Here is a 108,340-nt window from a genome sequence, read left to right as displayed (position 1 = left end):
GTTCGTCTGTAGCGCCGACCATACGCAGCATGGATGCTGCGTATGAGCCTACATGGATGTATTCACGGCGTGTCGGCGGCTGCAGACAACCGTAATAGGCGCACAGCCGGGCGATGCTTTACAACGAATACCCGTACTGGCGCTTGAATTCGGCGTTGAACTCGTCGAAGGTGAAGCGCTGGTTCTGCGTGCCGTGGTGGCTCACCTTGAGCGCGCCCATCAGGTTGCCGATGCGGCCGATCGTCGGCCAGTCGTGGCCGTTCTCGATGCCGTAGATCAGTCCGGCGCGGAACGCGTCGCCGCAACCGGTCGGATCGACCACCGCTTCCTCGCGCGCCGGCGGCACGTTGATGGTGATGCCGTCGTGGAAGATGTCGCAGCCATGCGGGCCGCGGGTGACGATGAAGGCCTTGACCTTGCCGGCGATCTCGCGCTCGCTCCAGCCGGTGCGTTCCTGCAGCAGGCTCGACTCGTAATCGTTGGTGATGACGTAATCGGCCTGGTCGATGAACTCGCGGAACTCGCCGCCGTTGAACAGCGGCATCGCCTGGCCCGGATCGAAGATGAAGGGGATGCCGCACTCGGCGAACTCGCGCGCGTTCTGCAGCATGCCTTCATAGCCATCCGGCGCGACGATGCCGATGGTGACGCCTTCGACGTCGCGCACGTGGTTGAGGTGGCTGTCGCCCATCGCGCCCGGATGGAACGCGGTGATCTGGTTGTTGTCGTGGTCGGTGGTGATGAAGCACTGCGGCGTGAACTGTTCTTCCAGCACGCGCACGTGATCGAGTCGGATATTGAAATTCTCGAGGTGCGCGCGGTACGGCGCGAAATCCTGGCCCACCGTTGCCATCGGAATCGGGTCGCCGCCGATCAGCTTGAGGTTGTAGGCGATGTTGCCGGCGCAGCCGCCGAATTCGCGGCGCATGCGCGGCACCAGGAACGACACGTTGAGGATGTGGACCTTGTCCGGAAGGATGTGGTTCTTGAATTGGTCCGGGAACACCATGATGGTGTCGTAGGCGAGGGAACCACAGATCAGTGCGGACATGTCGGGCTGGTTGGTTGGGTAAACCGGGCAAGGGTAACCCGGTACGGGCGAAGAGGCCAAGAAACGCCCGTCAAATAACGCTTGGGGAACACGTGAAGGCCGCTTTTTTGCTAGGCTTGCCGACTTCCCCCGCACCCCTCCCCAGGCCCAGATTCGATGTTCAAAAAGCTCCGCGGCATGTTCTCCAACGACCTCTCCATCGACCTGGGGACGGCCAACACCTTGATCTATGTCCGCGGGCAAGGAATCGTGCTGAACGAGCCGTCGGTGGTGGCGGTGCGCCAGGATCGGACCTCGGGCCAGGCCCGCTCGGTGGCGGCGGTCGGCAGCGATGCCAAGCAGATGCTCGGCCGCACGCCCGGCAACCTGACCACCATCCGCCCGATGAAGGACGGGGTGATCGCCGACTTCACCTACACGGAAGAGATGCTCAAGCACTTCATCCGCAAGGTCCACAAGTCGCGCTTCCTGCGCCCGAGCCCGCGCGTGCTGATCTGCGTGCCCTGCGGTTCGACCCAGGTGGAGCAGCGCGCGATCAAGGAATCGGCGCTGGAGGCCGGCGCCCGTGACGTTTCCCTGATCGAGGAGCCGATGGCGGCGGCGATCGGTGCCGGCATGCCGGTGACCGAGGCGCGCGGCTCGATGGTCATCGATATCGGCGGCGGCACCTCGGAAGTGGCGGTCATCGCCCTGAACGGCATCGTCTATGCCCAATCGATCCGCGTCGGCGGCGACCGCTTCGACGAAGCCATCATCAATTACGTGCGCCGTCACCACGGCATGCTGATCGGCGAAGCCACCGCCGAGCGCATCAAGATCGAGATCGGCTGCGCCTATCCGCAGGAACAAGCGCGAATGATGGAAATCTCCGGCCGCAACCTCGCCGAGGGCGTGCCCAAGGTCCTGACCATCAGCTCCAACGAAGTGCTGGAAGCCCTGCGCGAACCGCTGTCGCAGATCGTCGCCGGCGTGAAGCAGGCGCTGGAGCAGACGCCGCCGGAACTGTGCGCGGACGTCGCCGAGCGCGGCATCGTGCTGACCGGTGGCGGCGCGCTGCTGCGTGACCTCGACCGCCTGCTGAGCGAGGAAACCGGCCTGCACGTGCAGGTGGCGGACGATCCGCTGACCTGCGTGGCGCGTGGCGGTGGTCGCGCGCTGGAACTGCTCGACGCCCACGGCAACGAGTTCTTCGCCGGCAACTGATCGATGTGTCACCGGGCGTCGCGACCGCGGCGCCTCCATCGCCTCCCAGCGAGGCACCACCGCAGACTGACGCGACCCTCCCACCGTGTCCTCCTATTCCGGTCCCGCCGCGCCCCGTGCCGAAAGCATCGCGGACACGCTGCGCCTGCTCGCCTATCTGGCCGCCTGCATCGTGCTGATGGCGTTCGACCGCCATGGCGGGCTCATGCAACGCGTGCACGCCTCGCTTGAACTGGTGGCGCAACCGGTGTGGAAGCTGGCGGGACTGCCCGGCCGCATCGGCGTGGAAATGCGCAACAACGCGGTCACCCGGTCGCAATTGATCAAGGACAACGCCGACCTGCGCAATGCGGTGGCAGTGTCCGGCGCGCGCATGGCGCGACTGCAGGCGGAACAGGCCGAGAACGAACGCCTGCGCAGCCTGCTCGGCGCGGCGCAGCGCGGGCGCCTCGACGTGCAGCTGGCGCCGATCCTCGACATCGACCTCGATCCCACCCACCAGCGGCTGGTGCTCGATGCCGGTTCCAACCAGGGCGTGCACGTCGGCCAGGTGGTGATCGACGGCGGCGGCATCCTCGGCCAGGTCACCTCGGTGCAGCCGATCACCTCGACGGTGCTGCTGATCACCGATCCCGACCACGCCATTCCGGTGGAAGTGGTGCGCACCGGCATTCGCCTGATCGTCTACGGCCGCGGCAACCGCCTGGTGCTGGGCAACATCCCGCGTTCGGCCGACATCAAGGTCGGCGATCGCGTGCAGACCTCGGGTCTTGGCGGACGCTTCCCCGCGGGCTTCCCGGTCGGCGCCATCACCAAGCTGAAACTCGACGACAGCCGCGCCTTCCTCGAAGCCGAGCTCATGCCGGCAGCGCAACCCGACCGCGGCCATGAAGTGCTGCTGTTGCGCACGCTGCCCGCGGCCCCGGTGTTCAAGCCCGTGGAATTGCCGGAGCGCGATACCAAGCCCGCGCACGACAAGGCCAAGCCGAAGAAATCGCAGAGCGGCATGGAGCCGGTGGAGGACGCGCCATGATGCGCCGGCGCACGCGCCTGCTCCAGGCAGGGAGCATCCTCGCGGCCTTGCTGCTGGCCTTGTTGCCGCTGCCCGACGCGATCGCGCCGTTCCGACCGTTCTGGATGGCGCTGGTGCTCGCCTACTGGGTGCTTGAGCACGGCGACGACACCGGCCTCGGCATCGCGTTCTTCGTCGGCCTGCTGGTCGACGTGGTGCAGGGCAGCCTGCTCGGCGAATACGCGTTGCGGCTGGTGGTGATCGCGTTCCTGCTGGATCGTTTCCGTTCGCGCCTGCGCTTCTATCCGATCTGGCAGCAGGTGCTGGCGATCGCCGCGCTGCTGGTCAACGACTGGATCGTCACCGCGATCATCCACGCCTTCCTCGGCCAGCCGCAGCATCCGTTCGCCAGCCTCGGTTCGGCGGCGGTCGGCGCGGTGCTGTGGGGCCCGGTGCATGCATTGCTGGCGACGCTGGATCGCGGTCGGCGCTAGGGGTTGATGAGCTGATGGCGCCTCGACGAAGTGCAATCAAGAACCAGGCGCTCGAGGTCGAGCAGTTCCGCCGGCGCGCCTTCATCGCGTTCGCGATGGTCGTGGCCTGCCTGATCGGGCTTGGTGGCTGGTATTTCCGCATGCAGGTCGTGCAGCACCGCATGTATTCGGCGGCGGCGGAATCCAACCAGATCAAGCCGCGGCCGATCGTGCCCGGGCGCGGACTGATCTACGACCGCAAGGGCCGCGTCCTCGCCGACAACATCCCGGAATTCCGCCTCGACGTGACGCCCGACCAGGTCGACGACATGGCGGCGCTGGTCCAGCAGTTGTCGACGCGGATCGAGTTGAAGCCGGAGGACATCGAGGCCTTCGACCGTGCCCGCGATGCGAGTCGTCCGCATGCGCCGGTGACGTTGAAGGCACGCCTGACCGACGAGGAAATCGCGCGGTTCTCGGTGGATCGCTGGCAATTCCCCGGCGTGGAGATCGTGCCGTATTTCGGCCGCGTCTATCCGCACAAGGACCTGTTCACCCACGTGATCGGCTACGTCGGTCGCGTCGATGCGCGCGACAAGGAAAAGATGAAGTCGCTCGATGCCGCTTTCAGCCATGTCGGCAAGACCGGGATCGAGCGTTATTACGAAGATGCGCTACGCGGCAAGGTCGGATACGAACGCATCGAGACCAACGTCAACGGTCGCGCGCTGCGCACGCTCGGCGTGGTGCCGGCCAAGCCCGGCGTCGACCTGCGCCTGAGCATCGACCTCGACCTGCAGCGGGCGATGGTGGAAGCGTTCGGCAATCTGGAAGGATCGGCGGTGGCGATCGATCCGCGCACCGGCGGCATCCTCGCGATGGTCAGCCTGCCGTCGTACGACGCCAACCTGTTCGTCAACGGCATCTCGCACGAAGACTACGCGGCGTTGAACGAGAATCCCTCGCGCCCGCAGTTCAACCGCGTGGTGCTGGGCGCCGTCGCACCGGGTTCGACCGTGAAGCCGTTCATCGGCCTGGCCGGACTCGACAGCGGCCTGCGCACGCCGGAGGACAAGGTGCTGTCGACCGGCATGTTCTACATCCCCGGGGTCAAACGCGGCTTCGGCGACTCGCATCGCGGCGGCCACGGCTGGACCGACCTGCGCAAGTCGATCTATGCCTCGGTCAATACCTATTACTACAAGCTCGCGCTCGACATGGGCATGCCGCGCTTCGACCAATATCTCAGCAAGTACGGCTTCGGTTCGCCCACCGGCATCGACATGTATGGCGAGACCGGCGGCATCCTGCCGTCGCCGCAATGGAAGGGCGCGCACATCAAGGGCGCGAGCGAGTCGCGCTGGTATCCGGGCGACACCGTGAACAGCGGCATCGGCCAGGGATTCTGGAAAGTCACGCCGCTGCAGTTGGCGCAAGGCGTCGCCGCGCTCGGCAATGGCGGCCTGTTGCGCCGCCCGCACCTGGTGGAAGCGGCGCGCATCGGGTATGGCGGGACCTGGGGCGATTTGCCGCAGCCGGAACCCAAGCGCATCAGCGACAACCCGGCGCACCTGCAGGTGATCCGCGAAGGCATGATCGGCACCGTGCACGGCGCCGGCACCGCGACCAATATCCGCGCCGGACTGACCTACGTGATCGCCAGCAAGACCGGGACCGCGCAGGTGGTGAGTCGGCGTGGCGTGGCAGCGGTCGACCCGCGCCGCCTGCCGATGAACCAGCGCCACCGTGCGTTGTTCGAAGCTTATGCGCCTGCAGACAATCCGACGATTGCGGTGGCGGTCGAGATCGAAGGCGGCGGCTACGGCGCCGATACCGCGGCGCCGATCGCGCGCAAGATCATGGATGCCTGGATCACCGGAAAGATGCCGGGCGCCGGCAAGGACGGCAAGGACACGCTGGCCGATGGTCGCGATCCGATGTTCGCCGATGCCGAAAGCGGCGCGATCGGCAGCGAAGCGTTCCTGTCGCCCGGCACCATCGATGCACTGGAGGATCGCAGCAGCGAGACCCAGCAATCCGAGGATCCCGGCGCCACGGACGACAACGCCCAGCCACCTGCCGACGGCGCGGAGCAGACACCATGAACCCGTTGCTGAGGGTCATTTCGAACTGGGTCGCGCGCCTGTTGCGCACCATCGACCTGCCGCTGCTTGGTGCGCTGTTGCTGTTGATGGCCAGTGGCCTGCTCACCTTGTACAGCGCCAGCAACGGCAGCCTGCGCATGGTGATGGGGCAGGGATCGCGCTTCGTCATCGGCCTCGGCCTGATGTGGCTGCTGTCGCGCGTCGCCCCGCCGCGCCTGCGCGCGGCATCGCCCTACGTCTACCTGGCGACGATCGTGCCGCTGCTGGCGGTGCTGGTGCTCGGCCGCGGCCACCACGGCAACCTGTGGATCAATCTCGGCGTGTTCTATTTCCAGCCATCGGAACTGATCAAGCTCAGCCTACCGATGATGCTGGCGTGGTACCTGCACAACTCGGTGCTGCCGCCCAACCTGCGCACGATCGCGATTTCCGGCGCGATCGCGGCAGTCCCCATTCTGCTCATCCTCAAGCAGCCCGATTTCGGCACGTCGATGCTGATTACCTGCGGCGCGGTGTTCACCATGTTTCTCGCCGGGCTGTCATGGTGGTGGTTCATCGGCGCGTTCACGTCGGTGGCGGTGGCGGCGCCGGCCGCATGGTTCTGGTTCCTGAAGCCATACCAGAAAGACCGCATCATGATTTTCATCAACCCGGATTCCGACAAGCTCGGTGCGGGCTGGAACATCACCCAGTCGAAGATCGCGATCGGTTCCGGCGGTTGGTTCGGCCAGGGCTGGATGCACGGCACGCAATCGCATCTCAATTACTTGCCGGAACACACCACCGACTTCCTGTTCTCGGTGCTGGGCGAGGAATTCGGCTGGGTCGGCGTGACGCTGATGTTCGCCGCCTACCTGGTGGTGATCGGGCGCTGCCTGTGGATCGCGATGGAAGCGCGCGATTCCTATTCGCGCCTGCTGGCGGGCACGCTGGGCCTCGCGTTGTTCGTCTATGTGATGGTCAACGGTGGAATGATCTCGGGCATGTTGCCGGTGGTCGGCGTGCCGATGCCGTTGCTGTCGTATGGCGGTACGTCGGCGGTCGTGTTGCTGGCTGGCATGGGCCTGGTGATGTCGGTGCGCGCGCACTCGCCACGGCGGACTTGAATGGCGTAGTCAGGATCGCCCGGAAGGTGCGTGATACCCTCCCCGGCGATGACCCGACGCCTCCTTCTTCCCGCCGCGGTATCGCTCATGCTGGCCGCATGCGCCACGCAGGCACCGCCGCCGTCCAAGCCCGTGGCGATTCCGCCGCCCGCGCCTGCACCGACTCCCGCCCCCACGCCGGCATCACAGACGCCGCGCCCGACCGGCCCCGTGCCCGATCTCGTCGCTGCGCGCCACGAGTTCGCGCAGCAGGCCGCGGGCAAATACGGTGTCGATGCGCAGCGCGTCGAATCGGTGCTGTCCACCGCGCAGATCCGCGAGCCGATCATCGCCGCGATGTCGCGCCCGGCAGAAGGCAAGCCGTGGAGCGAATACCGTCCGTTGTTCCTCAACACGGCGCGCATCGATGGCGGCAAGGCCTTCATCGCCAAGCACCGTGATGCGCTGAACGCGGTCGAGGCGAAGTACGGCGTGCCCGCCGAAATCATCGTCGCCATCATCGGCGTCGAAACCGGCTACGGCGCCAACATGGGCAAGTATCCGGTGACCGATGCGCTGTACACGCTCGGGTTCCGCTATCCGCGCACCAATGCGGCGGACAAGATCGAGCGCGAGAACATGCGCGAGGCGTTCTTCCGCGACGAGCTGGCCCAGGCCTTCGCGATGGAGAAGGAAGCGCATCTCGACATCACCCAGTTGCGCGGCAGCTATGCCGGCGCGATGGGCTGGGGCCAGTTCATGCCGTCGAGCTATCGCCAGTACGCGGTCGATGGCGATGGCGATGGCAAGCGCGACCTGTTCACCGATCTCGCCGACGTGCTGCCGTCGATCGCCAATTACTTCGTCGGTCGCGGCCAGTGGCAGCGCGGCCAGCCGGTGATGGTGCGCGCGACGCGCGATGCGAACGCGCAGGTGATCAATCCCGACAATCGCAGCGAAGCGATGCTGCCGCAGGCCGACCTCGCCAGGATGGGGTATCGCCCGTTGCAGGCGGCGCCGGCGGAGCTGCCCGCCAACATCATTACCCTCGATGGCGCCAACGGCCCCGAATACTGGATGGTGTTCCCCAACTTCGTCGCGATCACGCGCTACAACAAGTCGCCGCTGTATTCGACCGCGGTGTACCAGTTGTCGCAAGTGATCGCGGGCCGTCCGGTGCCGGGCGCATGAGGCGCATGAGGCGCATCGCGCTGATCGCGGGCGTATCGTCGCTATTGGCCGCGTGCAGCACCACGCCGGCCCCGAAATCGCCATCGACTGCCGCGCATGGCGCGACGGTCGCGAAGACCGCGCCGCGCACGACATCGGCGAATGCGACGACCTCGTCGACTTCGCCTTATGCGCCTGCGCAGGAAGACGTCAGCAAGCGCGGACAGATGGTCGGCGATCTCTATCGCCCCGACATCAAGGACAGCGTGCCGGGTGAAATCCCCGACGTGAACCGCATTCCCGAGCCGACGGTGAAGTCGGAACCGCGTTCGAAGCGCGGCAACAAGGCCTATGCGGTACTCGGCAAGAACTACAACGTGCTGGACGACGCGCGCGGCTATTCCGAAACCGGCACCGCTTCGTATTACGGCAACAAGTTCCATGGCCGCCAGACGTCCAACGCCGAGGTGTACGACATGTACGCCTTCACCGCGGCGCATCGCACGCTGCCGTTGCCCAGCTATGCGCGGGTGACCAATCTCGACAACGGCAAGTCGGTGGTGGTGCGCATCAACGATCGCGGCCCGTTCCATTCCAACCGCCTGATCGATCTCAGCTATGCCGCGGCGGTGAAGCTGGGCTATCGCGAGAAGGGCACGGCGCGCGTGCGCGTGGATGCGCTGACGCCGGAGGAAAGCAAGGAAACCAACCAGGCGATCGAGCTGGCCGCGGCGGCGAAGGACGATCCGGCGGCGAAGGTGCAACTGGCGCAGCAAGTCGCCGATGGCAAGGTGCCGGCGGGCGTCGCGCTGACGAGTTCGCCGGCGGTGGCGCAGGACTATCGCTTCGACATGATGCAGAACGGCAAGGTGATGACGCCGGCCGAATTCGATGCATGGATGAAGGCGCGCGGGCTCCACGTCGCCACCGGCAAGCCGGGGACGCCGGAACCGCGCGCGACCGCCGCAGTGGTTCCGGCGGTGACGCCGCCCGCAGTCACGCAGCCGGTCGCGGCATCGGCTCCGGTGGCGCCTCCGGTCGCCAAGCCGGCGCCAGTGCAGGTGGCTTCGGCATCGACACCCACCGCGACTGCCGTGTCCGGGCCGACCTTGCAGGTGGCCGCCTTCGCCAACCAGCAGAACGCCGAGCAGGCGCTGGCCATCATCCAGCACGCCGGCGTCGCCAATGCCCGCATCGTCGAGGGCTGGTCGAATGGCCGCCGCTACTGGCGCCTGCGCGTCGCCGCGATGAACACAGCCGAAGTCCCGGCGTTGTCCGCACGCATCTCCGGCCTCGGATTCGGGACGCCGCAGCCCGTCCGCGACTAAACTTGTCGTTCTTCCCGGGCTGCCCCAGCCGCAGCCCGTTTCTCCCGCATTTGTCGATCGATTCCCGCACATGACTTCCAGACCCGTTGCCGTTCTTTCCGTCGCCGCACTGACTGCCGCCTTTGGCCTCGCCTTCGCGCAGACGCCCGCGCCTGCCCCGGCGGCCACTGCGCCTGCCGCGGTCGCCACCGGCGAGTTGCCGATCCCGACGGCCCCGGCCCCCGCCGTGTCCAAGGCCTGGGTGGTGATGGACTACGCAACCGGCCAGGTGCTGGCGGGCGACAACATCGACACCCAGCTCGAACCGGCCAGCATCACCAAGGTGATGACGAGCTACGTCATCGCCGCGGAAATCGCCAAGGGCAAGGTCAAGGCGACCGACCCGGTGATGATGACCGAGCACGCCTGGAAGACCGGCGGCGCCGGCACCGACGGCAGCTACAGCGGCTTCGAGGTCAACAAGACCGCGCCGCTGGAACAGATGGAAACCGGCATGGTGGTGCAGTCGGGCAACGATGCCGCGATCGCGCTGGCCGAGCACGTCGCCGGCAGCGAGGAAGCCTTCGCCCAGCTGATGAACAGCTACGCCGCCAAGATCGGCATGAAGAACAGCCACTTCGTCGATCCCACCGGTCTTTCCGCCCAGGGCCATCTGTCCACCGCGCACGACCTGGCGCTGCTGGGCCGCGCGCTGATCCACGATTACCCGCAGGCCTATGCGCTGAACAAGATCAAGGAGTTCACCGTCGGCCCGATCACCCAGCCCAACCGCAACCTGCTGTTGTGGCGCGACGCATCGGTCGACGGCATCAAGACCGGCCACACCTCCAACGCCGGCTACTGCCTGATGGCGTCGGCGCAGCGCGGCGACCAGCGCCTGATCGCGGTGGTGCTGGGCGATACCAGCGAGAAGCAGCGCGCCGACGACGTCCAGGCCCTGCTCAACTGGGGCTTCCGCTTCTACGAAACGCACAAGCTGTATGACGCCAACGCGCAGGTCAGCGTGCAGAAGGTGTGGAAGGGCGCGAGCCCGCAGGTGCGCCTGGGCGTGGCCGAGCCGCTGCTCATCACCGTGCCGCGCGGTCGCTTCGAATCGCTGAAGTCGTCGATGGAAGTGCCGCAGAACCTGATCGCGCCGATCGCCAAGGGCCAGAAGGTCGGCACCATCAAACTTTCTTTGGATGGCAAGCAGATCGCCGAGGCGCCGCTGGTGGCCATCGACGCGGTGGAGCAGGGCGGTTTCTTCCGTCGCCTGTGGGACAGTCTCGTCATGTGGTGGAAGTCGCGCTGAGGCGCGATGCATAAGGAGCTGTGACGATGATGGAAATCAAATCCGACAATCCCGAGCACGGCTTCCAGTTTCCCGGCGTGTTCGAAATCACCGCGATGGGACCGGCCGATGCCGGCCTCGAAGCGGTGATCCCGACCTTGCTCGAGGACGCCGGCATCGAGGTGCTGCGCGAAACCGTCGCCACCCGCGATTCCTCGGGCGGCAAGTACGTCTCGATCAAGCTCAGCTTCAAGGCGGAATCGCGCGCGCAGTACGAAGCCGCGCATACCGCATTGCGCGAACATCCCGAGGTGAAGTGGACGCTCTGATCGTCCGCGAACTCGGGCGCCAGCCCTATGCGCCGGTGTGGCATGCGATGCAGGGCTTCACCGACGCGCGCAGTGATGCCACGACCAACGAGTTGTGGGTGGTCGAACACGATCCGGTGTTCACCCTCGGCCAGGCCGGCAAGCCCGAACACGTGCTCGCGCCCGGCGACATCCCGGTGATTCCGGTCGATCGCGGCGGCCAGGTGACCTATCACGGTCCCGGCCAGATCGTTGCCTATCCGTTGCTCGACCTGAAACGCCTCGGCATCGGCGTGCGCGAATACGTGTGCCGCATCGAACAGGCGATCATCGACACGCTGGGCGAATGGAACATCGCGGCCGTGCGTCGCGAAGGCGCGCCCGGCGTCTACGTCAATGATGCCAAGATCGCCGCGCTCGGCATCCGCGTTCGTCGCGGCTGCACCTTCCACGGCCTCGCCTTCAACATCACCGGCGAAAGCACGCCGCCGTTCCAGCGCATCAATCCCTGCGGCTATATCGGCCTGCAGGTGATCGCGCTGGACGATCTCGGCGGCCCCGGCGGCATGGAAGCGGTCAAGCCGGTGCTGGTGGCCGAGCTCGCCCGCCAGTTCGGCCTGAAGCCGCAAACCGCGCCGGCGCCCGATCTCGCCGCGCTGGCCGGCCAGAGGCGCGAGGCCGCCTGATCCCCGCCGATGGGCGATAATGGCGCCATGAGCGAACCTCGAAACATCCCGCTTGCCGTCGTCGAAGGCGGCACGCTCGGCCAAGGTGTTCTGGAGCCTGGCGCCAAGCAGCTCGCCGGCGACAAGATCGGCCGTTCCCCGGTGCAGTTCCAGGACGCGCCGGTGTTGCGCAAACCCTCGTGGATCCGCGTGCGCCTGCCCGCCGGCAATGCCGTGCAGCAGCTCAAGTCGAAACTGCGCGAGAACCGCCTCGTCACCGTGTGCGAGGACGCCAGCTGCCCGAACATCCACGAGTGCTTCAGCCATGGCACCGCGACGTTCATGATCATGGGCGACGTCTGCACGCGTCGTTGCAGTTTCTGCGACGTCGCGCATGGCCGACCAAAACCATTGGACGCAGATGAGCCGCGTCGGCTCGCCTCGACCGTCGCCGACATGGGCCTGCGCTACGTGGTGATCACCAGCGTCGATCGCGACGACCTGCGCGATGGCGGCGCCCAGCACTTCGTCGACTGCATCCGCGAAACGCGTGCCGCCGCGCCCGGCATCCGCATCGAAATCCTGACGCCGGACTTCCGCGGCAAGGGCCGCATGGAGCGCGCGCTGGAAATCCTCGCCCAGGACCCGCCGGACGTGTTCAACCACAACATCGAAACGGTGCCGGACCTGTATCGCAACGTGCGTCCGGGCGCCGACTACGCGTGGTCGCTGGAATTGCTCAAGCGCTTCAAGGCGCAGCATCCGGACGTCGCCACCAAGTCGGGCATCATGCTCGGCCTCGGCGAGACGCAGGAACAGGTCGAAGCCACCCTGCGCGACCTGCGCGCGCACGACGTCGACATGATCACCATCGGCCAGTACCTGCAGCCGTCGCCGTCGCACCACCCGGTGCTGCGCTACTGGACGCCGGAAGAGTTCAAGGTGTTCGAGGACTACGGCATGTCGCTCGGCTTCGAGCACGTCGCCTCCGGCCCGATGGTGCGTTCCAGCTACCACGCCGACCGCCAGGCCGCCGAAGCGGGCCGCCACCAGGCCTGAACGCGGCCCGGGCAGGCCAGCCTGAACGCGTGCTTCCGTCCGTCGGCCCGTGACTTCCGGGTCGCGTGATTGCGACCCCGGATGTGGCAGAGTGAATGGCGGAGTGAACGTTCGCGCATCCCGCGTGTCCAAGCTCCAGATTCGATCTTCGAGGATTCCATGAAGCGACGCAGTGCAGTGTTGGGCCTGGCCCTGGCGATTCCGCTGGTGCTGGGCGCGGCGGTGGTGACCAGCCATCCTTCGGCGACCACGGTGGCGGCCAAAGGCCCGCTCGCCCAGAACACCGACCAATCGGTGACGGCGCGACTCGTTTACGGCCTGCTGTCCAACAGCCGCTACGCCTATCGCGCGCAGCCGCTCGACGAAGCGCTGTCGAAGGAAATCTTCAAGAAGTATTTCGACCTGCTCGACGGCAACAAGATGTACTTCACCGCCGACGAAGTGGCCGGTTTCGAATCGCAGCGCGCCGGCTTCGACGCCGCGTTCCGCAATGGCGACATGAAGGTGCCGTTCGCCATCTTCGAGGCCTATCGCAAGCACGCGCGCGAACGCGTGGCATTCCAGCGTTCGCTGCTGACCCAGGACATCTTCAAGTTCGACGGCAATGACCGCTTCGAATACGACCGCGAAAAAGCCGCGTGGGCCGACAAGGCCGCGCTCGACACGCTGTGGAAGCAGTCGGTGCGCAACGACTGGCTGCGCCTGAAGCTGGCCGGCAAGCAGCCGGACGACATCCGCAAGACGCTCGACAAGCGCTACACGACCACGCTCAAGAGCATCGACGAACTGGATTCGGAAGACGTGTTCCAGCTGGCGATGAACGCCTACGCCAACGCCACCGATCCGCATACCGACTACTTCAACCCGCGCGCCGCCGAACGCTTCAACCAGCAGATGTCGCTGTCGCTGCAGGGCATCGGCGCGCAACTGCAGAAGCAGGACGACGTGGTGGTGGTGCGCGAACTGGTGCCGGGCGGTCCGGCCGCGATCAGCAAGCTGCTGCGCCCGGGCGATCGCATCGTCTCGGTCGGGCAGGGCGGTTCCGGCGCGATGGAAGACGTGATCGGCTGGCGCATCGATGACGTGGTCGAGAAGATCCGCGGCACCAAGGGCACGCGCGTGCGCCTCGGCGTGGTGCCGGCGAGCGCGCCGGTCGACAGCAAGCCGCACGTGATCGCGTTGACCCGTGACGTGGTCAAGCTGACCGAAGACGCCGCCAAGGGCGAAGTGATCAACCTGCCGGCCGCGAACGGCGCGCCTGCGCGCAAGATCGGCGTGATCAAGCTGCCGAGCTTCTACGAAGACTTCAGCGCACGTCGCAGCGGCAACGACTATGCCTCGGCATCGCGCGACATCAAGCGCCTGCTTGATGGGTTCAAGGCGCAGAATGTCGACGGCGTGGTGCTGGACCTGCGCAACAACGGCGGCGGCTCGCTGGGCGAAGCGGTGCGCATCACCGGCCTGTTCGTCGATACCGGCCCGGTGGTGCAGATCCGCCAGTCGGGCGGTCGCGTCGAAGTGGATGGCGATGACGAGGCCGGCGTGGCCTGGTCCGGCCCGCTCGCGGTGCTGGTGAATCGCGGTTCGGCCTCGGCCTCGGAAATCTTCGCCGGCGCGATCCAGGATTACGGTCGCGGCCTGATCATTGGCGAGACCACCTTCGGCAAGGGCACGGTGCAGAACCTGGTCGATCTCGACCGCTTCCCGAGCGCGCGCAAGACCCAGTTCGGCCAGGTCAAGATGACCATCGCGCAGTTCTTCCGTCCGTCGGGCTCGAGCACGCAGAACAAGGGCGTGGAACCGGATATCCACTTCCCGGTGACCGTCGATGCCAGCAGCTTCGGCGAGAGCATGTACGACAACGCATTGCCGTGGTCGAGCATTCCCGCCGCGCCGCACCTGCAGTACGGCGTGTTCGCGCCGATCCTGCCGCAGCTCGACGCCAGCCACGAGTCGCGCATCAAGAGCGATCTCGAATACCAGTGGCTGCTGCAGGATCTCGCCGAGTTCAAGGCGCTCAAGGCCAAGCACTACCTCTCGCTCAACGAGGGTGAGCGCCGCGCCGAGCGCGACAAGAGCGAGGCCAAGGTGAAACAGCGCCAGGCCGAGCGCAAGCGCCTGGGCCTGCCGCTCGATCCGCTCGCCGACGATTCCACCGACGATGGCCTGGCCGGCAACGAGCGCGACATCGCCAAGGAAGCCGCGCGCGAGAAGCTGGCCGAGAACCGCCCGGATCCGCTGCTGCGCGAATCCGCCGCGATCCTCTCCGACGCGATGGGCCTGCTCGCCCACGACTCGCGCCTCGCCAGCCAGGTGTTGCCGCAGTCGGGCAACGCGGTGACCTGGGTCCGCTGATCCTTTCGATCAGCGCGACGCGCGGGTTGGCAATGCCAGCCCGCGCTTGACGGTATCGAGGACGACGCGGCTCTCGAACCGCTTGATGTTCTTCTGCGGCTTGAGCAGGCGCTCGAGCAGGGCGCGATATTCCTGCACGCTCGGCGTCGCCACCATCAGCAGGTAATCCCAGTCGCCGGCCAGCGTGTAGCACTGCTGCACTTCCGGCGCGGCGCGCATGCGTGCGTAGAACGTCTTGATGTCGTGGGCCGACTCGTGCTCCATGCGCACCCACACCATGATCAACGTCGCCGAGGCCAGCGCCTGCGGATCGATCAAGGCGATCCGGCGCATGCCGTGCTCGCGGTAGCGCTTGATCCGGCGCTGCACGGCGCTGGGCGACAGCCCGACCGCTTCGCCGAGGGCGTCGAGGGTGAGGTCGGCGTCCTGCTGCAGCAGTTCGAGCAGGCGCTGGTCGAAGCTGTCGAGGATGTGCGGCTGGTTTTTCTTCATGCAAGATTCTTGCGCCAACACGCATGATTTTTCAATCAGGATGCGACCGTCAGGAGTAGCCTCGACATGATGAATAGGCCTTCCGACACGCACGCACCCACGCGCACCGCGGTCATCCTGGCGCTGGCTGCGGTTTACGTCATCTGGGGATCGACCTACCTCGCGATCAAGTTCGCGCTGGAAGGCGGTTTCACCCCGTTCTGGCTCGGCGGCATCCGCTTCCTGATCGCCGGCAGCGTGATGTTCGCCTTCCTGCGCCTGCGCGGCGAACCGATGCCGACACGCGCGCAATGGAAGAACGCGGGGATCATGGGCATCCTGTTGCTGGTGTTCGGCAACGGTTTCGTCAATTTCGCCGAACAGAGCGTCTCGTCCGGCCTCGCCGCGGTCGCGGTGGCGTCGGCGCCGATCTGGATCGCGTTGTTCGCGCGGATGAAGGGCGACCGCCCGACGCGCCTGGAATGGATCGGCGTGATGATCGGTTTCATCGGTGTGATCTGGCTCAATGCCGGCAGCAGCCTGCGCGCGTCGCCGGCGGGCTTGATCGCGCTGCTGATCGCGCCGCTGGCGTGGTCCTTCGGTTCGATCTGGAGCCGCGGTCGCGACCTGCCGTCGCCGTTCATGACCTCGGCGGTGCAGATGCTGTGCGCCGGCGTGGTGATGAGCATCGTCGCCACCGTCCGCGGTGAACACCTGCAAACGCCGGTGACCGGCCATGCGATCGGCGCGGTGGTCTATCTGATCGTGATGGGTTCGCTGATCGGCTTCAGCGCCTATGTCTGGCTGCTGCACCACGTGCGCCCGGCGCTCGCCGGCAGCTATGCCTATGTCAATCCGGTGATCGCGGTGGTGCTGGGCGCGCTGCTGGCCCATGAACAGTTCCATCTCAACGATCTCGTGCCGATGGCGATCATCGTGTTCGCGGTGCTGGCGATGACGCTGGGCAAGGCCAAGCGCGGCACGCCGGCGCAGGCCAAGTGATGGACGCTCCAACCGAGCGAGAAATTACCCGCGGCACCTGGATGGCCGTCGCCAGCTTCGTGCTGTGGGGTGTGATGCCGCTGTATTGGCATGCGCTGAAGTCGGTGCCGTCGCTGGCGATCGTTCTCCAGCGCATCGTCTGGAGCGCGTTGTTCGTTGGCGCGTTCCTGCTCTGGCGCGATGGTCGCGGCTGGTTGCGCGCCGTGCTGGCGCAGCCGCGCCTGCGCAAGATGCTGGCCGCCAGCGGCGCGCTGATCGCCTTCAACTGGGGCCTGTACATCTGGGCGGTGAATGCCGGCCACGTGGTCGAAACCGCGCTGGGTTATTTCATCAACCCGTTGCTCAACGTGTTGATCGGCGTCGTCTTCCTGCGCGAGCGCCTGCGTCCGCTGCAATGGCTGTCGGTGGCGATCGCCGTCGTCGGCGTGCTGTGGCTGACGGTCAATTACGGGCGGTTGCCGTGGATCGCGCTGGCGCTTGCCGGCTCGTTCGCGCTCTACGGCCTGGTTCGCAAGCTTGCGGCGGTGGATTCGGTGAGCGGGCTGGGCGTGGAAGGCGCCTATCTGTTCGTGCCTGCGTTGGCCACCTTGGCGTGGCAGGCTGGCCACGGCGGCACCGGTTTCGGCCAGGGCGCGTGGATCAGCAGCCTGCTGGTGCTGTCCGGCATCGTCACCGCGCTGCCGTTGGTCGGATTCGCCTACGCGGTTCGGCGGGTGCCGCTGACCACCGTCGGCCTGATGCAATACATCGCCCCGACCATCCAGTTCCTGCTCGGCGTGTTCGTCTTCCACGAAGCCTTCGACGGCACCCGCCTCGTCGGTTTCGTGTTGATCTGGATCGCGCTGGCGCTGTTTGCAGGCGAGGGCTTGCTGCGCTCGACCGCGGCGAGCGCGAACAAGGTCGCCGAACCGGATTGATGACCGGTTCGCGTTACTGGTTCGGATCGGCCGGACCGATCGTCAGCAAGGTCATCCCGACCGGCGCGGCGGCGCCATCGCCCTGTTCGGTGGCGAGGGCGCCCTTGGCGCGCACGCGATAGCCTTCGAGCTTGAACATGTCGACGATGTCGCTTTGCGCGACCAGCTCGATGTCCTGGATGTTGTCGACGCGCTTGAAGTCGGCGTGGCTGCTCGCCAGCGGCGACACGCAGGTCGGCGCGTCGAGTTTCATCATCAGCGCCTTGCGCGTCATCTTGCCGGGCGCGGTGACTTCCTTCGAGTACGTCTTGCCGACCAGCACGGTCTGCGCCGGCGAGTAATGCAGGCAGCCGTCGTTCACGGCCTGGTCGACCGGCGCCTGCTGCTGGCAGGCGGACAGCGCAAGCGCGGACAGCGGCAATGCGATCAGGAACTTGTTCATGCGATCTCCTTCCAGATTTCGCGGGTCAGGTTGATCGGGTCGTCGTTGGTGCAGGCGACGTCGTCTTCGATGCGGATGCCGCCATAGGGCTTGAAGCGTTCGACCGCGCTCCAGTCGACGCTGTTCTCCAGTCCCTTCGCTTTCAGTTCGTCCAGCAGCATGTCGATGAAATAGATGCCGGGTTCGATCGTCACCACCATGCCGGCGGCGAGCGGGCGGGTCAGGCGCAGATAGGGATGGCCGTCCGGCTTGGGCAGGGTGCCGCCGTGGTCGCTTTCGGCGAAGCCGGCGACGTCATGCACCTGCAGGCCGATGCCGTGGCCGATGCCGTGCGGGAAGAATGCGCTGCTGACGCCGGTCGCCACCGCCGCTTCCGGCGACACCGTGATCACGCCGAATTCCTTGAGCACGCCGGACAGCGCGAGATGCGCGTCGAGATGGATCTGGCGGTAATCGACGCCCGGGCGCACCTGCGCGCACATCGCCTGTTGCGCGGCATCGACGCGTTCGATCATCGCCGCGAAATCGTCGTGCTGCGCCGAATAGGTGCGGGTGATGTCGCAGGCATAACCGGCATGGCTGGCGCCGGCATCGATCAACAGGCTGCGATAGGGCTTGGGCGGCAGGCGCTGCAAGTCGCTGTAATGGAGGATCGCGCCGTGTTCGTTGAGCGCTACGATGTTCTGGTACGGCAGCTCGAGGCTGTCCTGGCCGGCGGCCTGGCAATAGGACAGGTGGATGCCGAACTCGCTGGCGCCGGCATCGAACGCGCGCTTGGCGGCACGATGGCCGCGCACGCCGCGACGGGTGGCTTCGCACATCATCGCGATTTCATACGGCGTCTTGTAGCCGCGGTGGTATTCCAGGTACTGGATCACTTCGGCGGGATTGTTCGGCGCGAAGGCGTTGCCGAGCGCGCTTTGCGCTTCGCCGAGGATCGCCTGGCGCGCCGTTGCCGAGAGATGCTGTTTCGCTTCGTCGGCAGTGCGGATGGTGACGATGTCGAAATGGTCGACCCAGTAGCCGCTCGGCGCCTGCGGCACCACGTGCCAGTAGTCGCGCGGCTGCAGGAAGATCAGCTTGGGTTTCTGGCCCGGCGTGTACACCAGCCAGCTGCCCGGCGCGCGCGTGACCGGCAGCCAGTACTTGAACTGCGGGTTCACCGCGTAGGGATAGTCGCGGTCGTCGAAGACCTGGTAGTGCGAGGTGCCGCTGGGCACGACCAGCTGGTCGAAACCGCCGCGCTGCAATGCTGCGTCGGCGTGGCGTTTGACGGTCTCGAGATGGTCGGCGTACAGGCCGGCGAGGGAGGGCTCGGACATGGGCGGATCCTGGCGGATGACGCCCTATTGTCGCCCAACGGGGATTCGCCCGGCGTGGATGGATATCAGGCCGTGACCGGCTTCGCCGCCGCGCACCAGTGCGCGATCCGCTCCATCGTCGCCGGATCGATGAGGATGAAGCGCGCGCCGACCAGGTCGCCGCCGCGACCGGCATCGTGGCCGTTCCACATCACTTCCACGCCGCATTCGACCTGTCCGCCGCCGATCTCGGCCGGCAGCGCGAACGTCCACTGGTAGAGCGCGCCCTGTTGCAGGCTTTCCGCGGAAGCGGCGCTGCCGCGCACGACCTGGATGCCGGTGGCGCAGAGATTGCCGACGCGGCCGACCACGACGCCGGTCAGGGCATCGACCACGGGAATCATCGTGGTGACGTCGCGACGCGCGGCATAGCGATGGTCGGCGCTCATGACGCCACCGCCGCGGGTCGGGCGAACAGTTTGCCGAGGCTTTCCAGCGTGCCGAGCGTGCTGGTCCAGGCGCGATCGAGCAGACTCATCTCGTGCTTGCGGGCCACGCGCATCTGGCCGGCGGCCATCAGGCGCGCCAGCTGGTCGAGCTGCATTTCGGCGATGCGCGCGCCACGGCGATTGACCAGCAGGGCATTGCCGGTGATGCGGCTGTACCACGACAGGCGACGGCGACGCACCTCGCCTTGCTGGTTGATGGTGAAGTCGAGCCAGCAACCGAAAGGCAGGGTGCTGAGGTGGCGATAGCACTCTTCCTCGCGCGCGCTGCGCGGTTCCGGCATGTCCTCCGCGAGCTGCAAGGTCTTGGAGGATCCGCCGAAGCGCGGACGCGTGCGGATCAGTGTCACCAGTTCCGTCATCGACATGCGCGCGCCGGTGCGCGGCAACCCCACGCTGCGGCTGAGGGTTTCCGCGACTTCGTTGGCTTCTTCCGAGTGGTAGCCGGTGCGCTTGAGGATTTCGAAGATCGAATCGCGCAGGTCCACGTCTTCGATCGCATCGTTCGCGGCGACCACCTGGAGGATGCGACCGGTCAGGCGTTCGTGGCGCTGCCACAGCGCGGAGTGATCGTCGTGGCGCAGGCGGACGAAGGTGAGCGCATCCTGCCATGCGGTGCGGATCAGCATTTCGACTTGCGGGCGCAGGGTGATGCCGGCGAGTTTTTCATCGAGCAGGGCCTGCGCGGCACCGCGGGCGATGGCGATGCGTTCCTGCCCGCGCGAGGCTTCGATCTGGTGGCGCTCGACGGCTTCGCTGCGTTGCGCGTGGGCCTGGTGGGCGTCGGCCAGTTCCTGGTGGATGTGTTCGAGCACCGCGCCGTCGCCGCGATATTCCTGTTCGACGCGATCCACCGCGTGGGCCAGCGCGGCATCGAATTGCGGATCGGCATCGGCCTCGTCGGCGATGATCGCGCCGGATTCGGCGACGCGGCTCATGATCTGGCGGCCGGGATGCGTCGGCTGCTCGAAGAACTCCTCGCCCGACAGGGCCATGCGCAGCAACGGGATCTGCAGGCGCTTCAGCAGTTCCGCCGCGCCCGATTGCGCGCGCATGTCGTGGCAGACGGCGTCATAGAGCATGCCGAGCAATTCGATCGAATCGCTCTGTTGCTGCGACAACTGCACCCTGCCGCCGTGCAGGGATTTCGCGCGCGCCTTCAGTTCGTCGTGCAGGTGGCGGATGCCGAGCGGGCGACCGCTGGCGTCGTGCGCGGACAGCGAGTCGAGCATTTCGGAAACGATATGGGCCGGCAATTGCACGTGCGTGGCTGGCGCGGCCGCGGATTGCCCCTTGGCTTTCGCCAGCAGTGAACGCGCAGCCGAGAAATCGGGCGCGGAGCGGGTGTTGGCGGAACGTCCGCGATCGTCGTGTTCCGGTTGTTCGAACCATCCGGCGGCGCCCTGCGGCGACATGGTCGCGATCGTGGCCGCCATCGCGGAAACATCGGCGAACGCCGGGCGTTCGGGCGTGGCCGCGCGCTTCAGCGACGGAATGAAAGTCAGGCCGGGCAGGATGCTGGCGCCTTCGAGTTCCTTGTTGATGCGATTCACCAGCGCCGGGTAGTCGTGAAACAGTGCACGGGCGACGGCATCGGTCACCAGCATGTGCGGGAAATCGTCGCCGAAAACGCGGCGGGATGCGTCCTCGACGGCACGGATCAGGCAGCGCGGTCCGACCGGGATGCGATCGGCATCGAAAGCCGGTGCGCCTGCAAGCACGCCGAAGCGCTGGCCCAGCAGGTAGAGCGGCAACTTGCATTGGTTGGTGACCTGGCCGATGCCTTCCGCCTGCGGCGGCGCGACATTGTCGCCGGCGTCCGCGAGCGTCCAGCTCTCGGACGACGACCACAGCTCCGACTGTTGCGGCCGGTGGCTCTGGTCGCGGATCGCGATCAGTTCGTGTTCGATGCATTCCAGCAACGCCGGCAGCATCTCGCTGCAATGGATCGACAATTGCTTGCAGTGCGAAAACGCGATGATCTCGCGACGGGCAGCCATCGGATTGCCGATCATCAACGGCATTTCCTCGCGCAAGCCGGCAAGCGCCTGTCGCACCGGATGGGCCATCCCATCGGCGCAAGCAGCCATCATTTTCGAAATCGCGTTCTGTACGCGTGGTGGCAGCGCATGCGGCTGCCCGAATTGCGGGCGTTCCATATCCCTGGCTCCGGTCCCGTCCATTGGGTCCTTGCGTCCGATAGTACTGCGGACCGTGGCGGCTGGAACAGGCCGATCCCCTCATTTGTGAACCGTCGTCCCAACTCTGTTGGGATCACGTGGTCATCCCGGGGATCTGGAGTCGCTCGCCGGCTTCAGGCGTAGCCGGGATTGGCTGCGGCGCACCATTGGCCGATCCGCGCCGTGACCTTGGGGTCGATCAGGATGAAGCGCACGCGGACCAGTTTGATGTCCCGTCCCGGGACATCCTCGACCGACATCACTTCGATCCCGCACTCGGCATGCGCGCCGCCAAGATCGCCGGGAAGCGCGAAGGTCAACTGGTAGAGCGCGCCATTGCGCAGGGTCTCCGGTCCGTCGGGACTGCAGGCGATCTGCATCCCGGAAGCGGACAGGGCGACGATGCGGCCGACATGCCTGCTGGTCAGGGTATCGGTGACCGGAATCAGCTCGGAGACTTCCCGGCTTCCGCGGTAAAGCGCCCTGGTCATGACGCGACCGGTAGCGCCGGGTTGGCAAGCAGCTTGCCGAAGCTCTCGAGGGTGTTCCTGGTCGCCATCCAGGCGCGATCGAACAGGCTTGCCTGGTTCTTCTCGACCACGCGCACCTGTCCGATGGCCATCAGGCGTGCGAGCTGGTCGAGCTGCATCTCCCCGACGCGGGCGCCCTGGCGATTCACCAGCAGCGCGTTGCCGGTGATCTGGCTGTACCAGGACAGGCGGCGGCGACGCACGTCGCCCTGCTGGTTGATCACGAAGTCCAGTGCGCAACCGAAGGGGAGATTGCGCACGCGCTGGAAGCATTCTTCTTCCGCGGGCGTGCGTGGAGCGGAAACCGTTTCGATCTGTTGCGCTTCGCGGCCCGATTCGCCGAAGCGCGGGCGCGCCTTCACCGCGACCACGAGCCTCGTCATCGGCATGCGATCGGGATCGTTGGGGACCGATGCGCTGCGACTCAATGCATGCCCGACTTCAGCCGCATCTTCGACGTGGTAGCCGGTGCGCTTGAGGATGGCGGTGATCGACTCGCGCAGGTCGACGTCGTCGATCGGTTCCGGGCTTTCCGCGATTTCGAGGATGCGGTTGGTCAGCCGGTCGTGGCGTTTCCAGGTGTCCGTGTGCGGCTCATTGCGCAGGCGGATGAAGGTCAATGCGTCCTGCCACGCGGTGCGCAGCAGGACATTCGTGTGGGCCGGCAACTGGCGCGCGCCGATGCGTTCGTCGAGCAGCGACTTCGCCGCATCGCGGGCGATGGCAAGACGCTCCTGGCCGCTTGCCGTGTCGACATGACGCTGTTCGACCGCCTGGTTGCGCTTGACCTGCTGCTCGTGCGCCTCGGAGAGCTCGACGTTGATGCTCTGGAGCACCGCCTCATCGCCCCGGTATTCCTTTTCCACGCGTTCGACCGCGTGCTGCAGGGCCGCGTCGAAGCGCAGGTCGACGTTGGTGTTGTCGTCATCGATCGCCGCGCCGGATTCGGCCACGTGATTCATGATCTGGCGGCCCGGATGCGAGGCCTGGTCGAAGAAGGCCTGGCTGGACACCGCCATCCGCACCAGCGGAACCTGCAGGCGGGTCAGCAGTTCGAGCGCCCGCGACTGCTTGTGCACGTCGCGACAGATCGCGTCATAGAGCATGCCCAGCAGTTCGATGGAATCGCTGAGCTGGCTGGTCAGGCGCGCATTCGGCCCGTGCACGGCCTTTGCACGCGTGTTCAATTCGTCCTGGAGCTGGCGGATGCCGAGCGGACGCCCGGAGGTGTCGCGCGAGGGAAGCTCGTCGATCAGCGACGCCACCGCCGGGCCGGACAAGGCCGATTGCGTGTCCATCTCGGCGGACTGGCGCCACGGCATGCGGCCTTTGGCGCGGGCGAGCAAGGATTGCATCTGCGCGAAATCCGGCGTCGCCACCGCCTGCACGAAACGCTCGCGCGCGGTGGAGGCCGATGGCGCCTCGCGATATTCGACGGAATCGTCCTCCGGCATGCCGTCTTCCATCGGCGGCGCCTTGGCGGCGGTCGCGCCATCCCGCTTCAGCGAGGGCACGAACGTCAATCCCGGGAGGATGCTGGCGCGGTCCAATTCCGTGTTGACGCTGTTCACGAGGGACGGATAGATGCGGAACAGTTTCTGCGCGACCGCATCGGCGAGGAGGGTATGCGGGAAATCCTCGCCGAACACTTCGCGCGAGGCCTCGGTCAGGGCGTCGACCAGTTTTTGCGGGCCGATCGGAATGGCGTTCGGTTCGAAGGCGGCCGATTCCGCGAGGACGCCGAAACGTTGCCCAAGCAGGTACAGCGGCAGCCGGCATTCGTTGATGACCCTGCCGAAATCGGTCGTTCCCTCGACGTGTCCACCGTTATCGACATCGGACAGCGTCCATTGCGACGACTCGATCCGTGCATGGGGCTGCACGGTGCGATCGTCGTCTTCGTCGCGGATCGAGGACAGGCCGCGCTCGATGTGGGCGAGCAGGGCGGGCAGCAAGCGCAACCAGTTCGACGACAGGCGCTTGCAATGGGAAAACAGGACGATTTCGCGGGTCTTCGATGCCTCGCGCCCGATCATCAAGGGCAGATCGTCCTTGAGCGTCGAAAGCGACTGGTTGACCGGCGCCGTCATCTGTTCCGCACATGCATGCAGCACCCGCGACAACGCGTAATGAACTTTCGGCGGCAGGTTTTTTTGTTGGTTGATTCCGACCGTTATACGTTCCATGTACCCCTGAATCCCGCATTCCCGTTTACGCAATCGATGTTACGTAACGCGGTGTCATCAGGAATTCACAGGAACATGGAAATCAAGTCGTTCACGAACTTCCGTCCAAGTTCCGTTGGTACGGCACGCGCATTCGAAATGTCGATCAAGCCACGTTTTTCCGCAGCTTCCAGGGTTTTTTGAATGCTTCCATAACGAAGGCCGGTTCTGCGTTCATACAACTGAATTTCAAAACCGCTGTTGAGGCGCAATGCATTGAGCATGAAGTCGAACGGACGTCGTGCCGGCAGGATGTCTTCGTCGCCGCCGATGGCCGCGGCGGTTCCCGCATCGCGCAGCCATGCGTCGGGGTGCTTGGTCTTCCATCTGCGGAGGATGCGCTGGTCCGCGCCCAGCGTGAGCTTGCCATGCGCGCCGGCGCCGATGCCGAGATAGTCGCCGAAGGTCCAGTAATTGATGTTGTGCGCGCATTGGCGGCCCGGCTGCGCGTAGGCACTGACTTCGTACTGCGCGAACCCGGCATCGGCCATCAACGATTGGCAGCGCTCCTGCATGTCCCAGGAGAGATCGTCGTCGGGAATGCCCTGTGGTGGTTTGGCCGCGAACAGCGTGTTCGGTTCCAGCGTCAGCTGGTAGTGGCTGAGATGGGTCGGCTGCAACGCGATGGCGCGCTCGACATCGTGCTCGGCCATTGCCAATGTCTGTTGCGGCAACGCGTACATCAGGTCGAGGTTGATGTTGTCGTAGCCGGCGTCCTGCGCCGACCTCACCGCGCGCTCGGCATCGCCACTGGAATGGATGCGCCCGAGCCGCTGCAGGCAGCCGTCGTCGAAACTCTGCACGCCGAAGCTGAGGCGATTGACGCCGGCCGCGCGATAACCCGCGAACGGGCCGTGCTCGACCGTGCCTGGATTGGTCTCGAGGGTGATTTCCGCGCCGGGCGCGAAAGTGAGTCGCGCGCTGGCCTGTTGCAGGAAGCGGTCGATCCGATCCGGCGAGAACAGGCTGGGGGTGCCGCCGCCGAAGAACACCGAATGCACCACGCGCCCCCAAACCAGCGGCAGGTCGTGTTCGAGATCGCGGATCAGCGCGTCGATGTAATCGTCATAGGGCGCTTCGCCGCGCAGCCCGTGCGAATTGAAATCGCAGTACGGGCATTTGCGCACGCACCAGGGCAGATGGACGTACAGCGCGAGGGGCGGTGGCGTGAGCGTCAGCTCGTGCGCGTTCATCGTGATTGCAGCAATTCGTGCAGTCGCGCCATCGCCTGGCCGCGATGGCTGTGGCGGTGCTTGTCCGCCGCGGTGAGTTCCGCCGCGCTCGACCCGAGGCCCGGCACCAGGAACACCGGGTCGTAGCCGAAGCCGCCCCCGCCACGCGGCGCGTGGAGGATGCGGCCCTCCCACGTGCCTTGCGCGATGATCGGTTGCGGGTCCTCGGCATGGCGCAGCAGCGCCAGCACGCAGACGAAGCGCGCCGTGCGGCGTTCGTCCGGCACATCGCGCAATGCGTCCAGCAGCTTCGCGGTGTTGGCGCCATCGTTGCCGTGGCTGCCGGCGTAGCGCGCCGAATACAGCCCGGGTGCGCCATTCAATGCATCGACGCACAGCCCGGAATCGTCGGCCAGCGCCGGCAGTCCGCTGATGCGCGCGGCATGGCGTGCCTTCAGCAACGCGTTCTCGATGAAGGTCAGTCCGGTTTCCTCGACGTCATCGACGCCGAATTCGGATTGCGGATGGAAGTCGAGGTCCAGATCCGCGAACAGCTGGCGGAATTCCGCCAGCTTGCCGGCGTTGCCGCTGGCGAGGACGAGTTTCACGGCTGCGCGAGCGCCGCCTGTTGCGAGGCGAACAACTGGCGGCAGCCGGCTTCGCCCAGCGCGAGCAGGGCATCGAGTTCGTCGCGGCGGAAGGCATGGCCCTCGGCCGTGCCCTGCAGTTCGATGAAACCGCCGCCGTCGTTCATCACCAGGTTCATGTCGGTGTCGCAGGCGCTGTCTTCGGCGTAATCGAGATCGAGTACCGGCACGCCGCGCCAGATGCCGACCGATACCGCGGCAATCGCGCCGACGATCGGCGAGCGACCGTTCGAGAGCTTGATCGCGCGCGAATCGACCAGCGTCTGCACCGCATCGACCAGCGCGACATAGGCGCCAGTGATCGCCGCGGTGCGGGTGCCGCCATCGGCCTGCAGGACGTCGCAGTCGAGGGTGATGGTGTGTTCACCCAGCGCCTTGCGATCGACGCAGGCGCGCAACGCCCGACCGATCAGGCGCTGGATTTCCAGGGTGCGGCCTCCTTGCTTGCCGCGTGCGGCTTCGCGATCGCTGCGGGTATGGGTCGCGCGCGGCAGCATCCCGTACTCGGCGGTGACCCAACCTTCGCCCTTGCCGCGCAGGAACGGCGGCACCTTGGCCTCGACGCTGGCGGTACACAGCACCTGCGTGTTGCCGAACGCCACCAGCACCGAGCCTTCGGCATGGCGCGTGTAGCGGCGGGTCAGGCTGACGTCGCGCAGCTGGTCGGGGGTACGGCCGCTGGGGCGCTCGAAGGCAGTCATTTCGCGGAATTTCCTGCGGAAAGGCGCGCGAGTTTACCATTCGCACTCTCTCTTCCCGATGCGCCACAGGTTTCCAGATGCCAATTCGCAGCATGACCGCATTCGCTTCCGCCGAAGTTCCGACCGAGGTCGGTACGCTCGGTTGCGAACTGCGCGCGGTCAATCATCGTTTCCTCGAGCTCGGCGTGCGCCTGCCCGACGAATTGCGCGTGCTCGAGCCGCAGTTGCGCGAACGCGTCTCGGCAAAAGTGTCGCGCGGCAAGCTCGAACTGACATTCCGCCTGCGCGCCAACGATGGTGGCGAGGCCTTGGCGATCGACGACGGCGTGGTCGCGCGGCTGTCGGAGCTGGCGGGCGATCTCGCCTCGCGCTTCCCCAATGCCCACACCGACATCACCGAAGTGCTGGCGTGGCCGGGCGTGGTGCGTCGTCGCGGTGTCGACGCCGAACAATTGCACGCCCAGGCGCTGAAGCTGCTGTCGACGGTGCTGGACGAATTCATCGCCGCCCGCGAACGCGAAGGCGCCAACCTTGCGCAAGTCATTCGTGATCGTGCCGATGCCATCGCCACCCAGGTCACCGAAGTCCGCGCTTTCCTGCCGCTCCTGCGCACAGCCCTGCGCGACAAGCTGCACGCGCGCCTGGCCGAATTCGCGCCGCCGGCCGCGCCGCTGGAGCCGGGCCGGATCGAGCAGGAGCTAGTGCTGGCGCTGCAGAAACTCGACGTCGACGAGGAACTCGATCGCCTTGACGCCCACCTGCAGGAACTGCGCCGCGCCCTCGACCAGCGCGAACCGGTCGGCCGCCGCCTCGATTTCCTGATGCAGGAATTCAACCGCGAAGCCAACACGCTGGGCTCGAAATCGGTGGACCTGCGCAGCACCAACGCCGCGATCGAACTCAAGGTCCTGATCGACCAGGTGCGCGAGCAGGTCCAGAACATCGAGTAGCCCGCGGACAGGCCAACGACCGCAAACGCGGTACGATCAGCTGCCAGAACCACTTTGGCCCCACATGCGCGGAACCCTCTACATGGTCGCGGCGCCCTCCGGCGCAGGGAAGTCCAGCCTGGTGAATGCCGTGCTGGCACGCGACCCGGCCCTCAGCCTGTCGATCTCGTTCACTTCGCGCGGGCCGCGACCCGGCGAGCGCCACGCCGAGCACTACCACTTTGTCGATGACGCCGAATTCCAGCGCATGATCGAAGCCGGCGACTTCTTCGAATACGCCCGCGTCCACGGCGACTGGAAGGGCACCGCACGGCAATCGGTGGAACCGCAACTGGCGACGGGTCGCGACGTGCTGCTGGAGATCGATTGGCAGGGCGCTCGCCAGGTCCGCACCAAGGTGCCGGATGCCGTCAGCATCTTCATCCTGCCGCCCTCGCGCCAGGCGCTGGAAGACCGCATGCGCCGCCGCGCCCAGGACAGCGAGGAAACCATCACCCGTCGCCTGGCCGCTGCACAGGAAGAAATGAGCCATTACGGCGAGTTCGACTACGTGATCGTCAACGAGGACTTCGCCACCGCCGCGGACGAACTTGCCAGCGTGATCGTGGCCAGCCGCCTGCGTCGCGAGGCCCAGATCGCCCGCCATGGCCGCTTGTTGACCCAGTTGCTGACCGACAACGGGTAATAAGTCGCTGATTCGTATCGGAAAATGACTCGAATACTTGCTCTGGGTCTAGCATTTTGCTAGACTTGGGGGTCTACCCCGATTCCGGAGGGCGGCGCAGGCCGCCACGAAGCCCATGGCGCGTATCACCGTCGAAGACTGCATGGATGTAGTCGACAACCGTTTCGAACTGGTCATGATGGCCGCCAAGCGCGCGCGCCAGCTGGCCAAGGGCGTCGAGCCCAAGCTCGACAACCGCGAGCAGGATGACAAGCCGACCGTGCTGGCCCTGCGCGAAATCGCCGCCCGCAAGATCGACAACGCTTTCATCGACGCCGTCGAGAAGGCCGAGAAGGAACGCGCCGAGCGCGAAGCGATGGAATGGGCCGCCGCCGAAGTGGTTGGCGACGACGACATGTCCAAGGGCGACGACTGATCCTGCCGTCCTCCAGTCGTGCTTCCATGGCCCCGCTTGCGGGGCCATTTGTTTGGCGCATCACCCCGCAATGCGGGGCCATTTGCATGGGTGGATGTCGCATCGTCGCCGTCCGGGGCGTTTTCGCCCGCGCCGTGGCGGTGTAGGCTCGGGTCATGGTCTCGCAAGCGCTGCAATCGTCCGTTCCGTCGTCGTCCGATCTTCCGGAAGACATGCGTGCGCTCGATGCCGCGGCGTCCTACCTCGGCCCCGAAGATCGCAGCCAGCTGCAGAAAGCGTGGCGGATCGGCGCGGCTGCGCATGCCGGGCAGACGCGCAAGTCGGGTGAGCCCTACATCACCCATCCGGTGGCGGTGGCGCGTGTGCTGGCGGAACTCGGGCTGGATGCGGAAACGCTGATCGCGGCGATCCTGCACGACACCATCGAGGACACGCCACTGACCCGCGACGATCTCGCCGCGCAGTTCGGCGAAACCGTGGCCGAGCTGGTCGAAGGCGTCACCAAGCTGGACAAGCTGAAGTTCCGCGATCGCCAGGAAGCTGCGGCCGAGAGTTTCCGCAAGATGATGCTGGCGATGTCGCGCGACCTGCGCGTCATCCTGATCAAGCTCGCCGATCGCCTGCACAACATGCGCACGCTCGGTTCGCAGTCACCGGAAGCGCGCCGGCGCATCGCCCGCGAAACGCTCGAGGTCTACGCACCGATCGCGCAGCGCCTGGGCATGAACCTGGTCAAGGCCGAGTTGCAGGATCTTTCGTTCAAGGCCTTGCACCCGTGGCGTTATGCCGCGCTGGAAAAGCGCATTCGCCAGCAGCCGGCGGTGCGCCGCGAGGCGGTGGCGCAGGTCGAGGCGCAACTGGCGCAGCGACTGACCAAGGAAGGCCTGAAGCATCGCCTGGTCAGCCGGGTGAAATCGCCGTGGAGCATCTACACCAAGATGCGCGCGGAGCGGAAATCGCTGGAACAGGTAATGGACGTGTTCGGCTTCCGCGTCATCGTCGATACCGTGCCCGATTGCTATCACGCGCTCGGCGTCGCCCACGCCACGTTCAAGCCGCTGGATGGGCGCTTCCGCGATTTCATCGCGATCCCCAAGGCCAACGGTTACCAGTCGCTGCACACGGTGCTGTTCGGACCCTACGGCGCGCCGATCGAAGTGCAGATCCGCACCCAGGACATGGACCTGGTCGCCGAACGCGGCATCGCCGCGCACTGGACCTACAAGCAGGGCGGCGATTCCAGCAGCGCGCTCAATCGCGCCAATGCGTGGATCGCCGGCGTGGTCGAATCGCAGAGGGGCACCGGCAATTCGCTGGAGTTCCTCGAGAACGTCAAGGTCGAGCTGTATCCCGACGAAGTCTATGTATTCACGCCCAAGGGCCGCATCCTGGCCCTGCCGCGCAGCGCGACCGCGCTCGACTTCGCGTATGCGGTGCATACCGACGTCGGCAACAACGCCGTCACCGCGCGCCTCGACGGTCGCCTGGTGCCGCTGCGCACGCGCCTGACCAGCGGACAGACGGTGGAGATCGTCACCGCGAAATCGGCGGCGCCGCAGCCGCAATGGCTGGACTACGTCACCACCGGCAAGGCGCGCGCGGCGATCCGCCAGAAGTTGAAGCAGGTCGGGCACGAGGATGCGGTGCAACTCGGCCATCGCATGCTGGAGGCGGCGCTGGAAAGCCACGACAGTTCGATCGAGCGACTGCCCGAGGCGCAGCTCAAGCGCTATCTCTCCGACAACCGCTACCCGCGGCTGGAATCGCTGCTGGAAGACATCGCGCTGGGCAACCGCATTCCCAGCCTGGTGGCGCAGCAACTGGCGACCACGCCCGAGCGCAGCGCCCAGGGCGAGCTCGGCATGCGTTCGCGCGACCGCATCCTGATCTCCGGCACCGAAGGCGGGGTGATCAGCTTCGCCCAGTGCTGCATGCCGATTCCCTACGACTCGATCATGGGCTACCACACCACCGGCAAGGGCATCGCGGTGCACCGTTCCGATTGCCGCAACGTGATCGAATACCGGCGATCGCCCGAGCGCTGCGTCGAGATGGGCTGGGATCCCAACGTGGTCGGCGATTTCCTCGTCGGCATCCGCGTCGAGGCCGACAATCGCCAGGGCGTGCTGGCGCAGATGGCGTCGGCGATCGCCGAGGCGGAATCCAACATCGACCGCGTCGATTACCTCGATCGCGACAACAGCATCGCCACCGTGCGCTTCTACATCGAAGTCCACACCATGGACCACCTGGAAGAAGTCCGCCGCCGCCTGCGTCGCGTCCCGGCCGTCCATAACGTCGAACGCATCTAGGCGCTCGTTACACTAGGCGCATCGATCATTCCGGGAGCCGCCATGAGCCGTGACCAAATCCACACCGATCGCGCGCCCGCCGCCATCGGTCCGTATTCGCAGGCGATGCGCTGCGGCAATTTCGTGTTCCTGTCCGGGCAGATCCCGCTGGACCCCGCCACCGGCGACATCGTCGACGGCGATTTCGCCGCGCAGGTGCGCCGCGCCTTCGACAACCTCAAGGCCGTGTGCGAGGCCAGCGGCGGCGATCTCAACCGCATCGCGCGCCTCGGGCTCTACCTCACCGACCTTTCCAACTTCGCCGAAGTGAACGCGGTGATGACGGAATACTTCTCGGCGCCGTATCCGGCACGCTCCACCATCGAAGTGACGGGCCTGCCCAAGGGCGCGCAGTTCGAGGTCGACGCCGTCCTCGTTCTCGAATAATCGATGGCGCGAGCGGGCAAACCCGCCCCGGCATTGGCGGCGGCCGGATTGGCCGCGATCGCCACCTTGCCCGGCGTCGGTCCGCAGATGTCGGCGAAGCTGGCGGAGCGCGGGCTGGAGACGCTGCAAGACCTGTGGTTCTGGCTGCCGCGCGGCTACGAGGACCGCACCCGGCTGACGCCGATCCGCGCATTGCAATCCGGGGTCGCCGCGCAGGTCGAAGGCACGGTGCAGGCGGTCGAACGCGGCTTCCGCTATCGCCCGCAACTGAAAGTCGCATTGGCCGACGAATCGCGCGGCACCTTGCTGATGCGTTTCTTCCATTTCCGTTCGCAGCAGGTCAACCAGTTCCAGCCGGGCACGCGCGTGCGCGCGTTCGGCACGCCGCGACCCGGACAACTCGGGCTGGAGATGGTGCATCCCAGCTATCGCGTGCTTGGCGGCGAAGACGCGGAGTTGAGCGATCGCCTCGATCCGGTCTATCCGCAACTCGAGGGCATCGCGCCGGCGACATTGAAGCGCCTGATCGGTGAAGCGCTGAAGCGACTGCCCGAGGAAGCGGAACTGGAATTGCTGCCGGCGGACATCGCGCGCGCGCTGCAATTGCCGGCATTGCGCGAGGCCTTGCTGACCTTGCATCGACCGCCCGCCGACGCCGATCTCGACGCGCTGCAATCCGGCCATCATCCGGCGCAGCGGCGACTGGCGCTGGAGGAAATGCTGGCGCACCAGTTGAGCCTGCGCCGCCAGCGCATCGCCATGCAGAAGCACGGCGCGGTGAAACTCGGGACGTCCGCACGACTGGCCGAACGCCTGCGCGCATCGCTGCCGTTCGCACTCACCGGTGCGCAGGAACGCGTGTTCGCCGAGGTGCGCGCCGATCTCGCGCAACCGCATCCGATGCTGCGATTGGTGCAGGGCGATGTCGGCAGCGGCAAGACCGTGGTCGCGGCGTTGGCGGCATTGCTGGCGATCGATGGCGGATACCAGGCGGCGTTGATGGCGCCGACCGAATTGCTGGCCGAGCAGCACTTCAACACGCTGCGAAACTGGCTGGAACCGCTGGGTATCGATGTCGCGTGGCTGGCGGGCAAGGTCGGGGGCAAGGCGCGCGCCGCGGTGTTGCAGACGATCGCCAATGGCGAAGCGAAGCTGGTGGTCGGCACCCATGCACTGATGCAGGAAGGCATCGCCTTCCACGATCTCGCACTGGCGATCGTCGACGAGCAGCATCGCTTCGGCGTGCAGCAACGGCTGGCCTTGCGCGACAAGGGGCGGGCAGGGCCGGATGATGCTTCGTCGCGCGTGCCGCACCAGCTGGTGATGACGGCGACGCCGATTCCGCGCACGCTGGCGATGGCCGCCTATGCCGACCTCGACGTGTCGGTGATCGACGAACTGCCGCCGGGACGCACGCCGGTGCAGACCATCGTGCTGACCTCCGAACGCCGTCCGGAACTGGTCGAGCGCATCCGCGCCGCCTGCGCCGAAGGTCGCCAGGCCTATTGGGTGTGCACGCTGATCGACGAGTCCGACGAAGTGATCGCGCAGGCCGCGCAAGGCACCTACGAGGCGCTGGTCGCGCAATTGCCGGAGCTGCGCATCGGCCTCGTCCACGGACGAATGAACGCACGCGACAAGCAAGCGGCGATGCTCGATTTCAAGGCCGGCAAGATCGACCTGCTCGTCGCGACGACCGTGATCGAAGTCGGCGTCGACGTGCCCAATGCATCGTTGATGATCATCGAGAACGCCGAACGCCTCGGGCTCGCGCAACTGCACCAGCTGCGCGGACGAGTGGGGCGCGGTGCCACCGCATCCGCCTGCGTGCTGATGTACCAGTCGCCGCTGGGCCAGATCGCGCGCCAGCGCCTGGAAACCATGCGCGAAACCAGCGACGGCTTCCGCATCGCCGAAAAGGATCTGGAGTTGCGCGGCCCTGGCGAATTGCTCGGCACGCGCCAGACCGGGCTCGCCGCGTTCCGCATCGCCGACCTGGCCCGCGACGCCGACCTGCTGCCGCAGGTGCAGCGCATCGCCGAGCGTTTGCTGAAGGAGGATGCGGCCTGCGCCGAACGCATCGTCCAGCGCTGGGTGGGCGGCGCGGCGCGTTATGCTTCGGCCTGACAAAGAGAAGAACACATGACCGACAAGATCCCGCTCCTGATCGACACCGATCCCGGCGTCGATGACGCCCTCGCCATCCTGATGGCATTGAATTCGCCCGATCACGATGTGGTCGGATTGAGCATCGCCGCCGGCAACGTCGGTCTCGACCACACCGTGCGCAACGCGCTGAAGTTGTGCGAAGTCGCCGGGCGCGACGACGTGCCGGTGTTTGCCGGCGCGCCGAAGCCGCTGCTGCACCACTCGGACGATGCCGCCGCCGTCCATGGTCAGGACGGGTTTGGCGATATCGGTTTTGCGCCCGCAAAGCGCCAGGCCGACGCCGAGCATGCCGCGCTCGGAATCCTGCGCCTGTCGCACGAACACGCCGGCCGATTGATGATCGTCGCGCTGGCGCCGCTGACCAATGTCGCGCTGGCGCTCAAGCTCGACCCGACGCTGCCGCAGCGCGTGGCGCGACTGGTGGTGATGGGCGGCGCCGTCACCGGCCACGGCAACATCACCCCGAGCGGCGAGTTCAACACCTGGTTCGATCCCGAAGCCGCCCATATCGTCTTCGAGGCCTTCCCGCAGTTCGACCTTTGCGACTGGGAGGCGAACCTCCGCCACGGCTTCCCGCACGAGGCGATGGATCAGTGGTTGCAGGTCGATTCGCCGCGCGCCCGCTTCTACGACGCCATCTCCGCCCATACCCGGCGTTGGTCGCGGGAGAAGCGGGGTTCCTACTGGCATTCCGCCGACGGCTACGCCATGGCCTGTGCCCTGGCCCCGGAAGGCATCCAGGAGGCGGAATCGCGGCCGTTGTCGGTGCAGCTGGGGCTGGGGCCGGCGCGGGGCTTCACCATCGTCGACTGGCTGCGGATGACCGGTCGCCCGGACAACGCCCGGATCGTCCAGACCTACGACGGCGAGCGCTACCAGGCCATGATCCGGGCGGCGCTGGCAGCCAGTTGACCCGGTCGGGGGGAGCCGCTATCATGGCCGGCTCATTCCTGTAACCAGTCCTCGGTGCCGCCATGAAGGCCGATCTTCACCCCAATTACCGCGAAGTCGTCTTCCAGGACGTCACCTCCGACTTCAAGTTCCTGACCCGCTCGACGATGGCGACCAAGGAAACCATCAAGTGGGAAGACGGTAACGAGTACCCGCTGATCAAGGTCGAAATCTCCTCGGCCACGCATCCGTTCTATACCGGCCAGAACAAGGTCATGGATACCAGCGGACGCATCGACAAGTTCAAGAAGCGTTACGCCAAGTAATACTTTGGTCGAAGCAGGCGCGCGGCAGCGATCGCGCGAACTTCGATCACCTCGCAAACGGCCGCCATGTGCGGCCGTTTTGCGTATCCGGACGCGTGGTCTGGATGGCTGTCGGCTCCATGCGGGCGTGAATGTTCAAACAGTCGTTGTGCGATAATTGACGCATCGCAAAAACCGGTTTCGGGACTCCCGCGCGACCGGTCAATGAACTGGAGAATCGCGCCGTGACCGAAGCCAACACTGCGACACTGACCGTCGCCGACAAGAGCAGCACCCTGCCGGTGATCAAACCGGTCCTGGGCCAGGACTGCATCGACATCAGCAAGCTGCCGAAGGACACCGGCTGTTTCACCTACGACAACGGATTCACCGCGACGGCCTCGTGCCGCTCTGCGATCACCTACATCGATGGCGATGCCGGCGTGCTGATGTACCGCGGCTACCCGATCGAACAGCTGGCCGAGCATTCCAGCTTCATGGAAGTGGCCTACCTGCTGATGAACGGCAACCTGCCGTCGGCGCAGGAGTTCTCCGCGTTCGAGAACGAAGTCGCGCACCACACGATGCTGCACGAGGCGTTCAAGCAGTTCATCGGCGGTTTCCGCCACGACGCCCATCCGATGGCGATGCTGATGGGCATGCTCGGTTCGATGGCGAGCTTCTACCACAACGATCACGATTACGATGATCCGGAACAGCGCCATCTCGCCGCGATCCGCCTGATCGCCAAGGTGCCGACGATCGCCGCCGCCTGCTACCGCTACAGCATGGGCTGGCCGCTGCGCTTCCCGCGCAACAACCTCGAATACGTCACCCGCTTCCTGCACATGATGTTCGAGGTGCCGTCGGAGCCGTTGCAGCTCAATCCGGTTGCCGCCAAGGCGCTCGACCTGCTGTTCATCCTCCACGCCGACCACGAGCAGAACGCCTCGACCTCGACGGTGCGCATGGTCGGTTCGACCGGCGCCAATCCCTATGCCTGCATCGCCTCGGGCGTCGCGGCACTGTGGGGACCGGCGCACGGTGGCGCCAACGAAGCCGTGCTCAAGATGCTCAACGAGATCGGTTCGCCGGCCAACGTGCAGAGCGCGGTCGAGAAGGCCAAGGACAAGGAATCCGGTTTCCGCCTGATGGGCTTCGGCCACCGCGTCTACAAGAACTTCGATCCGCGCGCCAAGATCATCCGCGAGATGACCTACAAGGTGCTCAACGAGCTCGGCGTCAACGATCCGCTGCTCGATGTCGCGATGAAGCTGGAAGAGGCCGCGCTGAAGGACGACTACTTCATCCAGCGCAAGCTCTATCCGAACGTCGATTTCTACAGCGGCATCATCTACAAGGCGCTGAAGATCCCGACCGAGATGTTCACGGTGATGTTCGCGATCGCGCGCACCGCCGGCTGGGTCAGCCACTGGCTGGAACAGCAGGCCGATCCCGAGCAGAAGATCGGCCGTCCGCGCCAGATCTACGTCGGCCACGACAAGCGCGATTACGCCGGCGTCGACAAGCGCTGATCGCCACGCAGACGCAATGCAAAACGCCCCGCTTGAAGCGGGGCGTTTTCGTTTCGGCGTCAGGCGGCTTCAGCGCCGTTCAAGAACTCCACCCGCGTGGACAACGCATTCAAGGCGAAGCCATGGATGGCTGCGTCCACGGTGGTGGTGCAATCCGCAAGCACATCAATGTGGTAGCGATCGGCGGCGCGGGAAAGCGCGGTGTGGGTCACGCAGTTCTGGGTCATCATGCCGGCAAGGTGGAGGTGTTCCATGCCGTGCGCGTCAAGGATCGAAGCCAGCGTGGTCTCATGGAAACTGTCGGCGTAATGCTTGATCACCACCGGGGCTTTCGGCGCCGCGGCCAGGATGCGTGGGTGAATGTCTGCGCCCGGCGTGCCGGCCTTGAACAACGGGCTCTCGGGTGAAAGCGCCACGTGCTGCACCAGCACGACCAGTTCGCCTCGCGCCTGTGCGCGACCGATGGCAGTCACGGTGGCGTCGAGCGTGTCGGCGGTGTTCCACAACGGGTAGGCGCCGCCGGGGAAATAGTCGTTCTGGATATCGATCACGAGCAGTGCAGTGTTCATCGTTGGTCTTGGTTGCGGAAAGTCAGGGGACTATTCTGGCGATCGTCGTCACGCAAGGGCATGGCGATTTGCAAGACTTTCCTCCGTTTCGCTTGAAGCTTGAAAAAGATGACGATGGACAAGATCAGCCGCGCCATCCTGGCGCATCTCGCGCGTGATGCGCGCATCAGCTGGCAGGAACTTGGGCGGCAGGTGCATCTGACCGGGCAGGCGGTGGCCACGCGTGTGCAGCAGATGCAGGACAGCGGCACGATCCGGCGTTTCACCGTGGTGCGGGGAGACCTGCATCGCTATTTCGTCACGGTGTTCATGGACAGCAATCGCTTCGCCGAGTTCGAAGCGTTCCTGCAGGCCTGCGAGCAAGTGGAGGCTGCGAGCAAGGTGGCCGGCGAAGGCTGCTACCAGCTCGTGCTGGCCTGTGCGGATGAGGCGGCACTGGAAACCTTCACCACGGACTTGCTGCGTTACGGGCGCTACAAGGTGTCCAGCGAAATGCGGCGCGTGAAGGGCTGAAGATCGGTCGGCGCCGAATCAGCGCGCCAGCGCCTCGTAGCCGGCGATCTCGTCCTCCGCCAGCAAGGCACGCAACTGGCTGGCCGAGGCGCGCGCCATCGGTTTCTCGGTCACCGGCGACAACGGCGCTTGGCGCAGTGCATCGCGCGGCAGCACGGTGAGATCGAAGGTGGCCTCGTCGGTATTGAAGACCCAGACGTCGAAATCGCCGCTGCGTTCGCGGTCCAGGCGCAGGCGGCGCATCCGCGAGTCGGCGGGGATGTCGTGTTCCTGCAGCCAGATCGCGACCTCGCGCGGATCGTCGCAGAACAGGTGCAGCAGCACCGGCGCGTTGGCATCGGCGGTGCCTTCCAGCACCGGACCGACCAGGCGCGGTTCGAACGGTGCGAAGAAGTCGAGCGCGCGCAGCGCGGCTTCGCGGCGACTGCGCAGGCGCTCCTCCATGTCGTCGCCGTGGAACAGGCGCTGGTAGCCGCGCAGCGCTTCCTCGATCTCGCGATTGCGCGGCAGCGAGGCGTCATCGTGAAAGCCGAGGCGTTCGGCGGCCTTGAGCTTGGCCTGGTGGAAATCGCGGATGCCGCTTTCCGACATCAGGCGGGCGGCTTCATGCGCCAGTCGCTGGCGCCGCTCCTTGGTGCGAGCCTCGGCATGTTGGCGAGCGCGGTGCATGGCGGGCTCCCTGTCGAGGTTCCACCGACTCTAGCGCAGCTTGGGTGACGGAACCACCTTGACCAGAACCTGTTCAGGATCCGTCATGAGCGAAGCCATGCGGTTCGTGACGGAGCGCAGCAAGCGCAGCGCATGTACGAATACGTGAGCATTGCGAGCACCGCACGCGGGCCGCATGGCGAGCGCAATAGGATCCTGGGCAGGTTCTCAGAAGATGTCGTAGGCGTCTTCCTTCGGCGCTTCCTGCTTGGTCTCTTCGTCCTTGGGCGCCTGGCTGTAATCGACGATGTCCGGATTGTTCTGCAGGTCTTCTTCCTTCAGCCATTCGCCGTTGACCTGGACCATGCCGTTGGGGACCTCGCGCTTGACCTGCGGCTGGTCCTTGATGGCGTCGCGCATGTAGTCGATCCAGATCGGCAGGGCGGCCTTGCCGCCGTATTCGCCGTAACCCAGGGAATCGTCGTCGTCGCGGCCGACCCAGACCACGGTGACCAGGTTGCCGCCGAAGCCGGAGAACCAGGCGTCGCGATGGTCGTTGGTGGAACCGGTCTTGCCGCCGATGTCCTCGCGATCGAGCACGCGGGCGGCGGTCGCGGTGCCGCGCTTGACCACGTCCTGCATCATCGTCACCAGCTGGTAGGCGATGCGCTCGTCGATGGCGCGCGGTGCGATCGCCGAACCTTCGGGCAACGCCACGGGCTTCACGGCTTCCTTCGTGCTGCTCTTCGCGGTCACTTCGGGCTTGGGTTTCTCCGCTTCCGGGCCGCCGAGGTTGAAGCCGTCGACGACATCGGGTTGTTGCGGCTTCGCCGCCCCCTGCGCGTCGGCGGTGGTGGACGGCGGCAGGTTGGTGCCGGCGCAGCCACGGCAGGCGGTCGCCGGGTTTTCCTTGAACAGCTGCTTGCCGCTGGCGTCCTTGACGGTATCGATGTACCAGACGTTGACGCGGAAGCCGCCGTTGGCGAACGCGGCGTAACCACGGGCGACGTCGATCGGACGCAGCGAGGCCGCGCCCAGCGACATCGACAGGTTGCGCGGCAGTTCCTTCTCGTTGAAGCCGAAGTGGGTGATGAAGCGGATGGCGTAGTCGACGCCGATCGCATCGAGCAGGCGCACCGACACCAGGTTGCGCGATTGCACCAGCGCTTCGCGCAGCTTGATCGGGCCGGCGAAACCGCCGCCGTCGTTCTGCGGGCGCCAGATGTGGTTGCTGCGATCGCGGAACACCACCGGCGCATCGAGCACGATCGACGACGGGTTGTAGCCGCGTTCGAAGGCCGCCGCATACACGAACGGCTTGAAGCTGGAGCCCGGCTGGCGTCGCGCCTGGGTGGCGCGGTTGAAGGAGTTGCCGTTGAAGCTGAGGCCGCCGATCAACGCCTTGAGCGCGCCGTTGTCGTAATCGATCGACACCAGCGCCGATTGCGCGCGCGGCAGCTGCTCGATCGCCCAGCCGCTGTCCTTGGTGTCGGTGACGCGGGCAACGTCGCCGCGCTTGAACAGCGATGCCGGCGTGCGGCCCGGCCAGCTTGCCGCCAGCGAGGCCGGCAGCGTCATCACCTTGCCCTGCGCATCCACCACCTGTGCGCTGCCATTGCCTTCCGTCGACAGCACGATGACCGGCACCAGCGCCGCCTGCACCGGGAACGGCGCGAGGCGCTTCGCGGTCTGCTCCGGCGTTTCACCATCGGGCAGGTCGAAATGCTTTTCCGGGCCGCGCCAGCCGTGGCGATGATCGTAGGTGCGCAGGCCGTGGCGTACCGCGACGTCGGCTGCCAGCTGCATCTTGGAATCGATGGTGGTGGTGACCTCGTACCCCTGTTCCAGGGCCTGCGGACCGTAACGGGTCAGCATTTCCTGGCGCACCATTTCGGCGACGTAGGGCGCGTACACCTCGACCGGGCGCTCGTGCGGCGCGGCGTGCATCGGTTCGGCGGCAGCGGCATCGGCTGCCGCCTTGCTCACCATCCCCAGCTGGGCCATGCGCGGCAGGATGTAATTGTTGCGGCGATCGCGGTTGCGATCGGGATCATCCAGCGGGTTGCCGGTCGACGGGAATTTCGGCGTGCCGGCCAGCGTCGCCGCTTCGCCCAGGGTCAGCTGGTCGAGCGACTTGCCGTAGTAGAACTGCGCGGCCGCGGCGATGCCGTAGCTGCGATTGCCGAAGAACGACTTGTTGAGATAGAGCTCGAGGATCTGGTCCTTGCTCAGGTTCTGCTCGATCTTGCGGGCGAGCAGCATCTCGCGGAACTTGCGCTTGAAGCTGCGTTCCGGCGTCAGGAAGAACTGGCGCGCCACCTGCTGGGTGATGGTGGAGCCGCCGGGCACGCGCTTGTCGGTGGTGGTCGCCATCAGCCAGAGCGCGCGGGCGATGCCTTTGTAGTCGAGTCCGCCGTGCTTGTAGAAGTCGGCGTCCTCGGTGGCGATGAAGGCGTCCTTGACCTGCTGCGGCACCTTGGAGATGTCGACCGGGATGCGCCGGCTTTCGCCGAAGACCGCCATCAGCTTGCCGTCGGCGGAGTACACCGCCATCGGTTGTTGCAACTGCACATCGCGCAGGGTGGTGACGTCCGGGAGGTCGCGGCTGACGGTGATGTACAGCCCGGCGAAGACCAGGCCGCCGATGAGGGCGAGCGCGGCAGAGGCCAGCAGGGCCCATTTCAGGAGACGGCGGACGACTGGGGGCATGGGCCGGAAAGCTGGAGGAACGGCCGGCCAGTATACGAAGCGGCCATGGTCGGCGGCCGATCGGCGGTTGGCCGGGTACTCGTCTTGTCGCCGGAACCTCAAGTAAAGCTTGCAATGTCGTGAAGAGTTCGTTATTTAGCTACCGTTGGATTTGACGCTCGTCTCAAGTTCTCCAAAAAGGGGCAGACACGGTGGGGTTGTTCAAAAAGGCTAGTGCGCCCCTAGTGGGCGTTGATATCAGCTCGACCGCGGTCAAGCTGCTGCAGTTGTCGCGTTCCGGCGGCAGCTATCGCGTCGAGCATTACGCCGTCGAGCCGTTGCCGGCCAATGCGGTGGTGGAGAAGAACATCGCGGACGTGGACGCGGTCGGTGCGGCGATACGCCGTGCGGTCGATCGCGCCGGCGTGCGCTCGAAGGGGGCCGCCGCCGCGGTGCCCGGCGCGTCGGTGATCTCGAAAGTGATCCCGATGGCGGCCGGCCTCAGCGAGGACGACATGGAAGCCCAGGTCGAACTCGAGGCGGGCAACTACATCCCGTATCCGATCGAGGAAGTGAACTACGACTTCTCGGTGCTCGGGCAGATGCCGAACGCGGCGGACACGCTGCAGGTGCTCCTGGTCGCGTCGCGTTCCGAGAATGTCGAAGCGCGCCAGGCGGCGCTCGAGATCGGCGGTCTCGATGCCAAGGTGATGGATGTCGAGGCGTTCGCGATCGAGAGCGCGTTCGGCCTCATCGCGCCGCAGCTCACCGTGCCGCGTGACGGCCTGGTCGCGCTGGTCGATGTCGGCGCCACCACCACCACCTTGAATGTGTTGCGCAACGGCCGTGGCCAGTACCTGCGCGAGCAGATGTTCGGCGGGCGCCAGCTCACCGAGGAAATCATGCGCCGCTACGGCCTGAGCTACGAGGAAGCCGGTCGCGCCAAGCGCCTCGGCGGCCTGCCCGAGCAGTACGAAGTGGAAGTGCTCGAGCCGTTCAAGGATTCGCTGGCGCAACAGGTCGGTCGCCTGCTGCAGTTCTACTACGCCAGCAGCGAATACAACCGCGTCGACCAGGTCGTGCTGGCCGGCGGTTGCGCCTCGATCCCGGGCATCGCCCAGGTGATCGAAGAGAACCTCGGCGTGCCGACCATCGTCGCCAATCCGCTGGCGCAGATGACGCTGGATCGTCGCGTGCAGGCGCAGGCGCTCGCGCTCGACGCCCCGGCCCTGATGATCGCCTGCGGTCTCGCCCTGAGGAGTTTCGACTGATGGCGCGCATCAACCTACTCCCGTGGCGCGCGGAACGTCGTCGCCAGCGCAAGCAGCAATTCAACATGATGCTTGGCATCGCGGCGCTCGCCGGACTGGTGCTGAGCGGCTTGATCTGGATGTATTACCGCGGGCAGATCTCCGGCCAGCAGGATCGCAACACCTACCTGCAGGGCCAGATCACCGAACTCGACCGCCAGATCGCCGAGATCAAGGAACTCGACGAGAAGAAGGCCGACCTCCTGCGTCGCAAGCAGGCGATCGAGGAGTTGCAGTCGAACCGTTACCAGATGGTCCACCTGTTCGATTCCGTGGTGCGCACCTTGCCTGACGGCATCGTCCTCACCCAGCTCAAGCAGGAAGGCGAAGTGCTGACCATCGACGGCCGTTCCGAATCGAACGCGCGCGTGGCCATGTACATGCGCAACATCGAAGGGTCCGGCTGGATGACCGGCCCAGAAGTCAACGTGATCGAGAACGCGCCGGCCACCGCGCCCGCGCCGTCGCCGGGTGCGTCGGTGCTGAACACGCCGGCTTCGGTGCTGCCCTACCAGTTCACGATGAAGGTGAAGCTGAGCAACCCGAACGCGCCGAAGGATCCCAACGCGTCGCCGGGCTCGATCAGCACGACGCAGGCGCAACCGGCCAACGCGCCGCTGCAGCCGGCATCGCCGCCACAGGCGGCCGCCCCGGCTGCCGGAACGCAACAGCAGGCAGCGGCACCCGCCGCAGCGCCGGCCCCGGTGGCGCCTGCCGCCCAGGGCCCGCAGCCGGCACCGCAGACACAGACCCAGGCGCCTGCAAGCGCCGGCCAGCCGGGGGGACGCTGAAATGGCGCGCAAGGGCACAAGCCTCGATTTCAACAACATCGGCGGTTGGCCGATCGGCGCCCAGGCCGTACTCGCTTCCCTGGCGGGGGTCCTGATCCTGGTGCTGGCGTGGGTACTGGTCTTCCGTGGCCAGCGCGAAGAGCTGCAGGGACTGGAAGGCACCGAGTCGTCGTTGCGCCAGGACCTCGAGACCAAGGCCGGCAAGGCCGCGAACCTCGAGCCGCTCAAGCAGCAACTGGCGACGATGGAAAAAGACCTGCAGGAAATGCTGCGACAGCTGCCGAGCAAGACCGAGATGCCTGACGTCATCACCGACATCTCGCAATCGGCGCTGGCCAGCGGCCTGCGCGTCGAACTGTTCAAGCCGCAGCCCGAGGTCAAGAAGGACATCTATGCGGAGCGGCCGATCGACCTGCGTTTCGCCGGCGGTTTCCACCAGTTCGGTGCCTTCATGAGTGCGGTGGCTTCGTTGCCGCGCGTGGTGATCATGACCATGAACAACATCGCGCTGACGCCGCGCGACAAGAACTCCGGATTGCAGATGGCGGGTACGGTCAAGACCTATCGCTACCTCGACGAGAGCGAGCGCGCGCCGCCCCCGGTGAAGGGCAAGGACGGCAAGCCGATTCCGCAACCTGCCAAGCCTGCCGATGGAGGTGCCAAATGAGCATCCGCCTGACACGCATGGCCTGGGTGTTCGCGGCTTCGGTACTGCTGGCCGGTTGTGGCCGCAGCGTCGAACACTCCCCGAACGATCCGTCCGATCTCGCCAAATGGGCGAAAGACACCCGCTCGAAGCCGGGTCCGCCGCTGCAGCCGCTGCCGCCGATCATGCCGTTCGAGAAGTTCAACTACGACGCACAAGGATTGCGTGATCCGTTCGACATCGCATCGGCTGCCGCCGGCATCACCGCCTCCGGTCCGCATCCCGAGTCCGCCCGTGCCAAGCAGCCGCTGGAGCATTACCCGCTCGATGCGCTGAAGATGGTCGGCACCATCGGCGGCAAAGGAAGGGGTGCCCTGGTTGGCCTGGTGATGACGCCGGACAAGGTCACCTACCGGGTCAGTCCGGGCATGTACATCGGTCAGTCGGAAGGACGGATCACCTCCGTCACCGAAAACCGCATCGATATCGTCGAATTGACGCCTGATGGCGGGGGCGGCTGGTTGCAGCGTCCGGCCTCCATCGCACTCAACAGTCCTTGATTAGGGGAAAGCACATGCAGTTCATCCATACGAAATGCAGCGGCGCGCTCCAGGCCGGTCGCATTGCGCTCCTCGCAGGATTGCTGGGTACCGCGGTTTGCGCGCAGGCACAGGTCGCCAGCCAGCCAGTCGCCGGCGCGGCGTCGGCGCAGGCGCCGTCGGTCGACAAGGTCGACTTCAAGCGCAGCGACGACGGCTCGGGCAAGTTGATCCTCAGCTTCAGCGGCGACGGCGTCATGCCCGACCTGCGCAACCAGGGCAACTCCGTGGTGATCGACCTCGGCAATACCCGGGTGCCGGCCAACCTGCAGAAGCTCATGAACGTCAGCGATTTCGCGACGCCGGTCGACAGTGTCGATGCTGCCGGCAATCGCCTGGTGCTCAACACCCACGCGCCGTTCGAGTCGATGGCTTACCAGCGCGGTCGCGAATACATCGTCGAGATCTCGCCCAAGGCCAGCGCGAGCGCGGTCGGCGGCATGAACTCGATCGTCTCGGCTGCGGCCAGGACCGCGGCGGGCAAGGCGAAGGATGCATCGACCTACAGCGGTCGCCCGGTGAACTTCAACTTCCAGGACGTGCCGGTGCGCACCGTGCTGCAGTTGATCGCCGAAACCGCCGGCCTCAACATCGTTGCGTCCGACACCACGCAGGGCAACATCACCCTGCGCCTGCAGAACGTGCCCTGGGACAAGGCGCTCGACGTCATCCTCAAGGCCAAGGGCCTGGACAAGCGCCGTGACGGCAACGTGATCTGGGTGGCCCCGCAGTCCGAGATCGCCAAGAGCGAACAGGACAAGGAAGACGCCCGCATCGCGCTGGAGAACCGCCAGGACCTGACGACGGAATACTTCCGCATCAACTATCACAGCGCCACCGAGATCTACAAGGCGATCACCGAGGCCAAGGGCATTGGTGGCAGCAATGGCGGCAGCGGTGGCAGCGGCCAGAACAGCAACGACAACGGCTTCCTGTCGCCGCGCGGCCGCATCGTCGCCGACGGTCGCACCAACACGCTGATGATCAGCGACATCCCGAAGAAGGTCGCGTCGATGCGCGCCCTGATCAACGAGATCGATCGTCCGGTCGACCAGGTGGTGATCGAGTCGCGCATCGTGATCGCGACCGAAACCTTCGCCCGCGATCTCGGCGCGAAGTTCGGCATCGGTTATCGCAACGGCAAATACGGTATCGGCAGCGACATCGCGAATGCCCAGGCAGTCCGTGCCGGCGGCACCAACAACGGCTTGAACTTCAATCAGCCGGCGAACTCGATTTCCACGGCGGCCACGATCGGCTACTCGATCCTCGGCGCCAACTTCTCGCTGGATCTCGAGCTGTCGGCGATGCAGGAGGAAGGCCGTGGCGAAATCCTCGCCAACCCGCGCATCTTCACCACCAACCAGCGCGAATCGGTGATCCAGCAGGGCAGCCAGATCGGTTACGTCACGGTGACGGGCAGCGCCGGCGGCGCCTTGCTGCCGCAGGTCCAGTTCAAGGACGTGCTGCTCGAACTGCGGGTGACCCCGACCATCACCAATGACGACCGCGTGTTCCTGAACGTCAAGGTGACCAAGGACGATCTCGACAGCTGGCTGGATACCTCGATCGGCCGGGTGCCGATCATCGCCAAGCGTGCGGTCGATACCGCGGTGCTGATGGACAACGGCCAGACCGTGGTGATCGGCGGCGCGTACGAATTCAAGAGCAGCGACACCGTGCACAAGGTTCCGTTCCTTGGCGACCTGCCGGTCTTCGGTGCCCTGTTCCGCCAGAAGAGCAAGAGCAACCAGAAGGCAGAACTGCTGGTGTTCCTGACGCCGCGCATCATCCGCGTCAAGCAGACGATGCACTGACGCGACGCGCATGCAGTACGCGAAACGGGAGCCGCTGGCTCCCGTTTCCGTTTCCGGGAGTCGCCCCGGGAGTCGTGATGAACCAATGGACGACGGATCGGTCAAACTGGCGCCGTCTCTTTCGCGATCGTCCGATGAACCAGACCCTGCCCCCAGAGTTGCCCACGCAAGCCGCGCCGCAGCGTGCCGTCGTCGATGGTCGCCTGCACGCCACGTTTCGCGCATTGGCGGATGACCTGTCGGCGCAGGTGGTGGGCCAGTCGCGGCTGATCGAACGCCTGTTGATCGCCTTGCTCGCCGATGGCCATCTGCTGGTGGAAGGCGCGCCCGGCCTGGCCAAGACCACTGCGATCCGCGCGCTGGCGTCGCGACTCGATGCGCAGTTCGCACGCGTGCAGTTCACGCCCGACCTGCTGCCCGCCGATCTCACCGGAACCGAGGTGTGGCGACCGCAGGATGGGCGCTTCGAATTCCAGCCGGGTCCGATCTTCCATTCGCTGCTGCTGGCCGATGAAATCAATCGCGCGCCGGCCAAGGTGCAATCGGCCCTGCTGGAGGCGATGGGCGAGCGCCAGGTCACGGTCGGTCGGCAGACCTATCCGTTGCCGAAGTTGTTCCTGGTGATGGCGACGCAGAATCCGATCGAGCAGGAAGGCACCTTCCCGCTGCCGGAAGCGCAGCTCGATCGTTTCCTGATGCACGTGCGGATCGGGTATCCCGATGCCCAGGTCGAAAGCGAGATCCTGCGCATCGCGCGTGCGGCGGCGCGCGGCCAAGTATTGGACCAGCCCGCCGAAGCGCCGGTGCCGGTCGCGCTCGACGACTTGTTCGCGGCGCGCGCGGCAGTCCTGGATGTCCATGTCGCACCCGCGCTCGAGCGCTACCTGATCGAGCTGGTGCTGGCCTCGCGCAATCCCGCGAGCTACGACCGCGATCTGGCGAAACGCATCGCCTGGGGCGCGAGTCCGCGCGGTTCGATCGCGCTGGAGCGTTGCGCGCGTGCGCGTGCATGGTTGCTGGGGCGCGACTACGCCACGCCGGAAGACGTGCGCGCGGTGGCGCCCGACGTGCTGCGCCATCGCATCCTGCCTAGTTACGAGGCGATGGCCGAAGGCTGGACCGGCGATCGCCTGGTCGATGCCTTGCTGGGCGTGGTGCCGTTGCCCTGAGCGCGTGGCAGCCGTGAACGACGCGATCGCACCCTCCCTGCCGATGCTGCTGGCGCTGCGCGGTGAAGCGACTGCGCGACGCCCGCCGCGGCGCGCGCGCGAGGGCGTGAGCGGGCCGGCGTTGTCGCCCTTGCGTGGCCGCGGCATGGAATACGCGGAATCGCGTGAATACGCCGTTGGCGATGACGCCCGCCACATGGATTGGCGCGTCACCGCGCGCACCGGGCGACCACATACCAAACTGTTCCAGCCCGAACGCGAGCGCGCGAGCTGGATCGTCGCCGATCGCGTGCCGTCGCTGTATTTCGGGACGCGCGAGCGCTACAAATCGGTGCAGGCGGCGCGATTGGGCGCGGTCGCGGCGTGGTCCGCACTCAATGACGGCGATCGCATCGGCGCCATGTGCGGAAGCGCCAGCGAACCACCGCGCATGCCGGCCGGTGGCATGCGTGGCGCATTGCCGGTGCTGGAAGCGCTGGTGCGCTGGTATTCGACGCCTGCAAGCGATGGGCATGGACTGGATCACGCCTTGCGGCAGGTGCGGCGACTGGTGCGTCCCGGTTCGCGTGTTGTCGTGCTCGCGGAAGCGGCCAGCGTCGTCGCGATCGATGCCGCGCGCTGGCGTGCATTGGCGAAAGCGAGCGAATTGCACGTGCTGTTGCCGGTCGACGCCTTCGAACAATCGCCGCCGCGCCGCCGCTTGCGCTTTCTCAGTGCGGGGGCACGCAGCGAACTCGATCTCTCGGGGGCTGCTGCCTACGGTCGCTGGAAAGAAGCATTCGCGGGGACCGTGCAGCAGGCGCTGGCGACGATCCGCGATGCCGGCGGCGAAGCGCAGGCGGTCGCCACCGATGCATCGGCCAGCGATTGGCTGGCGGGTTTTCGCGCAACGCAGGCGGAAGTGGCATGACGGCGCCTGCGCAAATCGCATTGCGCGACATCCACCAAGCGACCGCGCCGGCGTGGTGGCCGCCGGCGCCGGGCTGGTGGGTCGTGGCGGCGGTCGTCGTCGCGATCGCTGCAGCGGTGTGGATCCTGCGTCGACGCAAGATCCGCCAGGTGCGCGAACTCGAAGCCATGTTCGACAACACCGTCGACGCCGCGCAGACCCCGGCGGCGCAGGTGCGGGCAATGTCGGAGTTGCTGCGCCGCGCCGCGCGCCGCAAGCAGGGCGATGCCGACACCTACGACGGCGAGACATGGCTGCGCTTCCTCGATTCCGGCTACAAGGTGCCGGTATTCGAAACCGACGCCGGTCGCATGCTGGTGGACGGCGCCTTCCGTCCCGAAGTGAACGCAGATGACGTGCGTGCCTTGCGCGACGTCGCGCGCACGCGCTTCATCGAATGGATGCAGCAGTGACGACATGGCTGCAGCGCCTGTGGCCGCACGACTGGGCGCTGGCCTGGCCGTGGATGTTGTGGGCGATTCCATTGGCGTGGCTGGCGTGGATGTTGCTGCCGGCGCGACGCACGCAAGGCGGTGCATTGAGATTTCCCGATGGCGAAGCGCTGGCGCGCGTCGGCGACGGCAGGCCGGGCGTCTTGCGTCGCCATGCGCCGTGGCTGGGCTGGTTGGCGTGGATCGTGTTGTGCGTGGCGGCGGCACGACCGCAAAGCCTGGGGCCTGCGGTACTGCCGCCGGACAGCGGACGCGGGATGATGCTGGCGGTCGATCTCTCCGGCAGCATGGAAACGCCGGACATGGCGCTCGGCAACTCGACCGTGGATCGTTTGACGGCCGCGAAAGCGGTGATCGCCGATTTCCTCGATCGTCGCGGCGGGGATCGCGTCGGCCTGATCGTGTTCGGCGATCGTGCCTTCGTGCTTGCACCGATCACCGCCGACCTCGACACGGTGCGCCAGCAATTGCGCGACAGCGTGGTTGGCTTGCCCGGCACCTCGACGGCATTGGGCGATGCCATCGCGCTGGGCGTGAAGCGCCTGCGCGCGGTTCCGGCGCAGGAGCGCGTATTGATCCTGTTGACCGACGGCGTCGCGACGTCCGGCGTGATCGAACCGTTGAAGGCGGCGGAACTGGCGCAGATCGCCGGCGTGCGCGTCTACACGATCGGCGTCGGCGGTGGCGATTCGCAGCAGAGTTTCTTCGGCATCCCGGTGTCGATGCCGGGCGGCGACGATGAAGTCGACGAGACGACCTTGCAGAAGGTCGCGCAGATGACCGGTGGCCGTTATTACCGGGCGCGCGATGCACAACAGCTTTCCGGCATCTATGGCGAGATCGAACGACTGGAGCCGGTGAAGACGCAGGGAAAGGCGGTGCGTCCGCGCATCGAACACTATTACCCGCTGTTGCTGGCGGCATGCGGATTGTTCGTGCTGGCGTTCGCGCTCAACGCCTGGAGGCGCCGCGGATGATCACGGCGTTGCACTGGTTGCGACCGGAATGGCTGTGGGCCTTGCTCGCGGTCCCGGTCGTGGCGTGGCTGGCATGGCGATTGCGGCACGGCCGCGATCCGTGGGCGGGCGTGATCGACCCGGTGCTGCGCCCGCATGTACTGGAAGACGGTGGCGCGGTGACGCGCGGACGCCTGGGGCCGCTGTGGGCGCTGCTGCTGGCGGCATGCGCGGTGCTGGCGCTGGCTGGGCCGTCATGGCATCGCAGCGAAGCGCCGTTGCAGCAGTCGAAATCGCCGTTGGTCATCGCCATCGATTTGTCGTCGGCGAGCAGGGCCGAGGATGTCGCGCCGTCGCGAATGCTGCTGATGCGCGCCAAGCTGCAGCAATGGTTGAAGGCGCGTCCCGATGGACAGGTCGCGCTGGTCGCGTTCGCGCGCGATGCCTATGCGGTGACGCCGCTCACCGATGATCCGGCCAATGTCGCGGTCTTCATCGATGACTTGTCGCCGGACGTGATGCCCGACGACGGCCAGAACGCGGATCGTGCGATCCGGCTTGCGCAGGATCTGTTGCAACAGGCGGGCGCCAGCCAGGGCGATATCGTGCTGATGACCGACCATGCCGACGCCGCGGCCATCCGCGCGGCCGCGGCTGCACGCAGCGACGGTTTTCGCGTCTCGGCTTTGGGCGTCGGCAGCGTGCTGGGGCGACCCGTGCGCGATGCCGCCGGCGACATCTCGATGGCGCGCCTCGATCTCGCCTCATTGACGGCGATGGCGGCCGCGGGCGGTGGTCGCGCCACCGCGATGGGATCGACCACGGCCGACATCGCGCAGCTTGGCGTCGATGCGCCAACTTCGGCGGATGCCGGCGGCAATGCACATGGTCGCGCCGGCAGCCAGTGGCAGGACGATGGCGCGTGGTTGCTGATCCCGCTGATGTTGCTGCTGTTGCCGGCGTTCCGGCGTGGCGGTGCGCTCGCGGCGATGCTGTTCCTCGCGATCGGATTCGCCGCGATCCCGCAAACGGGACATGCGGGCGATTTGTGGCGGCGTCCCGACCAACAGGCTTACGACCACATGCAATCGGGGCAGCAGGCGTATCGCAAGGGCGATTTCGCGCGCGCCGAATCCGAATTCGCGAAAGTCGGCAGTCCCGATGCCGCCTACAACCGCGGCAACGCCCTGGCGCGACTCGGCAAGTATCGCGAGGCGGTGCAGGCTTACGACCAGGCCTTGCGCCGCGATCCCGCCATGGCCGATGCCAAGGCCAATCGCGAAGCGGTGCTCAAGGCGATGCGCCAGCCGCCGCCAAAGGGACAGCAGTCCGGGAAAAACAGCCAGCAGAATCGCCAGCAGGGCCAGCAGAACGGCCAGCAACAGGGTGGCCAGCAGCAGGGCGGTTCACAACAGAACTCGTCGCAGCAGAGCGGACAGCAGCAAAGCGGCGCGCAGCAGAATGGCCAGCCACAAAACAATCGGCAACAGAACGGCCAGTCGTCGGCAGGCGATGCATCCGGGAATCCGAAGCCGGAGGATCGCGCAGGCCAGGCGGCAGCGGATGCAGCGCAGCGCGAACGCATGCGCGAGGCGATACAGCAGGGCAAGGGCGACGCCCAAGGCCAGCAGCCGGGTGCGGGATCGCAGCCGGAAACAGCCGCGGAACGCGAGCGACGCCAGCAGGTCGAAGCCTGGTTGCGGCGCATCCCCGATGATCCCGGTGCCTTGCTGCGCAGCAAGTTCCAGCTGGAACGCGCGCGGCGTCGCGGAGGTGGTGGATGAAACGTGGAGCCGCGTTGATTGCATTGGCGATGTTCGCCGTGCCGGCATGGGCAAAGACTTCGGCAACGCTCGATCGCACCCATGTGAAACAGGGCGATGCGGTGATGCTGACCATCGCCACCGACCAGGTCGGCGCGCCGGATTATTCGGCGTTGCGATCGCGCTTTCGCGTCGAGGATGTCGCCAGCGAACGTTCGGTGCGCTACACCAATGGCTCGCTGGCGGTCGATCTGCGTTATCGCGTTGAACTGATCGCGTTGCAGCCCGGCATCCAGACCATTCCGTCACTGGCGGTGGGTCGCGATCGCACGCAGCCCTTGCAGCTGGAAGTGACGGCTGTCGGCAACACGACGCCATTGCCATCGCCGCAGGCGCAACCGGCGTTGCAGCAAACGCAACCGGCTGCGAGCCAGGGACCCGTGTTCATCCAGACCCAGGTCGATGATCGCCACCCCTATGTGCAGCAATCGGTGGGCGTGACCGTGCGCCTGATCTACGCGACGCAGATGCTGGATGGTGCGCTCGATCTCGATGCCCCGCCCGGTGCGTCGTTGCGCAGGGTCGGTGAAGACGTGCAGGGCACGCAAGACATCGGGGGACGCAGCTATTCGGTGATCGAACGCCACTATGTGCTCGTGCCTGATCGCAGCGGCACGCTGACCTTGCCGGCGGCGCGTTTCAGCGGGCACGGGCAGGGCGGATTCTTCGATGACGTCTTCGGCGACGGCCGCGAAAACATGCGCGCCAGCGGGCAGCCGCAGGTGCTGCAGGTGCGGGCATTGCCGGCGAATGCCGCGCAGCCGTGGCTGCCGCTGCGTCGCCTCGAACTGCAGGTGACTGCGGTGCCGAGATCCGCGACGGCGGGCCAGACGGCGGTGGTGACCTTGCGCATGCAGGCCGACGGCGCCAGCGCGGCGCAATTGCCGGAATTGATGTTGACCGCGGACAGCGATGCGCAGGTGTATCCGGAAGCCCCGACGATCGACGATCGCGACAATGGCGGACGGCCACAGACGGTCGTGACGCGGCGCTTCTCGGTGGTGCCGGCGCATGCCGGTGCATTGCGTTTGCAGGCGACGCCGATCCAGTGGTGGGATGTCGCGAACGACCAGCCGGCGACCGCGCAGGCACAACCGGTGACGGTGAATGTCGCGCCCGGCACGGGGGCGTTCGCTGCCCCCGCCGCGGCGCAGCCGGCCGCTGCCCAGGAAGGCACGAAATGGCCACGCTGGCTGCGTTCCGGTTTCGTCTGGAGCATCGCCGCCGCCGTGGTCGGCCTGTTGTGGATCGCCAGCCTGGCCTGGGTCGCGCGTCGTCGCGACACGCATGTCGCCGCGCCGGTGGCGGCGAATGCAAAACCATCCTCCGCGCCGCCGCTGCCCTTGCGCAAGGATGAACTCGACGAGGTGCTGGACTCCGGCGATCTCGCCCGCATCGCGCAGACCTTGCAGCGGATGGCAAATCCACCCGCGGCCGATCTCGATGCGCTGAAGTCGCGACTGCAGTCGATGCCGCAGGCCGACGCCATCGATGCCTTGCAGGCCGCGCTCTGGGGCAATGGCCGGATCGCGCCGGAAACGGCGCTGGCATCGTTGCGGCAGGCCTTCCGCGACGGACCGCAGTGGCGCGCAGCAGAAGAGGCGAAAACCGCCAAATCCACGTTGCCGCCGCTCTATCCGGAGCACTGATCGGGGGCGGTTTGTTAAGCTCCTCCGGATTTTCACGGCCGGAGCCGACGCATGACCCCTGAGCAGAAACCCGTCGCGACCACCGGTGGCAAAGGGCTGGCCCTGCACTACAAGGTGCTGATCGGTTTCGTGCTGGGCACGCTGCTGGGTCTTGCCGTGCATTCCTTCATCGGCAATGCGCCGTGGGTGGAATCGCTGATCGCTTACGTCACCCAGCCCTTCGGCAAGATCTTCCTCAACCTGCTGTTCATGCTGGTGGTGCCGCTGATGTTCTCGGCGCTGGTGCTGGGCGTGGCCGAACTCGGCGACATCGCTTCGCTGGGCCGGCTCGGCTGGCGCACGCTGATCTACACCGCCGGCGTGACCTGTGCGGCGGTCGGCATCGGCCTCTTGTGCGCCAACGTGTTCCAGCCGGGCACGCACCTCGATCCGTCGCTGATCGACAAGGTGGTCGGCAGCAATATCGCCAAAGCGGACCAGATCATCGAGCAGGGCAAGCAGCTCAACTTCATGGATCTGATCATCAACATCGTGCCGCACAACATCATCGGCGCGATGGGTGACGACAAGCAGAAGCTGGGCATCGTGTTCTTCGCGCTGATGTTCGGCGTCGGCCTGGTCATGCATCCCAGCGCCGGCACCCGCGCGTTCAAGAACACCCTGCAGGGCGTGTTCGAGATCTCGATGACGCTGATCGGCCTGTTCATCCGCCTGGCGCCGTACGCGGTCGCCGCCTTCATGTTCAACCTCACCGCGCAGCTCGGCTTCGATGCCATCCGCGCGCTGTTGTGGTTCGTGGTCACCGTGCTGGTGGCGCTGGCGATCCACGGCTTCATCGTGCTGCCGCTGTGGGTGCGCTTCATGGGCGGAATGTCGCCGCGCACCTTCTTCAGCGGCACCCAGGAAGCGACGCTGACCGCGTTCGCCACCGCGTCGTCCACCGCGACGCTGCCGGTGACGCTGCGCGTGGCCGAGGAAAACCTCAAGCTGCCGCGCAAGGTCTCGCGCTTCGTGCTGACCGTCGGCGCATCGGCCAACCACCACGGCACCGCGCTGTTCGAAGGCATCACGGTGCTGTTCCTGGCGCAGGCGTCGGGCCTACACCTGCCGCTCACCCAACAGTTGCTGGTGCTGATCCTGTGCATTCTCGGCGGCATCGGCACCGCGGGCATCCCGTCGGGATCGCTGCCGGTGATCGCGATGATCTGCGCCATCATCGGCCTCGATGCGCAGAAGATCGGCATCATCATCGGCGTCAACACCTTCCTCGACATGTGCCGCACCGCGCTCAACGTGACCGGCGATCTCGCGACGGCCGTGGTGGTGGCGAACCGCAGTGGCGAAACCGACATGCCGGACGACGCCACGCTGGAGCGCCTGGAAGAAGGCGCGATGCATTGATTCAAGGCGGCTGCCGTCCCCGCCATCCCGGACGGCAAGAGAGGAGGGGAACAATGCAGTTGAAGTGGATCGTGGCCATCGGCCTGGCCGCCGTCGCCGTGCAGGCACAGGCGGCAGAGCAGTGCATGGCGAACTATTCCAAGGAAGGCAGCTTTTTCAAGGGACGCACCTTCAAGAGCTGGGCGGAATACCCGACCGTGTCGAGCAAGGACGCCTACACCCGCGTCTATCGCAAGATCGTCAGCGAAGGATTCAAGATCAATACCGCGGACAAGGAAGTGGGCATCATCTCCGCGCAGCAGAACGTCACCGGCAGCGCGAAAACCGTGCCGCTCAATGCGGTGATCGAAGCCAAGGGCAAGGGTTCGAAGATCGAACTCACGTTCACCACCGAAGGTGGCCTCGCGGTCGGCGAGGAAGGCGTGCAGAAGGGAATGTGCAACATCCTCAACGCGGCCGAGAAGTAATCCAGGCGGCGTTTCGCGGCGGGCCCCGGGTCGCGGGCGCCCGCCGTTTATATGTGCAATCGTGCAGTTATTCCGAAGGCTTGAGCAGATCGAGTAGCGCAGCCCGGCGTTTGGCCGGAAGGTTGCGATAACGGAGCAGCAATGCACGCTCCTTCTCGTTGCGCGCCACCGGGGAAGATTCGTCGGACGCGTATGGCGGACTGCCTTCGGCGATCTGTCGGTGATCTCCCGAGGCGACGCCGCAAATCAGTTCGTCGAGCGAGCGCCCCAATGCGCGGCGCAATTCCGGGAGCATCTTGAAGCTGGGCGTCTCGCGGCCGTTTTCCCAGGCCGATACCGACGACTTGGTGATTCCGAGCGCGAAGCCCAGTTGCTCCTGCGTCAGCCCGGCAGCCACGCGCGCTTCGCGCAGGCGATCGGCGAATCGCTTCATCTGCGGGCTCCGGTCAGAGGGCCCTTGACAGTATTGCTGTGCCGTACCTATGTCGTGCGGTCATGCGTTGACACATAATGTTCGGAAATGCAAGACTTCGAAGGACGGAATTTCCGTACTTGCTGTCGGAGCCGGTTGCGAGGGTGGGGGAGTGGATGCCGTTGGATTCGATCGCGGCCGCAGGTCATTGCGAGGCGATCGAATCCAGGGTCGGCAAGGAGCAGATCAACATGGAGGCGTGCTTGGATTTTTCGGTCGAAGACAACACGGAGGTCGCCGTATCCCACCTGGCAAGGCTTCACAAGAATCTTGGCGGGGATTATGAATCAGTTGTCGTGGCGGTCATGGCCGGGATCTGTCGACGCAATCCGGCCAGCGCCGATTTCTACAACTATTTCCTCGGGAATCGCATCCGCAATTATCGCGATCTGGCGGCGGTGCAACTCAATGCATTGGCGGCCCCGCCGGGAACGTCGATCCCGCAGACGATCTCCGATTTCGGCGAAAGCATCGAAAGAAGCCTGCGTGCGCAAGGGATCCCGGAGAAATTCATCACCGGGAACAACGCCGAAGTGATGGAAGACCTGGTCAGGGAATTGCAAGGAACGTAATTGCCGGGCCGCCAACCAATGCGTTGTGGGACAATGGGCGGGCCCCGAGCCGCGGGCGCCCGCCGATGCCGCCATGACCACCCCGACGCGCCGCGAACTCGCGAACGCCATCCGTTTCCTTGCCATTGACGCCGTCCAGGCCGCGAATTCCGGCCATCCCGGCATGCCGATGGGCATGGCCGACATCGCCGAAGTGCTGTGGCGCGATCACTACGCGCACAACCCGGCCAACCCGAAGTGGTGGAATCGCGATCGCTTCGTGCTGAGCAACGGCCACGGTTCGATGCTGCAGTACGCATTGCTGCACCTGACCGGCTACGACCTGTCGATCGACGACATCAAGAATTTCCGCCAGTTCGGATCGAAGACGCCGGGCCATCCGGAAAACTACGAGACGGCGGGCATCGAGACCACGACCGGTCCGCTCGGCCAGGGCTTCGCCAACGCGGTCGGCATGGCGCTCGCGGAAAAACTGCTGGCGCAACGCTTCAACCGCGAAGGCCACGACATCGTCGACCATCGCACCTGGGTGTTCATGGGCGACGGCTGCATGATGGAAGGCATCAGCCATGAAGCCGCGTCGCTGGCCGGCACCTGGAAGCTCAACAAGCTGGTCGCCTTCTGGGACGACAACCACATCAGCATCGACGGCGACACCCAGGGCTGGTTCACCGACGACACGCCGGCGCGTTTCGAGGCCTACGGCTGGAAGGTGATCCGCGGCGTCAACGGCCAGGATCCGGTCGAAATCGAAACCGCGATCAACACCGCGCTGGCAGTCAGCGACAAGCCGGTGCTGATCTGCTGCCGCACCACGATCGGTTTCGGTTCGCCGCACAAGGCCGGCAAGGAATCCAGCCACGGCGCGCCGTTGGGCAAGGACGAAGTCGAAGCGACGCGCCAGGCGTTGGCGTGGCCGTATGCGCCGTTCGAGATTCCCGCCGACATCATGCAGGCCTGGGATGCGCACGCAGCCGGCACCAAGCGCGAAACCGAGTGGAACACGGCATTCGCGGCCTATCGCGCGGCATTCCCGCAGGAAGCCGAAGAACTGACGCGCCGGATGACGGGCGTGTTGCCTTCCGACTTCAACGCGCTGGCCGATACCTATGCCGCCAAGTTGCAGGTCGAAGGCCCGGTCGTCGCCAGCCGCAAGGCCTCGCAGATGGCGATCGAAGCGTTCGCGCCGCACCTGCCGGAACTCGTCGGCGGCTCCGCCGACCTCGCGCACTCCAACCTGACGCTGTGGAGCGGCAGCAAGAGTGTTTCGACCAGTGACGCCAACGCCAACTACATCTATTCCGGCGTGCGCGAATTCGGCATGTCGGCGATCAGCAACGGGCTGGCGGTGCATGGCGGTTTCATTCCCTACGACGCCACCTTCCTCGTCTTCAGCGATTACGCGCGCAACGCCGTGCGCATGAGCGCGCTGATGGGCGCGCACGTCATCCACGTCTACACGCACGATTCCATTGGTCTCGGCGAAGACGGCCCGACCCACCAGCCGGTCGAACACATGGCCTCGCTGCGCTACATCCCCCACAACGACCTGTGGCGTCCCTGCGATGCAGTGGAATCCGCGGTGTCATGGCAGGCCGCGATCGAGCGCGCCGATGGCCCGAGCTGCCTGGTGTTCTCGCGCCAGAACCTGCCGCACCAGCAGCGCGATGCCGCCCAGCTCGCCGCGATCCGTCGCGGTGGCTACATCCTCAAGGACAGCGTCGGCACGCCGGAGTTGATCCTGATCGCCACCGGTTCAGAAGTCGGCCTGGCGATGGACGCCGCTGCCCAATTGGGCGAACGCGTGCGCGTGGTGTCGATGCCGAGCACCGACGTGTTTGATCGCCAGGACGCTGCCTATCGCGAGTCGGTGTTGCCGAATTCGGTGCGCAAACGCGTCGCCATCGAAGCGGGCACCGCGGATTTCTGGCGCAAGTACGTCGGTCTCGACGGCGCGGTGATCGGCATGACTGGTTACGGCGCCTCGGCGCCTGCGGAAGTGCTGTTCAAGCACTTCGGCTTCACTGTCGATCACGTCATCGAGGTTGCGCGCTCGCTTTGAGCGCGTATCCGAGCAGGCGCGCGTACAAGCGGTCCTGCAAGCCGCGTGGCGCATCCAGCGCCATGCGTTGCATGGCTTCGGCATCCGCGGGGGCGCCACTGGCGAGTGCGCGCACGATGGCCTTGGCCGTGCCGTAGGGCGTGGATGTGGTTTCCTGCAGCCATTGCAGCGCCTTCACGAGGCGCTGTTCCACCGACGTGAAATCGCTGCCGAGCGGATAGTCCGGCAGCGTGCCATCCAGTCGGAACGGTGCGAGCGCGGCGCGCACGCGTTCCGGGGTGTTGTCCTGCCATGACGGCGGCGCGACGAATGCGCCGGCGAGTTTGCGATTGGCCCTGGCCTGTTGCAGCAGGTCGGCCTGATGGCGCGCATCGGCGATGCCGGTCATCGCGATGATGCAGTCTTCGTCGACCTTGCCGCGCAGGTCGGCGATGCCGTATTCCGTCACGTAGAGGTCGCGCAGGTGGCGGGCGATCGTCGCGTGCGGGTAGTTCCAGAGGATGTTGGAGTGCGCATGGCCTCGTGTGCTGCGCGTCGCATGCAACAGGAGCGCGGATCGCGCGCCGTCGAGATCGTGTCCCATCGCCACGAAGTTGTACTGGCCGCCGACGCCGGAGACCACGCGGCCATCGTCGAGTCCGTCGCTGACGGCAGCGCCAAGCGCGGTCGCCATCATGCAGGTGTTGAAGAAGCGCGCGTCGTGGCGTTGCAGCCGATCCAGCGCTTCATGGCCTCGACGCAGCTGGTTGGTGTGGCTGACCGGGCGCATGTCGATCGCCCGCCGTTCGGCCTCGTCGAGGCCGCGCAGCCAGTCGTAGAAGTCCGGCGATCCCAGATAGAAGGCGCCACGCAGGAATTGGCCTTCGCGATCGCGCCGCTCGCGGTCGGAGGCGTCGGCGCTGCCCTCGGCGATGCGCTGCATCAATGGAAGATCGTCGACTACCTTGCGCGACAGCACGCCGCGTTCGACAAGCAGGCGGAATCCCTCGTTGATCATTTCGCTGCAACCGAAGAGGCCGTTCGGCAGCGGATCGAGGCCGCCGCTGGCGATCACGGCAGGATGGCGTTCGATTTCCGGATCGAGCGCACGCAGCACGGCGCGATAGCGCGCATTGTCGACATGGCGCAGGACGAGGGCGTGGCACAGCGCGTCCGACAACGCACCGATGCCGATCTGCAACGTACCGCCATCGCGGACCAGGGTGCTGGCATACAGCCCGATGGCGTGTTCGGCATCGCTGACCGGTTCGCGCGGCAAGACGAACAGTTTTGATGCGGGGCCAGGTGGCGTCACCACGACATCGAAGAAGCCTGTCGGAACTTCGGCGCCGCCGCCCAGCCAGGGCAGGCCGGGATCCACCATCGCGACCAGCAACGGTCGTGGCAGGCCGCGCGCGACGATGGCCGCGACGGTGTCGCTCGTGAGATCGGTGTTGCAGGAGAACGATAGCGCTCCCGCGTCATTGGCCGCCACGGATTGCACGATGGCATTGACGGCGCGATCCGCCAACGCGTCGGCGACATGGGTGTAATTCAGGCTGGCGTAGCGGCGTTGTCCGGGAGTGGAGTCCAGCAGCGCGCCGGACTGCAGGTAGAACTCCTCGATTTCGATGTTGGCCGGAAGCGCGTTGGCCTTCTCGGCCCGTACGTATTTCAGTCGCGGGAAATCGTCGCCGTAGATGCGTCGCACGAACGGATCGAGGAAGCGCCGCTCCAGATCGCTTCGACCCGTGGGCGGATCGAGCGACAGGGCGGTATAGAGATGCAATTCGCGTTCGGGCCGCGCGGATACCGCGTCATACAGCGCATTGAGCAGGCGATGGGGCTTGCCAAGTCCGAGCGGCGCACCGACGCGCAGCGGGCCGTCGGCATGCGCCAGCAGGCGGGCGACAGCGACCTCGATGGAATCGACATGCTCGGTCATTGTCCAAGCATAGGCCGCTGGCCGTTGCGCGGGGGTCTAGTTTTTCTCCGCGCTCTTCTCCGCCGCAGCGGCGGGGTCCAGCGCTTCATTCAGCAGCAACGCCAGACGATCGGCGGCCTGCAGCACGCGGCGCTCGGCCAACGGGCGCATCGCTTCGCCATAGCTGGCATCGAGCTTGTGGCCCTGCGGATAGGTGCCCCAGTCGTCGATCAGGCGGCAGGACTCCTGCGCCCACTGCGTCGGATTGCCGTCCGTCGTTGCGACCGGCGGCCACGGGCGCTTTGCCAGTTCGTCGGCGAAGGCGCGCGGATGCATCCCGGTTTCCCCGAGCACGTAGTAATCCCACATCGAGTGCAGGTTGGTGCCCATCACGCCATCGACGTAGTTCTTCTGCGCATAGGCTTCGGGCTTGAGCTTGGTGCGCAGGCTGATCTGGTACTGGTTGCCGCCGGCGTCGGGGCGATTGCTGGCATGGAAGGGCTGGTGGACGTCGCCGACCAGATGCACCACGAACTTCAAGGCATCGCGGCGCGCGTCGAGCGGCTGGCTGCGATCACGCAGGATGGCGAGCTGCGCTTCGATCGCGGCGATCACGCAACTGCCGTCCTTGCACTCCTTGGCGGGTTCGTACGCGCACTCCGGTCCGGTCAGCTTGACGTAGTGCCAGCGCGAGGTGCGCTTGAAGCGATCGGGATCGGTGTTGCGCAATTCGTCGGCCCAGTTGGCGACGCCGGCCAGGGTCGGCTCGCGTTCGCCGGCCAGCAGCTTCGCGACTTCGGCCTTGGCGGCTGGGGTCAGGTGGCGTTCGGCGAGATCGCCGACCAGGCGATGGCCCAGCGGCGCCCAAGCCAGCACGGGCAGGGCGCAGGCGAGCAGGAGGAGGGCAATCAGCGTTCTGGTTTGGGGCAGGCGCGGCTTCGGGATTCTGTTCATGGGTCGATGGTAGCCGAGGATCGGGCGCGGGCAGATGACACCCGCTAAAATGGCGGACTCACCGGCGAATCCGGTGTTGTCCATCACCCCACAGGAGCAGGCAATGGCCATCAAGGTCGGCATCAACGGTTTCGGTCGCATCGGCCGCAACGTCTTCCGTTCCGCCGTGCAGAACTTCGGCAACGACATCGAGATCGTCGCGATCAACGACCTGCTGGAGCCGGACTACCTGGCCTACATGCTGCGCTACGACTCCGTGCATGGCCGCTTCAAGGCCGACATCTCGGTCGAAGGCAACACCCTGGCCGTCAACGGCAAGAAGATCCGCCTGACCCAGGAACGCGATCCGGCCGCCCTCAAGTGGGACGAAGTCGGCGCCGACGTGGTGATCGAATCGACCGGCCTCTTCCTCGACAAGGCCACCGCGCAGAAGCATCTCGATGCCGGCGCGAAGAAGGTGATCCTGTCGGCGCCGTCGAAGGACGACACCCCGATGTTCGTCTACGGCGTGAACAGCGACAAGTACGCCGGCGAAGCGATCATCTCGAATGCTTCGTGCACCACCAACTGCCTGGCGCCGATCGCCAAGGTCATCAACGACAAGTGGGGCATCAAGCGTGGCCTGATGACCACCGTGCACGCCGCCACCGCGACGCAGAAGACCGTCGACGGCCCGAGCAACAAGGACTGGCGCGGCGGCCGCGGCATCCTCGAGAACATCATTCCGTCGTCGACCGGCGCCGCCAAGGCCGTGGGCGTGGTCATTCCCGAACTCAACAAGAAGCTGACCGGCATGAGCTTCCGCGTGCCGACCAGTGACGTCTCCGTGGTCGACCTGACCTGCGAACTCGAGAAGCCGGCGACCTACGCCGAGATCTGCGCCGAGATGAAGGCGCAGAGCGAAGGCGCGCTCAAGGGCGTGCTCGGCTACACGGAAGACAAGGTCGTCGCCACCGATTTCCGCGGCGAGACCTGCACTTCGGTGTTCGACGCCGACGCCGGCATCGCGCTCGACCCGACCTTCGTCAAGCTGGTCAGCTGGTACGACAACGAATGGGGCTACAGCAACAAGTGCCTGGAAATGGTCAAGGTGGTCGCGGCGAAGTAATTCGTGGCAGAATTTCGAGACCGCGGTCACATGCGTGGCCGCGGACGACCAACAGGGGAAGGAGAATCGAAATGAAGCAACGTGTCCGGATGGGCGGGATCGTCCTCGGAATCGCCGCGCTCGCGTTCTGTGCCGATGCCAGCGCCGGCCTGCCGTGGGGCAAGAAGAAGGACGACGCGAAGAAGGATGACGACAAGGCCAAGACCGAGCAGACCGACCACGGTCCGATGCGCACGGTGAAGGGCAAGGATGGCGTCGAAGGGGAGATCTACGGCACTGCCGCCGCCGGGTCGCCCTTCAGCAAGCTCGAGATCGGCATGCCGCAGAAGCAGGTGCAGGACCTGATCGGCCATCGTGATGCCGATTGCGGCGCCTATGTCACCGGCAAGGCATGGATCCCGTTCTACCACGGTGGCGATACCCACCGCTGGGAGTGCGCGTACAAGGGTCTCGGTCGCCTGATCTTCAGCTCGCCGTCGGCCTACGACTCGCGCAGCGTGCTGATCAAGATCGTCAACGATCCCAAGGATTCCGGCTACCGCTGAGCGCGGTGTCATCGATCCAGCGAAAGGGCGCCCACGTGGCGCCCTTTTCGTTTGATTTGAACGCGGCGGTCCGGCCCGCGACAATAGGCGTTTCCTGCTGAAACGAAACGGAGCGCCCGCGCATGTCCATCACCCGCATGACCGACCTCGACCTGCGCGGCAAGCGCGTGCTGATCCGCCAGGACTTGAACGTTCCGGTCGCCGATGGCGTGGTGACCTCCGACCAGCGCATCCTCGCCTCGATCCCGACGCTGAAGAAGGCGCTCGATGCCGGCGCGGCGGTGATGGTGACCTCGCACCTCGGCCGTCCCAAGGAAGGCGTGTGGAGCGAAGCCGACTCGCTGGCGCCGGTTGCGCGCCGCCTGTCGGAATTGCTGGGTCGCGACGTTCCGCTGGTGCGTGACTACCTCGATGGCGTCGAGGTCGCGCCGGGCCAGATCGTGTTGCTCGAGAACTGCCGCATGAACGTTGGCGAAGGCAAGGACGACGAGGCCTTGTCGAAGCAGTACGCCGCGCTGTGCGACGTCTTCGTGATGGACGCGTTCGGCACCGCGCATCGCGCGCAGGCCTCGACGCATGGCGTCATCCGGTTCGCGAAGCAGGCCGCGGGCGGTCCGTTGCTGATGGCCGAACTCGACGCGCTGGCCAAGGCATTGCAGCATCCGGCGCGTCCGTTGCTGGCCATCGTCGCCGGCAGCAAGGTCAGCACCAAGCTCGAATTGCTGTCGTCGCTGGTCGGCAAGGTCGACCAGCTGATCGTCGGTGGCGGCATCGCCAACACCTTCATCGCGGCGATGGGCCACGGCGTCGGCAAGTCGCTGGTCGAAAACGACCTGGTCGACACCGCGAAGAAGATCATGGCGGATGCCAAGGCGCGCGGCGCCGACATTCCGTTGCCGGTCGACGTCGTGGTCGCGCCCGAGTTCAAGGCCGATGCGCCGGCGACGATCAAGCCGGTCGATGCGGTCGGCGCCGACGACATGATCCTCGACATCGGTCCGGAAACTGCGTCGCGCTACGCCTTGATGATCCAGGATGCCGGCACCGTGGTGTGGAACGGCCCGGTCGGCGTGTTCGAGTTCAAGGCGTTCGAACGCGGCACCGAAACCGTCGCCCATGCCATCGCGGAATCGAATGCGTTCTCGATCGCCGGCGGTGGCGACACCCTGGCCGCCGTCGACAAGTTCGGCATCGAGAAGGATGTCTCCTACATCTCCACCGGTGGCGGCGCCTTCCTCGAATTCCTCGAAGGCAAGACCTTGCCGGCGGTCGCGGCATTGGAAGCGCGCGGCTGACAATTTCCCTTCTTGCGGCTAGTCTGGGAGTGCAATCTCGGGGGAGTCGCAATGGGGATGAAAGTGTTGTGGTGCGCGCTGCTGCTGGCCTGTGCTGGCGCGGCGCCTGCGGAAACGTTCAAGCGCGGGGAATATGAATTCGCGACCGGGCCGGCGCCTGCATTCGTGCAGTCGCGCGGACCGGTGCCGGAAGTCTGGCCGGCGTCGACCCCCGGGGCGGACGAAGGCAATTGGCGGACCTGGCGCTACGACGAACAGGTCGATCATCGCGCCGGCAGGAACGATGATTATTTCGAATACGTCTACCAGCCGCGCACGCAGTCGAATCTCGGCGAGGCCGGTCGCTACCAGATCGGATTCAATCCCGACTACCAGCACCTGGTGATCCACGAAGTGGCCTTGCGCCGCAACGGGAAATGGGAGGATCGTCTGCGTCCCGCCACGATCACGGTGGCGCGTCGCGAAAGCGAATTCGAACAGGACATCGCTAATGGCCAGGTCGAAGCATTGATCGTGCTCGACGACATCCGCGTCGATGATCTCGTCAAGATCAGCTACACCGTGCAGGGCAGCAATCCGGTGCTCGCGGGCCAGGAATCGGACTCGATCTACCTGGGCTGGAACAGCCCGATGCTCGACAACTGGTTGCGCGTCCTCTATCCGCCACGCAGCGATATCGCGATCCACAGCGAACACACCACGGTGCAGGCCACGTATCGCGATCTCGCCGATGGGCGTGAAATGGAGTTCCACCAGCACGGAACGCCCGGCATCCAGAACGAAGACGACTATCCGGTGTGGTACCAGCCGTATCCCTACGTGCAGGCATCGCAACGCCGGAGCTGGGGCGACGTGGTGGCCTGGGCGTTGCCGTTGTATCCGGCGGACGTGCAATTGCCGGCGGACCTGCAGGCGCGGATCGCGCAATGGAAGGCGTTGCCCGACCCCGACACGCGATTGGCCATGGCGCTGCGCGCGGTGCAGGACGAAGTCCGTTATTTCGGCGTCGAAACCGGGCAGAACTCCCACCGGCCGAATGCGCCGGGCGTCACCTGGTCGCGTCGCTACGGCGACTGCAAGGACAAGGCCTATCTGTTGTCGATGATCCTGCGCCGGCTCGATATCCAGGCCGAGCCCGCGCTGGTCTCCACGGTCCGGGGCAAGAGGATCGGGGAATTTTCGCCATCGGGCGCGGTGTTCAACCACGTCATCGTGCGCGCCGAGATCGGTGGGCAGCCGGTATGGGTCGATCCCACGCGTTCGTTGCAGGGCGGGAAGCCGCGCGATACCGATCTGAGCGCCTATGGGATGGCATTGCCGATTCACCCGGGGCAGCAGGGCCTGGAGACGATCCCCGCTCCGGCAATCACCAGGCTTGCAGTGAACACCAGCGAACATTTCGTGATCCAGCCCGATGGCTCGGCGCGTCTCGACATCACGACCGAATATCGCGGCGGCGCCGCCGACGAGATGCGCTCCACCGTCAATCGCCAGCGTCTCGACGATCTCAAGCGTGGTTACGCCGAGTACTACCAGAAGCGTTATGGCCAGCTCGACGTATTGGCCGCGCCAGTCATCAGCGATGATCTCGCCGGGAATGTCCTGAAGGTCAACGAGTCCTACCGCATCATCCATGCGACCGGCAACGAAGGCACGCTCAAGGCTTTGCAGATCTATGGCGAAGCGCTGTCCGTTCCGATGAACCTGCCGAAGACGATGTCGCGCAGCGGTCCGTTGTACTTCGCGCGGCAAGGCACTTACCGGCACGAGACCCGGGTCACCGCGCCGGCGAACTGGACCCCGACGTTCGGCCGCGAGAAGGAAGAGCAAAAGGCGAAGGCATTCGATTACACGCGCTCGGTCGATAGCAGCGGCCAGGAAGCAAGCGTGGTGTACGAGGTCAAGATCGGCAATCGCTACGTGTCGGCCGAGGAGGGCGTGGCGCACATCGAGGCATTGCGCAAGGTGCGCGACGACTTGTCTTCGACGCTGCGCTACCGGGTGCCGCTGCAAGGCGAGACCGCAGAGCGTGATCGCCGCCTGAAAGCCTTGCTTGACGATGCATCCGGAGCGAACAAATGAAGGCGATGTTGCGGATGGCGGTGGTCGCGTGGCTGGCGGTGGCCGCTCCAATGGCGATGGCGCAGGTCGCAGGCAAGACGCCCGAGCAGGCATGGGCGTGGTACCTGGCGAATGCCAGCGGCGATGATGTCAGCGATCTCTACTCGACGCTGAACGATAGCGGCTACGTGCGTTCGCGCGTGACCGCCGAGAGTTGCCAGAAAGGCGATGCCGGGCTGAAGCGTGCCGCAGTGAAGGTTCCCGTATCGCTGGCATTGCATCGCGCGCTGCAACTGTGCGCGGAAGCGCGTGGCGACAAGGCTGTCGCCGATGCCGAGGTCTCGGCGTTTGCCGCGCTGTGGAAATATGCGGAACAACAGGCGGGCAGTGGCGCATGGCGTCGCCCGCTGCGCATTGCCGTCCTCAACGATGCTTATGCCGCCCTCGATGCCATGGGGCTGGAATTCGAGTACGAGTTCTATGAAGGCTTTCGCGCCCACGGCGATTTTCCCATCGAGGTCGTGGCACGCGATCCGGAGAGCAAGGTCGAACGCCATTTCCGCTTCGACTATCTGGTGGCCCAGACCGTCATCGATCGCAAGAATCCGAATTTCGGCATGGCCGTGCACCTGAATGGGAACGCGCGCGAGTTCATCGATGCCTACGACAAGGCCGGCGAGTTGTCCGCGCGTGACGTGAAGGCGGTCGCTGCCGCGATGGAAAAGGGACAACTGGCCGAACGCATCGCGGCGATGCGTCCGATCGCGAACGAAGGCGGATTGCTCTCGCTCGGTACCTGGCTGGTGGTGTGCGGGCTCAAGCCCTATCCGGGCTGCGCCGATGGCCTCGTCGATGCATTGCTGCCATTGGCGGAAAAGAAGCAGGGCATGGCGATGGTGTTGCTGTCGACGGCCTATCGCAATGGCATCGGCATCGCCCGCGATGAAAAGGCTGCCAATTTGCTGCTCGATGCGGCAGACAATCAGTGGTGGCAGCGTGGCGCGACAGTGGTTGCAGTGCAGTACCAGGCCGTCCTGCATCCCGATGCCAACACGAGCGGGTTCGAAGATCGGCTTGCGCGCTCGTCTGCCGCAGGCAATCGCGAAGCCGGTCCATTGCGGATCGCGTTGTCCTATGAGGGAACCCCTGGGCGCAAAATCGATGCGGCGGGCATCGCGGAACTGTCGAAGCCGGAGAACAACGCGAAGGGATATGGCGATCGATTGATCGCGATGAACCTGAGGATGCATGGCGACAAGGCCGCTGCCGCGGCCTGGGAAGACAAGGCGACCGCGGCAGGAGATGGCGAGTCCAGTCGCAGGGTCGCCGAGCGCTGGACCACCGAGCATCCGGGACAACCGATGGACGCAGCCACGCTTGCCCTGTTGAAGCATGCCGCGCTTGAAGGGGACCATCTGGCGATGCGACAACTGGCCTTCCTGGCCGCCGGACACAAGCAATGGCGCGAAGCCGAGTTGTATTTGCTGCCGGCGACGATCGAAGGAGATGTCGATGCCATGTATTTCCTTGCAAGGCTCTGGGGGCAGGGGTTCAAGGGCGTGACCGGAACACCGGAAACTGCGCGCAGGCTGTATGAGGATTTGGCATCCGCGCCGGAAGGCGCGCCTGCCCGCCGGGAGTTGGCCATAATGACTCTGGAAGGGCGTGCCGGTATCCCGAAGGATCCAGCAAAGGCACGCGCCATGATGGAGCGGGATGCGCGTGCCGGCGATGCCGATGCACAAGCCCTCTATGGGGCCTGGTTGCTGTCGGGGACCGGTGGCGCAAAAAATGTTCCCGAAGGGCGGCTCTGGCTGGACAAGGCGCTCGCCGCGAAGTCGTATCTGGCTCCTCTCGAATACGGCACATGGTTGATCGAGCAAAGTGATGATCCGGCCGATCATGCGAAGGGGGTCCGTTTGCTCGAGCAGACCGATGCCGCCGGTTCCACTTCCTCGCGCAACAGCCTGGCGTGGGCATATTGCACGTCGCGACACCAGGACCTGCGCGCGGCGCAGAAGGGGTTGCAGGTCGCCAAGCGCATGCAGGCGCTGGATCAGCCGCTGTCGCCGGGCGCGCTGGACACCGTGGCCGCCTGTTATGCCGCGGCTGGCGAATTCGACGAAGCCGTGCGGTTGCAGGAAACGGTGGTGACGCAGGCTCGGGCGGATGGCGATGTCAGTCCCGTGTCGCTCAAGAACATGACCGAACGGCTCGCCTTGTTCAAGAAGCACCAGATCTATATCGAACCGGCAAGGGCTGCCCCCTGACAACGAATACAACGCGTGCGTCGGGTCTTTGCGCCTGACGCACGCGCATGGCTGTGCTAGCGTCACGGGATCAGTCAGGAGCCCCGAATGTCACAGCACCGCCGTCGCACCCGCATCCTCGCCACGCTTGGCCCGGCCACCGATTCGCCGGAAGTCCTCGATGCGTTGATCCGTGCCGGCGTCGATTGCGTCCGACTCAATTTTTCGCACGGCGATCCCTCGGGGCAGGTCGCACGCGCGCAGGCCGTGCGCGAGGCCGCGGCACGCGCCGGCCGCGAGATCGGCATCCTTGCCGATTTGCCGGGTCCCAAGATCCGCGTCGAGCGTTTCGCCGAAGGCAAGGTCGCGTTGAAGGAAGGCGATCGCTTCGATCTGGTCGCCGAGGAAAATCCGCCGCCGGGCGATGCCACCCAGGTCGGCGTCAGCTATCTCGGCCTGCCGGGCGACGTCGTGCCGGGCGACGTGTTGCTGCTCGACGACGGCATGGTCCAGCTGCAGGTCGAGAAGATCGAAGGCCAGCGCATCATCAACCGCGTGCTCAACGATTCCGTGTTGTCCGATCGCAAGGGTCTCAACAAGCAGGGCGGCGGCCTGTCGCTCGGAGCGATCACCGAGAAGGATCGCGAGCTGATCGCGATCGCCGCGCGACTCGATGCCGACTTCATCGCGGTGTCGTTCTGTCGCGATGCCGCCGACATGGAAGAGGCGCGTCGTGCCGCGCAATCGCACGGCAGCCATGCCGCGCTGGTGGCGAAGATCGAGCGTGCCGAGGCGATCGAGAATCTCGACGAGATCATCGACGCCAGCGACGTGGTGATGGTGGCGCGCGGCGATCTTGGCGTGGAGATCGGCGACGCCGAATTGCCCGGCCTGCAGAAGAAGATCATCACGCACTCGGTCCAGCGCAACAAAGTGGTGATCACCGCGACGCAGATGCTGCAGTCGATGGTGTCGAGCCCGATGCCGACGCGCGCGGAAGTCCTCGACGTCGCCAACGCGGTGATCGACGGCACCGACGCGGTGATGCTGTCGCAGGAAACCGCCGCCGGCCAGTATCCGGTGCGCGCGGTGGAAGCGATGGCGCGCATCTGCATCGGCGCCGAGAAGCAGTTCAATAGCGACACCAATTACGAAGGCGCGCAGCGCGACCTCGACCGCGTCGACAACGCGATCGCGATGGCGACGATGTTCCTGACCCAGCACATCCCGGTCGAGGCGATCATCGCCCTGACCGAATCCGGCGGCACCGCGCGCTATCTGTCGCGCTTCCGTTCGCCGGTGCCGATCTACGCCTTCTCCCGCCATGCCGACGCCCGCCGCCGGATGTCGCTGATGCGCGACGTGTTCCCGATCGCCTTCGACAGCCGCGGCCTGTTCGCCGGCCAGGCCGCCCGCCAGGCCATCCGCCACCTGCTGGACGACGGCTTGCTGGACGAGGGACAGCGCGTGCTGTTCACCAGCGGCGAGAGCATGCACCAGCACGGTTCCACCAATACCCTGCGGGTGATCGAGGTCAGCAAGACCATGCCGACCGCCTGACCGGGCGACCGCCGGCGGACCCGATCGAAACCCGGGCGCGGGCTATAATTGCGTTTTCCCCGCGCCAGGACGCCAAACGCAATGAGCATCGAACAGCTTGCCGAAACCGCCCGTGCGATGGTCGCGCCGGGCAAGGGCATCATCGCCATCGACGAATCCGCAGCGACCTGCCAGAAGCGCTTCGACGGCGTCGGCATCGCCAGCACCGAAGAGAACCGTCGCGCCTATCGCGAGCTGCTGCTGACCGTGCCCAAGGTGAATGATTACCTGGCCGGCGCCATCCTGTTCGACGAAACCATCCGCCAGTCCACCAAGGACGGCGTGCCGTTCGCCAAGTACATGGCCGATCACGGCATGATCCCGGGCATCAAGGTCGACAAGGGCACCGTGCCGCTGGCCGGCTTCCCGGGCGAGCTGGTGACCGAAGGCCTCGATGGCCTGCGCGCCCGCCTGCAGGAGTACTACAAGCTCGGTGCGCGTTTCGCCAAGTGGCGCGCGGTGATCAACATCGGCGAGGACATTCCCTCCGGCACCTGCATCGAGGCCAACAGCCAGGCGCTGGCCCGCTATGCCGCGCTGTGCCAGGAACAGGGCATCGTGCCGATGGTGGAACCCGAGGTGCTGATGGACGGCAGCCACGACATCGAGACCTGCTACGAAGTCACCGAAGTGACCCTGCGTTCGCTGTTCGATGCGCTGTACCAGCACAACGTCGCGCTGGAAGGCACCATCCTCAAGGCGTCGATGGTCGTGCCCGGCAAGGATTGCCCGGACCAGGCCAGCGTCGAGGAAGTGGCCGAAGCCACCCTGATGTGCCTGAAGTCGACCGTGCCGGCGATCCTGCCGGGCATCGTGTTCCTGTCCGGTGGCCAGAGCGACGAAGCTGCGACCGCGCATCTCGATGCGATGAACCGCATGGGCCCGAACCCGTGGCCGCTGTCGTTCTCCTACGGTCGCGCCATGCAGCAGGCCGCGTTGAAGCTGTGGTCGCAGGACATGACCGGCAACTGGGCCAAGGCGCAGGACACCGTGTATGCCCGCGCCAAGGACAACGGTCTGGCTGCGCTGGGTCAGTGGAAGAAAGCCTGATCCTTGCTTGACCGCAATCGAAAACGCCGGCCGATGCCGGCGTTTTTTGTTTTTATCGGGGAATGTCGCTCCGTAACGTCGTGACCAACCGAGGGTTGACGGTCCGCATCCATGCCTAAAGTCACGGGTGCGTCATCCTTCATCCGCATAAAATTGCAGGATGAATTTCCGCGCAGAATCGACGTTCCGGCTCTGGGCCGGTGGAATGATCGTGGGCCTGATGCTTGCAGGCTGCCACCGCGATGGCGATGCCGGCAAGGCTGGCGCGCAAGGTGGCGGCGGCAACCAGCCGATCGAGGTGGTGATCCAGTCCGTCAGCCCGCAGCCGTGGACGGATACGCTGCAGGCGCTGGGCACGGTCAAGGCGCATGAATCGGTGACGGTGACCGCCAAGGTCAGCGAAACCGTGGACAAGGTGCATTTCGAAAGCGGGCAGTGGGTGAACCGCGGTGCGCCGCTGGTCACGCTGACCGGCCAGCAGCAACAGGCGGCGCTGGCGGCCGCGGCAGCCGCAGCCAAGGAAGCCGACACGCTGTATCAGCGCCAGTCGCAACTCGCCGCGCAGCAGTTGATCGCGAAGTCGATGCTCGATACCCAGAAGGCGACGCGCGATGCCGCCATCGCCCAGGTGCAGCAGATCCGCGCCAACCTTTCCGATCGCGTGATCCGCGCGCCGTTCTCCGGCCTGCTCGGCCTGCGCCAGGTGAGCCCGGGCACGCTGGTGACGCCGGGGACGGCGATCGCCACGCTCGACGACGTTTCGCGCGTCTATGTCGATTTTCCGGTGCCGGAAACCGAATTGGCGAACGTGGCCTCGGGACAAGCAGTGAGCGGAACGACGCAGGCCTATTCCGGCCGTGAATTCACCGGCACCGTGCAGACGTCGGCCGGGCGCCTGGATACCGGTTCGCGCGCGATGACGGTGCGCGGCGATTTCCCCAATCCCGATCATGCATTGAAGCCGGGCATGCTCTTGAACGTCGAAGTCACGCGCGGCACGCATCCGGCCATCGTCGTGCCCGAGCTCGCGGTGATGCAGGTCGGCTCGCAGACCTTCGTCTGGCGCGTCACGCCTGCGGGCAAGGCGCAGAAGGTCGAAGTCGAAGTCGGCGGGCGCATCCCCGGCAAGACGATGATCCGCACCGGACTCAACGCCGGTGACCGCATCGTGGTCGATGGCGTCGGCAAGGTGAAGGCGGACGCCACGCTCAAGGCCGCGGCACCTTCCGCCGCCGGGGCCGGGAAGAAGTGAAGCTGTCCGACGTCTCCATCAAGCGGCCGGTGCTGGCCGTGGTGATGAGCCTGCTGCTGGTCGTGCTGGGCGTAATGTCGTTCATGCGCCTGACGCTGCGCGAACTGCCGGCGATCGATCCGCCGATCGTGTCGGTGCAGGTCGATTACCCGGGCGCATCGGCGAGCGTGGTGGAGACGCGCATCACCAAGGTCCTCGAGGACGGTCTCGCCGGCATCGAGGGCATCAATACCATCGATTCCTCGAGCCAGAACGGCAGCTCGCGCATCAGCATCGAATTCCTGCCGACGCGCGACATCGAAGGCGCGACCAACGACGTGCGCAATGCGGTGAGCCGCGTCGCCGACGGCATTCCCCCCGAAGCACGCCCGCCGGAAATCAGCAAGGTCGAGAGCGATTCGGATCCGATCATCTGGTTCAACCTGCGGTCCACCAACATGGACACGCTGCAGCTCACCGACTACGCGCAGCGCTACCTCGTCAATCGTTTCTCCAGCCTGCCCGGCGTCGCCACCGTGCGCGTGGGCGGCGGCCAGACCTATGCGATGCGTATCTGGCTCGACCACGACGCGATGGCCGCGCGCGGCATCACCATCCCCGATGTCGAAACGGCGCTGAAGCAGGAGAACGTCGAGCTCGGCGCCGGCCACCTCGAATCGAAGGATCGCGACTTCATCCTGCGGGTGATGCGCGACTACACCACGCCGGAAGCCTTCGCGCAGTTGCCGGTCACGCGCGGCAACGACGGTTACGTGGTCAAGCTTGGCGACATCGCCACGGTGAAGCAGGAATCGGCGGAACGCCGCGCCTGGTACCACAGCAACGGCGAGCCGGCGATCGGCCTCGGCATCGTCAAGACTTCGACCGCCAACAGCCTCGACGTCGCCAGGGCGGCGCAGGTCGAAGCCGACCGCATCCGTTCCAGCCTGCCGGGTGGCGCCGACATCTACGTCGCCTTCGACAACACCACCTTCATTTCCGCCGCGGTCGAGCGCGTCTACGGCACGCTGATCGAAGCGGTGATCCTGGTGCTGGTGGTGATCTGGCTGTTCCTCGGCAGCGTGCGCGCGGCGCTGATCCCGGCGGTGACGGTGCCGGTGTGCCTGATCGCATCGTTCATCGCGTTGTACGCCTTCGGGTTCTCGATCAACCTGCTGACGCTGCTGGCATTGGTGTTGTGCATCGGTCTGGTGGTGGACGACGCCATCGTGGTGGTGGAGAACATCCAGCGCCGCGTCGACCTCGGCGAACCGGCATTGGTCGCGGCAAAGCGCGGCACTGCCCAGGTCGCGTTCGCGGTGCTGGCGACGACCGCGGTGCTGATCGCGGTGTTCCTGCCGGTCGGTTTCCTGCAGGGCAATACCGGACGCCTGTTCCGCGAGTTGTCGGTGGCGATGGCGGCGGCGGTGGCGATCTCCGCCTTCGTCGCGTTGACGCTGACGCCGATGATGGCGTCGAAGTTGCTCAAGCCGCACACCGGTCCGCACGCGGTGCATTCCAATCGCGTCAGCGAATGGTTGAACGCGCGCTTCACCCGCATGGCCGATGCCTATCGCGGCCTGCTCACGCGCGTGGTCGGTCGCACCTGGCTGTTCGCCGGCTTGATGGTGGGTGCGCTGGTGGCGACGGTGCTGTTGTTCAAGGCGCTGCCCAGCGAACTCGCGCCCGCGGAAGACCGTGGCACCTTCCAGATCATGGCGGAAGGCCCGGAAGGCGCGAGCTTCGATTACACCGTGGCGCAGATGAAGAAGGTCGAGCAGGTGCTGCTCGACGAAACCGGACCCGGCAAGCCGCTGGAACGCGCCAACCCGCGCGTGCCCGGCAGTTTCGGTCCGAGCGAGGACATGTACATCGGTCGCGCCAGCGTCTTCCTCAAGGACTGGAAGGAACGCAAGCAGAGCACCGCCGACGTGGCCGCCGAACTGCAGAAGAAGCTGTCGGCGATCACCAGCGTGAAGTCGCGCACGATGCTGAGCGGTGGCCTGGTGCGCACGCGCGGCCAGCCGTTCCAGCTGGTGTTGGGCGGCCCCGACTACGCCGAACTGGCGCAGTGGCGCGACATCCTGATGGCGAAGATCAACCAGTATCCCGGCTTGAACGGCGTCGATTCCGACTACAAGGAAACGCGCCCGCAGATGCGGGTGATCATCGACCACGCGCGCGCGGCCGATCTCGGCGTGACCGCGCAGGCGATCGGTGGCGCGCTGCAGGCGCTGATGGGCGGCGAACGCATGACCACCTTCGTCGACGACGGCCAGGAATACGACGTGATGCTGCAGGCCGGACGCGACAATCGCGATTCGATCGCCGACCTCAACAACATCCAGGTGCGTTCCAAGACCGGCACGCTGGTGCCGCTGTCCAACCTGGTGACGCTGAAGGAAATTGCCGAGCCGGGCTCGCTGGCGCGCTTCAACCGCCTGCGTTCGATCACGATTTCCGCTGGCCTGGCGCCGGGTGCGCGCTTGGGCGATGCAGTGGCGTGGGCGCAGAAGACGGTGAAGGAATCGCTGCCGGAGCACGCGCAGATCAGCTGGAAGGGCGAGTCGCGCGAACTGCAGCAATCGGGTGGTGAAGTGCTGATCACCTTCGCGCTGGCGCTGCTGATCGTCTATCTCGCGCTGGGCGCGCAGTTCGAAAGCTTCCTGCATCCGCTGGTGATCATGCTGACGGTGCCGCTGGGCGTGCTCGGCGCACTGATCGGCTTGTGGGTCACCGGGGGCACCCTCAACCTGTTCTCGCAGATCGGCATCGTGATGCTGGTCGGCCTCGCCGCCAAGAACGGCATCCTGATCGTCGAATTCGCGAACCAGTTGCGCGACGAAGGCCGCAGCGTGCGCGACGCCATCATCGAATCGGCGTCGATCCGCCTGCGTCCGATCCTGATGACCTCGATCGCGACGGTGATGGGCGCGATCCCGCTGATCGTCGCCGGGGGCCCCGGTTCGGCCAGTCGCGCCACCATCGGCGTGGTCGTGGTGTTCGGCGTCTCGGTATCGACGCTGCTGTCGCTGTTCGTGATCCCGGCGTTCTACCTGGTGATCGCGCCGCATACGCATTCGCCGGAAGCGATCGCGCACGAACTCGATAAACTGGAAGCCGAAACCCCGAACGTGGGCGGACACGCTTGATGGCCATGCAGGAATCGGTTGCTCGCGAGCTGCGCATGTACGGCGTCAACGCCGTGCGCGCCGTATTCGCACAGCGCCCCGAAGCCTTGCGCAAGCTGTGGTTGTCGGAGGAGCGCGTCGACGCGATGCGCGACGTGCTGAAGTGGTGCGCGTCGCATCGCGTCGGCTATCGCATCGTGCCCGATGACGATCTGCGCAAGCTCGCGGCGAGTTCGCATCACGAAGGCGTGGTCGCCGATGTCGTGCGCGCGCCGATGCCGCGTCTTGAAGACTGGCTGTCCACCCGTCCCGCCGGCCGCGATTGCGCACTGTGGCTGGACGGCGTCGGCAATCCGCACAACCTCGGCGCGATCCTGCGCAGCGCTGCGCATTTCGGTGTCGGCGCATTGTTGATCCCGCGCGATTCCGACTTGCAGGTTTCCGGCGCGGCCGCGCGCGTGGCCGAAGGCGGCGCCGAAGCGGTGACGCTGGTTCGCCTGCCGGCCGCCGATCGCGCGCTGTCGATGCTGCGGGATGCCGGTTATGCCACCGCGGCAACCTTGGTCGACGGCGGCGACGATCTGTTCGCGCTGGACCTGCCGCAAAGACTGGTCTACGTGATGGGCGCGGAACAATCCGGCATGGATCGCGGACTGGCCGCAAGCTGCGACCTGCGGGCGTCGATTCCTGGCACCGGCGCGGTGGAAAGTTTGAATGTCGCGTCGGCGACGGCAGTGCTGTTGGCTGCCTGGGCCCGGAACATCTGATTCATCGAATCAGATGTTCCCTTGGTTGAATCAACGACGCTTGCGCGGTTCCGGTGCCGGCATGGTGCCGCTGCCGAGGCTGCCATCCACATTGGCGGCGATGAAGGCGAGCGTGGCGTAAGCGGCGATATCGACGCGCAGGTCTTCGGGATCGACCTTGTCGAGGGTGTCGTTCGGCGTGTGGTGCAGGTCGAAATAGCGGGTGGCGTCGTGCGCGAACGCGCCGGCTGCCGAGCCTGCCGCCTGCATCAGTCCCATTTCCGATTCCGCCTCGCCCTTGCCCGGCGTGTAGGCGATGCCGAGCGGCTTCAGCAGTTCCGCCACCTGTGCCATCGCAGGTTCGGCATCCTTCGACCAGGTTCCGCCGAACTCGTAGACGCGACCGGGGCCGGAATCCGACTCCATCACGATCTGGCTCTTGGCGATCTTGTCCTTCTGCGATTCGGCGTAGACGCGACCGCCCCACAGGCCTTGTTCTTCGTTGGCGAAGGCGACCACGCGGATGGTGCGTTCCGGGCGCTTCATCTTGCCGGCGAGTTGCGCCGCGGCCATCGAGATGGCGACGCCGCTGCCGTCGTCGATCGCGCCGGTGCCGAGGTCCCAGGAATCGAGGTGGCCGGCAAGCGCGACGATTTCGTCGGACTTGCTGCTGCCGGTGATTTCGCCGATCACGTTCTGCGAGGTGTATTCGCCGTTGAAGCCGCAATCGAGGGCGACGCGGATGCGCGTCGGGCCGAGCTTGACGAGGCGGGCGAGCTGATCGGCATCGATATTGGTGAGTGACGCTTCCGGAATCGGCTTCACACCGTTCTCGAAGCGCGTCATGCCGGTGTGCGGATTGCGTTCCCAGTCGGTGCCGGCCGGGCGCATCACGTAGCCGATCGCGCCGGCCTTCGACGCCGACGAGGCGCCCGTGGTACGCACCCTGCTGCCAATGCCGTAGCCGTGGCCGTCCTTCGCCCTGGGCATCATCACGTCGACGAAGGCGATCTTGCCGGCCAGCGATCCTGGCGCGGCCTTCTGCAGCGCTTCCAGCGAATCGAAGCGCACGACTTCACCTTCCACGGTGCCACCCGGGCTGCCGCCAAGCGCGGTCAGCACGAGCTTCTGCGAATGCGCGCCGAGCACTTCACCGTGCTCGCTGCGGCGTTCCCACTTCGGGAACGTCACCGGCTGTGTCCACACCTTGTCGAAGCCGAGTTCCTTGAACTTCGCCTTCGCCCATTCCACCGCGCGGGCATCGCCCTCGCTGCCGGCCATGCGCTGGCCAACTTCGGTCGTCAGCGATTCCAGTACCTTCCAGCCGGTGTTGTCCTTCAGTGCCTGGTCGCGCAATGCGGCGGCGGCTTGCACGGTCGCGGGCGAGGCCTTGGTTTCGGCGGCGAATGCAGACGGCGTGGCGAGCAGGCTGGCGAGGGACATTGCGATCGAAGCTGCGAGCAGGGTGCGGGTCATGGCGGTCTCGACGCGGAAAAGAGAAACCCCGAGCCTAGCAGCCCGGGGTTCCTGAACAGCTGTGCCAATGGTCATGCCGCTACCGTGTCAACGGCAGCGCACGGATCATTTTTTCAGGCCGTCGCGAATCTCGCGCAGCAACAGCACTTCCTCGCTCGGCGGTGCGTCGGCGGCGACAGCCGGCTGGCGCATGCGGTTGTAGATCTTGAGGAACAGGAAGATCACGAAGGCGATCAGCAGGAAGTCGATGCAGGTCTGGATGAAATCGCCGTACTTGATCGCCACTTCCGCGACCTTTTCCTTGCCGGTCGCCGGATCCATCACCGCCGGGGTGATGACGTGCTTCCAGTCCTTGAAGTCGGCGCCACCGGTCAACATGCTGATCGCCGGCATCACGATGCCTTCGACCAGCGCGGTGACGATCTTGCCGAACGCGGCGCCGATGACGACACCGACCGCCAAGTCGACCACGTTGCCCTTGGAGATGAACTCCTTGAATTCGCTGATCATGCCCATGCATTCCAACCTATGTAGAGGGGTGGCCGGAGCATAGCGCAGCAGCGGTTAGACGATTTCACCTTCCAGCGCGACCAGGGTTCCGAGCCGGGCGACGAAACGGTCGCCACGCTGCAGTGCGGCAACGCCAGCCGGGGTGCCGGTGAATATCAGGTCGCCGCGACGCAGTGCATAGAGCTTCGAAAGTTCGACCAGCACGTCCGGCACGTCCCAGATCCAGTCGCGCAGTTCGCCGTGCTGGCGCAGCGCGCCATTCACCTCGAGGCTGATCGCGAGCGTGGACAGATCGCCGGCGTCCGCCGCCGGAATCACCGCGCTGATCGGCGCCGAATGATCGAAGGCCTTGCCGATGTCCCAGGGCAGCGACTTTGCCTTGCAATCGGCCTGCAGGTCGCGGCGGGTCAGATCGAGCCCGATGGCGTAACCGAACACCAGTGCCTCGGCCTGCGCGCGCGTCAGCTCGCCTTCCGGCGCATCGGCGCCAAGCACTGCCACCAGCTCGACTTCGTGATGCAACTCATGCGTCGCCGACGGGTAGGGCACGCGGCCGTCGGTGACAATCGCGTCCGATGGCTTCTGGAACAGCACGGGACGACCACGCGCTTCCGGCGAGGCCGGCGTCGCGCCCATCTCGCGCGCGTGGTCGGCGAAGTTGCGTCCGATGCAGTGGATGCGATGCACGGGGATCGTGCGCCCATCGCTGGTGACGACGCGCGGTGCGGGCAGGGGCGGAAAGACATCGTTCATGGGCGCTGCATCGGAATGGCCGGAACCGCTATGCTGCGTTCGGATTCCCTGTTGTTGCAAGCCGTGCCAGAACCGCTGATCGCCCTCGAACAGATTCCCGACCACGGCTTCGCCGAAGCCAGCGGTGTGGTGGATGGCGATGCCGAATCGCTGATCCTGCGCCGCGACGGCACGCGGGTGGCGGCATGGTTCAACATCTGCCCGCACGCGGGACGCCGGCTCGACTGGGCGCCCGGGCAATTCCTGGTCTCGCGTACCGGCGATCTGGTGTGTGCGGCGCACGGCGCCAGCTTCTCGCCGATCGATGGTCGCTGCACCGGCGGCCCGTGCATGGGTTCTTCGTTGCGCGCGGTGCCGCTGGAAACGCGCGATGGACAGGTGTTCCTGAAAAACGTCAGCGGAACATCTGCAGCAGATTGACCATCGAGACCACGATGGCGATGTAGATGCAGGCCAGCGGTCCGCCGATCCGCCACAGGTCGCGCGGCGTGTAATTGCCGGGACCGATGATCATCGAGATGACCGGATTCGATGCCGTCATGAAATTGCACGATGCCGACAGCGCGACGATCAGGGCGAAGCTGGTCGGATTGCCGCCGGTCGCGAGCGCCAGGTTGACCGCGATCGGCACCAGCATGATGGTCGCGCCGACGTGGCTGATGATCAGCGAGAACAACACGGTCAATACCGCCAATGCGAGTTCGATCAGCACGATTGGCGTGCTCTGCGGAATGCGATCGACGGTATGGCCGGCGACCCAGGCCGCCGCGCCACTGGAATCCATCGCCCAGCCCAGCGGGATCAGGCAGGCCATCAGGAATACCGTCTTCCAGCTGATCGCGGCGTAGGCCTCGTCCATGTGGATGACGCCGGTGACCAGCATGCCGGCGACGCCGGTCATCAACGCGATCGGCACCGGCACGCGCGACGACAGCGCGATCAGCATGGTGATGGCGAAGATGCCCATCGCGATCTTGAACTTGTGCGGACGCTGGCGCGCTTTCGGGTAATCGGTGACGACCACGAAGTCCTTTTGCGCCGCGACTTCCGCCAGCCGTTGCCAGATGCAATGCAGGACCAGCATGTCGCCGGCGCGCAGCGGCACGTTGCGCACGTCTTCGCGGATCACTTCGCGGTCGCGATTGATCGCCAGCAGGCTGATGCCGTACTGCTTGCGGAAGCGCAGTTCGGCCTGCGTCTTGCCGATGAAGCGCGAGTTCGGCGGCACCACCGCTTCGGCGATGCCGGCGCGGCTCGGATTGAACAGGTCGCCGAATTCGCGCAGCCGCGATGACGCCACCAGCTTCTGCTGTTCGGCGAAGCGCAGCACGTCCTCGCCCGGGCCCATCGCGCCGAGCACGTCGCCGACCCAGATGCGCGCGTCGGCCGGCGGCGCCAGGCGCGATTCGCCGTGGCTGCGATGCGCGAGCAACAGCGGCGCGCCGACCAGACGTTCCGCCTCGCCGATGGTGGTGCCGACCAGCGGGCTCTGCGCCGTCACCGTCAGTTCGAAGACGTCGCCGTTGATGCCGTAGGTGCTGGCGAAATAGCTCTCGGTGCGGCCGGGCGTCACCGCGCCGTCTTCCTCGCGCAGGCGGCGGTCACCATAAAAACGGAAATACAGCAGCACCGCGGCCAGCATCACGATGCCGATCGGCATCGGCGCGAACATCTTGAACGGGTGGATCGACGCCGCGCCGGAGGGCATGTTGGCGTTGGCCGACATCAGCAAGTCGTTGAGCAGGATCAGCGGCGAGTTGCCGACCATGGTCAGCGCGCCGGCCATGACGATGGTCGCGGCGATCGGCAGCAGCATGCGTGAGGTGGCGATGCCGGTGCGCGCGGAAATGCGCGAGGACACCGGCAGGAACATCGCCATCACCGACGGGTTCTGCATCAACGGCGACACCGCCGCCGCCGACAGGCAGGTGAGCGTCAACAGGCGTTTGTCGGAGCCGCTCGATCGCCGCAGCAACCAGCCGGCGAGGCGATTGAGCGCGCCGGTGCGTTCAAGGCCGGCGCCAAGGATCATCGTCGAGATGATGCTGATCACCGCGCTGCCCGAGAATCCGCCGAACAGGTCTTCCGGTGCGATCAATCCGGTGAGGCCGAGCAGCACCAGCACGCATAGCGCGACGACGTCCGGACGGATGCGCTCGAACAGGAACAGCACCATCGTCAGCCCGACCAGGCCGAGGACCATGGCCATGTCGCTGCTGAGGACGAGGCCGCTGCCCATCGTCAGGCGCGGTCGTAGATCAGGTCGAAAACGGGATGTCCCAGTCGCTGGCCACGCGTCTCGAAATGCGTCTGTGGACGCCAGGCCGGACGCGGGACTTGTCCGCGTGGCCCCTCGCGATTGACCAGTCCGGGCGTGGCATCCAGCACGTCCCACATCTGTTCGGCGTAATCCGGCCAGTCGGTGGCGAGATGGAGGCGGCCGGTCGGTGCCAGTTTGCGCACCAGCAAGGCGGCGAATTCCGTGTTCACCAACCGGCGCTTGCCGTGGCGCTTCTTGTGCCAGGGATCGGGGAAATAGATGCGGATCTCGTCGAGCGATGCGTCGGCGATTTCGTTCTCCAGCACTTCCACCGCGTCGTGGTGGTAGAGGCGCGCGTTCTTCGCATCGTCGCTGGCCAGTGCATTGAGTAGGCGTCCAACGCCGGGCGCATGCACTTCGATGCCGATATGGTCGCGGGCAGGATCGAGCGCCGCGGAATAACGCAGCGCCTCGCCGTTGCCGAAACCGATTTCGACGATGCGCGGTGCATGGCGGCCGAAGAGGGCGTCGAAGTCGCGCGGCGTACCGGCGTAGTCGAGGCCGAAGCGCGGCCATTGTTCGTCGAAGGCTTTTTGCTGCGCCGGGGTGAAACGGCCCTGGCGCAAGACGAAACTGCGGATGCGGCGACGACCGGGCTCGACCGTGAACGGCTTGGCCGGGACTTTCGCGCCTTCGCTGGAGAACGGATCGGTCATCCGATCAGTCCATCCACCGGCGACGACGCACTGGCGTAACGCTTGCGCGGAATGCGGCCAGCGAGGAAGGCATCGCGACCGGCTTCGACCGCGGCCTTCATCGCCCGCGCCATCCGCACCGGGTCCTTGGCGCCGGCGATCGCGGTGTTCATCAGCACGCCATCGCAGCCGAGCTCCATCGCGATCGCGGCATCCGACGCGGTGCCGACGCCGGCATCGACGATGATCGGCACCTTGGCGTTCTCGACGATCTCGAGCAGGTTGTAGCGGTTCTGGATGCCCAGTCCCGAGCCGATCGGCGCGGCCAGCGGCATCACCGCGACGCAGCCGATTTCTTCCAGGCGCTTGCACAGGATCGGGTCGTCGCTGGTGTAGACCATGACGTGGAAGCCATCGGCCACCAGCTGTTCGGCGGCCTTGAGCGTCTGGATCACGTCGGGGAACAAGGTCTTCTGGTCGCCCAGCACTTCGAGCTTGGTCAGGTTGTGGCCGTCCAGCAGTTCGCGCGCGAGCCGGCATGTGCGCACGGCGTCCTCGGCGGTGTAGCAGCCGGCGGTATTGGGCAGGATGGTGTAGCGATCGGGCGGCAGCACGTCGAGCAGGTTGGGTTCGCCCGGATTCTGGCCGATGTTGGTGCGGCGGATCGCCACGGTGACGATCTCGGCGCCGGCCGCTTCGGTGGCGTTGCGGGTTTCGTCGAGGTCCTTGAATTTGCCGGTGCCGGTGAGCAGGCGGGAACGGTAGGTCTTCCCTGCGATGACCAGGGCGTCGTCGGAAATGTTCATGCAGCAATTATCGCTGAAAGGACTGAATGATTGCCGGGAAGCAATCGCTCAACCGCCACCCAGCGCATGCACGATCTCGACGCGGTCGCCATCGTGCAGTGCCGTGGTCATGTGGCGGCTGCGCGGCACGATCTCGCCATTGATCTCGACCGCGACGCGGCGTTCGGCCAAACCTTCCGCTTGCAGCAGGGTCGCGATGGTGGTGTCGGGGGCGCAGACGCGCGTTTCGCCATTGAGCTGGATGTCCATGGCGCCATTGTCGCCCGAACCGGGATGCCGCGCCGCAGCATGCGGACGTTAGAAAATCGTGAAAACATCGCCATACGCGGGCGAATCCAGCCCGGTCGAACGAGATCGCAACGATGCGTACCAAACTGCTTTGCACCGCCCTGGCATCCGCCTTGTCGATGGTCACCTTGCCGGCCGCCGCGCAGTACGTGGACACCCACGCCCAGACCTTCAGCAAGACCATTTTCTTCGGCGACAGCCTGACCGATGCCGGCTTCTTCCGGCCGTTGCTGCCTGCCAACGCGCAGCCGGTGATCGGCCAGTTCACCACCAATCCGGGCACCACCTGGGCGCAGAACGTGGCGAACTATTACGGCGTCAACCAATCGACGGGCTGGACCGCATCCGCGACCGGGCCCAAGGCCGATACCGGCGACAATTACGCCGTTGGCGGTGCGCGCGTGGTCACGCCATCGTCGGGCGCGCTGGGCCCGATTCCCTCGGTCGACCAGCAGGTGAACTTCTATCTCGCCAGCACTGGCGGCCGTGCCGATTCGCGCGCGCTGTACACCGTGTGGGGTGGCGCCAACGATCTGTTCGCGATTACCGCGGGTGCGCCGGTGCAAAGCACGATCGCGACGGCGGTGGGTGGTGAAGTCGGCATCGTCGCCAAACTGCAGGCGGCGGGTGCGCGCTACGTCCTCGTCCCGAACATTCCGGATCTTGGCCAGACGCCGTCGTTCCGTGCGCAAGGCGCTGCTGCGCAAGCCCAGGGCACGCAATTGGCGATGGCTTACAACTCCGCCCTGTACCAGGGGCTGGCCGGGCAGGGCCTGCGCTTCATTCCGCTCAACACCTTCGGGCTGATCGACGAAATCGTTACGAACCCGGCGACCTACGGTTTCACCAATGTCACCGGCACCGCTTGCCAGCCGCAGATCACCGCGAATTCGCTGACCTGCAATCCGACGTCCTACGTCACGCCGGATGCGCCTTATACCTACGCTTTCGCCGATGGCGTGCACCCGTCGACGGCCGCGCACAAGATCCTCGGCGACTATGCCGTCGCCACGCTGGAAGGCCCGCGCCAGATCGCCATCCTGCCGCTGTCGGCGATGAGCGTCGGCCGCAACCGCGCCGACCTGCTGTTCAGTCAGATCATGCCGCAGTCCATGCCGTCGCGGTTGTCGACGACCACACGTCAGAACGACGGCATGCGCTGGTGGTTCAACGGCAACCTCGACCAGCAGCGCTACAACCGTGGCCCGTCGGGTGACGGCTTTGACGGCATCGGCCCGTCGCTGGGTGGCGGCATCGGCTGGAACAGCGGCGCCTTCAACTATGGTGGCGCGTTGAACTACGGCCGCCAGCGCATCGATTACGCACAGAAGCGCGGCGATTTCCGCCAGACCGATCTCTCGATCGCCGGTTTCGCCGGCTGGCACAACGACAACGCCTGGGTGACCGGACAGCTCGGCTATTCGCGTATCGAGGACACCGTACATCGCGATATCCCGCTGGGAACGGCGATACGCACCCATAGTGGCAAGGCCAACGGCAGCGACGTCTACGCCGGCATCAATGGCGGCTGGATGTTCCACCACGGCAAGCTGGATCACGGCCCGGTCGGTGAAGTCCTGCTGCAGCGCGTCCGCATCGACGGCTACACGGAAAGCAATGCCAGCCAGTCGACCGCGCTGGCTTATCCCTCGCAGACCTTCAATTCGCGCCTGGCGTCGCTGGGCTACGAAGGCCGCTACCACATCGCCGAAGGCTGGACGCCGTATGCGCGCCTGAGCATCGACCGCGAATTCGGCAAGCTGCCGTCGGAAGCGTGGGCGAGCATGCCGAGCGTCGGTAACGTTGCGTTCGCGGTGCCGGGTCCGTCGTTCGATCGTGGCTACGGTTCGCTCGCTGCAGGCGTGCGTGGCCAGTTCGAAGGCCTCGACGTGATGGTCGGCGGGACCTCGACGGTGGCGCGCAAGGGCGGCAACTATCGTGCACTGTCGCTGACTGTCGGCAAGACGTTCTAACCATTGCTTGACACACGGGCACCGCGCTGCGGTTAGAATCCGCGGCGTCCGCGGGTGTAGTTCAATGGTAGAACTGCAGCTTCCCAAGCTGCTAGCGTGGGTTCGATTCCCATCACCCGCTCCAACCCCATTCACGGCGGCCTCGGCCGCCGTGAACGTCTCGAGGCCGTGTGCATGTCAGGAGAGGTCACCGTGGGTTGGCGGGAAACCGTGGCCCTGCCGGAACTGGGCATCGAGCGCATCCGCGCCAAGATCGATACCGGCGCGCGCAGTTCGTCCTTGCATGTCGATCGCCAGTGGCGGCTCGAGCGCGATGGCGAGGCGTGGGTCGGTTTCGAGATCCGTCCGCGCCCGGGCGCCGACGTGGTCACGGTGGAAGCGCGCCTGATCGACGAGCGCGAGGTCGTCGACTCCGGCGGTCATCGCGTGCGGCGCCCGTTCATCCGCGCACGCATGCGGCTCGCCGACATCGATCGCGAGATCGAACTCAATCTCGCCGATCGCGCCGGCATGCGCTTCCCGATGTTGCTCGGCCGCCAGGCCATGCGCGATGGTTTCGTCGTCGACCCCTCCCGTTCGCACCTGCACCGACGACGCAAAGGCGCCGAATGAAACTCGCGATCCTGTCGCGCAACACCAAGCTGTATTCCACCAAGCGCCTGGTCGAGGCGGCGCGCCAGCGCGGCCACAGCGTGCGCGTGCTCGATCCGCTGCGCTGCTACATGAAGATCGGCGTCGATGCCTTCGAGATGCATTACAAGGGTGTCCAGATCGCCGGCTACGATGCGGTGATCCCGCGCATCGGCGCGTCGGTCACGCGCTATGGCACCGCGGTGCTGCGCCAGTTCGAACTGATGGGCACGACGTCGCCCAACGGGTGCGACGCCATCCTGCGCGCGCGCGACAAATTGCGTTGCCACCAGATGCTGGCCGCCGAGGGCATCGATTTCCCCGCGACCGTGTTTGGCGACAATCCCGACGACACCGTCGACATGCTGTCGATGCTCGGGCCGCCGCCGCATGTCATCAAATTGAACGAAGGCTCGCAGGGCGCGGGCGTGATGCTCACCGAAAAACCGTCGGCGTCGCGTGCGGTGATCGAAGCCTTGCGCGGCCTCTACGCGCAATTCCTGGTGCAGGAATTCGTCGCCGAGGCCAAGGGCGCCGACCTGCGTTGCTTCGTGGTCGGCGGCGAGGTGGTCGCGGCGATGAAGCGACAGGCGCCGGATGGAGACTTCCGCTCCAACCTGCATCGCGGCGGCAGTGCGCTTCCGGCCAAGCCGCGCAAGGACGAGATCGACGTCGCCGTGCGCGCCGCCCGCGCGCTGGGCCTGGGCATCGCCGGCGTCGACCTGATCCGGTCCAAGCGCGGCCCGCTGGTGCTGGAGGTCAATTCATCGCCCGGCCTGGAAGGCATCGAGCAGGCGACAGGCGTCGATATCGCCGGGGCCATCATCGACCACGTTGCCGCCGGGGTTGAACCTCGCGCCCGCAAGCGTGTCAAAGCAGGGAAGGGCGCTGCGAAGCGCCGTTGAGCGGCCTTGTGCCAGAATGAAAACTCGAATGGAGAAGACCGCCCGTGCGCGTACTCTTGATTGAAGACAACCAGGACATTGCCGCCAACCTCGGCGATTACCTGGAAGACCGCGGCCATGCCGTCGATTTCGCCGCCGATGGCGTCACCGGCCTGCATCTGGCGGTGGTGAATGATTTCGACGCCATCATCCTCGACCTCAACCTGCCAGGGATGGACGGTCTCGAGGTCTGCCGCAAGCTGCGCAACGATGCACGCAAGCAGACGCCGGTGCTGATGCTGACTGCGCGCGACAGCCTCGACAACAAGCTGGAAGGCTTCGAGTCCGGCGCCGACGATTACCTGGTCAAGCCCTTCGCGCTGCAGGAGGTCGACGTGCGCCTCAACGCGCTGGCCCGTCGCGGCAAGGGGCCTCAGGCACGGGTGCTGTCGATCGCCGACCTCGAATACAATCTCGATACCCTGGAAGTGCGCCGCGGCGGCAAGCTGCTGCAGCTCAACCCGACCGCGCTGAAGATCCTGCAGGCGTTGATGGAAGCCGCGCCCGCGGTGGTGACGCGCCAGGACCTGGAAACGCGCGTGTGGGGCGAAGAGTTGCCCGATTCCGATTCCTTGCGCGTGCACATCCACGGATTGCGCGCGGTGATCGACAAGCCGTTCCCGACGCCGTTGATCCAGACCCGCCACGGCATCGGCTATCGCATCGCACCGCCGGATGCCGGATAAACCCACCCGATCCAGCCTGCCCGGGTTGCCGACGCGCCACAACCGGCGCCGGCTGCGCACGCGCATCGTGTTGTCGTTCTTCCTGCTTGGGTTGGGGCTGAGCACGCTGATCGCGGTCGCGACACTCTATTTCCGCAACCGCATCGATCATGACGTGATGGATGCCGCGCTCCAGAAGAACAACGACCTCTATGCCGATGGGTTCTACCAGCACCCGAACGGCATCGCTGGCGTGGCTTTTGAAAAGATCCAGGGCAAGGTGTTCTCGAAGGAGAAGTTCGACCACGCACCGCAAGCATGGCAGTCGCTGCCCAATGGAGTGTTCGACATCGTCGAACCTGCTGCCGTGACTGGCGAGAAGAGCTATTACAAACTGGCCGTTCGCAAGGACCCGAATTACTGGTTCTTCTTGGCATACGACACTCATGATGAGCATGAGGCGCAGCTGCGGCTGAACCGCTGGATCCTGGCCAGCATCGGGGTGTTCAGCATTTCTGCGCTGATCATCGGAATATGGTCTGCATCGCGCGTGATGAGTCCCGTCTCCGATCTCGTGCGGTTGATCCGTCGCCGTTCCGGCGAAGGCGCGAACGCCAAGGCGCTGGCGCCACGTTTCCCCAACGACGAAGTCGGCGAACTGGCACGCGCGCTCGACGACTATTCCGACCGCATCAATGACGCCGCACGCCGCGAACGCGAATTCAATGCCGACGTCAGCCACGAGTTGCGCACGCCGCTGGCGGTGATCCGCAGCACGGTGGAATTGATGCTGGAACAGCCAGACCTCAGCGACAAGATGCGCGAACGCATCCTGCGCATCCAGCGCGCGCAGGAAGGCGGTACCGCGATCACCGAAACGCTGCTGCTGCTGTCGCGCGGCGAGCGCATACGCGGTGAGACTTCGGTGGCGCGGGTGGCCGAGCAGCTGCTCGATGCGCACCGCTTGCAGATGCGCCGCGGCAAGCAGCTCGATCTGCGGATGGAAGGCAATACCGCGCTGATGGTGGATGCGCCGGAAGCGACGGTGAACGTGGCGCTTGGCAACCTGATCGCCAACGCGGTGCGCTATACCGATGCCGGCAGCGTCACCGTGCACATCGGTGCGGATTCGGTGGATGTGATCGATACCGGCCGCGGCCTCAGCGAAGAGGACGAGCAGCGCATGGTGGAGCGCGGCTATCGCGGCGATGCATCGAGCAATACCAAGGGCGCCGGTATCGGTCTCGCGATCGTGACCCGCATCTGCGCGCTCTATGGCTGGCAGATGCAGGTACGGCCGCGTCGAGACGGCACCATCGGCACCGTGGCGACGCTGAGTTTTTCCGAAGTCAGATGAGGTCGAGCCAGCCCTGACCCGCCAGGGCCAGCGCTAATAGCTGAGCCACCAACAGTCCCGGTAGCGCCGCAGGTGGAAGTTGACGTTGCTGGTGGTGCTCGCCTTGCCCTGCGCAAGCAGCAGGCGGACTCCGCTGTCGCTGACCTGGGTGTCGACCAATTGCCCGCGGGTCAGTCTGGCCAACCGGTCGGCGATGTCGTAGCCCGATTCCGTTGCCAGCCCCGGCCAGTGGTAAACGCCGATGAGCCGGTTGGGATCGCTGGTATCGAAGGCCAGGGTGATTTCATGGACGAGGTCATCCAGCGTTCGCGCACAGCCCGCGCGCACTGCCTGCCTGCCAAGGCTCATCGTCGCTCCAGAGGGCGCCGCATGCGGGATGGTGCGATCCGCCGCGCCGAAAGCCGCGCAGGGTTTGTCGCTGTAGATCACCTCGCCGCTGGCGCCCGTGCATTGGTGGACGGCCGATTGCGCGCGCGCGTGCATCGGCGATGCCGAGATCGCAAGCAGGGCCAGGCAGAGCAGAAGGAGGTGGGAGCGCACTCGTGCACTCTAGCGCGATCAAACCGGCCACTGCGCCATCGTCCGTCGGGACAGCGGCACGGCCTATAATTCTCGGGTACTCGCCAAGGATTTCCGCATGAACGCCCCCGCATCGCTGGCCTACCAGGTCGCACTTTCCGACCACGCGCGCAGCGACGAACAGCGGGCAGCGATCCTTGCCGGCGAATTGGGCTTCGGCAAGGTCTTCACCGACCACATGGTCGCCATCCAATGGGACAAGGCGAAGGGCTGGCACGACGCGCAGGTTCGCGCCTATGGTCCGCTGGTCCTGGATCCGGCCGCAGCCGTGCTGCATTACGGCCAGGAGATCTTCGAAGGGATCAAGGCATATCGCCACGCCGACGGATCGATTTGGACCTTCCGTCCCGATGCCAATGGCCTGCGCCTGCAGCACTCCGCTGCGCGCCTCGCCTTGCCGCAACTGCCGGTCGCCGAATTCGTCGAATCGTTGCGCCAGCTGATCGCCGTCGATCACGGCTGGGTGCCGTCGGCGCCGGAAAGCAGCCTGTATTTCCGACCCTTCATGATCGCCACCGAAGGCTTCCTCGGTGTGCGCGCGGCGAATGCGGCTGGCTATTACGTGATCGCCAGCCCGGCCGGCGCGTACTTCGCCAAAGGCGTGGCACCGGTGTCGATCTGGTTGTCCGAAGACTATGCGCGCGCGGGCAAGGGCGGCACCGGTGCGGCCAAGTGCGGCGGCAACTACGCGGCGTCGCTGCTGCCGCAGCAGGAAGCGCAGGCGCAGGGTTGCTCGCAGGTGCTGTTCCTCGATCCGGTCGAGGGCAAATACCTGGAGGAGCTCGGCGGCATGAACGTGTTCCTGGTGTTCAAGGATGGCCGCTTTGTCACCCCGGAGCTGTCGGGCAGCATCCTCGAAGGCATCACCCGTTCCAGCATCCTGCAACTGGCGCGGGACCGCGGGTTGAAGGTCGAGGAGCGCAAGGTGTCGATCGACGAAGTGAAGGCCGGCATGGCCTCGGGCGATATTGCCGAAATGTTCGCCTGCGGCACTGCCGCGGTCGTGACCCCGATCGGGGAATTGAAGGGCAAGGACTTTGCGGTGGGCGACATCACCGCAGCGGCCGGTGAGGTCACGATGTCGATCCGCAAGGAGCTGACCGACATCCAGTATGGCCGCTTGCCGGATCGCCACGGCTGGCTGGTCAGGCTGCGCTAGGGTTCAGCCCAACCGTTGCAGCACGCCCTGCGTTGGCCGGGCCATGTTCAGCGTGTAGAAGTGCAGGGCAGGCGCGCCGCCCTCGACCAGGCGGCGGCACAGGGTGGCGACGAGATCGGCGGCGAACTCGCGGATCGCCTCGGCGTCGTCGCCGTGCGCGCGCATGCGCTGGCCGATCCAGCGCGGGATCTCGGCGCCGCAGGCTTCCGAGAAGCGCCGCAATTGCGTGAAGTTGGAGATCGGCATGATGCCCGGGATGATCGGGATGTCGATGCCGCGGCGACGCACATCGTCCACGAAATGGAAGTAGGCGTCTGAGTTGTAGAAATACTGGGTAATCGCGCTGTGCGCGCCGGCCTTGACCTTGCGTTCGAAATTGTCGAGGTCGGCGTGGGCGTCGTTGGCCTGCGGATGCGTTTCCGGATAGGCGGCCACCGCGACGTGGAAATGATCGCCATGTTCGGTACGGATCAGTTCGACCAGTTCGTTGGCGTAACGCAGGTCGCCCTGGCCGATCATGCCCGAGGGCATGTCGCCGCGCAGCGCGACGATGCGGCTGCAGCCGAGCGCGCGATACAGCTTCAACAACGAACGGATTTCCTCGCGGCTGCCACCGACGCAGGTCAGGTGCGGGACGCCGTCGACGCCATGGTCGCCGCGCAGGTGCTGCACCGTTTCCGGGGTGTGGCTGAGCGTCGAGCCGCCGGCGCCGAACGTCACCGACATGAATTCGGGCGAGTAAGGCTTGAGTTTCTGGACGCTGCGATCGAGCTGGGCGCGTTGTTCGTCGGTCTTCGGCGGGTAGAACTCGAAGGAAAGCGGAACGGAGGGCATCGGCAGGTCCGGAGGTACTGTTCGTTCATTATATCTCTTTGTGCGGATGAAGAGATGAATTTATCGATCTGGCAGGATTGGGCCTGTTCATGCCAAGGAGCCGAACGGTGAAGACGCTGCGACTGCCCGGATTGGCCCTCCTGCTGCTGGCGCTGTCCGCCTGCGTGACGACGCCACCACAGGCCGCGCTGTCACCCGCCCGCGCACAGGCCATCGATGCAGCGGTGGAGGCGGGCATGCGTCGCGACGGCACGGTCGGCATGGCGATCGGCATCATCGAAGACGACCGCATCGTCTACCTCAAGGGCTATGGCGATGCCGATCGCGAGCAACGCGTTCCGGTGACGACACGGACGATGTTCCGCTGGGCTTCGGTATCCAAGCCGGTGACGGCGATCGCCGCGCTGCAACTTGTGGAACAGGGGCGGCTCGATCTCGACGCGGACGTGCGCCGCTACGTGCCCGAGTTCCCGGACAAGGGCGTCGCGATCACCACGCGCGAACTGCTCTCCCACCAGGGCGGCATCGTCCATTACGACAATGGCCCGGTCGTCGTGACCGAACACAAATACGTCGAAGCGCATCCGTATGCCGATGTCGTCACCGCGCTCGACACGTTCAAGGACTCGCCGCTGGTGAACAAGCCGCGGGAGAAGTACGCGTACACATCGCATGGCTTCATGCTGGTCGCGGCTGTCGTGCAGCGCGCCGGCAACGAGGCGTTCGCCCGGCAGGTGCAGGAACGCATCATCGATCCCCTGCATCTGACGACGTTGCAGCCGGATTACCAGTGGATCGCCATTCCCGATCGCGCGACCGGATACCTGAAGAAGGACGGTGCGGTCCTGCGCTCGACCGATACCGACGTCAGCTGGAAGCTCGGCGGCGGGGGCTACATTTCCGATATCGAGGATTTTGCCGGATTCGCCAAGGGTCTGATCGATGGTCATCTGGTGTCCGCGCAGACGCAGGCGATGATGTGGACGCCGCAGAAGCTCGCCGATGGCACGGCCACCAGCTACGGTCTCGGTTTCTTCATCGCCGACGACCATGGCCGCCTGCGTATCGCACACGACGGGTCGCAGGAGAAGACGCGCACCTCGTTGACGATCTGGCCGCGGGAGAGGCGCGGCATCGTCATCATGACCAACAGCGAATGGGTGGATCCGAAAAAATACGTGCAGGCGATCGAAGCATTGGATACCTCGCACGCGGCCAAGTAGCCGCTCCATCACCCGAAGCAGAACGGGCGCCTCGCGGCGCCCGTTGCTGTATCGCGATGATCGATAGGCCGATCAGTAGCGGTAGTGATCCGGCTTGTACGGGCCTTCCACCGCCACGCCGAGATAGTCGGCCTGGTCCTTGCTGAGCTTGGTCAGCACCACGCCGATCTTTTCCAGATGCAGGCGCGCGACTTCCTCGTCGAGCTGCTTGGGCAGGCGATAGACCGTCTTTTCGTACACGTCCTTGTTCGCCCACAGGTCGATCTGCGCCAGCGTCTGGTTGGCGAACGAGTTCGACATCACGAAGCTCGGATGGCCGGTGGCGCAACCGAGGTTCACCAGGCGGCCTTCGGCCAGCAGGAACATCGCGTTGCCGTTCGGCATGATGTATTTGTCGACCTGCGGCTTGATGTTGACGTGCTTGACGCCCGGCAGCGCGCGCATCGCATCGACCTGGATCTCGTTGTCGAAGTGGCCGATGTTGCAGACGATGGCCTGGTCCTTCATCTTCGTCATGTGATCGACGGTGATGATGTCCTTGTTGCCGGTGGTGGTGACGTAGATGTCGGCCTGGCCCAGCGAGGATTCGACGGTGTTGACCTCGAAGCCTTCCATCGCCGCCTGCAGCGCGCAGATCGGATCGATCTCGGTAACGATCACGCGGGCGCCGTAGGCACGCAGCGAGTGCGCCGAACCCTTGCCGACGTCGCCGTAGCCGCAGACCACCGCGACCTTGCCGGCCAGCATCACGTCCATCGCGCGCTTGAGGCCGTCGGCCAGCGATTCGCGGCAGCCATAGAGGTTGTCGAACTTCGACTTGGTGACCGAGTCGTTGACGTTGATCGCCGGGATCAGCAGCTTGCCCTGCTCGGCGATCTGGTAGAGGCGATGCACGCCGGTGGTGGTTTCTTCGGAGACACCCTTCCAGTCGGCGACGACCTTGGTCCACCAGCCCGGACGTTCGGTGGCGACGCGCTTGAGGAGGTCCTTGATCACCTGCTCCTCATGGTTCGACGACGGCGTGTTGACCCAGCCATCGCCGTTCTCGAGTTCGAAACCCTTGTGGATCAGCAGCGTCACGTCGCCGCCGTCATCGACCACCAGCTGCGGGCCGAGGAAACCGCCCTTGCCATCAGGGAAGCTGAGGGCAGCCAGCGTGCAATCCCAGTATTCCTCCAGCGATTCGCCCTTCCACGCGAACACCGGGGTGCCGGCGGCGGCGATCGCGGCGGCGGCCTGGTCCTGGGTCGAGAAGATGTTGCAGGAGGCCCAGCGCACGTCGGCGCCGATGTCCTTCAGCGTCTCGATCAGCACGGCGGTCTGGATGGTCATGTGCAGCGAACCGGTCACGCGCACGCCCTTCAGCGGCTTGGCGGTGGCGTGCTTGCGGCGGATCGACATCAGGCCCGGCATCTCGTGCTCGGCGATGTCGATTTCCTTGCGGCCCCAGTCGGCCAGCGCGATGTCGGCGATCTTGTAGTCGCCATCCTGGGAGAAAGTCTTCACTTGGGCATTCATGGTTCGGCTCCGTAAAAGGTGAGCATAGTGCTCGTCTGTTACGGGCGCCGTTTTGGATGCCGAGCCTGGCGGCACGGGCTTCGTCTGAAGCCGGCCATCGCAGCGCCCCTCGGCGGGCGGTATTTTATCTCGATATCGCGATAAAAGGATGAATTCGGCGCACTTCGGGATTCCCAGACGAATCCACGCAGCCTGAACGCATCCGTGGCAAGCTCACTGTCCCAGTCCATTGGAGGCTCCATGGATTACGGTACCGATCAGATCCGCAATATCGCGCTGGCGGGTCATCCGGGCGCGGGCAAGACCCAGCTGTTCGAGGCGCTGCTGCACGCCGGTGGGGCGATCAATACTCCCGGCACCGTCGAGCGCGGCAGCACGGTCTCCGATTTCGACGCGCTTGAGAAGGAACGCGGCCACTCCATCGATGCGGCGATCGCCAGCACCGATCACAAGGGCATCCACGTCAATCTGGTCGATACCCCCGGCTATCCCGATTTCCGCGGCGCCGCGCTGGCGGCGATCGCGGCGGTGGATACCGTCGCGGTGGTGGTGGATGCCGACACCGGCGTCGGCCACGGCACGCGAAGGATGATGCAGGTCGCGGCGGATCGCGGTCTGTGCCGCGCCATCGTGGTCAACAAGATCGATGCGGCGGGCGCGGACATCGCGCAACTGATGGAAGAGTTGCGATCGAACTTCGGCAGCGCGGTGTTGCCGCTCAACCTGCCGGCGCAGGGCGGAACCGCGGTGATCGACTGCTTCGGCAACAGCAGTGGCGACAGCGATCTCGGACCGGTGGCCGACTGGCACCAGCGCATCATCGACCAGGTGGTCGAGGTCAACGAAACGGTGATGGACCATTTCCTCGAACTTGGCGAGGGCGGTTTGTCGGGGCAGGAATTGCACGATGCCTTCGAGCAATGCCTGCGCGAGGGACATCTGGTTCCGGTGTGTTTCGTCTCGGCGCGGCAGGGCACCGGCGTGGCGGAATTGCTCGATGTCGCCGAGCGCCTGTTCCCGAATCCCAGTGAGGCCAATCCGCCGCCATTCGTCAAAGGCAGTGGGGACGATGCCGTGACGATCGAAGCGCGGCCCGATCCTGCCGCGCACGTGATCGCCGACGTGTTCCGCATCATCCACGATCCCTTCATGGGCAAGCTCGCGGTGTTCCGCGTCTACCAGGGCACGGTGAAGAAGGAGGGCACGCTGTTCGTCGACGACGGCCGCAAGCCGTTCAAGGTCGCGCACCTGTTCAAGCTCAAGGGCAAGGACCATGTCGAGATCGCGCGCGCGGTCCCCGGCGACATCGCCGCGGTGGCGAAGGTGGAGGAACTGCATTTCGATGCCGTGCTCCACGACTCCCACGACGAGGACCAGATCCACCTGAAGCCGAGCGCGTTCCCGAGTCCGATGTTCGCATTGGCGATCGAGGCGGCGAGCAAGGGCCAGGAGCAGAAACTCTCGTCGGCCTTGCACAAGCTCGCCGACGAGGATCCCTCGGTGCAGGTGCACCACGACGCTGAGCTCAACGAGACGGTGATGCGCGGTCTCTCCGATCTGCATCTGCGCGTGTTGCTCGAACGCCTGAAGTCGCGCCACGGCGTTGCAGTGAACACGCATGTGCCGAAGGTGGCTTATCGGGAAACCATCGGTGCCAAGGCGGAAGGCCATCATCGCCACAAGAAACAGACCGGCGGAGCGGGGCAGTTCGGCGAAGTGTTCCTGCGCGTCGAACCGTTGCCGCGCGGTGGCGGTTTCGAATTCGTCGATGAGGTGAAGGGCGGCACCATTCCCGGTCAATTCCTGCCGGCGGTGGAGAAGGGTGTGCGCCAGGTATTGAAGATGGGCGCGCTGGCCGGCTATCCGCTGCAGGACGTGCGCGTGATCGTCTACGACGGCAAGTATCACTCCGTGGACAGCAAGGAAGTCGCATTCGTCGCCGCGGGCAAGAAGGCTTTCCTCGATGCGGTGGCCAAGGCGCAACCGCAGGTGCTGGAACCCATGGTCGATCTCGAGGTGACGGTGCCGGATGCGAACGTCGGCGATGTCAGCGGTGCGCTATCTTCGAAGCGCGCGCAGATCCTGGCGACCGATTCCGGACGCGGCGGCGAGATCGTGGTGCGGGCGAAAGCGCCGCTCGCGGAACTCGATGGCTTCGCTGCCGAACTCAAGTCGATGACGGCCGGGCGCGGGCGCTACGCGATCGATTTCAGCCACTACGATCCGGCGCCTGCACGGGTGCAGCAGACGCTGGTCGCGGCGTGGAAGCCCAAGGTCGAGGAAGACTGATCTTCATCCCAAAACGAAACGGCCCGCTTGCGCGGGCCGTTCGATGTTGCATCAAGTGCGGCGCGATTACTTGCGCTTCTTGCCCTTGGCGGCCTTTGCCAGTTCCTCGGCGCGGTCGGTCGCTTCCCAGCTGAACGCCACGGCCTTTTCCTTCTTGCCGTCGAGGCCGGTGTAGGTGATCTGCTCCGGCTTGCGGCCGAAGTGGCCGTAGGCGGCGGTGCGCTGGTAGATCGGGTGCACCAGGTCGAGCATCTTGATGATGCCGTACGGGCGCAGGTCGAAGTGGGCGCGGATCAGCTTCTCGATCTCGGCGTCCGCGATCTTGCCGGTGCCGAAGGTGGTGACCGAGATCGAGGTCGGCTCGGCGACGCCGATCGCGTAGCTCACCTGCACTTCGCACTTGTCGGCTAGGCCGGCGGCGACGATGTTCTTCGCCACGTAGCGCGCGGCGTAGGCGGCCGAACGGTCGACCTTGGACGGATCCTTGCCCGAGAACGCGCCGCCACCGTGGCGGGCCATGCCGCCGTAGCTGTCGACGATGATCTTGCGACCGGTCAGGCCGCAGTCACCCACCGGACCGCCGATCACGAAGATGCCGGTCGGGTTGATGTGCACCTTGTTCTTCGGCAGCGAGTCGTACCACTTCTTCGGCAGCACCGGCTTGATGATGTGCTCGCGCACGGCCTCGACCAGATCCTTCTGCTTCACTTCCGGATCGTGCTGGGTCGACAGCACCACGGCGTCGATGCCGGTGATGGTGTGGCCTTCGCTGTCGTAGCGCAGCGTGACCTGCGACTTCGCGTCCGGGCGCAGCCACTTCAGCTTGCCGTTCTTGCGCACCTTGGCCTGCTGTTCCACCAGGCGGTGGCTGTAGTACAGCGGCGCGGGCATGTATTCCGGCGCTTCGTTGCAGGCGTAGCCGAACATCAGGCCCTGGTCGCCGGCGCCCATTTCCTCCGGCTTCTTGGCCTTCTTGCTGGTGCCGTCGACGCCGGCGGCGATGTCGGGCGACTGCTTGCCGAGCATGTTGATGATGGCGCAGGTGTGGCCATCGAAGCCCACGCGCGAATTGTCGTAGCCGATGCCGTTGATGACGTTGCGCGCGAGCTGCTCGATGTCGACCCAGGCATTGGTGGTGACTTCGCCGGCCACGACGGCCGCGCCGGTCTTGACCAGGGTCTCGCAGGCCACGCGGGCGCGCTTGTCCTGGGCCAGGATGGCGTCCAGCACCGCGTCGGAGATCTGGTCTGCGACCTTGTCGGGATGGCCTTCGGACACCGATTCGGAGGTGAACAGATAATCAGACATCGACTTATATCCTTTTATTCGGATGAAGAGATAGGTTGCGCATAATACACGTTGGCGGGCCCCGCGCACACCCCGCCACCCGGCAATTTAGCGCCGGTTGTGCGATGTCCGCCACGGATGTCACACGGCTGCCACCGGGATGACATGTCGCTGTCGCGGCTGCCGCGGACCCTGCCCGCATCCACAGGGTACGCCTGCCGATGCTGCAACTTGAAGACCGCCTGCAATCCCGCTTCCCGCGCTGGTTCCATGGCCGGCGTGCGCGGATGGTGCGTCCGTTGCTGCGATCGCTGGCGCGCTGGTCGCGGCTGGACCGGATCGACGCCTTCCTGAACGAGAATGCCGGCCTCGACGGCCTGGCCTTCGTGCGCAGCGGCCTCGATTTCCTGCAGGTGCGCTATGCGGTGGACGAGGGCGATCTCGCGCGCATCCCGGCCAAGGGGCGGCTGGTGATCGTCGCCAATCATCCCTCGGGCGCGATCGATGCTTTCGCGCTGCTCGATGCCGTCGGTCGCGTACGTGGCGATGTCCGCATCGTCGCCAACGATTTCCTCACCGCGCTCGAACCGATCCGCGACCTGCTGTTGCCGGTGCGCATCCTGGGCGGACGCCCGGATGCTGCTTCGGTGCGCGCGATCGATGCCGCCCTGCAGCGCGAGGAGTGCGTGATCGTGTTCCCGGCAGGCGAAGTCTCGCGGATGTCGCCGCGCGGCATTCGCGACGGACGCTGGCGCCGCGGTTTCCTGCGTTTCGCGCGCGCGGCCAATGCGCCGGTGCTGCCGATGCACGTGAAGGCGCGCAATTCCGCCTTGTTCTATGGCACCTCGGCGATGTTCAAGCCGGCGGCGACGGCGTTGCTGGCGCGCGAAATGTTCTCCCGGCGCAATGGCCAGATCCGCCTGCGCGCAGGCGAGCCGATGACCATCGCTGCGGATGCCGATGCAGTCACGGTGATGCGCGATGTGCGGCGTGCGGTGTATGCCTTGGCGCGTCGTCCGCTCGGCGCTGGGGAATCGGCCGAGTTGGCCCAGGAGTCGCTGGCCATCGCGCAATCGCCGGTCGTCATTCGCGACGCGGTGCAGGCGCTGGAATTGCTCGGCAGCACCAGCGACGGCAAGGAGATCCGCATCGGGCGTCTGGAAGCAGGCACGCCCCTGCTCGACGAAATCGGCCGCCTGCGCGAACTGACCTTCCGCATGGTCGGCGAGGGCACCGGCAAGCGCCTTGACCTCGACCTCTACGACAGCTGGTACGAACACATCGTGTTGTGGGATGCGCAGGCCACGCGGATTGCCGGTGCCTATCGTATTGCCCGTGGCGCGCGCGTGCTCGCCGAACGCGGATTGCAGGGCCTCTATACCGCGTCGCTGTTCGACTATCGCGACGCCGCGATCCCGCATCTCGCCCAGGGCATGGAACTGGGGCGCAGCTTCGTGGTGCCGGATTACTGGAACAGCCGCAGCCTCGACTACCTGTGGCAGGGCATTGGCGCCTACCTGCAGCGACATAGCGACATCCGTTACCTGTTCGGGCCGGTATCGATCAGCGCCGCGTTGCCGGTGCAGGCCCGCGAACAACTTGTTGCGTATTACTCGCGCTTCTTTGGCGGCCAGGCCAGCCTCGCAACCTCGCGCCGCCCGTTCTGCTACTTCGCCGCGCCGCCGGAATTCGGCGACCTCGATGGCGATACCGCATTCCGCGTGCTGAAGAGCAACCTCGATGCGCTGGGCGCGCAGATCCCGGTGCTCTACAAGCAGTACACCGAACTGTGCGAACCCGGCGGCGCGCGCTTCCTCGCATTCGGCGTCGATCCCGATTTCAGCAACGCGGTCGATGGCCTGATCGAAGTCGACCTCCACTGCCTGCGCGCGAAGAAACGACAACGCTACCTGGGTGCGGCGGCGCCCGTGGCCGCATGACCGCGATCCGGCAGCGGGCGGTCTTCCTCTCCGACATCCACCTCGGCTCCCGCCACTGTCACGCGGAAGAACTCGCGAACTTCCTGGCCAACCTGAGTTGCGAGCGCCTGTACCTCGTCGGCGACATCGTCGATCTGTGGTGGATGGCGCAGCGCCGCGCGGTCTGGGGGCAGATGCAGCATCGCGTGGTGGAAGCCCTGCATGCGTTGCGGCGTGCCGGAACCGAAATCGTCTACATCCCCGGCAACCACGATCGTCCGATCCGCAGGTTCTGTGGTCTCGCCTTGCCGGCGATGCGGGTGCGTCGTCGCGTGGTCCACGTCACCGCCGATGGCCGTCGCCTGCTGGTGGTGCATGGCGACGACTACGATGCGGTGACGCACTTCGGTGGCATCCAGGAACGTTTCGGCGACTGGCTGTATTACCGCATCCTCACCGGCAACCAGTGGTTGAACCGCGCGCGCCGCCGCTTCGGCCTGCGTTACTGGTCGCTGTCGGAATTCCTGAAGCGCCAGAGCGGCGCGGCCGAACGCTTCATCGTGCGCTTCATGCACGCCGCGCTCGACGATGCACGACGCCGGGGATTGGATGGCGTGATCTGCGGACACATCCATCGGCCATCGCTGCTGCAGCAGGACGGTCTGGTCTACGCCAACGATGGCGATTGGGTCGAGAACCTGACCGCGCTGGCGGAAGACCGCGACGGCACGTTGAGGCTGCTCTCGCACACCGGGGAGATGCTGGAAGAATTGCCGCCGCGACTGCGGTTGGTGATGGAAGAGGCGTTGCCGAAGGCGGCGTGACGCGCGCCGCGATGGCGAAACGCAATGGCTCTGCTGTCAGCCGTGTCCGAGCGACATCGGGCGGGAGTGCTGCTGCTGTTGCTGGAAGGCCAGATTTTGTTGCTGCTGTTGGTTGGCCTGACTGATCTGTTCGATCGATTGTCCGGGGTCGGGCGTCGCGCCGTTCACCGCAGTCTTGCTGTGGGCGAAACCGGCAGTGTGGTCGGAGGTCACGAAGATCGCGTCGTTGTGGAGGGTGACGCCGGCGATGCTCGCGGCATTGTTGAGCCCGGCCGTGCGCAGGTCGGCGGTCGCTTTCAGGATGTACGGATCGGCGACCTGCTCCGGGACACCACCGCGGATGCGGTCGAAGATCGGGCGGTCGGAATCGTTCAACATCGCGCGCGGCGCCGCATCCGGTTTCATGCCGTTCTTGAGGTCCTCGATCGCGCCCTTGACCTTCTCGATGGGGTTGGGATCGGTGAGGAAATGGAGCTTGCTGCGCGCGGAATACACATCGTCCCGGTAATGCTGGATCGACACTGCGTTCTTCTGCGCGAGATCCTGGGCATCTTGGGTCAAGACCGTGGGCTGGGGTCGGCCCTTGTCGTCGATGTTGGCGAAGTTGCCGATGCCGTGGGCGCCGAAGGACGTGGCCGCGACGGCGAGGGCATTGGTGGTGCCGTGGAGGACATCCCACTTGGTATTGGCATAACCCGCGGTCTCGAGTCGCTTGATGTCGTCCGGCTTTGCGTAGACGGTGACGTCGCCGTAGTGGCGCGCCGCCGAACTCACCGAGTCGGTGGCCATCACGTGGTTGTGGAAATCGTGGCCGCCGGTGGGGACGTGCAGGCCGAGGTTCGCGGCGCCGTAGGGATTGAAGGCTTCGCCTTTCAAGCCATCCTTGGCGTATTTGTAGGCGCAAGCCTGGGCGAGCGTGCCGCCGAGCGAGTGGCCGATGGTGGTGATTTCGATCTTGTGGTGCGCTTTTTGCTCGCCTCGCCTGGCAAATTCGATCGCCTTATCAGTCAAGGCATAGGCGTCCTTGAGCTGGTCGTTGGTACGTGCCACCACCATCGCGGCATCGGTCAGGCCGTCGTGCCTCACGTCTTCCGTACCGCGATGGGCCACGATGATCTGGTCATTGTCAGCGCGCTGGTAGATCGTTCCGGCGTACCCGTTCTTGAGGCTGACGTGCTCCAGTACCTTGTACTTCACGCCGCCGACATCGACCGTTTCATCTGCTCGCGTCTTCTGCCGATCTCGGTACGCGTCCTGCGCAAGATTGGCATTGTCTTGAGTCGTCTGCGGTCCGTTCATGGGGTCGTCACCTTGTCGAGTGACACTTCGGCTTGGAACAATTCGTCATCTCTCAACTTGTCGAGTTTTTGACGATTTTCTTCACCGAACGCCGGGTAATCGTCGATTTCCTTCACGCGCGGATAGTCCATCTTCGCGAAATACATCGTGGTATGGACACCCCTCATATACTCGGAGGATTCATGTGTGATGGTGTCCATCATCGGGAAACTTACTGAAAACACGGTTTCTCTGGGAGCATTGCTGGCAGTGAACGCTGCTCCGACACTTTCCAGATACCAGTGGCAAATGCCATTGCCGAAGTAGTCCTTGTCTATCATTGCATCGGTGTAGAACATGCCCTCATAAGTGTTCTCGGCGATCTTGTTCATGACGAAGGAAGAATAGGCAATGGGCTGGTTGGCATGCGTCGGATGCTTGCTGACGACTGCGCAAGGCAGATTGCTAATTCCGTAGGTCGCAGATGCGCTGGCGAGAACCAGCGGCCCGGGCAAATCCTTGAAGACTACGCGCAACTTGTAGGCATCTTTCGGATGAGGGTTGTGTTCGAAATTTGGCTGCATGGTTTGTGCGCTACAGGCGGTGAGGGTGAAAGCCAGCATGGACAGAACAAGGAGGCGACGCGTACTCATTACCGGCTCCGGATCGGATAGTCCGAAAATATGACGGCGCACACGGTTTTGCAATCGGGGAATCCTGAACTAGGCCGCGATGGCGAAGCTTTCCCCGGCGATCAAGGCATCGAAATAGTCGGCGGTCAGGTGCAGCTGACGCTCGGGCGTTTCCGCGGCGTTGACCACCGCGCGGAAGGCCGCGTTCTCCGGGCGGTCCTTGGCATACCAGCCGAGGTGCTTGCGGGCGATGCGCACGCCCGAGACCTCGCCGTAGAACGCGTGCAGCGCGCGCAGGTGGCCGAGCAGGATCTCGCGGACTTCGGGCAGTTCCGGCGGGGGCAGCAGTTCCCCGGTCGCGAGGTAGTGGCCGATCTCGCGGAAGATCCACGGCCGGCCCTGCGCGGCGCGGCCGATCATGACCGCGTCGACGCCGGTATGGCGCAGCACTTCGGCGGCCTTCTGCGGCGAGTCGATGTCGCCATTGGCGATCACCGGGATCTTCAGCATGGCCTTGATCGCGGCGATGGTGTCGTACTCGGCGGTCCCGGTGTATTGCTGGTCGCGGGTGCGTCCATGCACCGCGAGTGCGGCGATGCCGCAATCCTCGGCGATGCGCGCGATCGCCGGGGCGTTGCGGTGATCGGCGTCCCAGCCGGTGCGGATCTTCAGTGTCACCGGGACATCGACGGCATTCACGACCGCACTGACGATATCGGCGACCAGCGCTTCGTCGCGCATCAGCGCCGATCCCGCCCAGGCGTTGCAGACCTTCTTGGCCGGGCAACCCATGTTGATGTCGATGATCTGCGCGCCGTGGTCGACGTTGTGGCGGGCGGCATCGGCCATGATCGCCGGCACTGTCCCGGCGATCTGCACGCTGATCGGCGCCGGTTCTCCATCATGGTCCATGCGCGTGCGCGACTTGCTGGTGTTCCAGAAGCGCGGGTCCGACGTCGTCATCTCCGACACCGCGAGGCCGGCGCCCAGGCGCTTGCACAACTGGCGGAACGGCTTGTCCGTCACGCCGGCCATGGGCGCGAGGATCGCGTTCGGTTCGATGCGGTGCGGGCCGATCTGCATCGTCATATTGTAGTGGTGACATGAAAAACCCGGCCGAAGCCGGGTTTCGTGGATCGAGAGTCGCGATGTGGCGTCAGGCGGTTTCGTCGACGACCGTGGCATCCGGCGCGTTCTTCTTCACCGATTCGATGCCGTTCTCGCGCGAGGCCACGCTTTCATACATCTCGCTGCTGCCGATGATCTGGCCGTTGCCCGCGACGAGATTGAAGTAGGGCTTGTCGTTGCTCGAGACCTTGCGCTCGTATTTGTCGTCGTCGGGCGCGTTCTTCTTCACCGATTCGATACCGTTCTTGCAGCCGCTCTTGTCGGCATAACCCTGGCTGGTCAGGATCACCTGGCCATTGCCAGCCTTGAGATTGAACTGGAACTCGCCGTTCTTGCGGGTGCTGATCTCGAACTTGCCTGCCATTGCCGGATTCCTGCGGGTTGGGTTGCGCAGGAATGTACTTCCGGGATGTCAGGGCGGCGTCAATGCGCGACGTTCAAGGTCGCGCCGCGGTCGTGGCGGTAGCGGAACAGCGGCACGAAGAGGATCGCCATCGCCAGCGAATAGAGCGCGAAAGTGACCCAGATCCCGTGCCAGTCCTTGATGCCATCGGCGCTGGTGAACCAGCGGTCGATCATCCAGCCGCTGATCGAGCTGCCCAGCACGGCGCCGATGCCGTTGGTCATCAGCATGAACAGACCCTGGGCCGAAGCGCGGATGCGCGGATCGCTCTGCTGCTCGACGAACAGCGAGCCGGAGATGTTGAAGAAGTCGAAGGCCATGCCGTAGACGATGCAGCTGAGGATGATCATCCACAGGCCCGGGCCGGGGTTGCCGTAGGCGAAGAGGCCGAAGCGCAGGAACCAGGCCACCATGCTGATCGTCATCACCGTCTTGATGCCGAAGCGGCGCAGGAAGAACGGGATCGCCAGGATGAACAGCGTTTCCGAGACCTGCGAGATCGACATGATGATCGCCGGGTACTTCACCGCCAACGAGCCGGCATAGGCCGGGTTCTTCTCGAATTCGCCGAGGAAGGTGCCGCCGTAGGCGTTGGTGAGCTGCAATGACGCGCCCAGCAGCATCGCGAAGATGAAGAACACCGCCATGTTGCGATCGCGGAACAGGCGGAACGAAGTCAGTCCGAGCACCTCGATCAACGAGCGGTTGTCGCCCGCGGTCATGCGCGGCGGCGCCGGCGGCAGGGTGAACGCATAGAGGCCGAGCAGGAAGGCGGCGCCCGCGGCGACATAGAACTGGCCCGGCGACTTTTCCAGCCCGAGCAGGCTGGTGGTCCACAGCGCGGCGATGAAACCGATCGTGCCCCAGACGCGGATCGGCGGGTAATCGCGGATCACGTCCATGCCTTGCTGCTTGAGCGCGTTGTAGGCCACCGCGATCGCCAGCGAGATGGTCGGCATGTAGCAGATCATCGAGCCGAAGATCAGCCAGAAGAACTGGTTGGGATTCGCGGCCTGCGGCAGCAGGCACAGGAAGATGCCGCCGAGGATGTGCAGCATGCCGTAGAGCTTTTCCGCATTGATCCAGCGGTCGGCGACGATGCCCATCAGCGACGGCATGAAGATCGCCGAGAAGCCCATGGTCGAGAAGATCGCACCGAAGCTGGTGCCGGACCAGCCGCGGTTTTCGAACCAGTAGCGACCGATGGTGATCAGCCACGCCCCCCAGACGAAGAACTGCAGGAAGTTCATCAGGGTGAGGCGCAGCTTCAGGCTCATGTCGTGTCCGGTCTTGGGTTCCCGGGACGGAGATTAAGCGATCTCAGCCGATCCCGCGCAGCGCAACCCATAGGCCCAGTGCCAGGAACACGATCGCCGCGGTAATGCGCGCCGCCTTCAACGGCAGCTTGTGGGCGAAGCGCGCGCCGAGCAGGACCACCGGCACGTCGGCGACCAGCATGCCCAGCGTGGTGCCGGAGATGACCTGCCACAGCGGCGAATACTTGGTGGCGAGCAGGGCGGTCGCGACCTGGGTCTTGTCGCCGATCTCGGCGAGGAAGAACGCGATCGTCGTCGCGACAAAGGCGCCATGCGCCGGCAGCTTGGCGTCGTCCTCGAGGGTGTCCGGCTTCAGGGTCCACAACGCGATGGCGATGAAGCAGACCGCGACCACCCAGCGCAGCACCTCGGGCGTGAGCCAGTGCGCGATCACCGTGCCCAGCCAGGCCGACACCGCGTGGTTGAGCAAGGTGGCGACGAGGATGCCGGCGATGATCGGCAGCGGCTTGCGGAAGCGCGCGGCGAGCAACAGGGCGAGCAATTGCGTCTTGTCGCCGATTTCGGACAGGGCGACGGTGCCGGTGGACACCAACAGCGAGGAGAAGGGCAGGTCGATCATGGGAGCTCCAAAGCCGGGCGCTGACAAAAGACGAAAGCGGACACGACGCTGCCCGGCCGGGTTGCGTCGCGCCTGCCTTCGGTCTTGTCCCATTGCCGGACTGGCGATGTCGTGCGCCATGGCGAGGTACCAATAAACGGCACGGCCAAGTATGTTGACGCACGCCCCGCGACGGATCGCGGCGGACGACTCCCCGAGGAAGGGGTGGACATAGTGTAGCCGCTAGACTGTCGGCCCGCCGCCGAGGAAACCGCCATGCAATACCGCCGCCTGGGTTCGACCGGCCTGCAGCTCTCGGCGCTGTCGTTCGGTGCGTGGATCACCTTCGGCGACCAGATTGGCCGCAGCGAGTCGCGCAACCTCATCGCCGCGGCGTGGGACCACGGCATCAATTTCTTCGACAACGCCGAGATCTACGCCCATGGCCGCGCCGAAGAGGTGATGGGCGATGTCATCGCCGACCTGCGGCTGCCGCGCGACGGCTACGCGGTGTCGAGCAAGGTCTATTTCGGTGCGCGCCCGAATCCGCTGCCGCTGCAGCGCGGCCTCTCGCGCAAGCACGTCTTCGACGCCTGCCACGCCGCGATGAAGCGCCTGCGCGTCGACTACCTCGATCTCTATTTCTGCCATCGCCCCGATCCGGACACGCCGATTGCCGAAACGGTCGCAGCGATGGATACGCTGGTGCGCCAGGGCAAGGTGCTGTACTGGGGCACGTCGGAATGGCCGGCGGAACTGATCGTCGAGGCGCACCGCATCGCGCAGTCCGGCGGCTACACGCCACCGGCGATGGAACAGCCGGAATACAACCTGCTGCATCGCCATCGCGTCGAACGGGAATACGCGCCGCTGTACGCCGATTACGGCATGGGCACCACGATCTGGTCGCCGCTGGCCTCGGGCATGCTCACCGGGAAATACGCGAATGGCGTGCCGGCCGATTCGCGGCTGGCCCAAAGCGACCACCAGTCCCTGCGCCATGAACTGATGGAGGATCGCGACGGTGGCACCCGCATCGCGCGCTCCAATGCCTTTGTCGCCATCGCCCGCGAAGCCGGCCTGTTGCCGGCGCAACTGGCGGTCGCGTGGTGCCTGCGCAATCCACATGTGTCGACGGTGATGCTCGGCGCCAGTCGTGTCGAGCAATTGCTGCAGAACCTGTCCGCCCTCGACTTGAAGGCGGACGATGCGTTGTGGGCGAAGGTCGAGGCGGCGACCGCCTCGACCTGACCTCGATCAGTCGACCTTGGGCGAAGCGGGCGTCGCGCCGTCAGGCGCGTCCTGCACGATCACGGTCTTGCGGCGTTCGATGCGCTGGCCGTCCTTGCCCGCATCCTTGACCCAGGACGGCGGGGTGTCGTTCGGGCCACCTTCCCAAGTCTGCGTCTTGCCGTCCTTGTCCTTCATCACGTAGCGGCGCTTCTCCACGACATGCGATGCATTGGACGGCATCGTGAGGAGGAAGGGCGCCGCGGCTTTCGGGACAGCGACCTGGACGCTGGCTTCCTTGCGATCGCGCAGATAGTCCACCGTCACCTTGATGTCGGCAGGTTGCGCGCGCAACGCGTCCATCGCTTCGCGCGGTGTGTTCACCGCCTTGCCGCCGATCGTGCGGATCACGTCGCCGGCCTGCAGCCCGGCGAGGTCCTTGCCGGTGCCGAGCACCAGCACGCCGCGATCCGTTCCGAAATAGCGACCCAGCCCGGCATCCACCGTGGCCAGGTTCACGCCGCTCCAGCGCAGGGCTTCGACCAGGGCGGGCATCTTGCAATCGCTACCCTTGCAGTCGCTGTTGATTCGCATGATTTCGCTGCGGACTTCGGGAGCGATCATGGTCATCTCGGCGCGATGTTTCGCCATGTCGGCATCCTTGGTATCGAACATGACGCGGTCGGCCTCAATAGTAAGAGGCTTTCCGACCCCATCCGAATAGAACCGGACATTGCCCTGCACTGCGCCACCATTTGCCGGTCCCGACACGACAAAGAAGCGGTCTGTGTCCTTTGGCGTCATCGTCGCGGTCGCCGTCTTGCCATCGCGCTCGTAGGCGAGGTTCACTGGTGTCTTCGCATCCGCCGACATCGCCAGCATCGCGCGCGCCTGCGCCACCCGCGCCTCGCCATTGGCGTTATCGATGGCCTTGTCGTTGATGCGGATGATGCGATCGCCGCCCTTCAAGCCAGCACCTGCCGCGGCGCTGTCCGGCGTCACGCCGACGATGCGCACGCCGGGCTTGTCGTCACCCGCCAGCAATACGCCGATCACGGGGCGACGGACTTCGCGCCGCTCGATCCGCATCGGCGCCATCGCTCCGCCGGATTTGCCCATCAGTTCTGCATAGCGTTGCGAAGCCTTTTCGAGATCGGCGCGGGCCGCGTCAAGTTCCTTTTGCTGGGCAGGCGTCATCGTGCTCTGTGCACCGGCGTTGCCGGCCAGGGCGATGCCGAGCGCGAGCGTCAGCGCGATGGGTTTTGGAAACATGTTCATGGTGTCCTCTCGGTCGATAAGTCGTGGGGATTCAATCGATGCTGACCAGCACGGCGTCATGGCGCTGGCCGCGTGCGGAATACAGGCGATCGGTGGCGGCGATGCCGACCAGCTGCTGCAGGGTGTCGATGCGCTGGTGCCACAAGGCGGCCCGCTGCTGTGGCTGCAAATCGGGCTGCGAAAGCCTGTTGTCGATGCGCGAGATCTGCGCGCCGAGATCGTCGCTCAATGCGGTG

The 108,340-nt window shown here is 65.6% G+C and carries 96 protein-coding genes, 1 tRNA gene, 1 pseudogene and 1 riboswitch (1 of these 99 cut by a window edge); of the genes and pseudogenes, 62 read left to right on the top strand and 36 right to left on the bottom strand.

The window, feature by feature from the left end:
* Nucleotides 1-118 precede the first annotated feature (118 nt).
* Complete coding sequence (locus ABE093_RS12000; RefSeq protein ID WP_430761138.1) at nt 119-1,051, bottom strand: carbohydrate kinase family protein; 933 nt, start codon at nt 1,049-1,051, stop codon at nt 119-121.
* Between the two features lie 156 nt (nt 1,052-1,207).
* On the opposite strand from ABE093_RS12000, the gene ABE093_RS11995 reads away from it, so the two are divergent.
* From ABE093_RS11995 to ABE093_RS11940, 12 genes and pseudogenes are all read left to right on the top strand, one after another.
* Nucleotides 1,208-2,254, top strand: a complete 1,047-nt coding sequence (locus tag ABE093_RS11995) for a rod shape-determining protein (RefSeq protein ID WP_430761137.1) — start codon at nt 1,208-1,210, stop codon at nt 2,252-2,254.
* A gap of 178 nt (nt 2,255-2,432) precedes the next feature.
* A pseudogene (gene mreC, locus ABE093_RS11990) lies at nt 2,433-3,161 on the top strand (rod shape-determining protein MreC); the annotation flags it as partial.
* Nucleotides 3,162-3,283: 122 nt separating this feature from the next.
* Entirely contained in the window at nt 3,284-3,760 is a 477-nt protein-coding gene (gene mreD / locus ABE093_RS11985) for a rod shape-determining protein MreD (protein ID WP_430761136.1), read from the top strand.
* A gap of 14 nt (nt 3,761-3,774) precedes the next feature.
* A complete protein-coding gene (gene mrdA, locus ABE093_RS11980; protein WP_430761135.1) occupies nt 3,775-5,844 on the top strand; it encodes a penicillin-binding protein 2 in 2,070 nt (689 codons plus the stop codon).
* Nucleotides 5,841-6,950: a rod shape-determining protein RodA gene (gene rodA, locus ABE093_RS11975; protein ID WP_430761134.1), complete on the top strand. Its 1,110-nt coding sequence runs from the start codon at nt 5,841-5,843 to the stop codon at nt 6,948-6,950. The genes mrdA and rodA overlap by 4 nt, the downstream gene beginning before the upstream one ends.
* Nucleotides 6,951-6,998: 48 nt before the next feature.
* On the top strand, nt 6,999-8,120 hold the full coding sequence (gene mltB / locus ABE093_RS11970; protein WP_430761133.1) for a lytic murein transglycosylase B: 1,122 nt from the start codon (nt 6,999-7,001) through the stop codon (nt 8,118-8,120).
* A 5-nt stretch (nt 8,121-8,125) separates the two neighbouring features.
* Nucleotides 8,126-9,427 carry a septal ring lytic transglycosylase RlpA family protein gene (locus ABE093_RS11965; RefSeq protein ID WP_430761132.1) on the top strand — a complete coding sequence of 434 codons (1,302 nt, stop codon included), beginning with the start codon at nt 8,126-8,128 and terminating at the stop codon, nt 9,425-9,427.
* 70 nt (nt 9,428-9,497) lie between these two features.
* Nucleotides 9,498-10,718 (top strand): D-alanyl-D-alanine carboxypeptidase family protein, encoded by a 1,221-nt coding sequence (locus ABE093_RS11960; protein ID WP_430761131.1) that lies wholly within the window; start codon nt 9,498-9,500, stop codon nt 10,716-10,718.
* Between the two features lie 29 nt (nt 10,719-10,747).
* On the top strand, nt 10,748-11,026 hold the full coding sequence (locus ABE093_RS11955; protein ID WP_430761144.1) for a DUF493 family protein: 279 nt from the start codon (nt 10,748-10,750) through the stop codon (nt 11,024-11,026).
* A 47-nt stretch (nt 11,027-11,073) separates the two neighbouring features.
* Nucleotides 11,074-11,691, top strand: coding sequence for a lipoyl(octanoyl) transferase LipB (gene lipB, locus ABE093_RS11950; RefSeq protein ID WP_430761143.1), 618 nt, complete (start codon nt 11,074-11,076; stop codon nt 11,689-11,691).
* 27 nt (nt 11,692-11,718) lie between these two features.
* A complete protein-coding gene (lipA, locus tag ABE093_RS11945; protein ID WP_430761130.1) occupies nt 11,719-12,729 on the top strand; it encodes a lipoyl synthase in 1,011 nt (336 codons plus the stop codon).
* A gap of 159 nt (nt 12,730-12,888) precedes the next feature.
* Nucleotides 12,889-15,084 (top strand): carboxy terminal-processing peptidase, encoded by a 2,196-nt coding sequence (locus tag ABE093_RS11940; protein WP_430761129.1) that lies wholly within the window; start codon nt 12,889-12,891, stop codon nt 15,082-15,084.
* 9 nt (nt 15,085-15,093) lie between these two features.
* On the opposite strand, the gene ABE093_RS11935 is transcribed toward ABE093_RS11940, so the two are convergent.
* Nucleotides 15,094-15,576 carry an Lrp/AsnC family transcriptional regulator gene (locus ABE093_RS11935; RefSeq protein ID WP_430761128.1) on the bottom strand — a complete coding sequence of 161 codons (483 nt, stop codon included), beginning with the start codon at nt 15,574-15,576 and terminating at the stop codon, nt 15,094-15,096.
* Nucleotides 15,577-15,645: 69 nt separating this feature from the next.
* On the opposite strand from ABE093_RS11935, the gene yedA reads away from it, so the two are divergent.
* A complete protein-coding gene (yedA, locus tag ABE093_RS11930; RefSeq protein ID WP_430761127.1) occupies nt 15,646-16,557 on the top strand; it encodes a drug/metabolite exporter YedA in 912 nt (303 codons plus the stop codon).
* Entirely contained in the window at nt 16,557-17,474 is a 918-nt protein-coding gene (rarD, locus tag ABE093_RS11925; RefSeq protein ID WP_430761126.1) for an EamA family transporter RarD, read from the top strand. The genes yedA and rarD overlap by 1 nt, the downstream gene beginning before the upstream one ends.
* Nucleotides 17,475-17,487: 13 nt before the next feature.
* Here rarD and ABE093_RS11920 read toward each other — a convergent pair whose 3' ends face one another.
* The 9 genes from ABE093_RS11920 to rph all read right to left on the bottom strand — a co-directional run bounded on the left by ABE093_RS11920 (nt 17,488) and on the right by rph (nt 27,178).
* Nucleotides 17,488-17,916 carry a hypothetical protein gene (locus ABE093_RS11920; protein ID WP_430761125.1) on the bottom strand — a complete coding sequence of 143 codons (429 nt, stop codon included), beginning with the start codon at nt 17,914-17,916 and terminating at the stop codon, nt 17,488-17,490.
* Nucleotides 17,913-19,238 carry a Xaa-Pro dipeptidase gene (gene pepQ / locus ABE093_RS11915; protein ID WP_430761124.1) on the bottom strand — a complete coding sequence of 442 codons (1,326 nt, stop codon included), beginning with the start codon at nt 19,236-19,238 and terminating at the stop codon, nt 17,913-17,915. Before pepQ ends, ABE093_RS11920 begins: the two co-directional genes overlap by 4 nt.
* Before the next feature lie 65 nt (nt 19,239-19,303).
* The gene (locus tag ABE093_RS11910; RefSeq protein WP_430761123.1) at nt 19,304-19,666 is read right to left on the bottom strand and encodes a hypothetical protein; all 363 of its coding nucleotides are present in this window, start codon (nt 19,664-19,666) and stop codon (nt 19,304-19,306) included.
* Nucleotides 19,663-21,882: a DUF1631 family protein gene (locus ABE093_RS11905; RefSeq protein WP_430761122.1), complete on the bottom strand. Its 2,220-nt coding sequence runs from the start codon at nt 21,880-21,882 to the stop codon at nt 19,663-19,665. The genes ABE093_RS11910 and ABE093_RS11905 overlap by 4 nt, the downstream gene beginning before the upstream one ends.
* 155 nt (nt 21,883-22,037) lie before the next feature.
* Entirely contained in the window at nt 22,038-22,394 is a 357-nt protein-coding gene (locus tag ABE093_RS11900) for a PilZ domain-containing protein (RefSeq protein ID WP_430761121.1), read from the bottom strand.
* Nucleotides 22,391-24,619, bottom strand: coding sequence for a DUF1631 family protein (locus tag ABE093_RS11895; RefSeq protein WP_430761120.1), 2,229 nt, complete (start codon nt 24,617-24,619; stop codon nt 22,391-22,393). The genes ABE093_RS11900 and ABE093_RS11895 overlap by 4 nt, the downstream gene beginning before the upstream one ends.
* 65 nt (nt 24,620-24,684) lie before the next feature.
* The gene (gene hemW / locus ABE093_RS11890) at nt 24,685-25,851 is read right to left on the bottom strand and encodes a radical SAM family heme chaperone HemW (RefSeq protein ID WP_430761119.1); all 1,167 of its coding nucleotides are present in this window, start codon (nt 25,849-25,851) and stop codon (nt 24,685-24,687) included.
* Nucleotides 25,848-26,438, bottom strand: coding sequence for an RdgB/HAM1 family non-canonical purine NTP pyrophosphatase (gene rdgB / locus ABE093_RS11885; RefSeq protein ID WP_430761118.1), 591 nt, complete (start codon nt 26,436-26,438; stop codon nt 25,848-25,850). Before rdgB ends, hemW begins: the two co-directional genes overlap by 4 nt.
* Complete coding sequence (gene rph / locus ABE093_RS11880; RefSeq protein WP_430761117.1) at nt 26,435-27,178, bottom strand: ribonuclease PH; 744 nt, start codon at nt 27,176-27,178, stop codon at nt 26,435-26,437. Before rph ends, rdgB begins: the two co-directional genes overlap by 4 nt.
* 92 nt (nt 27,179-27,270) lie before the next feature.
* On the opposite strand from rph, the gene ABE093_RS11875 reads away from it, so the two are divergent.
* The 9 genes from ABE093_RS11875 (at nt 27,271) to ABE093_RS11835 (ending at nt 36,866) form a co-directional block, all read left to right on the top strand.
* Nucleotides 27,271-28,128: a YicC/YloC family endoribonuclease gene (locus ABE093_RS11875; protein ID WP_430761116.1), complete on the top strand. Its 858-nt coding sequence runs from the start codon at nt 27,271-27,273 to the stop codon at nt 28,126-28,128.
* Nucleotides 28,129-28,192: 64 nt separating this feature from the next.
* A complete protein-coding gene (gene gmk / locus ABE093_RS11870; protein ID WP_430761115.1) occupies nt 28,193-28,813 on the top strand; it encodes a guanylate kinase in 621 nt (206 codons plus the stop codon).
* Between the two features lie 115 nt (nt 28,814-28,928).
* Complete coding sequence (gene rpoZ / locus ABE093_RS11865; RefSeq protein WP_430761114.1) at nt 28,929-29,228, top strand: DNA-directed RNA polymerase subunit omega; 300 nt, start codon at nt 28,929-28,931, stop codon at nt 29,226-29,228.
* Between the two features lie 155 nt (nt 29,229-29,383).
* Nucleotides 29,384-31,540 carry a RelA/SpoT family protein gene (locus ABE093_RS11860; protein WP_430761113.1) on the top strand — a complete coding sequence of 719 codons (2,157 nt, stop codon included), beginning with the start codon at nt 29,384-29,386 and terminating at the stop codon, nt 31,538-31,540.
* 42 nt (nt 31,541-31,582) lie between these two features.
* Nucleotides 31,583-31,966 (top strand): RidA family protein, encoded by a 384-nt coding sequence (locus tag ABE093_RS11855; RefSeq protein WP_430761112.1) that lies wholly within the window; start codon nt 31,583-31,585, stop codon nt 31,964-31,966.
* Between the two features lie 3 nt (nt 31,967-31,969).
* Nucleotides 31,970-34,093 (top strand): ATP-dependent DNA helicase RecG, encoded by a 2,124-nt coding sequence (recG, locus tag ABE093_RS11850; RefSeq protein ID WP_430761111.1) that lies wholly within the window; start codon nt 31,970-31,972, stop codon nt 34,091-34,093.
* 15 nt (nt 34,094-34,108) lie between these two features.
* Nucleotides 34,109-35,047: a nucleoside hydrolase gene (locus tag ABE093_RS11845; protein WP_430761110.1), complete on the top strand. Its 939-nt coding sequence runs from the start codon at nt 34,109-34,111 to the stop codon at nt 35,045-35,047.
* A gap of 62 nt (nt 35,048-35,109) precedes the next feature.
* Nucleotides 35,110-35,352: a type B 50S ribosomal protein L31 gene (locus ABE093_RS11840; RefSeq protein ID WP_430761109.1), complete on the top strand. Its 243-nt coding sequence runs from the start codon at nt 35,110-35,112 to the stop codon at nt 35,350-35,352.
* 224 nt (nt 35,353-35,576) lie between these two features.
* The gene (locus ABE093_RS11835) at nt 35,577-36,866 is read left to right on the top strand and encodes a citrate synthase (protein WP_430761108.1); all 1,290 of its coding nucleotides are present in this window, start codon (nt 35,577-35,579) and stop codon (nt 36,864-36,866) included.
* 59 nt (nt 36,867-36,925) lie between these two features.
* Here the strand turns inward: ABE093_RS11835 and ABE093_RS11830 are convergent, their stop codons facing one another.
* Nucleotides 36,926-37,435, bottom strand: coding sequence for an isochorismatase family protein (locus ABE093_RS11830; protein WP_430761107.1), 510 nt, complete (start codon nt 37,433-37,435; stop codon nt 36,926-36,928).
* A 114-nt stretch (nt 37,436-37,549) separates the two neighbouring features.
* Here ABE093_RS11830 and ABE093_RS11825 point away from each other — a divergent pair, with 114 nt between their 5' ends.
* Nucleotides 37,550-37,948, top strand: a complete 399-nt coding sequence (locus tag ABE093_RS11825; protein ID WP_430761106.1) for an Lrp/AsnC family transcriptional regulator — start codon at nt 37,550-37,552, stop codon at nt 37,946-37,948.
* Between the two features lie 18 nt (nt 37,949-37,966).
* Here the strand turns inward: ABE093_RS11825 and ABE093_RS11820 are convergent, their stop codons facing one another.
* Nucleotides 37,967-38,617 carry a hypothetical protein gene (locus ABE093_RS11820; protein WP_430761105.1) on the bottom strand — a complete coding sequence of 217 codons (651 nt, stop codon included), beginning with the start codon at nt 38,615-38,617 and terminating at the stop codon, nt 37,967-37,969.
* A 207-nt stretch (nt 38,618-38,824) separates the two neighbouring features.
* Nucleotides 38,825-41,305, bottom strand: a complete 2,481-nt coding sequence (locus ABE093_RS11815) for a penicillin-binding protein 1A (RefSeq protein WP_430761104.1) — start codon at nt 41,303-41,305, stop codon at nt 38,825-38,827.
* A gap of 191 nt (nt 41,306-41,496) precedes the next feature.
* Between ABE093_RS11815 and ABE093_RS11810 the strand changes: the two genes are divergently transcribed.
* The 13 genes from ABE093_RS11810 to ABE093_RS11750 all read left to right on the top strand — a co-directional run bounded on the left by ABE093_RS11810 (nt 41,497) and on the right by ABE093_RS11750 (nt 55,313).
* Complete coding sequence (locus ABE093_RS11810) at nt 41,497-42,555, top strand: pilus assembly protein PilM (protein ID WP_430761103.1); 1,059 nt, start codon at nt 41,497-41,499, stop codon at nt 42,553-42,555.
* The gene (locus ABE093_RS11805) at nt 42,555-43,385 is read left to right on the top strand and encodes a PilN domain-containing protein (RefSeq protein ID WP_430761102.1); all 831 of its coding nucleotides are present in this window, start codon (nt 42,555-42,557) and stop codon (nt 43,383-43,385) included. Before ABE093_RS11810 ends, ABE093_RS11805 begins: the two co-directional genes overlap by 1 nt.
* Before the next feature lies 1 nt (nt 43,386).
* Nucleotides 43,387-44,052, top strand: coding sequence for a type 4a pilus biogenesis protein PilO (locus tag ABE093_RS11800; RefSeq protein ID WP_430761101.1), 666 nt, complete (start codon nt 43,387-43,389; stop codon nt 44,050-44,052).
* Entirely contained in the window at nt 44,049-44,591 is a 543-nt protein-coding gene (locus ABE093_RS11795) for a pilus assembly protein PilP (RefSeq protein ID WP_430761100.1), read from the top strand. Before ABE093_RS11800 ends, ABE093_RS11795 begins: the two co-directional genes overlap by 4 nt.
* 14 nt (nt 44,592-44,605) lie before the next feature.
* Entirely contained in the window at nt 44,606-46,447 is a 1,842-nt protein-coding gene (locus tag ABE093_RS11790; RefSeq protein ID WP_430761099.1) for a type IV pilus secretin PilQ, read from the top strand.
* A gap of 134 nt (nt 46,448-46,581) precedes the next feature.
* Entirely contained in the window at nt 46,582-47,616 is a 1,035-nt protein-coding gene (locus ABE093_RS11785) for an AAA family ATPase (RefSeq protein WP_430761098.1), read from the top strand.
* The gene (locus ABE093_RS11780) at nt 47,585-48,526 is read left to right on the top strand and encodes a DUF58 domain-containing protein (RefSeq protein WP_430761097.1); all 942 of its coding nucleotides are present in this window, start codon (nt 47,585-47,587) and stop codon (nt 48,524-48,526) included. Before ABE093_RS11785 ends, ABE093_RS11780 begins: the two co-directional genes overlap by 32 nt.
* Complete coding sequence (locus tag ABE093_RS11775) at nt 48,523-48,978, top strand: DUF4381 domain-containing protein (RefSeq protein WP_430761096.1); 456 nt, start codon at nt 48,523-48,525, stop codon at nt 48,976-48,978. Before ABE093_RS11780 ends, ABE093_RS11775 begins: the two co-directional genes overlap by 4 nt.
* The gene (locus ABE093_RS11770) at nt 48,963-49,994 is read left to right on the top strand and encodes a vWA domain-containing protein (RefSeq protein ID WP_430761095.1); all 1,032 of its coding nucleotides are present in this window, start codon (nt 48,963-48,965) and stop codon (nt 49,992-49,994) included. Before ABE093_RS11775 ends, ABE093_RS11770 begins: the two co-directional genes overlap by 16 nt.
* Nucleotides 49,991-51,757 carry a VWA domain-containing protein gene (locus ABE093_RS11765; RefSeq protein WP_430761094.1) on the top strand — a complete coding sequence of 589 codons (1,767 nt, stop codon included), beginning with the start codon at nt 49,991-49,993 and terminating at the stop codon, nt 51,755-51,757. Before ABE093_RS11770 ends, ABE093_RS11765 begins: the two co-directional genes overlap by 4 nt.
* On the top strand, nt 51,754-53,445 hold the full coding sequence (locus ABE093_RS11760; RefSeq protein ID WP_430761093.1) for a BatD family protein: 1,692 nt from the start codon (nt 51,754-51,756) through the stop codon (nt 53,443-53,445). The genes ABE093_RS11765 and ABE093_RS11760 overlap by 4 nt, the downstream gene beginning before the upstream one ends.
* Nucleotides 53,446-53,496: 51 nt before the next feature.
* The gene (locus ABE093_RS11755) at nt 53,497-54,846 is read left to right on the top strand and encodes a dicarboxylate/amino acid:cation symporter (protein WP_430761092.1); all 1,350 of its coding nucleotides are present in this window, start codon (nt 53,497-53,499) and stop codon (nt 54,844-54,846) included.
* 53 nt (nt 54,847-54,899) lie between these two features.
* Entirely contained in the window at nt 54,900-55,313 is a 414-nt protein-coding gene (locus tag ABE093_RS11750) for a hypothetical protein (RefSeq protein ID WP_430761091.1), read from the top strand.
* Between the two features lie 67 nt (nt 55,314-55,380).
* Here ABE093_RS11750 and ABE093_RS11745 read toward each other — a convergent pair whose 3' ends face one another.
* Nucleotides 55,381-55,746, bottom strand: a complete 366-nt coding sequence (locus ABE093_RS11745; RefSeq protein WP_430761090.1) for a helix-turn-helix transcriptional regulator — start codon at nt 55,744-55,746, stop codon at nt 55,381-55,383.
* Nucleotides 55,747-55,907: 161 nt separating this feature from the next.
* On the opposite strand from ABE093_RS11745, the gene ABE093_RS11740 reads away from it, so the two are divergent.
* Nucleotides 55,908-56,357, top strand: coding sequence for a hypothetical protein (locus ABE093_RS11740; protein WP_430761089.1), 450 nt, complete (start codon nt 55,908-55,910; stop codon nt 56,355-56,357).
* A gap of 73 nt (nt 56,358-56,430) precedes the next feature.
* Complete coding sequence (tkt, locus tag ABE093_RS11735; RefSeq protein ID WP_430761088.1) at nt 56,431-58,419, top strand: transketolase; 1,989 nt, start codon at nt 56,431-56,433, stop codon at nt 58,417-58,419.
* Here tkt and ABE093_RS11730 read toward each other — a convergent pair.
* Nucleotides 58,394-60,343, bottom strand: a complete 1,950-nt coding sequence (locus ABE093_RS11730) for an acetyl-CoA hydrolase/transferase C-terminal domain-containing protein (protein ID WP_430761087.1) — start codon at nt 60,341-60,343, stop codon at nt 58,394-58,396. The genes tkt and ABE093_RS11730 overlap by 26 nt on opposite strands.
* A gap of 36 nt (nt 60,344-60,379) precedes the next feature.
* On the bottom strand, nt 60,380-61,276 hold the full coding sequence (locus ABE093_RS11725; protein WP_430761086.1) for a S1/P1 nuclease: 897 nt from the start codon (nt 61,274-61,276) through the stop codon (nt 60,380-60,382).
* A gap of 103 nt (nt 61,277-61,379) precedes the next feature.
* Here ABE093_RS11725 and gap point away from each other — a divergent pair, with 103 nt between their 5' ends.
* The 10 genes from gap (at nt 61,380) to ABE093_RS11675 (ending at nt 76,312) form a co-directional block, all read left to right on the top strand.
* Nucleotides 61,380-62,384 (top strand): type I glyceraldehyde-3-phosphate dehydrogenase, encoded by a 1,005-nt coding sequence (gap, locus tag ABE093_RS11720; protein ID WP_430761085.1) that lies wholly within the window; start codon nt 61,380-61,382, stop codon nt 62,382-62,384.
* A gap of 71 nt (nt 62,385-62,455) precedes the next feature.
* Nucleotides 62,456-62,929 carry a hypothetical protein gene (locus tag ABE093_RS11715; RefSeq protein ID WP_430761084.1) on the top strand — a complete coding sequence of 158 codons (474 nt, stop codon included), beginning with the start codon at nt 62,456-62,458 and terminating at the stop codon, nt 62,927-62,929.
* Nucleotides 62,930-63,051: 122 nt separating this feature from the next.
* Nucleotides 63,052-64,224 carry a phosphoglycerate kinase gene (locus tag ABE093_RS11710; RefSeq protein ID WP_430761083.1) on the top strand — a complete coding sequence of 391 codons (1,173 nt, stop codon included), beginning with the start codon at nt 63,052-63,054 and terminating at the stop codon, nt 64,222-64,224.
* A gap of 51 nt (nt 64,225-64,275) precedes the next feature.
* The gene (locus tag ABE093_RS11705) at nt 64,276-66,306 is read left to right on the top strand and encodes a DUF3857 domain-containing transglutaminase family protein (protein ID WP_430761082.1); all 2,031 of its coding nucleotides are present in this window, start codon (nt 64,276-64,278) and stop codon (nt 66,304-66,306) included.
* Nucleotides 66,303-68,555, top strand: a complete 2,253-nt coding sequence (locus ABE093_RS11700) for a tetratricopeptide repeat protein (protein ID WP_430761081.1) — start codon at nt 66,303-66,305, stop codon at nt 68,553-68,555. Before ABE093_RS11705 ends, ABE093_RS11700 begins: the two co-directional genes overlap by 4 nt.
* 87 nt (nt 68,556-68,642) lie before the next feature.
* Entirely contained in the window at nt 68,643-70,094 is a 1,452-nt protein-coding gene (gene pyk, locus ABE093_RS11695) for a pyruvate kinase (RefSeq protein WP_430761080.1), read from the top strand.
* Between the two features lie 81 nt (nt 70,095-70,175).
* Nucleotides 70,176-71,183 (top strand): class I fructose-bisphosphate aldolase, encoded by a 1,008-nt coding sequence (locus tag ABE093_RS11690; protein WP_430761079.1) that lies wholly within the window; start codon nt 70,176-70,178, stop codon nt 71,181-71,183.
* Between the two features lie 160 nt (nt 71,184-71,343).
* A complete protein-coding gene (locus ABE093_RS11685; protein WP_430761078.1) occupies nt 71,344-72,435 on the top strand; it encodes an efflux RND transporter periplasmic adaptor subunit in 1,092 nt (363 codons plus the stop codon).
* Nucleotides 72,432-75,566: an efflux RND transporter permease subunit gene (locus ABE093_RS11680; RefSeq protein ID WP_430761077.1), complete on the top strand. Its 3,135-nt coding sequence runs from the start codon at nt 72,432-72,434 to the stop codon at nt 75,564-75,566. The genes ABE093_RS11685 and ABE093_RS11680 overlap by 4 nt, the downstream gene beginning before the upstream one ends.
* Nucleotides 75,566-76,312, top strand: coding sequence for a TrmH family RNA methyltransferase (locus ABE093_RS11675; RefSeq protein ID WP_430761076.1), 747 nt, complete (start codon nt 75,566-75,568; stop codon nt 76,310-76,312). Before ABE093_RS11680 ends, ABE093_RS11675 begins: the two co-directional genes overlap by 1 nt.
* A gap of 30 nt (nt 76,313-76,342) precedes the next feature.
* On the opposite strand, the gene ABE093_RS11670 is transcribed toward ABE093_RS11675, so the two are convergent.
* The 3 genes from ABE093_RS11670 to ABE093_RS11660 all read right to left on the bottom strand — a co-directional run bounded on the left by ABE093_RS11670 (nt 76,343) and on the right by ABE093_RS11660 (nt 79,030).
* Nucleotides 76,343-77,767: a M20/M25/M40 family metallo-hydrolase gene (locus tag ABE093_RS11670; protein WP_430761075.1), complete on the bottom strand. Its 1,425-nt coding sequence runs from the start codon at nt 77,765-77,767 to the stop codon at nt 76,343-76,345.
* A gap of 105 nt (nt 77,768-77,872) precedes the next feature.
* Nucleotides 77,873-78,283, bottom strand: a complete 411-nt coding sequence (mscL, locus tag ABE093_RS11665; RefSeq protein WP_430761074.1) for a large-conductance mechanosensitive channel protein MscL — start codon at nt 78,281-78,283, stop codon at nt 77,873-77,875.
* Between the two features lie 48 nt (nt 78,284-78,331).
* On the bottom strand, nt 78,332-79,030 hold the full coding sequence (locus ABE093_RS11660; RefSeq protein WP_430761073.1) for a fumarylacetoacetate hydrolase family protein: 699 nt from the start codon (nt 79,028-79,030) through the stop codon (nt 78,332-78,334).
* Between the two features lie 30 nt (nt 79,031-79,060).
* Here ABE093_RS11660 and ABE093_RS11655 point away from each other — a divergent pair, with 30 nt between their 5' ends.
* Complete coding sequence (locus ABE093_RS11655) at nt 79,061-79,450, top strand: Rieske (2Fe-2S) protein (protein WP_430761072.1); 390 nt, start codon at nt 79,061-79,063, stop codon at nt 79,448-79,450.
* Here ABE093_RS11655 and ABE093_RS11650 read toward each other — a convergent pair.
* Genes ABE093_RS11650 through thiS form a run of 4 tightly spaced genes read right to left on the bottom strand, consistent with a single transcriptional unit; the run spans nt 79,425 to nt 83,040 of the window.
* Nucleotides 79,425-81,269, bottom strand: a complete 1,845-nt coding sequence (locus ABE093_RS11650) for an SLC13 family permease (RefSeq protein ID WP_430761071.1) — start codon at nt 81,267-81,269, stop codon at nt 79,425-79,427. The two genes, ABE093_RS11655 and ABE093_RS11650, sit on opposite strands and share 26 nt — an antisense overlap.
* A 2-nt stretch (nt 81,270-81,271) precedes the next feature.
* Complete coding sequence (gene trmB / locus ABE093_RS11645) at nt 81,272-82,006, bottom strand: tRNA (guanosine(46)-N7)-methyltransferase TrmB (RefSeq protein WP_430761070.1); 735 nt, start codon at nt 82,004-82,006, stop codon at nt 81,272-81,274.
* Nucleotides 82,003-82,791, bottom strand: coding sequence for a thiazole synthase (locus tag ABE093_RS11640; RefSeq protein ID WP_430761069.1), 789 nt, complete (start codon nt 82,789-82,791; stop codon nt 82,003-82,005). Before ABE093_RS11640 ends, trmB begins: the two co-directional genes overlap by 4 nt.
* Nucleotides 82,792-82,839: 48 nt before the next feature.
* Nucleotides 82,840-83,040: a sulfur carrier protein ThiS gene (gene thiS, locus ABE093_RS11635; RefSeq protein WP_430761068.1), complete on the bottom strand. Its 201-nt coding sequence runs from the start codon at nt 83,038-83,040 to the stop codon at nt 82,840-82,842.
* Between the two features lie 113 nt (nt 83,041-83,153).
* Between thiS and ABE093_RS11630 the strand changes: the two genes are divergently transcribed.
* The 6 genes from ABE093_RS11630 to ABE093_RS11605 all read left to right on the top strand — a co-directional run bounded on the left by ABE093_RS11630 (nt 83,154) and on the right by ABE093_RS11605 (nt 88,648).
* A complete protein-coding gene (locus tag ABE093_RS11630) occupies nt 83,154-85,052 on the top strand; it encodes an autotransporter domain-containing protein (protein WP_430761067.1) in 1,899 nt (632 codons plus the stop codon).
* A 50-nt stretch (nt 85,053-85,102) separates the two neighbouring features.
* Nucleotides 85,103-85,176 (top strand) — tRNA-Gly (locus ABE093_RS11625).
* 50 nt (nt 85,177-85,226) lie between these two features.
* Nucleotides 85,227-85,664, top strand: a complete 438-nt coding sequence (locus ABE093_RS11620) for an ATP-dependent zinc protease family protein (protein ID WP_430761066.1) — start codon at nt 85,227-85,229, stop codon at nt 85,662-85,664.
* On the top strand, nt 85,661-86,587 hold the full coding sequence (gene rimK, locus ABE093_RS11615) for a 30S ribosomal protein S6--L-glutamate ligase (protein WP_430761065.1): 927 nt from the start codon (nt 85,661-85,663) through the stop codon (nt 86,585-86,587). The genes ABE093_RS11620 and rimK overlap by 4 nt, the downstream gene beginning before the upstream one ends.
* 44 nt (nt 86,588-86,631) lie before the next feature.
* Entirely contained in the window at nt 86,632-87,312 is a 681-nt protein-coding gene (locus ABE093_RS11610) for a response regulator transcription factor (RefSeq protein WP_430761064.1), read from the top strand.
* Nucleotides 87,302-88,648, top strand: coding sequence for a sensor histidine kinase (locus ABE093_RS11605; protein ID WP_430761063.1), 1,347 nt, complete (start codon nt 87,302-87,304; stop codon nt 88,646-88,648). Before ABE093_RS11610 ends, ABE093_RS11605 begins: the two co-directional genes overlap by 11 nt.
* A gap of 33 nt (nt 88,649-88,681) precedes the next feature.
* Here the strand turns inward: ABE093_RS11605 and ABE093_RS11600 are convergent, their stop codons facing one another.
* Nucleotides 88,682-89,188: a hypothetical protein gene (locus ABE093_RS11600; RefSeq protein ID WP_430761062.1), complete on the bottom strand. Its 507-nt coding sequence runs from the start codon at nt 89,186-89,188 to the stop codon at nt 88,682-88,684.
* A gap of 97 nt (nt 89,189-89,285) precedes the next feature.
* On the opposite strand from ABE093_RS11600, the gene ABE093_RS11595 reads away from it, so the two are divergent.
* Complete coding sequence (locus ABE093_RS11595) at nt 89,286-90,386, top strand: branched-chain amino acid aminotransferase (protein WP_430761061.1); 1,101 nt, start codon at nt 89,286-89,288, stop codon at nt 90,384-90,386.
* Between the two features lie 3 nt (nt 90,387-90,389).
* Here ABE093_RS11595 and metF read toward each other — a convergent pair whose 3' ends face one another.
* Complete coding sequence (metF, locus tag ABE093_RS11590; protein ID WP_430761060.1) at nt 90,390-91,220, bottom strand: methylenetetrahydrofolate reductase [NAD(P)H]; 831 nt, start codon at nt 91,218-91,220, stop codon at nt 90,390-90,392.
* A 107-nt stretch (nt 91,221-91,327) separates the two neighbouring features.
* Here metF and ABE093_RS11585 point away from each other — a divergent pair, with 107 nt between their 5' ends.
* A complete protein-coding gene (locus ABE093_RS11585; protein WP_430761059.1) occupies nt 91,328-92,443 on the top strand; it encodes a serine hydrolase domain-containing protein in 1,116 nt (371 codons plus the stop codon).
* Between the two features lie 72 nt (nt 92,444-92,515).
* Here the strand turns inward: ABE093_RS11585 and ahcY are convergent, their stop codons facing one another.
* Nucleotides 92,516-93,961: an adenosylhomocysteinase gene (ahcY, locus tag ABE093_RS11580; RefSeq protein WP_430761058.1), complete on the bottom strand. Its 1,446-nt coding sequence runs from the start codon at nt 93,959-93,961 to the stop codon at nt 92,516-92,518.
* A 35-nt stretch (nt 93,962-93,996) separates the two neighbouring features.
* Nucleotides 93,997-94,078, bottom strand: a riboswitch (S-adenosyl-L-homocysteine riboswitch).
* Between the two features lie 123 nt (nt 94,079-94,201).
* Between ahcY and fusA the strand changes: the two genes are divergently transcribed.
* A complete protein-coding gene (gene fusA, locus ABE093_RS11575) occupies nt 94,202-96,250 on the top strand; it encodes an elongation factor G (RefSeq protein WP_430761057.1) in 2,049 nt (682 codons plus the stop codon).
* 66 nt (nt 96,251-96,316) lie between these two features.
* Here fusA and metK read toward each other — a convergent pair whose 3' ends face one another.
* Entirely contained in the window at nt 96,317-97,558 is a 1,242-nt protein-coding gene (metK, locus tag ABE093_RS11570) for a methionine adenosyltransferase (RefSeq protein WP_430761056.1), read from the bottom strand.
* 200 nt (nt 97,559-97,758) lie between these two features.
* On the opposite strand from metK, the gene ABE093_RS11565 reads away from it, so the two are divergent.
* The gene (locus ABE093_RS11565) at nt 97,759-99,477 is read left to right on the top strand and encodes a lysophospholipid acyltransferase family protein (protein WP_430761055.1); all 1,719 of its coding nucleotides are present in this window, start codon (nt 97,759-97,761) and stop codon (nt 99,475-99,477) included.
* Nucleotides 99,474-100,280 carry a UDP-2,3-diacylglucosamine diphosphatase gene (locus tag ABE093_RS11560; RefSeq protein ID WP_430761054.1) on the top strand — a complete coding sequence of 269 codons (807 nt, stop codon included), beginning with the start codon at nt 99,474-99,476 and terminating at the stop codon, nt 100,278-100,280. The genes ABE093_RS11565 and ABE093_RS11560 overlap by 4 nt, the downstream gene beginning before the upstream one ends.
* A gap of 36 nt (nt 100,281-100,316) precedes the next feature.
* Here the strand turns inward: ABE093_RS11560 and ABE093_RS11555 are convergent, their stop codons facing one another.
* The 6 genes from ABE093_RS11555 to ABE093_RS11530 form a co-directional block, all read right to left on the bottom strand.
* Nucleotides 100,317-101,579 carry a DUF6792 domain-containing protein gene (locus ABE093_RS11555; protein ID WP_430761053.1) on the bottom strand — a complete coding sequence of 421 codons (1,263 nt, stop codon included), beginning with the start codon at nt 101,577-101,579 and terminating at the stop codon, nt 100,317-100,319.
* Nucleotides 101,576-102,211, bottom strand: coding sequence for a hypothetical protein (locus ABE093_RS11550; protein ID WP_430761052.1), 636 nt, complete (start codon nt 102,209-102,211; stop codon nt 101,576-101,578). The genes ABE093_RS11555 and ABE093_RS11550 overlap by 4 nt, the downstream gene beginning before the upstream one ends.
* Before the next feature lie 69 nt (nt 102,212-102,280).
* On the bottom strand, nt 102,281-103,273 hold the full coding sequence (dusB, locus tag ABE093_RS11545; protein WP_430761142.1) for a tRNA dihydrouridine synthase DusB: 993 nt from the start codon (nt 103,271-103,273) through the stop codon (nt 102,281-102,283).
* A 73-nt stretch (nt 103,274-103,346) separates the two neighbouring features.
* Nucleotides 103,347-103,682, bottom strand: coding sequence for a YegP family protein (locus ABE093_RS11540; RefSeq protein ID WP_430761051.1), 336 nt, complete (start codon nt 103,680-103,682; stop codon nt 103,347-103,349).
* Nucleotides 103,683-103,741: 59 nt separating this feature from the next.
* A complete protein-coding gene (locus ABE093_RS11535; protein ID WP_430761050.1) occupies nt 103,742-104,998 on the bottom strand; it encodes a nucleoside permease in 1,257 nt (418 codons plus the stop codon).
* A 43-nt stretch (nt 104,999-105,041) separates the two neighbouring features.
* On the bottom strand, nt 105,042-105,617 hold the full coding sequence (locus ABE093_RS11530; RefSeq protein WP_430761049.1) for a TMEM165/GDT1 family protein: 576 nt from the start codon (nt 105,615-105,617) through the stop codon (nt 105,042-105,044).
* 255 nt (nt 105,618-105,872) lie between these two features.
* Between ABE093_RS11530 and ABE093_RS11525 the strand changes: the two genes are divergently transcribed.
* Nucleotides 105,873-106,847 carry an aldo/keto reductase gene (locus ABE093_RS11525; protein WP_430761048.1) on the top strand — a complete coding sequence of 325 codons (975 nt, stop codon included), beginning with the start codon at nt 105,873-105,875 and terminating at the stop codon, nt 106,845-106,847.
* Between the two features lie 6 nt (nt 106,848-106,853).
* On the opposite strand, the gene ABE093_RS11520 is transcribed toward ABE093_RS11525, so the two are convergent.
* Together ABE093_RS11520 and ABE093_RS11515 are read right to left on the bottom strand one after the other, a co-directional pair.
* Nucleotides 106,854-108,104: a PDZ domain-containing protein gene (locus tag ABE093_RS11520; protein WP_430761047.1), complete on the bottom strand. Its 1,251-nt coding sequence runs from the start codon at nt 108,102-108,104 to the stop codon at nt 106,854-106,856.
* Between the two features lie 31 nt (nt 108,105-108,135).
* Nucleotides 108,136-108,340 carry the final stretch of a hypothetical protein gene (locus tag ABE093_RS11515; protein WP_430761046.1) on the bottom strand. It continues 464 nt past the right edge of the window, so the window shows 205 of its 669 coding nt (coding positions 465-669); its start codon lies beyond the right edge, outside the window; its stop codon occupies nt 108,136-108,138.

Origin of the sequence: Solilutibacter silvestris (assembly GCF_050574925.1) — a bacterium.
Classification (GTDB): domain Bacteria; phylum Pseudomonadota; class Gammaproteobacteria; order Xanthomonadales; family Xanthomonadaceae; genus Solilutibacter; species Solilutibacter silvestris_A.
Note: the sequence above shows the minus strand (reverse complement) of the source record. Positions and strands in the feature narration are given on the sequence as shown.

Excerpts from the sequence above, each read along its gene's own strand:
- ABE093_RS11710 (WP_430761083.1), top strand. The coding sequence starts at position 63,052 with ATGTCCATCACCCGCATGACCGACCTCGACCTGCGCGGCAAGCGCGTG.
- ABE093_RS11655 (WP_430761072.1), top strand. The coding sequence starts at position 79,061 with ATGCTGCGTTCGGATTCCCTGTTGTTGCAAGCCGTGCCAGAACCGCTG.
- ABE093_RS11960 (WP_430761131.1), top strand. The coding sequence starts at position 9,498 with ATGACTTCCAGACCCGTTGCCGTTCTTTCCGTCGCCGCACTGACTGCC.
- ABE093_RS11935 (WP_430761128.1), bottom strand. The coding sequence starts at position 15,576 with ATGAAGAAAAACCAGCCGCACATCCTCGACAGCTTCGACCAGCGCCTG.
- metK (WP_430761056.1), bottom strand. The coding sequence starts at position 97,558 with ATGTCTGATTATCTGTTCACCTCCGAATCGGTGTCCGAAGGCCATCCC.
- gmk (WP_430761115.1), top strand. The coding sequence starts at position 28,193 with ATGCGCGGAACCCTCTACATGGTCGCGGCGCCCTCCGGCGCAGGGAAG.
- rimK (WP_430761065.1), top strand. The coding sequence starts at position 85,661 with ATGAAACTCGCGATCCTGTCGCGCAACACCAAGCTGTATTCCACCAAG.
- ABE093_RS11860 (WP_430761113.1), top strand. The coding sequence starts at position 29,384 with ATGGTCTCGCAAGCGCTGCAATCGTCCGTTCCGTCGTCGTCCGATCTT.
- ABE093_RS11595 (WP_430761061.1), top strand. The coding sequence starts at position 89,286 with ATGAACGCCCCCGCATCGCTGGCCTACCAGGTCGCACTTTCCGACCAC.
- ABE093_RS11905 (WP_430761122.1), bottom strand. The coding sequence starts at position 21,882 with ATGGAACGCCCGCAATTCGGGCAGCCGCATGCGCTGCCACCACGCGTA.
- fusA (WP_430761057.1), top strand. The coding sequence starts at position 94,202 with ATGGATTACGGTACCGATCAGATCCGCAATATCGCGCTGGCGGGTCAT.
- ABE093_RS11765 (WP_430761094.1), top strand. The coding sequence starts at position 49,991 with ATGATCACGGCGTTGCACTGGTTGCGACCGGAATGGCTGTGGGCCTTG.
- lipA (WP_430761130.1), top strand. The coding sequence starts at position 11,719 with ATGAGCGAACCTCGAAACATCCCGCTTGCCGTCGTCGAAGGCGGCACG.
- hemW (WP_430761119.1), bottom strand. The coding sequence starts at position 25,851 with ATGAACGCGCACGAGCTGACGCTCACGCCACCGCCCCTCGCGCTGTAC.
- yedA (WP_430761127.1), top strand. The coding sequence starts at position 15,646 with ATGAATAGGCCTTCCGACACGCACGCACCCACGCGCACCGCGGTCATC.
- ABE093_RS11805 (WP_430761102.1), top strand. The coding sequence starts at position 42,555 with ATGGCGCGCATCAACCTACTCCCGTGGCGCGCGGAACGTCGTCGCCAG.
- gap (WP_430761085.1), top strand. The coding sequence starts at position 61,380 with ATGGCCATCAAGGTCGGCATCAACGGTTTCGGTCGCATCGGCCGCAAC.
- ABE093_RS11900 (WP_430761121.1), bottom strand. The coding sequence starts at position 22,394 with ATGACCAGGGCGCTTTACCGCGGAAGCCGGGAAGTCTCCGAGCTGATT.
- ABE093_RS11555 (WP_430761053.1), bottom strand. The coding sequence starts at position 101,579 with ATGAACGGACCGCAGACGACTCAAGACAATGCCAATCTTGCGCAGGAC.
- ABE093_RS11560 (WP_430761054.1), top strand. The coding sequence starts at position 99,474 with ATGACCGCGATCCGGCAGCGGGCGGTCTTCCTCTCCGACATCCACCTC.
- ABE093_RS11920 (WP_430761125.1), bottom strand. The coding sequence starts at position 17,916 with ATGAACAAGTTCCTGATCGCATTGCCGCTGTCCGCGCTTGCGCTGTCC.
- ABE093_RS11800 (WP_430761101.1), top strand. The coding sequence starts at position 43,387 with ATGGCGCGCAAGGGCACAAGCCTCGATTTCAACAACATCGGCGGTTGG.
- ABE093_RS11750 (WP_430761091.1), top strand. The coding sequence starts at position 54,900 with ATGCAGTTGAAGTGGATCGTGGCCATCGGCCTGGCCGCCGTCGCCGTG.
- ABE093_RS11685 (WP_430761078.1), top strand. The coding sequence starts at position 71,344 with ATGAATTTCCGCGCAGAATCGACGTTCCGGCTCTGGGCCGGTGGAATG.
- rodA (WP_430761134.1), top strand. The coding sequence starts at position 5,841 with ATGAACCCGTTGCTGAGGGTCATTTCGAACTGGGTCGCGCGCCTGTTG.
- trmB (WP_430761070.1), bottom strand. The coding sequence starts at position 82,006 with ATGACCGATCCGTTCTCCAGCGAAGGCGCGAAAGTCCCGGCCAAGCCG.
- lipB (WP_430761143.1), top strand. The coding sequence starts at position 11,074 with ATGCAGGGCTTCACCGACGCGCGCAGTGATGCCACGACCAACGAGTTG.
- ABE093_RS11725 (WP_430761086.1), bottom strand. The coding sequence starts at position 61,276 with ATGAACAGAATCCCGAAGCCGCGCCTGCCCCAAACCAGAACGCTGATT.
- ABE093_RS11525 (WP_430761048.1), top strand. The coding sequence starts at position 105,873 with ATGCAATACCGCCGCCTGGGTTCGACCGGCCTGCAGCTCTCGGCGCTG.
- rph (WP_430761117.1), bottom strand. The coding sequence starts at position 27,178 with ATGACTGCCTTCGAGCGCCCCAGCGGCCGTACCCCCGACCAGCTGCGC.
- ABE093_RS11785 (WP_430761098.1), top strand. The coding sequence starts at position 46,582 with ATGAACCAGACCCTGCCCCCAGAGTTGCCCACGCAAGCCGCGCCGCAG.
- ABE093_RS11760 (WP_430761093.1), top strand. The coding sequence starts at position 51,754 with ATGAAACGTGGAGCCGCGTTGATTGCATTGGCGATGTTCGCCGTGCCG.
- ABE093_RS11670 (WP_430761075.1), bottom strand. The coding sequence starts at position 77,767 with ATGACCCGCACCCTGCTCGCAGCTTCGATCGCAATGTCCCTCGCCAGC.
- ABE093_RS11815 (WP_430761104.1), bottom strand. The coding sequence starts at position 41,305 with ATGCCCCCAGTCGTCCGCCGTCTCCTGAAATGGGCCCTGCTGGCCTCT.
- ABE093_RS11910 (WP_430761123.1), bottom strand. The coding sequence starts at position 19,666 with ATGAGCGCCGACCATCGCTATGCCGCGCGTCGCGACGTCACCACGATG.
- ABE093_RS11825 (WP_430761106.1), top strand. The coding sequence starts at position 37,550 with ATGGACAAGATCAGCCGCGCCATCCTGGCGCATCTCGCGCGTGATGCG.
- ABE093_RS11770 (WP_430761095.1), top strand. The coding sequence starts at position 48,963 with ATGGATGCAGCAGTGACGACATGGCTGCAGCGCCTGTGGCCGCACGAC.
- ABE093_RS11875 (WP_430761116.1), top strand. The coding sequence starts at position 27,271 with ATGACCGCATTCGCTTCCGCCGAAGTTCCGACCGAGGTCGGTACGCTC.
- ABE093_RS11690 (WP_430761079.1), top strand. The coding sequence starts at position 70,176 with ATGAGCATCGAACAGCTTGCCGAAACCGCCCGTGCGATGGTCGCGCCG.
- ABE093_RS11540 (WP_430761051.1), bottom strand. The coding sequence starts at position 103,682 with ATGGCAGGCAAGTTCGAGATCAGCACCCGCAAGAACGGCGAGTTCCAG.
- ABE093_RS11550 (WP_430761052.1), bottom strand. The coding sequence starts at position 102,211 with ATGAGTACGCGTCGCCTCCTTGTTCTGTCCATGCTGGCTTTCACCCTC.
- rpoZ (WP_430761114.1), top strand. The coding sequence starts at position 28,929 with ATGGCGCGTATCACCGTCGAAGACTGCATGGATGTAGTCGACAACCGT.
- ABE093_RS11790 (WP_430761099.1), top strand. The coding sequence starts at position 44,606 with ATGCAGTTCATCCATACGAAATGCAGCGGCGCGCTCCAGGCCGGTCGC.
- ABE093_RS11820 (WP_430761105.1), bottom strand. The coding sequence starts at position 38,617 with ATGCACCGCGCTCGCCAACATGCCGAGGCTCGCACCAAGGAGCGGCGC.
- mscL (WP_430761074.1), bottom strand. The coding sequence starts at position 78,283 with ATGGGCATGATCAGCGAATTCAAGGAGTTCATCTCCAAGGGCAACGTG.
- mreD (WP_430761136.1), top strand. The coding sequence starts at position 3,284 with ATGATGCGCCGGCGCACGCGCCTGCTCCAGGCAGGGAGCATCCTCGCG.
- ABE093_RS11855 (WP_430761112.1), top strand. The coding sequence starts at position 31,583 with ATGAGCCGTGACCAAATCCACACCGATCGCGCGCCCGCCGCCATCGGT.
- ABE093_RS11535 (WP_430761050.1), bottom strand. The coding sequence starts at position 104,998 with ATGAGCCTGAAGCTGCGCCTCACCCTGATGAACTTCCTGCAGTTCTTC.
- ABE093_RS11565 (WP_430761055.1), top strand. The coding sequence starts at position 97,759 with ATGCTGCAACTTGAAGACCGCCTGCAATCCCGCTTCCCGCGCTGGTTC.
- ABE093_RS11620 (WP_430761066.1), top strand. The coding sequence starts at position 85,227 with ATGTCAGGAGAGGTCACCGTGGGTTGGCGGGAAACCGTGGCCCTGCCG.
- ABE093_RS11640 (WP_430761069.1), bottom strand. The coding sequence starts at position 82,791 with ATGAACATTTCCGACGACGCCCTGGTCATCGCAGGGAAGACCTACCGT.
- ABE093_RS11605 (WP_430761063.1), top strand. The coding sequence starts at position 87,302 with ATGCCGGATAAACCCACCCGATCCAGCCTGCCCGGGTTGCCGACGCGC.
- ABE093_RS11530 (WP_430761049.1), bottom strand. The coding sequence starts at position 105,617 with ATGATCGACCTGCCCTTCTCCTCGCTGTTGGTGTCCACCGGCACCGTC.
- ABE093_RS11520 (WP_430761047.1), bottom strand. The coding sequence starts at position 108,104 with ATGAACATGTTTCCAAAACCCATCGCGCTGACGCTCGCGCTCGGCATC.
- ABE093_RS11650 (WP_430761071.1), bottom strand. The coding sequence starts at position 81,269 with ATGGGCAGCGGCCTCGTCCTCAGCAGCGACATGGCCATGGTCCTCGGC.
- ABE093_RS11780 (WP_430761097.1), top strand. The coding sequence starts at position 47,585 with ATGCCTTGCTGGGCGTGGTGCCGTTGCCCTGAGCGCGTGGCAGCCGTG.
- ABE093_RS11730 (WP_430761087.1), bottom strand. The coding sequence starts at position 60,343 with ATGACCGAGCATGTCGATTCCATCGAGGTCGCTGTCGCCCGCCTGCTG.
- ABE093_RS11715 (WP_430761084.1), top strand. The coding sequence starts at position 62,456 with ATGAAGCAACGTGTCCGGATGGGCGGGATCGTCCTCGGAATCGCCGCG.
- ABE093_RS11995 (WP_430761137.1), top strand. The coding sequence starts at position 1,208 with ATGTTCAAAAAGCTCCGCGGCATGTTCTCCAACGACCTCTCCATCGAC.
- thiS (WP_430761068.1), bottom strand. The coding sequence starts at position 83,040 with ATGGACATCCAGCTCAATGGCGAAACGCGCGTCTGCGCCCCCGACACC.
- rarD (WP_430761126.1), top strand. The coding sequence starts at position 16,557 with ATGGACGCTCCAACCGAGCGAGAAATTACCCGCGGCACCTGGATGGCC.
- ABE093_RS11660 (WP_430761073.1), bottom strand. The coding sequence starts at position 79,030 with ATGAACGATGTCTTTCCGCCCCTGCCCGCACCGCGCGTCGTCACCAGC.
- ABE093_RS11895 (WP_430761120.1), bottom strand. The coding sequence starts at position 24,619 with ATGGAACGTATAACGGTCGGAATCAACCAACAAAAAAACCTGCCGCCG.
- mrdA (WP_430761135.1), top strand. The coding sequence starts at position 3,775 with ATGGCGCCTCGACGAAGTGCAATCAAGAACCAGGCGCTCGAGGTCGAG.
- ABE093_RS11955 (WP_430761144.1), top strand. The coding sequence starts at position 10,748 with ATGGAAATCAAATCCGACAATCCCGAGCACGGCTTCCAGTTTCCCGGC.
- pyk (WP_430761080.1), top strand. The coding sequence starts at position 68,643 with ATGTCACAGCACCGCCGTCGCACCCGCATCCTCGCCACGCTTGGCCCG.
- ABE093_RS12000 (WP_430761138.1), bottom strand. The coding sequence starts at position 1,051 with ATGTCCGCACTGATCTGTGGTTCCCTCGCCTACGACACCATCATGGTG.
- ABE093_RS11630 (WP_430761067.1), top strand. The coding sequence starts at position 83,154 with ATGCGTACCAAACTGCTTTGCACCGCCCTGGCATCCGCCTTGTCGATG.
- ABE093_RS11675 (WP_430761076.1), top strand. The coding sequence starts at position 75,566 with ATGGCCATGCAGGAATCGGTTGCTCGCGAGCTGCGCATGTACGGCGTC.
- ABE093_RS11840 (WP_430761109.1), top strand. The coding sequence starts at position 35,110 with ATGAAGGCCGATCTTCACCCCAATTACCGCGAAGTCGTCTTCCAGGAC.
- ABE093_RS11755 (WP_430761092.1), top strand. The coding sequence starts at position 53,497 with ATGACCCCTGAGCAGAAACCCGTCGCGACCACCGGTGGCAAAGGGCTG.
- ABE093_RS11965 (WP_430761132.1), top strand. The coding sequence starts at position 8,126 with ATGAGGCGCATCGCGCTGATCGCGGGCGTATCGTCGCTATTGGCCGCG.
- recG (WP_430761111.1), top strand. The coding sequence starts at position 31,970 with ATGGCGCGAGCGGGCAAACCCGCCCCGGCATTGGCGGCGGCCGGATTG.
- pepQ (WP_430761124.1), bottom strand. The coding sequence starts at position 19,238 with ATGTCCGAGCCCTCCCTCGCCGGCCTGTACGCCGACCATCTCGAGACC.
- ABE093_RS11700 (WP_430761081.1), top strand. The coding sequence starts at position 66,303 with ATGAAGGCGATGTTGCGGATGGCGGTGGTCGCGTGGCTGGCGGTGGCC.
- ABE093_RS11940 (WP_430761129.1), top strand. The coding sequence starts at position 12,889 with ATGAAGCGACGCAGTGCAGTGTTGGGCCTGGCCCTGGCGATTCCGCTG.
- ABE093_RS11795 (WP_430761100.1), top strand. The coding sequence starts at position 44,049 with ATGAGCATCCGCCTGACACGCATGGCCTGGGTGTTCGCGGCTTCGGTA.
- ABE093_RS11705 (WP_430761082.1), top strand. The coding sequence starts at position 64,276 with ATGGGGATGAAAGTGTTGTGGTGCGCGCTGCTGCTGGCCTGTGCTGGC.
- ABE093_RS11745 (WP_430761090.1), bottom strand. The coding sequence starts at position 55,746 with ATGAAGCGATTCGCCGATCGCCTGCGCGAAGCGCGCGTGGCTGCCGGG.
- ahcY (WP_430761058.1), bottom strand. The coding sequence starts at position 93,961 with ATGAATGCCCAAGTGAAGACTTTCTCCCAGGATGGCGACTACAAGATC.
- ABE093_RS11845 (WP_430761110.1), top strand. The coding sequence starts at position 34,109 with ATGACCGACAAGATCCCGCTCCTGATCGACACCGATCCCGGCGTCGAT.
- dusB (WP_430761142.1), bottom strand. The coding sequence starts at position 103,273 with ATGCAGATCGGCCCGCACCGCATCGAACCGAACGCGATCCTCGCGCCC.
- mltB (WP_430761133.1), top strand. The coding sequence starts at position 6,999 with ATGACCCGACGCCTCCTTCTTCCCGCCGCGGTATCGCTCATGCTGGCC.
- ABE093_RS11830 (WP_430761107.1), bottom strand. The coding sequence starts at position 37,435 with ATGAACACTGCACTGCTCGTGATCGATATCCAGAACGACTATTTCCCC.
- ABE093_RS11775 (WP_430761096.1), top strand. The coding sequence starts at position 48,523 with ATGACGGCGCCTGCGCAAATCGCATTGCGCGACATCCACCAAGCGACC.
- tkt (WP_430761088.1), top strand. The coding sequence starts at position 56,431 with ATGACCACCCCGACGCGCCGCGAACTCGCGAACGCCATCCGTTTCCTT.
- metF (WP_430761060.1), bottom strand. The coding sequence starts at position 91,220 with ATGCCCTCCGTTCCGCTTTCCTTCGAGTTCTACCCGCCGAAGACCGAC.